Raw genomic sequence first — 114,719 nt, 5'->3', positions numbered from 1 at the left:
CCGAGGATCAGGAGATGGGGCATGGCTGAAGGCAATCCGTGGCTGACGATCGTCGGGATCGGCGAGGATGGACCGGCGGCCCTGTCGACGGCAAGCCGCGTCGCGCTCGACGCCGCGCAATGGGTCACCGGCGCGCGCCGTCATCTCGCGTTGCTGCCGCCGCTCGCCTGCCCGGCCGAACCGTGGCCGGTGCCGTTTGAGGCGGGCATCGCGCCGTTGCTCGCGCGGCGCGGGCAGCGGGTGGTGATGCTGGCGTCGGGCGATCCGTTCTGGTTCGGCGCGGGCGGTACGCTCGCCCGCCATCTCGCGCCCGGCGAGTGGGTCGCTCATCCCGCCCCCTCGACCTTCGCGCTCGCCGCCGCGCGGCTCGGCTGGCGGCTGGAGGAGACCGCCTGCCTCGGCCTCCACGCCGCGCCGCCGACGCGGCTGCGCGCGCATCTGGCGCCGCGCGCCCGCGCGATCGTGCTGGTCCGCGATGGCGACGCGGCGCTGGCCACCGCGCGCTATCTGACCGAACGGGGCTTCGGCGCGTCGCGGATCGCCGTCCTCGAAGCGCTCGGCGGTCCGCGCGAACGCATCCGCCACGCGGCCGCGGTGGATCTGGCGCTGGACGACATCGCGCATCCCGTCGCTTTGGGCATCGCCTTCGCCGGCGACGGCGCGATCCTGCCGCGCACCGCCGGCATCGCCGACGACTGGTTCGCGCATGACGGCCAGATCACCAAACGCCCCGCGCGTGCGCTGACGCTCTCCGCGCTGGCGCCGCGTCCCGGCGAGACCTTGTGGGACATCGGCACCGGATCGGGATCGATCGCGATCGAATGGCTGCTCGCTTCCCCCTCGACGCAGGCGATCGGCTTCGAGCGCGATCCCGCCCGCGCCGCCCGCGCGCGCATCAATGCCGCCGCGCTCGGTGTCGACCGGCTCGCCGTCGTCGAGGGCGACGCCCCCGCCGTGCTCGCCGACCGGCCGCCGCCGGACGCGGTGTTCGTCGGCGGCGGGCTCGGCGAGGCGCTGCTCGCCCGACTGTCCGCCGACCTGCCCGCCGGCACGCGGCTGGTCGCCAATGCGGTGACGCTCGAATCCGAAGCCTTGCTCGCCGGCTGGCACGCGCGGCGCGGCGGGCATCTGCTGCGCATCGAACTCGCCGAAGCGGTGCCGCTCGGCAGCCGCCGCAGCTGGCGGGCGAGCTATCCGTTGGTCCAGTGGAGCGTGACCTTGTGATCGTCGCCGGCTTCGGCTGTCGCGCCGGCGCCACCGCCGGATCGCTCCGCGCCGCGCTCGTCGTCGCGAGCGAGGGCCATATCGCGACGATGCTCGCCATCCCCGCCGACCGGCTCGGCATCGCCCGGCCGCTGGCCGACGCGCTCGATCTGCCGCTGGTCGGCATCGCCGCCGACACGCTCGCCGCCATCGCCACGCCGACCCGCTCGCCCGCCAGCCTCGCCGCACGCGGCACCGGCAGCGTCGCCGAGGCCGCGGCGCTCGCCGCCGCGGGTCCCGGCGCGCGCCTGCTCACATCGCGCCGCATCTCGCCAGACCGTATGGCGACCTGCGCGCTCGCCATCCCACAGGAACTCCCCGCATGACCGTCCATTTCATCGGCGCCGGCCCCGGCGCACCCGATCTGCTGACGCTGCGCGGCCGCGACCGCATCGCCGCCTCGCCGGTCTGCCTCTACGCCGGATCGCTGGTCCCCGCCGCGCTGCTCGACCATTGCCCGCCCGGCGCGCGGATCGTGAACACCGCGTCGCTGTCGCTCGACGAGATCCTCGCCGAGATCGTCGCGGCGCATGCGGCGGGGCAGGATGTCGCCCGCCTCCATTCGGGCGACCTGTCGATCTGGTCGGCGATGGGCGAGCAGCTGCGCCGGCTGCGCGCGCTGGGCATCCCGGTGACCATCACCCCCGGCGTGCCCGCCTTCGCCGCCGCCGCCGCCGCGCTGGAGGCCGAACTGACGCTGCCCGGCCTCGCCCAGTCGGTCGTGCTGACCCGCACCTCCGGCCGCGCCAGCGCGATGCCGGCGGCGGAGACGCTCGCCGCCTTCGCCGCGACCGGTGCGACGCTCGCCATCCACCTGTCGATCCACCGGCTCGCCGAGGTCGCCGCCGAACTGGCGAACCATTATGGCGCGGACTGCCCGGTGGCGATCGTCTGGCGGGCGAGCTGGCCCGACGAGCGCATCGTCCGCGGTACGCTCGCGACGATCGTCGCGATGGCGGCGGGCGGCCCCGAACGCACCGCGCTGATCCTCGTCGGCCGCGTCCTCGACGCCGAGGGGTTCGGCGAAAGCAGCCTCTATGCGCCCGGTTACGATCGCCGCTTCCGCCCGCAATGGGCGGAGTCGCGCTTCGCCGGAGGCGATGCGGCATGACGCCCCGCCCCATTCCGGGCCTGATGATCGCCGCGCCCGCCTCGGGCGCCGGCAAGACGACGGTGATGCTCGGCCTGCTCCGCGCCTTCACCGACGCCGGGCTGACCGTGCAGCCGTTCAAGAGCGGTCCCGACTACATCGATCCCGCCTTCCACCGCGCCGCGAGCGGGCGCCCGTCGTTCAACCTCGACAGTTGGGCGATGCCGGCGGCGATGCTCGACGGACTCGCCGACCGCGCCGGCAATGCCGATCTGGTGCTCGCCGAGGGGTCGATGGGGCTGTTCGATGGCGTCGCCCGCCCCGGCGCGACCGGCAATGGCGCCAGCGCCGACATCGCCGCACGGATGGGCTGGCCGGTGGTGCTGGTGCTCGACATATCCGGCCAGGCGCAATCCGCCGCCGCCACCGCGGCGGGCTTCGCGCGCTTCGATCCCGCGGTGCGGATCGCCGGGGTGATCCTCAACCGCGTCGCCAGCCCGCGCCACGAACGGCTTGCCCGGGTGGGGATGGAGGCGATCGGCATCCGCGTCTTCGGCAGCCTGCCGCGCCGTGCCGACCTCCAATTGCCCGAACGCCACCTCGGCCTCGTCCAGGCCGGCGAACATCCCGATCTCGACGCACGCGTCGCCGCTTATGCCGCGTTCCTCGCGGAGCACGTCGACCTCGACGGGCTGCGCGCCGCCGCCGACGCCGGCACGCGCAGCCCGGCCCCGCCGCCGCCGCTGGTGCCGCCCGCGCAGCGCATCGCGCTCGCCCGCGACGCGGCCTTCTCCTTCACCTATCCGCATCTGCTCGACGGCTGGCGCGCCGCCGGTGCCGAGATCCTGCCCTTCTCGCCGCTCGCCGACGAGGCGCCCGACGCCGCCGCCGATCTGGTCTGGCTGCCCGGCGGCTATCCCGAGCTGCACGCCGGCCGCCTCGCCGCGGCGGAGCGGTTCCGCGCCGCGCTCCACGCGCACGCCGCAACGCGGCCGGTCCACGGCGAGTGCGGCGGCTATATGGCGCTCGGCGAGGGGCTGATCGATGCCGCCGGCGTGCGCCACCGCATGGCCGGGCTGCTCGGCCTCGTCACCAGCTACGAACGGCGGCGGATGCACCTCGGCTATCGCCGCGCCGCGCTGCACGCGCCGCTCGCCGCGCTGCCCGCGGGGACGACGCTCGCCGGCCACGAATTCCATTATTCGACGATCCTCGACCAGCCCGACGCCGCATTGGCGCGGGTCACCGATGCGGAGGGGACCGAGCTCGCCGACACCGGTTCGTACCGGGGCCGCGTGTCGGGCACGTTCTTCCACCTGATCGCGGTGGTGGGATGACCGGCTTCGTCTCCTTCGTCGGCTCGGGGCCGGGCGACCCCGAGTTGCTGACGCTGAAAGCGGTCGACCGGCTGCGCACCGCGGACATCGTGCTGTTCGACGATCTGTCGGCCGGGCCGGTGCTGCGCCACGTCCGCGCCGACGCCGATCTCGTCGCGGTCGGCAAGCGCGCCGGCCGTCCCTCGCCGAGCCAGCGCCACGTCTCGGCGCTGCTCGTCGCGCATGCGGCGACCGGCGCGCGCGTCGTCCGCCTCAAATCGGGCGACCCCGGCATCTTCGGCCGGCTCGAGGAGGAGATCGTCGCCTTGCGCGAGGCGGGGATCGGGTTCGAGATCGTCCCCGGCATCAGCGCGGCGAGCGCCGCGGCGGCGGCGGCGGCGATCCCGCTCACCCGGCGGCTGTCGGCGCGGCGCGTCCAGTTCGTCACCGGCCACGACGTCACCGGCACGCTGCCGCAAACACGCAACATGGCGGCCCTCGCCGACCCCGAAGCAACCACCGTAATCTACATGCCCAAACGCACCTTCCCAGCACTAGCCGAAGACCTCGCTGCGCACGGCCTGCCTCCCCATACGCCCGCGCTGTTCGCCGAGAACGTCGGCCACCCCGACCAGCGGCTGACCCGCACCACCATCGCCGCGCTCGCCGACCGCCTACGTGACACCGTGTCGGAAGCACCGGCATTGATCCTCTACGGCCCGTTGATGGAGGAGGCATGATCCACCTCGACCTCATCGGTATCGGCACCGGCGATCCCGATCATCTCACCCGCGCCGCCGAACGCGCGATGCGCGCCGCCGACCTGATCCTGTTGCCGCGCAAGCGCGCCGACACCGCCGACCTCCTCGACCTGCGCCGCGCGCTCTGCGCCGAGGTGGTGACCGGCGCGACCCGCGTCGTGGCCTTCGACTTGCCCGAGCGCGCCGCGGACGGCCCCTATCTGGGTGCGGTGCGCGACTGGCACGACGCCATCGCCGCCGCCTGGGCCGACGCGATCGCGACCAACCTGCCAGCCGGCGGCCGGCTCGCCATGCTCGTCTGGGGCGACCCCTCGCTCTACGACAGCAGCCTGCGGATCGCCGCGCGCCTGCGCCGCGGCGGCATGGCGCTGACGGTCACCGTGGTGCCCGGCATCACCAGCCTGCAGGCGCTGACCGCCGCGCATGCCATCCCGCTCAACACGCTCGCCGCGCCGGTGCTCGTCACCACCGGCCGCCGGCTGCGCGCCGCGGGCTGGCCGGCAGGTATCGATACGCTGGCGGTAATGCTGGACGGCGATTGCGCGTTCACGACGCTCGATCCCGCGGGCGTCACAATCTGGTGGGGCGCCTATCTCGGCATGCCGCAACAGGCGCTCGCCGCCGGCCCGCTCGCCGACACCGGCGCGGCGATCGTCGCGCGGCGCGCGGCGCTGCGCGTCGAACACGGCTGGATCATGGACACCTATCTGCTCCGCCGGACGGCCGCGTGAGCGCACCCGAGTTCGACGCGGCGTTCCGCGACCGGCTCGACCTGCTGCTCCACTGGCGCCGCGACGTCCGCCATTTCCGCCGCGATCCCGTCGCGGCGGAGGCGATGCAGGCGCTGTTCGCCGCCGCGGCGCTGGCGCCCTCGGTCGGCAACGCCCAGCCCTGGCGCTTTGTGCGGCTGCGCTCGCCCGGGCTGCGCGAGACGCTAGCCGCGCATGTCGATGCCGCCAGTGCGGCGGCGGCCGACCGGCTGCCCGACGCCGCAAGCCGCGCGCAGTACGCCCGGCTCAAGCTGCACGGCCTGCGCGAGGCGCCCGAATTGCTCGCGGTGTTCAGCGACGAGGCGCCCGCCGCCGGCCACGGCCTCGGCCGCGCGACGATGCCGGAAATGCTGCGCTATTCCACCGTCATGGCGATCCACGCGATGTGGCTCGCCGCCCGCGCGCGCGGTATCGGCCTCGGCTGGGTATCGATCCTCGATCCCGCGTATGTCACCGCCTTGCTCGACGTGCCGGCAGAATGGACGCTGATCGCGCTGCTCTGCATCGGCTATCCCGAGGCGCCCGCCGCCGCCCCCGAACTGGAGCGCCGCGGCTGGCAGGTGCGCGAACCGCTCGCCGACCGCGTCATCGACCGCTGACCCGTCAGTCGCGGCGCAGTTCCTGCAACCGCCAGCGGCCATGCCGCGACAGCACCACCGTCGACAGCGGCGCGACATCGATCGCCATCGTCGCCGCCACCGGCACGTCGAGCGCGTGCGCGATCGCCGCGCGCAGCACTGCGGCATGGCTGATCGCCAGCATCCGCCCCTCGCCCAGCGCGTCGAGCCACGGACCGACCCGCGCGCACACCCCCGCCATGCTCTCACCGCCCGGGGCGCCCGCCTCGGGCGCCGCCAGCCACGTCGCGATCGCTTCCGGCGCAAGTGAATCGAGGCGGCGGCCCGTCCAAGCGCCGGCATCGATATCGCGGAGCGCCGGCGCCTCCTCGGCGGCGAGGCCGATCAGTTCGGCGGTCTCGCGCGCCGCCGCCGCCGGACTGACCCAGCAGCGTTCCGCCGCCGGCCCGGCAAGGTCGAGCGCCAGCACCTTGGCGCGCCCGCCGGCGTCGAGCGGCTCGGCCAAGTCGGCGAAGCGCGCCGCGCGCGACGCGGCGGTGGCACCGGCGCAGAGCAGGACGAGGCGGGTCGGCATCGGGCGGCAATCTCCTGATCGGTTGACGCATCCCCGCCCCGCGTTCACAGCATGGCGGATCGGAGCCGGGCGGGAAGCCGGTGGAAATCCGGCGCGGTCGCGCCACTGTGATCGTCGGGCGCCAGCCTGTCGAGAGTCAGACCCCGCCCGGCACCTTCACCCATCCGGGCGCGCTTTCCCGGCAGGAGACTGACTGATGTCCGGCACCACCGCCGCCTTCGACGACGATTTCCTTCCCGTCGGCACCGCGCACATCCCGCTCGCCGACATCGCCCCCTGGGCGGTGTTCGCCGCGATCGTCGCGTTGATCCTGCTGTACTTCGTCAGCACCGAACAGGGCGCGTTCGCGCTGTTCGATGGCATGTACGTCCACGAATATGTCCACGACGGCCGCCATCTGCTCGGCTTCCCCTGTCACTGACGCCGACGGGTAGACGGTCATGATGAGGACGTTGCTCTGGCGGGGGATGCTCGCCGGACTGATCGGCGCGCTGGTCGCCGCCACCTTCGCGCTGCTGTTCGCCGAACCGCAGATCGACGCCGCGGTCGCGCTGGAGGCGCATCATGCCGTCCATGCGATGGCGGCGGACGAGGAACTGGTCAGCCGCGCGACGCAGAAGACCTGGGGCCTCTATACCGCGATGAGCCTGTACGGCACCGCGCTCGGCGGGCTGCTCGCGATCATCTTCGCGGGCCTGTACGGCCGGGTCGCGCGGGTCGGGCCGCGCAGCCTCGCGCTGCTGCTCGCGATCGCCGCCTTCGTCGTGATCGTGCTGGTGCCGGCGATCAAATATCCGCCTACCCCGCCCGCGGTCGGGCTCCACGAGACGGTGCGGCTCCGCACCGCCGCCTATTTCGCGATGCTCGCGCTGTCGGTGGCCGCGGCGACCCTGGGCCTGTGGAGCTATCGCCGGCTCGCCGGCCGCGTCGCCGCGCTCGACCGGCTGCTGATCGCGGTCGGCGTCTATGCCGGTGCGGTGGCGCTTGTACAGCTGCTGCTGCCGGTGATCGACGAGGTGCCGGCACGCTTCCCGGCGACGCTGCTCTGGCAGTTCCGCCTCGCCGCGATCGGTACGCAGGCGCTGTTCTGGCTGGTCGCCGCCGATCTGTTCGGACGCGCCGCGGAACGGACGGTGATGGACGAGCAACGCCGGATCGCCCGATGAAGCTCACCCCCGTCGCCGCCGGACCCGCCGTGGTCGCGTGCAGCACCTGCCGCCTCACCGCGGATGCGCGCGAGGATGGCGAGGGCCGCCGCGGGGGCGCGCTGCTCGTCGACGCGCTGCGTGCGGCGCGCGCCGCCGATCCCGCGCTCGCCGGCGTCGCGGTGCAGGAGATGCCGTGTCTGTTCGCCTGCGCCGATTTCTGCACCGTCCATCTGCGCGCGCCCGGCAAGGTCGGCTATGTCCTCGGCCGCTTCACCCCCGACGCGGCCGCGGCACGCGCCATCCTCGACTATGCCGCGCTCTACGCCGCCAGCGACACCGGGCAGGTTCCGTTCAAACAATGGCCGGCGGGCGTTAAGAGCCATTTCATCACCCGCACGCCGCCCGAGGGCTTCCTCGTCGAGTGAACGCTCCGGCCGTCGAACAATCGGCCGGATCGACAGGCGAAGTTTAAAGAAAGTCCTCCCCCGCCAGGGGGAGGTGGCGCGGCGAAGCCGTGACGGAGGGGGAGGATACGGAACCGAGGTGTCGCTTACCTCCCCCTCCGTCATGCCTGCGGCATGCCACCTCCCCCTGGCGGGGGAGGACTTTGGTCGAAGGTCGACCGGTCCTAAACCACCCCCACGTCAGCTCGCGGCAAGCGCGACGCCGTCGCTACGCGACATGGCCTCTGCGGCGGCGATTTCGACCGGGGTCAGGCCGGCGAGGCGATCCTGCGCTTCGATGCTGCGCGCGTCGCTCGGCGCTTGCAGATCGGCCGAAACGCTCGACGGACGGGCGGCCCCGAACAGGCCCAGCTTGATACGATTCATAATGTCCTCAGGTCGATGGCGCGGCGCGTTCGCCCGCGCACCGTCCGCACAATTCCGCAGCGACCATGAGGTTCCCGATGCGGCGGTTCGGCTGATCCACCCCCATGCGACCGTTCAACCCACTATATTGTATAAGGTAGATAATTGTTGCTGGGATATAGAACAATTCCGGTTCTAATCGTCTTATACCCACATCATAGTGGTTAAAATGCTACACCCATTGTTAACGGCGCCATGAGATTAGCCGATTAACGCCGAACTATTCGGACGATCCGAGCAATCGATCGCTCCCGCGGCACATTCACCGGCATGAATATCGCTGGTCAACTTGGGTGGCGCAACATGAAGCAGAACATCATCGCTTTCGGAAAGTTCCTGCCGGGCCGCGCGGTCGCGTTGCTTGGCCTCACCGCGCTGGCCGCGACGCCGGCTGCGGCGGCGACGAACGGCGCGCTCGGCGCGACGTCGACGGGCAGCGTCCAGATCACCGTCTCGGTGCCGAGCCGGGTGCAGATCACCGGCCTCAGCGACATCAGCTTCGCCAATGCTGAACCCAACGGACCCGCGCAGAGCGCCCAGAACAACTGCGTCTGGAGCAACACCGCCACCAAGGGCTATACGATCACCGCAACGGGCAGCGGCACCGGGGGCGCGTTCACGCTCGCCTCGGGCGCGCTGACGCCGGTGTCCTATGCCGTGCAATGGAACCAGAGTTCCGGCCAGACTTCGGGCACAGCGCTGGTCGCATCGACCGTGTCGGGCAATTTCGTCTCGACCGCCGCGGTGCCGACCTGCGCGACCACGCCGAGTTCGACGTCGAGCCTGATCGTCACCATCGCGCAGTCGCAATTGCAGGCGATGCCGTCGCTGACCACCTACACAGGCACGCTGACGCTACTCGTCAACCCGCTCTGACGGAAGCGGGAGCGTGGCCATGGGATGTCCGCGCGTCCTGCCCGGCGGCATGATGCTGGTCGCCGCGCTCGCCGGCGCCACGCCGGCCGCGGCGCAGCAGATCCAGCTCACCCGGCTCACCGACTTCGCTTTCGGCACGGTCGGGGTCGATGCGGACATCAGCAGCAGCAAGGACGTGTGCGTCTCCTCGTCCGGCGTGCTCGGCCGCTACAATATCGTCGCGACCGGCAGCGGCACCAATCGCGCCTTCACGCTCGCCGGCGCCGGTGCGCCGATGGCCTATGAGGTGCAATGGAGCGGCACGGCGGGCCGGGCGACCGGCACCGCATTGACTTCCGGGATCGCGACCACCGGATTGGCGACGACCGGCCTCGGCCTCAATCTCGGCTGCGTGCTCGGCAACGACAGCGCCAGCCTGATCATCGTGCTGCGGTCGAGCGAGCTGAGCAAGGCGACGGCGGGTCCCTATACGGGCACGCTGACGCTGCTGATCGCGGCCGAATAGCGGCGCGACGGCATGTCCGGCGCTTCCGTTATCCGGTGCCGCCCCGCCAAAGGCTGGCGGCTGGCGCTGGCCGCGGCGGCGGCGCTCGGCTGGTCGGCCGGTGCGCATGCGGATCGACCGTCGGATGCGCCGCAGCTGCGCGTCGGCACGCCGGCGGGTTTCGACCAATTGCTCAAGCCGCAGGAGGCGATGGTCGACGTCTTCGTCGGCGGCCGGGCGATCGGCCAGACGCGGCTGCGCTACGGTTCGGGCCGGGTCACCTTCCTAGACCTCGACGCGTTGCTCGCCTTGGTCCCCGATCTGATCGACGCCGCCACCGCACGCGCGGCGCTCGCCGCGCCGGAGGTCGATGCGCACCCCGAGCTGGTCTGCCCGCCCGATGCCGATCCGGCGAGCTGCCGGACGCTGATGCCCGCCGATGCCGGCGTGATCTTCGACGCGGCGCGGTTCCGGATCGACCTCTTCTTCCATCCCCGGCTGCTCGCGGTGCATCCGGCGAGCGAGCGCCGCTATCTGCCGCCACCCGAGGCACGCCTGTCGCTGGTCGACCAGATCGGCGGCACCGTCGCGGGGAGCGGCGGCTATGTCGACTATACGCTGCTCAACCGCGCCATCCTCGGCTACGGCCATGCCCGCCTGCGCAGCGAAATGTCCTATTCGTCGCGCTACGGCCTGCTCGCCGATACGCTGGCGGCCGAACTCGACACGCCGGGCTATCGCTATGCGGCGGGCGTGCAATGGACGCCGGGCATCGACCTTACCGGCCGGCGGCGGATCGTCGGCGTCGGCATGCAGAGCCAGATCGACACCCGGCTCGATCGCACGTTGATCGCGGGCAGCCCGCTCGTCGTCTCGCTGGCGGCGCGCGCGCGCGTCGACGTGCTGCGCGACGGCCGCCTTCTGACCTCGCGGACCTACGACGCGGGCAATCAGGCGCTCGACACCTCCAGCCTGCCGGACGGCGCCTACGAATTGGTGCTGCACGTCACCGAGGCCGGTGGCACTGTGCGCGACGAGCGACGCTTCTTCACCAAGAACGCCGCGATCGCGGCGATCGGCGACCCCATCGTCTTCGCTTATGCCGGGCTGCTCGCCAACGATCGCGTCGGCACCTTCATCGCGACCTCGCGCACGCCCTTCTACGAAGCGGGCGTCGCGCGCCGGCTGACGCCGCAACTCGCGCTCGACGCGACCGTGCTCGGCACCGATCGCAACGCGCTGCTCGAACTGGGCGGCTATTGGCTCGGCCATGCCGCGCAATGGCGCGCCGCCGGGCTCGCCTCGCTCCATGGCCAATTCGGCATGCTGGTCCAGGCCACGTCGTCGGGCACGGCGCGGCTCAATTATGCGGTCGATCTGCGGCGGGTGTGGAGCCCGGGCGCGCGGCCGTTGATCCCGCTCGGCGACAGCGTCGCGACCGCGTTGCTCCTGCGCGCCGATCCGGCGGCGCGGAAGTCAACCGGCGGCTTCACCCAGGTCAACGGCACGCTCAACTACGCACTGCCGCGCGGCCAGTTCGCGATATCGGGCTTCTACCGCCGGGATCGCGGCACCCGCGCCTCCTACGGCCTGGGGCCGAGCCTCACCGTACCGCTGATCCAGCGCGGCGGGTTGCAGGTGACGGTGCGCGGCGATGCGACGATCACCAACCAAGGGCGCGCGGCGTTCATCGGCATCAGCCTCCAGCGGGTGCGCGGCACCGCCGCCTGGAGCGCCAGCGCCGGGCTGCGCGCCAGCGATGTCGGCGCCACGCAGAAGGGCGTCGCGGCGGTCGGCGGCATCGCCGGGGCATGGCAGCGCGATCGCGTGCTCGGCGGCGAACTGGCGCTGTCGGGCGGGGTGGAGCGGGAGGTCGGCGGCACGCTGGCACGCGGCCACGCCGACCTGCGCACCGCCGCCGCCGCGCTCTATGCCGATGTCGCGCAGCCGCTCGCGGGCAGCAACGGCGCGACCCAATATAGCCTCGGCTTCCAGACGACCGCGGCGGCAACGCGCCGCGCGCTCGTCCTGCAAGGCCGCGATCGCAACGATGCGATCATCGTCGTCTCGGTGCAGGAGGATGGCGAGCCCCGGCGCAAGGGCGCCACCGGGGCGCCGTTCGAGGTGCTGGTCGACAATGGCGCGCGCGGCACGGTCCGCCTCGGCGAGACGCTGGCGGTGTCGGTGCCCGCCTATCGCCAATATGCGGTCCGCCTGCGCTCGACCGGTGAGGAATTGATGCATCTGGATGGCGGCACGCGCAAGGTGAGCGTCTATCCCGGGACCGTCGCGCGGCTCGAATGGAAGACCCGGCACGTGGTCGCGATGTTCGGGCGGCTGGTGTGGCACGACGGCACGCCGGTCGCCAATGCGACGATCCACGCCGCCGGCGCGATCGGCGACACCGATGCCGCGGGCTATTTCCAGATCGAGACGATCCGCAACGCCGTGCTGAAGATCCAGGCGCCCGACGGCCGGTCCTGCCAATTGCCGGTCCGCGCGTCACCGACGCCGGACGGCTATGCCGCGCTCGGGACGCTCGATTGCGTCGGTGCTTCGTTCATCAACCAGATCGCCGACCTGCGGCCATGAAGAAGGAGAGGATCATGACCATGACCTGGATGCGGCGGAGCATCGCGACCGCCGCCGCCGTCGCCGCCATCGGGCTGGGCGCCCAGCCCGCCGCGGCCAATCTCGTCCTCAGCCAGGTCGTCGTCGACCTCACGCCCGCCGGGCCGCCGCGCACCGACGTCGAGGCGTGGAATACGGGGACGGAGCGCATGTACGTCATCGCCGAACCCGCGAGCATCGTCGATCCCGGCACCCCGACGGAGCACCGCGTCGTCAGCGCCGATCCGGCCGAAAGCGGCCTGCTGGTGACGCCGCAGAAGATGATCCTGGAGCCGGGCGAGCGCAAGCTGATCCGCATCGCCGCCGTGGCGCCGCGCGGTGCGCGCGATCGCGTCTATCGCGTCACGGTCAAGCCGGTGGCGGGCGACGTCTCGGCCGCGGGGTCGGCGCTCAAGGTTCTGGTCGGCTACGACATGCTGGTCATCGTCCGCCCCTCGGTGATGACAGGCGAGGTCGCCGCCCGCCGCGACGGCGCGACGCTCGCCCTGACCAACACCGGCAGCACCAGCGTTGAACTCTACGATGGCCGCCAATGCACCGCCGCCGGCGGCGACTGCCACCCGCTCCCCGCCAAGCGCCTTTACGCCGGCGTGACCTGGTCGCAACCGATCGACCCCGCCCGCCCCGTCGCCTACAAGATCAAGACCGGCTTGATGGTGAAGGCGGCAACCTATTAACGGATGAATTCACAATTATCCGCTTCGATACTGGATAGTTACCGATCAGCTAGACTTTATCGTCGGAGCCAATATCTGGACAGTAAACAAGACGGCATTTATGCGATGGCGATGCATATTGCAGACATCGCAGTGACACCAGACGCGTGCGATCGGCCGCCACGCCGCCGCTGGCCATGGCATCGGATGGTGGTTGCCGGTGCCTTCGTCGTGGCGATGCTCTTGTTCTTCCGCGTTCCGATCTTGAGTGGCTTCGATCTCGGCTTCGGCGATCGCGGTGACGGCGTGATCGAGATCAGCATCCTCGAACATTGGCGTAACGTCCTGATCGGGACCGCCGACTGGACGACCACCGGCTATTTTTACCCGTATCGGGGCACGCTGGGCTACAACGACGGCTATTTTCTTTATGGACTGAGCTATTCCTTCTGGCGGCTGTTGGCCGACCCCTTCCATGCTGACACGCTCAACGTCCTGACCTTCAAGACGATCGGCTTCGTGGCGGCGTATCTGCTGGTCGCGCGGACGCTCGGCTGGGGGCGTGGTGCGGCGACGCTCGTGGCGCTGCTATGGACCGTGTCGAGCAATATCTCGCTGCAGGCGGTGCACGTGCAATTGCAGAGCGTCGCGTTGCTGCCGGTGGTGATGATGCTGGCGATCGAAATCGTGCGCGCCGAGCAGGACGGGCACGGCCGCCGGGCGCGGGTGCTGGCCGTGGCGCTGGCGGCGGTAATGGCGGCGTGGCTGCTGACCGCTTATTATATGGCGTGGTTCACGATCTTCTCCGCGGGCCTGTTCGTCGCCTGCTGGTTCGTGCTGGGCGATCATCGGCATCCCGCCGCCGTGCTCGCCCTGATCCGCCGCCATGCCGCGACATCGCTCTGGGGAGCGAGCGCGTTCGCGATCCTCGTCCTGCCGTTTCTCGCGATCTACCTCCCCAAGGCGGGGGAAACCGGCGGTCACCCTTATGAGGAGATGCTGGGCTATCTCGTCACGCCGGTGATCGACATGATCAACGTCGGGCCTGAAAATTACCTCTGGGGTTGGCTGTTCCGGCCGCTGTTCGCGCTGGTCCACATCGTGCTTCCCGCCGATCCGATGCTGCCGGAGCGGGTGCTCGGCGGCGAACATGAAACCGGCATCCCGCCGATCCTCTTCGTGCTCGTCGTCGCGGCGGCATGGCAGATCATCGTTCGCCGTCAGACGAACGGCAGCCTGGTGCCGCACGAGTTGCGCGCATTCGCGCTCGCGACGATCATCGGCTGGCTGCTCACGCTGCAATTCTGGACGGCATCACCTTGGGGACTGGTGTACGAGTTGGTACCCGGCGGCAAGGGATTGCGCGTCGTGTCGCGTTACCAGCTCTGGCTGGTGCTGCCCTTCCTGCTGCTGGTTGTTGCTGCGTGGCGGCAGCGGGCGGCGCGGCTGGCCCGGTCCAAGCCGTGGGCTGCCGCAATGGTCGTGGTTCTGCTGGTAGCCGAGAACCTGAGCGCGCAAACGCCGGCCCGCCTGAGCCACGACGAACAGCAGGCAGCCGTGTCAGCCATCCCCCCGCCGCCGGCATCCTGTGCCAGCTTCTACGCGGTGGCCACGCGGCGCGACGAGCCGCTGTACCTCAGCACCTTCAAGCACCAATTATATCCGCACAACGTCGATGCGATGCTGCTCGCCGAGCTGTGGAGGGTGCCGACGATCAACGGCTTCTCTACCTTCAACCCGCCCGACTGGAACTTCGCCCGCCCGCTGGCAGGGGATTACGACGCGCGGATCACCGCTTATGCGCGACGTCATGGCCTACGTGGGCTCTGCCGCCTCGACATGCGGCAGGCACGGCCATGGTCGCGGCTTGTGCCGGCTGCCGCCGGTTCGTAGGGCACCCGCGACGCCGTCGATCCGGCGAGCCGGAGTGGAGAGCGTATGACCAGAATCTCATTGATCGGCGGTGCGATCGCAGCCGCGCTCGCCGGTGTGGCACCGGCATCGGCGCAGATCGTGATGGAGGCGAACGGCGCGCGGGCGGATGGCCGTTGGGGCGGCGAACTCGGCGCCGGCTACGGCTTCGGCGCAGCCGGCTTCCGCTTGACGCCGATGGTCGGCGCGCTCGTCGATCGCGGCGACGACGATGCGGTCAAGCCCTATGGCCGGGTCGAGGCGACCTATGCCATTCCCCTGGTCGCGACGGTCGGCGCCGGCGTTCGGGTCGGCAACGACCTGCGTCCTTACGGCACGGTGGCGGTGCCGTTGCTGCCGGCGATCAGCCTGAAGGGCAATGCCGGGCCGCATTATTACGCCCTGGGGCTACGGCTCGGCCTGTGACGCCGGGCTGGCCGCGCTACAGCCCGCCCTGAAACGCGAAGGTGAAGCGCGACGGCACCGTTTTCGCCGATTGGCCAGCCCTGCGCGCCGGCGTCACCCTGGTGAGCGTCAGCTTGCCGTCGGCGACGGCGACCGGCACGCCCAGGATCAGGTCGACGGGCTTCGACCAATCGCCGCCCGAGACGGTGGCGCGCACCACCACCCGGCCTTCCCAGACGCAGCGGGTGCCGACCGGGCAGCGGCTGTCCTCGACCACATGATCGGGCCGCACCCGCGGCCCGCCGACCAGCGCGGTCTGGCCGAGCCCCACCGGTCCCTCGACCGCTGCGGTCTGCGAGCAACCGGCGAGCGCGGCCAGAGCGGCTAGGAGCGGGAGACGGACCGACATGCGTTCGGACGGTATCGGTCCCGCCCCATGCCGTCCATCGCTATGCGTCGGGCGCGATCGTCACCCGCAAGCCATCCAGCGCGTCGTCGAACGGGATCTGGCACGCCAGCCGCGAGGTCGGCGCGCGGTGATCGACACCGTCGAGCAGGTCGGCCTCTTCGCTGCTGATCGGTGACAGACGCCCGGCATCGGCGGGATCGACGACCACGTGGCAGGTCGCGCAGGACAGGCAGCCGCCGCACAGCGCCAGCAATTCGTCGATCCCGCCGTCGCGGATGACCTCCATCACCGATATTCCGGGGGTGGCATCCAAGGTGCGCAGGTCGCCCTCGCGCGTCGTCACGAACAATTGGGTCATATCGTCCTTGTGGATAACGGGAACCGTAGGCGGGCGGGTGCCGCCACTCCGTGTGGCGACACCGGTCCCGGGCACGGCTCAATAATGGATGCGGAATTCGACGCCGACGCGCCGCGGCGTCAGCACGCCGCGCGAATAATAGCGCTCGACCACGTCGGTCCGGACCTGATTATATGACGAGATATCGTTGCCGATCGCCGTCACCGCATATTTGTCGAAGATATTGTCCGCGAACAGGCCGATCTGGAACCGGTTGGTGATGTAGTTCAGCGCCGCGCTGTGCGTCACATAGCCGGGGATCGCCTCGCCGTTCCCTTGCAACCCGACCCGCGAATAGATCTCGCCGCGATAGATGGTCGCCCAATTCGCCTCGACCCGGTTGCCGCTGCCGAGCGGGTAGGCATAGATGACCTGCGCGCTACCCGAATTCTTCGCCGATCCGGGCAGGCGATCGCCGGCGAACGCGTCGTAGCGTATCCCCTGGCTGACGACGAGGCCGGTGACGTCCTGCGTCAGATGCGCATCGACGTAGGAATAGGTGCCGATCAGCGAGAGATTGCGGACCGGTCTCACCGTCGCCTGAACGTCGAAGCCGCGGGATATCGCATCCGCCCCGTTGACGGTGATGCCGATCGCACCGTTCACCGTCTGGCTGGGCACCTGGACCCCCGTCCAGTTGATCTCATAGCCGTCCACGGTGAACTGGAGCTTCTTGTCGAACAGGCTGGCGCGAAGGCCAATTTCCTTGTTGCGCGTCCGGTCCGGGCCGTAGACCAGTTCGTTGGGGAGCGCACAGAGGTTCTGGCCGGCGGGCAGCGGCTGGATGCAGGGAACGACGCGGTTGACGCCGCCGACGCGATAGCCGGTCGAATAGGTGAAATAGGCGAGCAGATTATCACTGAATTTGTACGAGGTGTTGGCCTTCCACACCACGCCGTCCTTGGCGGTATCGCCGGTACGGATGCGGCTCGCGGCGATCGTGGTCGACGGATAGGGCATGCGCGTCAGGCCGCCACCGAACAGCGGCGTGTCCGATCCGCCCTCCACGCTCGCGTCATATTTGAAGTAGCGGATACCGCCCGTGACCTGCCACGCCTGGGTCAGATGCAGCGTGCCTTCACCATAGGCCGCCTTCTCGGTCGTCTTGCTGTTGACCAACGAGATATATTCCAGGTCGTCCGGCCGGTTGATGCCGGCGAAGGCGGCAAAGCCGGGCGTATATTCGTTGCGGGTGCTGGAGAAGCGCAGCCGGTTGTAGAAGCCGCCGATCACCCAGTTGAACGGCCCGCCATGCGTGGACACCAGGCGGACCTCCTGGTTGAACTGCTTATAACGTTGCTCATTGTTGGCGTAGGAGGAAAATTCCGGGAATGCCTCATAGCCGTAATTGAGGTCGAGCAGCAGATCGGTATTGTCGTCGGTGGTGGTGATATGCTGCTTGGTATAAGCGGTGGTGCTGACCAATTGTGCGATGCTGGCGAGATTGATGTTGAATTCGGCGGCGAAAAGATCGGCGCGGCGGTCCACGGGCTCGAGATAGCGCCACGGACCTTCGTAATTGCCGGTGCTGAGCACGCCGGCGCCATTGGCCTGCCGTCCCCCCGTCTTGGTCGTCTGGTGCGCGTAGGTGAGATAGGCCTTGATGTCGGGATTGACCTCCAGCAGCAACTGGTTGCGCGTGGTGAAGGTGTGTTCGTAGTTCACGTCCTTCTTGCGCGTGAAGTTCGCGCCGTAATCGGCGTTGTCGCCGAGCGAACCGGTCGAGGCCGCCGTCGCGCGGCCCGGTTGCGGGTCGGAGACGCCGGGCTGCCGCAGCAGGTAATTGTAATCGATGAAGCCGGCATTGTCATAATAGCCGGTGGCGGTGCGGAAGGCGATGTGATCCTTGACGATCGGCACGTTGATCGCGACGTCGCCGATCGCGCCGAGGGTGTCGGAGTGGGACTGGGCATAGCCGCGGCCGTGGGCGTCGATCGTGATTCGGTCTGTTTCGGGGCGGTTTGGGATGTAGCGCACCGCACCGGCGAGCGTGCCGAGCCCGTAGAGCGTGCCTTGCGGCCCCTGCAACACCTCGACCCGGCCGACGTCGATCAGCTTGAAGTCGAGGTAGAGCGGCACCTCGCCGAGATAGACGCCGACCGCATTGCCGCTGTTCGCGCCGGTGACGCTGGTGTCGCCCGAGGCGATGCCGCGCAGGATGATGTTGCCGGTCGATGCCGGCCCGGTGTCGGCGACGGTGACGCCGGGGGTGAAGGCGGCGAGCGAGCGGATGTCGTCGAGCCGCTGCGACTGGATGGTCTCGGCGGACACCGCGCTGATGTTGATCGGCGCATCCTGCAGCGTCGTGCGCCGCCGGCTGCCGGTGACGACGATGTCGTTGGCGTCGGAGGCGAGCGACGGGTCGGCATCCGCACCGGCACCGGTGGATTGCGCGGGCGCCTCCTGCGCCAGCGCGGGTGCGCCGGCGACGCCGATCAGCGCGGTCGCGCACAATAAGCCTGCGCGAGAGAAACGTACTGCCATCAATGCCCCCTTGTCACAAAAACACGCCCTTCCGCGAAGCGCCGGTCCGCGTCAGCGCCTCGATGGGGCCGTTCGCTCGTGCAGCAGACTGTGGACATTGGCGGCGAACCGACATGGGGTGTTTGACGTAAGCGGCGAATGAGCGGCGCCCGCCTACGTCAAACGGCGAATGCCGCGCCCGCCCCAGGCGCGATACCCCAATGCCATGGCGACCCGAGCTATCCTGTTTGCGACGATCCTGGCGCTGGCGCCCTCCCCCGCGCTGGCGAGGCAATCGCCCAGTGCGACTTTGGTGCACTGCGGCGCCGACACCTGCCTGCGCCTGTCGGGCCATCGTGCCCGCGCCACCGTCGCAGTGCGGATCGACGGGCACAGGCTCGCCGTCGAGGGCGCGCGCGCCTGGCGGATCACGGTGCCGCTGTCGACCGCCCGCAGCTGGCGGATCGCGCGCGGCGATACGCTCGCGGTGACGCTCGCCGATGACGATGCCGGCACCGAGCATATCGAGACCGCGATCCTGCCGCCCGGAGCGCTCGGCAGCCGGCTGGAACTCGCCGCGCTGGAGGTGCGCGCGCACTGACCTTTCCGCGTGCGCTTGTGGACGTCCCCGGCGCCTCCTACATTCCTGCAACCCGCGTCGCCGGAAGAGCGATGGGTGACATATGCAGGAGATGACGATGAAGATCGGTGCAGCGGCCCTTGCCGCAATTCTGGCGGCCACCCCGGCGCTCGCCGCGCCAGCCGGCAACAATCCCTTTTCGGCCGATAGCGCGGTGCTCAACCTGCGCGGCATCGATCTCACCACCGTCGACGGCCAGCAGCGCCTCGCGATCCGCATGGATCAGGTGGCGAACACCGTGTGCGGCGAGAAGATGAGCAGCATCCATCTGGCGCTGGGCGCACAGGCGCGCGGTTGCCGCGCCGACGTGATCGCCGACATGCGCACCCGCATCGCCGCGGCGACGGCGGCGCGCGCCACCGATCGCGGTACGCAGCTCGCCATGCGCTGACGCTTCGACGGAGCGGTCGCGGCATGCGGCGGCTCCGTCAAACGCCGTATGGCCGGGCATGCCGGCCCGCCTAGGCTGGCGGGATGAAACGCTGCCTTCCCGACGTTCGCCGCGCGGTCGCGGTCCTGTTCGCCGCGGTGTGCGTCACCGGCGCCGCGCCGGTCGACGTCGGCCCGCGCTTCGCGCCGTGGATCGACGGCACCTCGCCGCACGAACCCGCGGTGCAGGTCCAGCGCATCGACGCCGACACGTTCGTCATCCGCCAGTCGGTGCAGACCAATTTCGAGGCGCCGTTCCTCTACCTGCTGTTCGGTCGCGAGCGCGCGCTGCTGATCGACAGCGGCGCGGGCGGGGTCAGCCTGCGCCCGACGATCGATCGGCTGATCGCCGGACACGGCAGCCGGCCGGTCCGCCTGATCGTCGCGCATTCGCACGGCCATGGCGACCATCATGCCGGCGACGAGGAATTCCGCGACCGCCCCGACACCGAGATCGTCGGGCTCGACCCCGCAGCGGTCGCCGCAGCCTTCGCCGTCGCCGACTGGCCGCGGGGGATCGGCCATTACGATCTGGGCGGCCGCAGGCTCGACATCGTGCCGACGCCCGGACACGAGCCGGCGCACATCATGATCTATGACGCGCGTACGCGGCTGCTGTTCTCGGGCGACATGCTGTACCCCGGCCGGCTCTACGTGCCGCGCGATCGTTTCGACGCCTTCCGGGCGAGCGCGCACCGGCTCGCCGCCTTCGCCCGGACGCACCCGATCCGCGCGCTGCTTGGCGCGCATATCGAGATGACCACCACCCCCGGCCGCGATTATCCGATGCAGGCCGCGGCGCACCCCGCCGAACACCGGCTGGCGCTGCCCACGAGCGCGATCGGAGAGCTCGACAAGGCGGTGACCGCGGCACCGTCGCCACCCGCGATCGATCGCCACGCCGACTTCATCCTCTACCCGGTGGCTCCCCGACCGGCGTGAGCGGTGGGCGCCACGGGGCGATCGGGCTCGCACCCGAGCGCACGGCCTCTGCGGTTCCGCACACGGCTGATCTACGACACCTTCGGTCCTTCGCCCCGGAGTTGATCAAGACCTCTACAAAACACCCGACGTACCCCAGCGAAGGCCGGTCCAGTTGGGAAGGCCGTTGTAAGTCATTACAAACCTTCACCCAACTGGGCCCCGGCGTCCGCCGGGGTACAAGGTGACGTAAGTCGGACCGACTTCCAGCAGGCTCGTTCCGCGCGACCCGCGTCAGTCGCCGATCTTGCCCGGCTTCTTCCACCACGACAGCGTGTGCGCGTCATGTGCGCTCGTCCACACGCCGGCGCGGGTATAGCGTAGCGCGCCGCTGCCCGCGGCGGCGCCGACGCGTGCCTTGATCGCCAGCGTCGCGGGATCGATGACGACGAAGGTCTGGCCGGCGGTGGTGCGCAGCCACACCTTGCCGCCGCCGGTATCGATGTCGCCGTATTTGAGCGTCTCGTCCACCTTGACCCGGCCGGACACCCGAGCCGTGGCGGGATCGATCCGCGCGACGGTGCCGTCGCCCTGCTCCTGGACCCAGACCGCGCCCTCCCCCACCGCGAGGAAGCCGGGCTCGCGGCCGAGCGCGACGGTCGCGACGACGCCGTTGGTGGCGGGATCGATCTTCTGGAGGCTTTGGCCGACGCCGCTGACCGCCCATAAGGCGCCCATCCCGAACGCGAGATAGAAGCTTCCCGGATTGGCCCGGATCGACACGGTCACCGCGTTGGTCGCCGGGCTGACCCGCGCGATCGTGCCGCCCGCATCGCTCGCCACCCAGATCGAGCCGGCACCGGCGACGACGTTCAGTTCGCCCTTGGGGCTGGCGATGCCGGTGGCGATCACCGCGGTGATCGCGGCGGTCCTGAGGTCGATGCGGTTGAGCGTCAGGTCCTTGCAATCCGCCACCCACAACGACCCGAAGGCGATCGTCATCGCGCCGCAGGGATGCGCCATCGCGACCGCGGCGTGCTTGCCGTGCAACGACCAGCGTTCGACCCGGCCGACGTTGGTCGCCCACACGCTCTTGCCGTCGACCGCGAGGAAATCGGCGAAGCCCGGGACGGCCAGTACGCGCGCGTCGGGCGTCGCCGCCGCCGCCGGAGTCAACGTCAGGCCGGCGGCGATCGCCGCGGCGACCGCCCTCCTGATCTTCGGCATGATCGTCTTCATCGCATTCCGCCCCGCCAGATCGGCGCCCCCCGCGGCCGACAGCAAACCCGACGATAAGGCGGGCGACCGTCCGCACAGGTGGGCAAATGACGTACGCGGGCTCGCGGATCGCCGCATCAATCGACGACGATGCCATGCTGCGCGAGGAAGGCGCGTGCGGGGGCCAGCGCGTCGGCATGGCGCCGCCAGCGGTCGACCGCGTCCCGGTACAGCGGCCGGCGGACCTGCGCGGCGCTCGGCGTCGAGACCGGCGCGGCATTGGCGTGGAAATCGAGGCAGGCGTCGGACCAGTCCAGCCCGCAGTGATCGAGCAGGCGGCGCGTCTCCTGCTCCTGATTGGCGACCAATGCCTCGTAGCCGAGTTCCAGCACGCGTCCCGGCAGCGCCGTGCGCCACAGCGCCATCATCCCATCGAAGCGCTGGTAATAAGCCGCGATGTCGAGCAAATCGTAGCTATAGTCGTAATAGCGCGAGCCGATCGCGAACAGGTTGCGGAAATTGGCGAGGATCGTGTCCATCGGATTGCGGCGCAGGCAGACGATGGCGGCGTCGGGCAATGCGCGGGCGATCATGCCGACATACAGGAAATTGCCCGGAAATTTGTCGACGAACCGCGGCCGGACGCCGGGAACGTGCGCCGCCGCGCGGGCGAGATAGTCGCGGCCGATGGCGGCCGGATCGGCGCCGGCGGCCGCCGCGATCGTCTCGGGATCGAGCACGGTGCGGCTGCGCGTGCCCGCCGCGGCCTTTACCGCGAGCGGCATCGCCTGGAGTTCGCCGGCGCTCTCGACGTCGGGATGCGACGACAGGATGCGGTCGACCAGCGTCGTCCCGGTGCGCGGCATGCCGACGATGAAGATCGGTGCGGCGGTCGGCGCGTTCGTCACCGCGGCGGCGGCGATGCGCGACCAGGCGGTTTCCATCGCATCGAAATTCGCCGCGTCGTCGGCGAAGCGATACGGCAGCCGGGCGCGATGTTCGGCATTGGCGTCGGCGAGCGTCGCGAAGGCCGCGACGGGATCGGCGAGATCGTCGAGTTCCTTGGCGAGCGAATAGCCCAGCAGCAGCCGGTCGCGCGGTGCGCGCGCCGCCCGGCGTGTCGCGGCGAGCCGATCGACGTGGTTGCGCGCCGGCGTCTGCCGCCGCAGCCCGGCGAGCAGATGGTGCGCGCGCGCATCGGCGGGAGCGCGCGCGAGCAACGCCTCCAGTTCCTCCTCCGCCGCGTCCTGCTCGCCGACGAAACTCAGCGCAGCGGCGTGATTGTAGCGGAAGGCGGGGTTCGCCGGTTCGAGCCGCACCGCGGCGGCGAAATGCGGCAGCGAGGCGGCGTGATCGCCGAGCCGCGCATAGACGCACCCCATCGTATCCCGCCCCAGCGCGTCGGCGGGCGGCGATGCCTCGGCGGCACGAAGCGCGCGCGCGGCGTCCGCGTCGCGGCGCACCAGCGTGTACAGGCGGGCGAGCTGGGCGTGATATTCGCCCTGGCCATCGCGGCCGACCGCGTCCTCGACCAGCTGGATGCCGATCGTCACCTTGCCGAGCAGCGCGGCGGCGATGCCGGCGAGGAAATACGCCTCCGCGGCGTGCGGCGCGGCGGTACGCCAGCGGGTGGCGGCGTCGAAGGCGGCGGCGGTTTCGCCGCGGGCGAGCGCGGCGCGGATCGTCGCGGCGCGTGCGGACGGGTGTGGGGGTGGGGGCGGCGGCGGGGGTGGCGACGTCATCGGCTGCGCCCTCCCTAGCGCGTCAGGGTGGTGACCGCGATCGCCGTCGCCGACGCGCGATTCTCCACCCCCATCTTCTCGAATATCTGTTCGAGATGCTTGTTCACGGTGCGCGGGCTGATCTGCAGGATCTCGCTGATCTCGCGGTTCTGCTTGCCGCGGCTGATCCACAGCAGCACCTCGGCCTCGCGCGAGGTCAGGCCGTGCTGCGCGGCGAGCATCGCTTTCTCCTCGCCTTCGTGCCGCTCGGCGAGGCGGAACACCCATTGGTCGGCGGCGGTGCAGCGCAACAGGCCCGCTTCGAGCGTCCGATCGCCCGCCGCGACGGTGATCCGCGCGCCCGGCGTCGGCGCGCTCGCCTGTAACGCGTGCAGCGCCGCGCGGACGGGATCGGGCAAGGCGCCGGCGGCGGCGGACCAGTCGGGGAACAGCCGTTCGAGCATCTTGCTCGCCGCCGGGGTCAGCCATTGCGGCGCCCCCGCCCCGTCGACGGCGAGCGCCGGCCGCCCGCTGACGTCGAGCGCGAGCTGGCTGCCCTGCGCGACGCGCGCGGTGGCGAGGTGGACGCGGATGCGCGCCAGCAGTTCGTCGACGACGATCGGCTTGGCGACGAAATCGACGCCGCCGACGGAGAGGCCGCGCACGACATGCTCGGTCTCGGTCAGCCCGGTCATGAAGATGATCGGCAGGTGGCGGAAGGCGGGCTGGTCCTTGATCCGCTGCGTCGTCTCGAACCCGTCGAGCCGCGGCATGACCGCGTCCATCAGCACGAGGTCGGGCGTGACCGTCTTCAGCAGGTCGAGCGCGGCCAGCCCGTCGATCGCGACCAGCACGCTCATGCCCGCGCCTTCCAGCGTGATCGTGAGAAAGCGCAGCGCCTCGGGCGTGTCGTCGACGACCAGGATCACCGGCCGCACCGCCGCGACGGGGTCAGGCTGCGGCATCGTCGATCGTCGTCAGCAGCGAGCGCAGGTCGAAGTCGGCGAGCTGGCGGCGCAGCGTCGCGACCAGCGGCGCGGCGGCGGGCACCGCCCGGTCGAGCGCGTCGATCGCCTGTTCGACGCCGCGCACATGCCCCACCTCGGCCCGCGCGCGCACCGCATCGAGCAGCGGCCCCGCCGCACGCGGCAGCGGCCCGGACGGCGCTGCCTGCGCCGGTGGAGGCGGCGTCACCGCGGCTTCCTCCCACCGCAGGTCGAGCTGCGCGCCGATCAGCGCGACGAGCGCGTTGAACTCGACCGGCTTGGTCACGAACGCATCGTGGGCGTCGCGCCCGTCGCCGCGCGCGTCGACCTCATGCGCGTCCGCCGAGACCATGACGATTCGCAACGCGTCGCCATGATCGGCGCGGAGGCGGGCGGCGACCTCCCACCCGCTGATCCCCGGCATCTGGATGTCGAGCAGGACGATGTCGGGCGCGATCCGGCCGGCCAGCGCGAGGCCGTCGTGCCCGTCCGCGGCGGTCTCGACGACGAAACCCAAAGCGCCGAGCAACGTGCCGAGGATGGCGCGCTGCGCCGGGTCGTCGTCGATCGCCAGCACGGTGCGCCGCGGCCCCTGATAGCCGGTGATCGCGACCCCCTGCGTCGCGCTCCGGCCGGCGAACACCGGTGCCGGCAGCATCACCCTGAAGCGGAAGGCGCTGCCGGCGCCCGGCGTGCTGGTCACCGCGATGTCGCCGCCCAAGATGCTGGCGAGCACCCGCGTGATCGCGAGGCCGAGGCCGATCCCCGGCTGGCGCTGCGCCTCCGCCGAGCTGCCGCGGTCGAACGGCGCGAAGATCCGCTCCAGATCCGCCGCGGCGATGCCGATGCCGGTATCGCGGACGGTGATGTCCGCGACCTGGCTGCGATAGCCGACGGTGACCGCGACGCTGCCCGCGGGCGTGTATTTGATCGCATTGGCGACGAGGTTGATCAGGATCTGGCGCAGCCGCTTCTCGTCCGCCTTGACCTGATCGGGCAGCCGCGGATCGATCGCCAGCGTCAGCGCCAGTTCCTTCGCCGCCGCCTGCATCCGGAACATGTCGATGACCTGCTGGAGCAGCCCGCGGATATCGATCAGGTCGGTGCGGATCGTCAGCACGCCGCTCTCGATCCGCGAGATTTCGAGCAGCCCCTCGACGAGGTTGGTGACATGCTCGGCCGAGCGGCGGATGATCGTGCCCGCCTCGGCGCCGGAGATGCCGGAATCGCGCTCGAGCAACTGCGCATAGCCGTAGATCACGTTCAGCGGCGAGCGGATCTCGTGGCTGACCGCGACGAGATAGCGCGTCTTCGCCTCGTTCGCGGCCTTGGCGCGGTCGAGCTCGGCGACCAGCGCCGGATCGGGGGCATCCGCGGCGGTCATGATCCCCCCGGACGCGCGAGGCCGTCGATATAGGCGCGCCAGCCGCCCAGCGCGGTGATGTCCTGCGCACCGTCGAGCGCGCGCGGCTCGGCGACGAAGCCCTTGCCCACCGACCCGTCGGCGAGCGTCACCGACCCGATCGCGAGCGGCGCCGGCACCTCGACGACGAAGCTGCCGAATGCGGCGACGTCGAGTTCGTACACCTCCACCGCGATCGCGGCGCCGCCGGCGTCGTGGATCAGCGCCGGCTTGGGTGGCGTGGTGTTCGCCATCGCATAGAGGCGATAGGTCGGCGCGGTGGTGGTGGCGGCGACCAGCCGCGCCGCGCGCGAGGTCAATTGCCAGTGCAGCGGCATGCCTTCGAGATGGGCGCCGACGACGGCGAGCTTCACGGTTTCCATAGGGTCCTCGATGGTCAGGGGCGGTGGCGGGGGAAGCGCGGCGGCGGCGACGAACGCCTCGCCAGCATCGAGCAGGCTGCGATCGGTCCATGCCGGCGCGATCAGCGTGATGCCGAAACCGGTGCGATTGTCGCGCCAGCCGGCGGGCAGCGCGAGCGCCGCCATGTCGAGCAGATTAACGAAATTGGTGTAAAGGCCAAGGTTGCTGTTGAGCGCGACCGGCGCGGCGCGCATCTCGGCGATACGGTAGATCGTCGGCGTCGTCGGCAGCGCGAGCAGGTCGACGTCGCGCCACATCGCCTCGGCACGGCGCTGCAATGCGGCGAGGCGATATTGCCCCTCGAACACCTCGACCCCGGTCACCGCGCGCCCGCCGGCCATGATCGCGCGCACCGTCGGATCGATCGCCTCCGGCCGCTCGTCGAGCAGCGGCTGCGCGGCGGCGGTCCGCTCCGCCACCCAGGGACCGCCGTAGAGCAGCATCGCCGCCTCGCGCAGCGGCGCCATGTCGATCTCGACCAGTTCGACACCATCGGCGGCGAGCGTCGCCAGCGCGCGCTCGTACAAGTCCGCCGCGGCGGTATCGCCGAGGAACAGGCGCTGGTCCGGCGGCGGCACGCCGATCCGGCGGGGCACGACCGCACGATCCTCGCACGGGCGGGAATAGGGATCGGCGGCGTCGAAGCCGGCGACCACCGCATCCACCGCACGCGCGTCGGCGATGTCGTGGGTGAGCACGGTGATGCAGTCGAGCGTGCGGCAGGCCGGGACCAGCCCGCCGGTGCTCCACCGGCCCTTGGTGGGCTTCATCCCGACCAGCCCGTTGAACGCGGCGGGCACGCGGCCCGAGCCGGCGGTATCGGTGCCGAGCGCGAAGGCGACCAGCCCCGCCGCGACCGCCACCGCCGAACCCGAGCTGGACCCGCCGCTGACATAGGCGCGATTGAACACGCATGCGGGCGCGCCATAAGGGCTACGCGTGCCGTTGAGCCCGGTCGCGAACTGGTCGAGGTTGGTCTTGCCGATCGGCACCGCACCGGCCGCCACCAGCCGCGCCACCACCTCCGCAGACGCGTCCGGCACATAAGCGAAGTCGGGACAGGCCGCGGTCGTCGGCACGCCCGCGAGGTCGATATTGTCCTTGATCGCGAACGGCACGCCCGCCAGCGGCAGCGTCTCGCCCGCCGCGATCCGGGCATCGACCGCCGCCGCCGCGGCCAGCACGGCGGGCTCGGCCAGCCGCGTGATCCACACCGCGGGCTGGATCGCGGCATAGGCCGCAACGCGCGCCAGCGCCGCGCGCGCGACCGCGACCGCATTGGTCTCGCCCGATGCCACCGCCGCGGCGACGGCGCCGACCCCAAATGGTCCGTCGATCATGCCACCTCCACCGCCAGCATCGCCCCGCTGGGGGCAAGCGACTGCTTTTCCTGCACATATACCGCGCGCACAATGCCGGTGACGGGGCTGACCACGGGGGATTCCATCTTCATCGCCTCGATGATCGCGATCGTCTCGCCGGCGGTCACGCTGGTGCCGTCGGCGACCAGCAGCTTCCACAGGCTGCCGCCGAATGGCGCCTCGACCAGTTCGCAGCCCTCGGGGATCGCGATCTCCGCCGCGGCGGTGCCGGTATCGGCTTCCTCGGTGAGCGCGGCGACCCGGTCGAACTCGCCGCTACGCTCCCACGCCGCGCGTTCGTCGTCGAACGCCGCCTGCCGCTGCGCCTGGAAGGCGGCGATCGCCGCGTCGTTCTCGGCGAGGAAGGCGCGATAGTCGGACAGGCGGAACACCTCCTCCTCGATCCGGATCGCGCGGCGGCCGAGCGGGAAATCGCGCCGCCATTCGGTCAGTTCGTCGTGGCTGACCGGGAAGAAGCGGATGCGATCGAAGAAGCGCAGCAGCCACGGCTTGCCGTCGCGGAAGGCGTCGGTCTGTCGCCAGGCGTTCCACACCTGAATGGTGCGGCCGAACAATTGATACCCGCCCGGCCCTTCCATGCCGTAGATGCACATATAGGCGCCGCCGATGCCGACGACGTTGGGCGGGGTCCAGGTGCGCGCCGGATTGTATTTGGTGGTGACCAGCCGGTGGCGCGGATCGATCGGCGTGGCGACGGGCGCGCCGAGATAGACGTCGCCCAGCCCCATCACCAGATATTCGGCGTCGAAGACGATCCGCTCTACCTCGTCGATGCTGGCGAGGCCGTTCACGCGGCGGATGAATTCGATGTTGTCGGGGCACCAGGGCGCATCGTCGCGCACCGATTCCATATATTTGTCGATCGTCTGATAGATCGCCGGGTCTTTCCACGACAACGGCAGATGGACGACGCGCGAGGGTATCTCGAAATCGTCGAGCCCGCCCAGCCGCTCCTCGGCGGCGACCAGCGCCGCGATCAACGCGGCCTGCGACAATTGCCGGCTGTCGTAATGGATCTGCAGCGAGCGGATGCCGGGGGTGACGTCGACGATCCCGGGCAGGCCCATCGTCTCGATCTCCAGCATCAGCGCGTGGACGCGCAGCCTCAGCTCAAGGTCGAGGACGATCGGACCATATTCCACCAGCAGGTTGCGGTCGCCCTGCTGGCGATAGGTCACCGCCGGGCGAACGCCCTGCGCGTCGATCGCGTGGAGGATCGGCGAGCCCAGCGCATCCGCCGTCCCGCCCGCCCCGTCGGGATCGGCGGGTGCGGCCGCGAGCGTGGCGACCAGCCGGTCCTGCGCCTGCTCCGCCGCCACCGCGGTAGCATTGTCGACCGGCACGAAGCGCACGGTGTCGCCGGGCGCCAGCTGGCCGACCTTCCACAGATCCGCCTGCGCGACGACGAACGGGCAGACGAAGCCGCCGAGCGACGGGCCGTCGGGGCCGAGGATGATCGGCATGTCGCCGGTGAAGTCGACCGCGCCGATCGCATAGGCATTGTCGTGGATGTTGGACGGGTGCAGCCCCGCCTCGCCGCCGTCCTTGCGCGCCCAGTGCGGCTTGGGGCCGAGCAGGCGCACCCCGGTGCGGTTGGAATTGTAATGCACCTTCCAGGCGGTGGCGCGCAGCATCGCGATATCGTCGGCGGTGAAGAAATCGGGCGCGCCGTGCGGGCCGTAGAGCACGTCGAGCGTCCAGTCGCGCGTGATCGCCGGCCGGTCCGCCGGCGCCAGCGCCGCCCACGCCACCGATGCGGGCGGATCGGTGCGGGCGAGATGGAGCGTGTCGCCGGTCATCACCGCGCGCCCGGCATGGCCGCCGAACTCGCCGAGCGTGAAGGCGCTGCGGCTGCCGAGGAACAGCGGCACGTCGAGCCCGCCCGCGACCGCGATATAGCCGCGCATCCCGCCGCCGGTGACGCGGCCGATCTTGAGCGTCTCGCCCGCGGCGATGTCGACGGGCTCGTAGCAGCGCACCGGCCGACCGGCGATGCTCGCGCCGAAATCGGCGCCGGTCAGGCAGAGCCGCGTCGCGGCATTGAACAGCAGCGTCGGGCCGGCCGCTGTGATCTCGAGCCCCGCGGCATCGTCGGCATTGCCGAGCAGCCGGTTGCCGAGCCGGAAGGCGAGCGCGTCCATCGGCCCCGACGGGGGCACGCCGACGCTCCACAGGTGCAGGCGGCCGGGATGATCCTGCACCGTGGTGGCGGCGCCGCCGGCGAGCACGCGTATCGTACGCGGGTGATAGGCGATGTCCGCCAGCGCCCGGGTCGACACCGCGCCGCTGGTGAAGACGGGGGCGCGCACCACGGTGCGCAGCCAGTCGAGGTTGGTCTCGATCCCCGCGATGCTGGTCCGGTCAAGCGCGTCCTGGATCGCCGCCACCGCCGCCTCGCGCGTCGGCGCGGTGACGATCAGCTTGGCGAGCATCGGATCGTACCAGGCCGACACCTCGGTCCCCGCGGCGATCCAGCTGTCGACCCGCGGCCCCTCGGGGAAGGACACGCCGACCAGCCGGCCCGAACTGGGGCGATAGTCCTGCGCGGGGTCCTCGGCATAGAGGCGGACCTGGATCGAGGCGCCTTCGGGCTTGGCGACGAAGCCGTCGAGGAAGCCGAAATCGCCCGCCGCGCTGCGTACCATCCATGCGACCAGATCGACGCCGGTCACCTGTTCGGTGACGCCATGCTCGACCTGCAGCCGCGTGTTGACCTCCAGGAAGAAGAAATCGTCGCGCTGCGCGTCGTAGAGGAATTCGACCGTTCCCGCCGAGCGATAGTTTGCGGCGGCGGTGAGCCGCACCGCGGCGTCGATCAGCGCCCGGCGCGTCGCCTCGGGCAGCAGCGGCGCGGGGGTTTCCTCGACCACTTTCTGGTTGCGGCGCTGGAGCGAACAGTCGCGCTCGCCGAGCGCGACGACATGGCCGGCGCCGTCGCCGAACACCTGCACCTCGATATGGCGGGCCTGCGCGACATAGCGTTCCAGGAACACGCCGCCATCGCCGAAATTGCCCGCGCCGAGCCGCGCGACGGTGGCGAAGCCGTCGCGGATATCGGCTTCGTCGGCGCACACCTTCATGCCGATGCCGCCGCCACCCGCGGTCGCCTTAAGGATCACCGGATAGCCGATCTCCGCCGCCGCCGCGATCGCCGCGCCCGCGTCGCGGAGCAGATCGGTCCCCGGCGCGAGCGGCACGCCCTGCGCCGCGGCGAGCGCGCGCGCGGTGTGCTTGAGGCCGAAGGCGCGGATATTCTCCGGCGTCGGCCCGATGAAGACGATGCCGCGCGCGGCGCAGGCTTCGGCGAAGGCGGTGTTCTCCGACAGGAAGCCGTAGCCGGGGTGGATCGCGTCCGCGCCGGTGGCCTCCGCCGCGGCGAGGATCGCCGCGACGTCGAGATAGCTTTCCGCCGCCGGTGCCGGGCCGATACGGACCGCGACGTCGGCCTGCGCGACGTGCGCGGAGCCGGCGTCGGCATCGCTGAACACGGCGACCGATCCCACCCCCATCGCCTTCAGCGTGCGGATGATGCGGCAGGCGATCGCGCCGCGATTGGCGACCAGGACCCTCGCGAACATCAGCCGGCCACCTGCATGCGCACCGGCGTCGGGTTGAAGCCGTTGCACGGATTGTTGATCTGCGGGCAGTTGGAGACGACGACGACGACATCCATCTCGGCGCGCAGGTCGACGCCGAGGCCGGGGGCGGAGATGCCGTCGACGATCCCCAGCGTCCCGTCCGCCTCGACCGGCACGTTCATGAAGAAGTTGATGTTGGACACCATGTCGCGCTTGCCGCGCCCGGCGCGGCCGTTGGCGTCGAGGAAATTGTCGACGCAGCTGTGCTGCGCCTTGGTGTGGTGGCCGTAGCGCAACGTGTTCGATTCGCACGAACAGGCACCGCCGATCGTGTCGTGATAGGCGACGTCGCTGGCGACGATCGTCATCATCGGCCGCCCCTCGTTGGACAGCAGCACGGTGCCGGTGCGCAGGAACAGGTTGCGCTGCGCGGCGATCGTGTCCTGCGCGCTGTAGCGTTCGGCGTCGTCGTCGGCGGCGTAGATGAGGAAATCGACCGCCTGGTTGCCCTCAAGATCGATGATGCGCAGCGTCTCGCCGGCGGCGATGCGGTGCAGCCAGGGCGCACGCGCCGGTACGATCTCGTCATGGCGGATGGTGCCGGACAGGGGGAAAGTGGTCATCATGGTCCTTCAGCGCGCGTAGACGTCTTCGGTGTTGAGGAAGGCGCGCAGGCCTTCGGGCGTCGCGGTGCGAATCGGGTCGTCCGCCGCCGCCGGCGCGCCGCGCCACGCGGTCGCGCGCACCGGGGTGACGGTGTAGCGCGGGCGCGGATCGAGCACGTGCGGGCAGTTGGCGAGCACCACGATCAGCTCCATCTCGGCGCGCAGCAGCAGCGTGCGGCCCGGCGCGAACGGGCCGATCTCGGCCTGCGTGGTGCCGTCGGCGGCGATGCGGACGCCCTTGAACCAGGTGATGCAGGGATGGACGTCCTTGCGGCCGAGCCCGTGCTTGGCGACGCCCAGCATGAACCGGTCGCGCGCGCTGGGATGCGGCCCGTAATTGCCGCCGTCGCCGTAGCGGCGCGCGTTCGACGCCGCGTTCGACGCGCCGCAAAAGGCGTCGTGCGTGCCGGCGTCGTCGGCGAGGATGCTCATCATCACCCGCCCCATGTCCGACAGCAGCAGCCGCCCGGCGCCAAGATAGCCGTTCCACTGCACCTTCAGCGTGTCGGCGACGTTCAGCCGCTCGCTCGGCATCTCGGCGTTGAACGCGAGCAGCGCGGCACAGCCATCCCCCGCCACGTCGATCAGCCGCAGCCGGGTGCCGCGGGCGATCCGCCGCGAGGCATAGCCGCCGGCCGCGATCGTCTCTTCCCAGGTCACCGCGCCCGGCGCGTCGGCGGCGGCGGCGGGCAGCGTCGGCATCGCCTCGACGCGGGTGCCCGCCATCGCCCGCGCGTGATCGCGCGCGCCGGAGGGTTGGGCGGTACTGGTCGTCATGCGAGGAGTCTCCCGGACAGGTCCGCGACGAGCGCGGGTGGCGGCGGATTCTTGCGGTCGAGCGACAGATCGTAGGTCACGGTCGCGCCGAAGCGATGCGGGGCGTGCGGGTCGTGGCGCCGCTTGTCGAAGGCCAGCACCCGGGTGCCGAGCTTGAACGCCTCGCCGATGTCGTGCGTCACCATCACGATGGTCAGCCCGTGCTCCTGCCACAGCCGGGTGATCAGCGCGTGCATGTCGAGGCGGATGCCGGGATCGAGCGCACCGAAGGGCTCGTCGAGCAGCAGGATGCGCGGGTGCTTGACCAGCGCCTGCGCGATCGCGAGCCGCTGCTGCATCCCGCCCGACATCTGCGCGGGATAGACGCCGAGACTGTGTTCGAGGCCGACCGCGGCGAGCATCTCGACGGCGAGGTCGCGTGCCGCGCGCCGCTTCGCGCCGAACAGCCGCGCGGCAACCGGCGCCTGCGCGCACTCGATCCCGAACAGCACGTTGCCGAGCGCGGTGAGGTGCGGGAACACCGAATAACGCTGGAACACGACGCCGCGATCGGGGCCGCATTCGGCGCGCATCGGCCTGCCGTCCAGCAGCACCTGGCCGCGGGTCGGCGCCTCCTGCCCCAGCACGAGGCGCAGGAAGGTGCTCTTGCCCGCCCCCGACGGCCCGACCACCGCGACGAAACTGCCCTCGGCAAGCTGGAGCGAGACGCGTTCGAGGACGATCTTGTCGCCATATTCGACCCAGATGTCGCGCAGTTCGAGAAGCGCGGTCATCGGCCGCCACCATGCGCCCAGGGGAAGCCGCGGCGGCTGACGAACAGCAACAGCGCATCGGCGAGGATCGCCAGCAGCGAGATCCACGCGACGTAGGGCAGGATGATGTCCATCGCGAAATAGCGGCGGACGAGGAAGATGCGATAGCCGAGCCCGACGTCCGAGGCGACCGCCTCCGCCGCGATCAGGAACACCCAGCCCGGCCCCATCGACAGGCGCAACGCCTCGATCAGCCGCGGCATCAGCTGCGGCAACGCCACGCGGATCGCCAATTGCCAGCTGTTGGCGCCCAGCGTCTGCGCCTTGGCGAATTGTTCGGCGGGCAGGCCGGTGACGAAGCCGGTGAGGTCGCGCGTCATGAACGGGGCGATGCCGATCGCGATCAGCGCGATCTTGGAGGCTTCGTCCAGCCCGAGCACGATGAACAGGATCGGCAGCACCGCAACCGGCGGGATCACCGCGATGATCGCGACCATCGGCCCGAGCAGGGCGCGGGCGAGCGGTACGGTGCCGAGCAGCAAACCGAGGAACAGCGCCGTCGCGGTGGCGATGGCGAGGCCGAGGCCGAGACGATAGAGGCTGGCGATCGTATCGGCGACGAGCACGATGCGATCGCTGGCGGGATCGCGCTGGGTGGTGAAATCATGCGCCGCTTGCGCCATCGCGGCGAAGGTGGGCAACACCTTGTCGGCGGGATTGTCGGCATGGCGCGCTTCCGAGGCGAGCAGGTAGAAGAGCAGCAGCGCGACGATCGGCAGCGCGCCGAGCAACAGCCGCGAGGCCCGTTGCGGGCGGATGTCGACCAGCCGCCTCACGACCGATGCCGCGCCCCGGCCGAATGCACGACGTTCCGATCCATGACGTTCTGACCCATGCCGTTCCGATCCATGTTGTTCGTTCTCAGACCCATCGTGTTGCCAAATCCCAGCCGTGCCCGCGGGCACGCCGCGCCGTTCGCCGGGGCGGCACCCCGGCGGCGTCCGTCGATCGATCGAGGCGCCGCTACAGTTTGCCGCTCGCGGCGAGCTTCATGTAACTCGGGTCGAAGCGCAGCTTGACGTTCTTGGGGTCGCCGAGCGACTTGCCGCCGGCGAAGCTGATGCCGATCGCGTCGACCGATTTCGCGCTCGGCCCGAACAGGCCGTGCGCGAAGCTGAACTGCCGCACGCGATCGGTCACCGTGATCAGATCGGGATTCTCCGCGTAGGCCGCGGCGTCCTGCGCGCGGGCGTACAGATGCGTGGTCTTGAGCTGTTCGTCGAAGCTGGCCTCGGTGGTGCCGGCCGCCTTGGCCATCGCCGCGCGCGCGACCTTCCCCGTCGCGTCGGTGCGGGTCATGATCGCCATCGTCTCGTACCAGATGCCGGCGAGCGCCTTGCCGAGGTTCGGATTGGCCTTCAGCGTCTCGGTGCTGACGTTGAGCGTGTCGAGGATTTCGTTGGGGATCTTCGAGCTGTCGAAGACCTCGGTCGCCCCCGGCGTGGCACGGATCGTCGCCAATTGCGGGTTCCAGGTGGCGACCGCGGTGACGCCGGGCGAGGCGAAGGCGCCAACGATATCGGCGTCGCCGGTGTTCACCGTCTTGACGTCGCCCAGCTTCAGTCCGTTGAGTTCGAGGCCGCGGGCGAGCAGGAAGTGCGACACCGACAGTTCGACCAGCTTGACCGACCGGCCCTTGATGTCGGCCATCGTCCGGCCGTTCTTGAGCACGACGCCGTCGTTGCCGTTCGAATAATCGCCGATCAGCAAGACGGTGGTGTCCTTGCCGCCCGCCGCGGGAATGGTCAGCGCGTCCATCGTCGTCGCGGTGACGCCGTCGAGCTTGCCGGCCGCATATTGGTTCACCGATTCGACATAGTCGTTGACCTGCAACACGCGGATGCTGATCCCGTATTTGTCGGCCCATTTCTTCACGATCCCGGCCTGCTGGGCGTAGGGCCACGGCATCCAGCCGGTGTAGATCGACCAGCCGATCGTAAAGTCCTTCTTGACGGCGCCGACCCCGGCCGCCGATCCCGCCGGCTTGCTGTCGCAGCCGGCCAGAGCCAGCAAAGCCGCTATCGCGGCGACGCCGCTGCGCCACGCTCGATCCACCATTCAGCGTCCCCTTCGTATTCCGACGCCGCCCGACCCGCCGGCCCGTGTCACGGAACCGGTGAAATCATCAGCACATCAATGCATTACCGTTGCCAAGGAGGTTGCCGCGGTGCGCATCATCAATGAAGAGACAAAATTCCGATGAAAGGCATAGACCGTATCTATGCCCGGCGCTGAGCGCGGTGGCGGCGCATCACCTCGTCAAAGAACAATTGGGTGGCGGTATCGCGCGAGGGCTCGGCGCGGGCGAGCAGGAAGATATCGTAGGACGGCTCGGTATCGGGATGGAGCAGCGGCCACAGCTTCCCCTTGGCGACCGCGGTCTCGGCGGCCAGGACCGGCAGGAAACCGATGCCGACCCCGAGCGTGATCAGCCGGATCGCCTCGTTGATATCCTCGGCCCGGCCGGTGGCGCGGGTGCCGAGCCGATAGCGGCGGCGCAGGCGGGTGATCGTCTCCAGCTCGTCCTCGCCGGTCAGCACGAAGCCCTCGTCCTTGAGGTCGCCGAGCCGCTCGACGCGGTGGCCGAACAGCGGGTGGCTGCGCGAACAATATAGCTGCTGGCGCTCGACCAGCAGAGGTTCGTAGATCAGCCCGCCGCGGACGTTGCTGTCATAGCCGACGCCGATCTCCGCCTCGCCGTGTTCGAGGGCGTCGAGCACCGCCCGCCACGGCGACACGCGGATTTCGATATGGATATTGGGGTTGCGGCGGTGGAAGCTGGCGATCGCCTCGTCGAATTCCACCGAGGTCACCGCGGAGATGAGCTGGATGCGCACCACCCCCTCGATCCGCTTGGTCGCCTGCGCGACCTGATGCGGCACCATCCGGGCAGCCTCCAGCATCTCCTCGCACAAAGCGAGCAAGGCGGTGCCCGCCGCGGTCATCTCCACCCCGCCCGCGGAGCGGTTGAGCAACTGGACGCCGACCTGCTCCTCCAGCCGTTTCAACGCGGCGCTGATGCTCGGCTGCTGCTTGTTCAGCTTGCGCGCCGCCGCGCCGATGCCGCCGGCGCGGACGATTTCGACGAAGGTGCGCAGCAGGTTCCAGTCGACGCGGCTGGCAAACGTCTTGTCAGGCAGCATCACGTCGTCGATCAAATGGCCAGCTCCGCAACCCCGTGCGGCGCACCTTTAGCCCTGCGCCCCTCATGCGCAACGGCCTTGCCGGACCGCGGAAACCGGCGGGGCGGATCGGCAGGTCAGGCGTCGAGCAGGGTGCGTGCGAACAGCGCCCGGATCCGCCGCGCCTCGAACACCCGCCCGATCGCGTACAGCGCCGCAAAGATCCCCGCGAAGACATAGCCCGGGGTCGGCGACGGCTTCTTGTCCTTGTCGTCGTCGCCGCCCTTCTTCTTGGGCTTCTCCGGGGCGGGCGCGCCCAGCGCCTTGTCGATCGGGTTGAGCGGCGCGGGCGTCTTCTTCGCGTCGAGCTTCTTGTCCTTGGCCTCCGTCTTCGGCTTGTCCAGCTTCGCCAGAACGATGGTCGATTGCGCGAAGAAGAGGAACAGCAAGGGCGCCAGGAAGCAGAACAGCAAGGCGCGGCTCGTCAGCCGATAGCGCAGCACCGGGCCGGCGTCGCCCGCATCGACCCGCAGCACGCCGTCGGTGAAGACGACCATCTTGTCCTGCGCCGCCGCATCCTTCTTGCTGAAGGTCAGCGTATCGCCGGTCCGCGCGCGGCTGGTGCCGGTCTGGCGGAACAGCGGTTCGAGCCGGTCGAAGGCCTCGTCCGCCGATTGGCCCGGGGCGAGCGCCACGCTGCCGCGGACGTGCCAGATCCAGTCGGTCAGCCGCGCATGCCAGTTCGGTGCTGCGGGCGCATCGGCGTGCGCGGCGCCCGGCGGTGTGGTCGCGGCCGCCGCCGCCGACGTGGCGGCGGTCATTCGGCCGGCACCGCCTGCTGACCATAAGAGGCCGGTGCGAACCGCGCCTTGACGCTCTTCCAGCCCTCCACGAAGGTGAAGCTCATCGTCTCGCCGATCGACATCGGCCGGCCGCCTTCCATCCCCAGCAGCTCCGCCTCGCCGTCGACGCAGGTGCCGAACATGCGATCGATGATCACCCAGGTGTTGGAATAATTGCTGCGGCTCGCCTCGAAGTCCTGCGAGTGATGCACGCTGTGATGCTCGGTGGTGTTGAACATGAACCGCCACCAGCGCGGCGAATTGAAGCGGACGTTGATATGCTGATAGGTGCCGACGGCGAGGCCGAAGGCGCCGGCGAGCAGGACCGCGCGCGGCACGAAGTCGAAGAAGCCGCCGACGCCCAGCCCGATCAGGAACAGCTCCACCGGGTTGCCGACCGCGCCTTTGTTGACGTTGAGCTGCGTGATGTAGTGATGCGGCGCATGCGCGATCCACAGCGGGTGCCAATTGTGCATCCCGCGATGCATCCAATATTGGCCGAAATCGAAGACGAACGAGATCAGGAAGGCTTGCAGCAGGAGCGGCAGGCCGGTGAACCAGGCGAGCTTGTCCCAGTCGAACGAATGCTGCACCGCCTCGATGATGACGCCGTCGCCGATATAGCTTTCGACGATCCGGAGCATCGTGAAGCCGAGCCCGACGTAGAAGAGGTCGCTGGTCAGCTCCTTCCAGGTCAGCCGCCAGCTCTCATGCCGCGGCACCAGCCATTCGAGACCGAGCAGCAACAGCTTGAAGCCGACGCCGATGGCGACCGCGGTCGAGGCCTTGGCGATGCTGTTGGGCGCGTAGAACCAGAAGGCGAGCAGCGCGAACAGCATCGTCGGCTGGAACCAGGTGAAGAAGAATTGTCTCAGCGGGCCGCCTTCGACCCTGGGGATATTGTCCCATCCGACCGTGACGGGCGCCTGCGCGCCGATCACTCGCTTGCCCACGCGAACACCGTCCATCTGCACCCTCGCACCGCCTAGTTCCGCGTGGAGAATGGCCGAAGACGCGCCGCAGCGTCATACGTCATCAGACGTATAAAGGGCTGTTAAGGGGCGATTTGGCCGTTCAGCGCAGCGCCCGCACGCGCAGCATGCCGAGCCCGCCGCAGCCGGTGAGGAAGGCGAGCAGCAGCAGCACCGCGGTGAAATCGTGCGGCGCCGCCAGCATCCAGGTCAGCGGCGGCCCGAGCAGCGAGGGGAAGGTATTGGCGAGGTTGAACAGGCCGAGGTCGCGTCCGCGATGCGCGGGATTGGGCAGCAGCTGCATCGCGAAGGCGGCGTGCAGCGCGACGAACACCGACGAGCCGGTGACGTAGACGCCGAAGGCGATCGCGCCGCCGGTCCAGTCCCGCGCCGCCGCCATGCCGAGCAGCCCCGCGACCGCGACGGCGGCGGCGATCAGCAGGAACGGCGTACGCCGCCACGTCAGGTCCGACAGGCGGCCGAGCAGCACGGCGATCGGCAAGGGTATGACGAAGACGAGGACCAGCAGGCTGCCGATCCGCGCCGGCAGGTCGCCGCGCGCCGCGCCGCCGAGGATACTCTCGAAATAATAGAGCAGATACGCCTGCGTCACCGCCGCGGCGACCTGCACCAGCAGTCGCGACACGCCGGCGATCACCAGATCGCGCCGCGACGACGCGACCGGCGCATGCGGCGCGATTGCCGCCGACGGCGCGCCGCGCACGATCAGCAGCGGCAGCACGCAGGCGGTGACGACGACCGGCACCAACGCCAGCCGCGCCGCCTCCGGCAGGATCGCACCGCCGACCAGGATCGCCGAGAATGCCGACGCCACCGGACTGCCGAGCGACAGCAATCCACCGGCGATGCCCTTCTGCGCGTCGGGCACCTCCTCCGCCATGATCGCCATCATCGGTGCGAGCAGCGCGTTGACGGCGAACTGGAAGGCGACGATCGCGGCGACCAGCGCGACCGGCGTCTGCGCGAGCGCGACCGCGGCATAGCTCGCCGCGGTGCCGACGATGCCGCCGACCATCCATCGCCGCCGGCCGCCGCCGCGCCGCAGCGACCGGTCGCTCAGCCAGCCGAACAGCACGTTGGCGCCGCTCGCCGACAGCGCGCCCGCGGTGATGCAGGCGGTGAACACCCCGATCCGCGCCGCCCCGCTCAGCGCCTCGACCTTGAGCGGCAGCAGCAGCGTCAGCAGCGGCAGATAGGCGATCACCCCGCCGACGTTCGCCAGCGCGAAGACGATCAGGAACAGGCGGGTGGGCAGAGTGGCGGCGGCGGTGGGCATCGTGGCGTGGCGATCCTGCCCGCGATGCGCCCCGGCGACAACCTTATGCTTTGCCTCGTGGTTTTCCTTACGGCTTCATCGTCGTCGCTTGCAGCGTCGCGCTCGACACGATCGTCCGGTCGCCCGCGTCGCGCGCCAGCGCCACGCGATAGCGCCCCGCCGCGATCCGCCACCCGGGCAGCTTCGTGTCGTAATCGGCGACGATGCGCGGCTCGGCGGTCAGCGTCACGCGGCGCGTCTCGCCCGGCTTCAGCGTCACGCGCGTGAACGCCGCGAGCCGCATCGGTGCGCCGCCATCCTCGCGCGCCACGTACATCTGCGGCACGTCGGCCCCCGCCCGCTGGCCGGTGTTGACGATGTCGAACGTCACGGTCAGCCGCGCGCCGCCGGCGACCACCGGGTTGCGATAGGCGAAGCTGGTGTAGCTCAGCCCGTGGCCGAAGCGGAACAGCGGCGTCAGCCCCTTCTTCTCATACCAGCGATAGCCGACGTCGGCGCCCTCGACATAATCCGCCGGAAAGCTTTCCAGCGTCTTCTGCGATGCCACCGCCGGATTGGCCGCCGCCTCCGCCTCGAGTCCGGTCAGGCGGTCGAGCCCGACGGGGCGCGGGCGCGGCGGCTGCGATGCGTCGGCTGGGAAGGTGATCGGCAGCCGCCCCGACGGGTTGACCGCGCCGGTCAGGATCGCCGCCAGCGCCTCGCCGCCGCGCTGGCCGGGATACCAGGCCTGCACCACCGCGGGCACCGCCTTGATCCACGGCATCAGCACGGGCCCGCCGGTCTCCATCACCGCGACAATATGCGGCTGCGCGGCGGCGACCGCGGCGATCAGCGCGTCCTGCTGGTTGGGCAGGCGCAGGTCGGGAACGTCCTCCGCTTCGGTCGTCCATTGGGTGGCGAAGACGATCGCCAGATCGGCCCCCTTCGCCGCATCGATCGTCGCGTTGAAGATGCGGCCGTCCAGCCACGTCACCTGCGCCCCCGGCAGCGCCTTGCGCAGCGCGGCGAGCGGCGAGGACGCGTGATAGGTGATCCGCGCGAACGACGCCGATCCGCCGGTGGCGAGCGGGATCTCCACCGGTGCGCCGCCGACCGAGCGCACCTGCGACGATCCGCCGCCCGACAGCACGCCGACGTCGGCATTGCCGCCGATCACCACGATCCGCTTGGCAGTGCGCGCGATCGGCAGCACGCCGCCCTCGTTCTTGAGCAGCACGATGCCCGCCTCGGCGGCGCGCTGCGCGACCTCGGCATGCGCGGCATAGGGCGGGGTCTGCGCGGTGTCGGGCATCGGCGTGTCATAGGCGCCGGTCGCGATCAGCCCGGTCAGATACCGCGCGACCATGTCGTCGAGCCGCTTGCCCGACACCTGCCCCGCCGCCACCGCGGCCTTGAGCGGCGCACCGAAATAGATCGCCTTGTCCAGCTCCTGCCCGGATTGCTGGTCGAGCCCGCCGTTCGCCGCCTTCACCGTCGAATGCACCGCCCCCCAATCGCTCATCACCCAGCCGTGATAGCCCCAGTCGCGCTTCAGCACGTCGTTGAGCAGATGGCCGTTCTCGCACGCCCAGTCGCCGCCGACCTTGTTGTAGGCGCACATCACCGATCCCGGCTGCCCCTTCTCGATCGCGATCTCGAAGGCGAGCAGGTCGCTCATCCGGAACGCCGCCTCGCCGATCCGCGCATCGACGACGGTACGCCCGGTTTCCTGCGCATTGAGCGCGAAATGCTTGACGGTGGAGACGATGCGGTTGCTCTGCACGCCCGCGATATGCTCGCCGGCCAGCGTCCCCGCGAGCAGCGGGTCCTCGCCGAGATATTCGAAATTGCGCCCGTTCCACGGATCGCGCGTCAGGTTGACGCCACCGGCGAGCAGCACGTTGAACCGTTTGGCGCGCGCCTCCGCGCCGATCATCGTGCCGCCGGCACGGGCGATGGCGGGATCGAAGCTCGCCGCGGTGGCGAGACCGGACGGCAGCGCGGTGGCGACGTCGCCCTTGCGCTGCTCGACCTGGTTGGCGACGCCGAGCGAGGCGTCGCTTTCGCGCACCAGCGGTACGCCCAGCCGCGCGATGCCGTCGACATGGCCCGCCGACGGGATCAGTTCGTTGCTCGACTTGCCCGCCGCCATCGGCGGGAACAGACCGTGGAGCAGCGCGATCTTCTCGTCGATCGTCATCCGCGCGACGATCGCATCGGCACGCGCGCGCGCCGCCGTCGCCTGCGCCGACGCCGGTGCCGCCGCGTTCACGCGACCGCCCGCGGCGGGTGCGCCGGCCGTCAGCGCGACCGTCGCCAATACCGTCGCCGAGGCACACGTCTTCCAAAACCGCTTCATGCATTCCTCCCGTCGCCGACGCATTCGCCGCCGGCCTGTCGCCCTTTGCAGGCATGGCGCCCTTCAAAGCATAATAAGAGAACGTTCACAACGGGGACGGGCCATCGTCAGGATGCGCTTGACAGACAACGGCTTATCCGTGAAGTGAACGTTCTCAAGAGCGCGGGATCGCCGCGCCTGTCATCGGGGAGGATTTATCATGCGCCGCGTCCGGGCTCGCCTGCTTTCGCAATTCGCCATCGGGGTTTCGACCGCCGCTCTCGTCGCCCTGCCGGGTGCCGCCGCCGCGCAGGACGCGGCCGCCACGCTCGGCAACACCGGCCCCTCGCAGATCGAACCGCAGGCCGCGACGCCTACGGACACACCGGACACCACCGGCGACATCGTCGTGACCGGCATCCGCGCCTCGCTGCGCGCGTCCGCGGACATCAAGCGCGACGGCCAGGGTATCGTCGACGCGATCTCGGCGGAGGACATCGGCAAATTCCCCGATACCAACCTCGCCGAATCGCTCCAGCGCATCACCGGCGTGTCGATCGACCGGTCGAACGGCGAAGGCTCGTTCGTCACCGTCCGCGGCCTCGGCCCCGAATACAATCTCGTCGTGCTCAACGGCCGCCAGTTGCCGACCGCGGTGATCGGCGACGGCAACAGCGCGCCGGGCTCGCGCGCGTTCGACTTCGCCAACCTCGCCTCCGAAGGCATCGCCGCGCTGGAGGTCTACAAATCGGGCCGCGCCAGCGTCCCCTCGGGCGGCATCGGCGCGACGATCAACATCCGCACGCCCCGCCCGTTCGACAAGGTCGGCACGCGCGGTTCGGTCGCGGCGCGCGGCGTCATCGACACCTCGCAGAACGGCAAGAACGACATCACGCCCGAAGTGTCGGGCATCTTCTCGACCACCTTCGCCGACGACCGGATCGGCATCCTGGCGAACGGCGTCTACCAGAAGCGCCGCGCCTCGGTGAATCAGGCCAATGTCGGCTGGCGCGACGGCTATCTGGGGTCGGAGAACAATTGGGGCTCGCTCGCGCAGCCCGGCGATCCGCGTGCGGCGAACATCACCAACCGCCCGAGCGCCACCAGCGTCTACGAAGTGCCGCAGAACGCCTCCTACGACGTCAACGACATCAGCCGCGAGCGTATCAACGGCCAGTTGGTGCTGCAGGCCAAGCCGACCGACACGCTGGTCGCGACCATCGACTACACCTATTCGCGCAACGAGGTGAAGACGCGCAACGCCAACGTCGGCATCTGGTTCAACCACAACGACACCTCGTCGTCCTGGACCGACGGCCCCGTCGCCGGCCCGCGCTTTTACACCGAGCGGTTCACCGCGGCGGAAGCCAAGGACCTGTCCTATTCCAGCGCGCTGACCGCATACCGGACCGAGAACAAGTCGCTCGGCGCCAACCTCGCCTGGGAGGCGCCCGGTGGCGTCACCGTCGCGCTCGACGCGCATCATTCGACCGCCGAATCGAAGCCGACCAACAAATATGGCAACAGCAACTCGCTGGGCACCGCGATCTTCGGCGTCGCCAACCAGACGATCAACTTCGACAACGATCTGCCGGTGATCTCCTATCAGATGCAGCCCGGCATCGACCCGCTGAACGCGTCGCTGATCGTGCCGACCGGCAACGCCTTCCGCAATTCCTACTTCCGCGACCGGATCAACCAGGCCCAGCTCAAGGGGCATTACGACCACAGCGGCAGCTTCCTCGATTCGATCGATTTCGGCTTCACCTTCACCGACAACAAGGTGCGCTCGGCCTATGGCGTGTTGCAGAACGACACCTGGGGCGGCACCGGCGGCGACAGCGCGGCGCAGCGTGCGGCGGCGGCGGCGCTGCTGCCCGACGACATCTTCAAGCTGATCGACATCCCGAGCAAGTTCAAGGGCGTCGGCGGGGTCGGCAGCGCCGACATCGCCAAGCAATTCTACGGCTATAATTTCGAACAGGTCGTCGGCCTGCTCGATTCGACCTACGGCATCTGCGGCGGCGACGGCAATTGCCTCACCCCCTACACCACCGATCGCCGCATCCGTGAAAAGACCGTCGCGCCGTATTTGCAGATCAACAACAAGTTCGACCTGTTCTCCAACCCGGCGCATCTGATCGCCGGCCTGCGCTACGAGAACACGACGGTGAAATCCTCGGCGCTGGTGCCGATCCCGACCGGGACGCGGCAGAATTCGCAGAACGAATTCAACATCGTCTATTCGGGCAACAGCGCCTTCACCACCTTTTCGGGCGGTTATGACGAATGGCTGCCGTCGGTTGACTTCGACGTCCAGCCGATCCGCAACGTCAAGCTGCGCGCATCGTACAGCCACACGATCACGCGTGCCGATTACGGCTCGCTGCAAGGCGGCCTGACGCTCGACCAATTGTTCCGCGTCGGCGGCGGCACCGGTGCGCAGGGCAACCCCAACCTCGTGCCCTACAAGTCGAAGAACATCGATCTGTCGGCGGAATGGTATTACACGCCCGAAAGCTACATGTCGGTCGGCTATTTCCGCAAACAGGTGTCGAACTATATCGGCGTCACCCAGCTCAACGGCCCGGCGTTCAACCTGACCAACCCGGCCAACGGCCCGCGGTATCAGGCCGCGATCGCCGCGCTCGGCGCGAATGCGACCTTCGCCGACATCCGCAACTATATCGGCGCCAATTACCCGGGCAGCGTCGTCAACGGCACAATCCTGGGCACCGCCGCGGACGCGCCGGTCAATTTCGTCATCTCGACGCCGTTCAACAGCGACCAGACCGCGACGATCAACGGCTTCGAATTCGCGATCCAGCACAGCTTCTGGCAGACCGGCTTCGGCACGCAGCTCAACTATACGATCGTCAACGGCAACCGGAACTACAACAACCTGCTGCCGGCGAGCACGTCGCAATTCGCGATCAACGGCCTCTCCGACAGCGCCAATGCGACGCTCTATTACGACAAGAACGGCTTCCAGGCGCGCGCATCGTACAATTGGCGGGCGCAGTTCCTGTCCGGCGGCGGCATCAATCCGTATTATACGGAAGGGTACGGCCAGCTCGACGGCACGATCAGCTGGCAGTTCGTGCCCGGCCTGACCGTCTTCGCCGAGGCGATCAACCTGACCGGCGCCGATCGCCGCGGGCATCGCCGTTCGGACCGCAACGTCACCTTCGTGGCGAAGCAGGACGCGCGCTACTCCGGCGGCGTCCGGTTCAACTTCTGATCGACCCGTGCCGACGGAAAGAGCCATCTCTGTGAAGAGGTGGCTCTTTTCGTCTTGTCGGCGCCGTGTCGGTAGATAGGACGAAGCCTGCGCGCCCGCCGCCACGGCGCCTGACCCACGGGATTGGATCGAATATGCCCGACCATGCCATCCTCACCGCCGCAGCGCATGCCGGCACGCGGATCCGCCGCGAACGCAGCGCCGCGCTGGGCGATGCGCAGATGAGCTGCCTCATCGTCCCCGACGAATTCCGGCGCGTGCAGTCCGAATATCTCATCCTGTTCCGCCGCAACCTGGCCGACGGCAGCACGCTCGCGCTCGCCATGTTCGGGTTCGAGAACGACGAGAACCTCTACCTTGCCGATGGCCGCTGGGATGCGCGCTACGTGCCGCTGGCGATGGCGATCCAGCCGCTGCTGATCGGTGCGAGCGCGCAGGGGCCGCAGGTCCATATCGACATGGCCAGCCCGCGGATCGGCGACGGCGACCTGCTGTTCGACCCCGATGGCCAGCCCTCGCCCCGGCTCGCCGCGATGATCGAGCAACTCGGCGCGCTCGACGCCGGCTATCGCGAGAGCGCCGGCTTCTTCGCCGCGCTCGACCGGCACGAGCTGCTCGAACCGCTGACGCTCGAAGTGCCGCTCGACGACGGATCGGTCAACCGGCTGGTCGGCTTCCATGTCATCGACGAGGATCGGCTGCGCGGCCTGACCGCCTCGGCGCTCGACGACCTGCATCGCGACGGGCATCTGCTGCCGATCTTCATGGCCTTGGCATCGCAGGGCAATCTGCCCGCGCTGATCGCCCGCAAGAATGCGACGCTGGCGCATGGCTGACATCTTCGCGGCGCTGCCCCGCGTGCCCGAGGTGGCGGTGGTCGACGCCGCCGACCTCGACGCGAAGTTGCGCGCCGCCGACCGGCCGTTCGTCGTCCGCAACCTCGTCGGCGACTGGCCGCTGGTCCAGGCGGGTCGCCGCTCCGCGCAGGAGGCGCGCCGCTACATCCTCGCGCACCGCCGCGACGTGCCGTTCACCGTGTCGGTGGGCGCGCCGGGCAGCGACGGCCGGCTGTTCTACGACGATGCGATGGGGATGAACTTCGCGACCTTCCAGTCGAAGCTCGACGAGATCTTCGCGCATATCGATGCCAACGACGACGCCCGCACCATCTATCTCGCGTCGATCGACCTCCTCAACTTCTTCCACGGCCTGCACGAGGCGAACCACGTCGATCTCGGGACGCGCGACCCGCTCGTCAGCATCTGGATGGGAACGCGGACGCGGATCGCGGCGCATAACGACGTGCCCGACAATCTCGCCTGCGTCGCGGTCGGCCGCCGCCGCTTCACGCTCTTTCCGCGCGAGCAGTTCCGCAACCTGTATCTCGGCCCGATCGACAACACGCCCGCGGGCCGCGCGGTCAGCATGGTCGATTTCCACGCCCCCGATTTCGCCGCGCATCCGCGGTTCCGCGACGCGCTCGACCATGCGATCGTCGCAGATCTCGACGCCGGCGACGCGCTCTACGTGCCGGCGATGTGGTGGCATCACGTCGAGGGGCTGGCGTCGTTCAACGTCCTGGTCAATTACTGGTGGCGGTCGAGCCCGCGCTGGCTGGGTCAGCCGCAGGACGCGCTCAATCATGCGATCCTCGCCATCCGCGACCTTCCCGAAGACCAGAAGAGGCATTGGCGCGAGATGTTCGACCATTATGTTTTCGAGGATGACGCGGCCGTCTCGGCGCATATCCCGGAGGGCGCGCGCAGCATCCTCGCGCCGCTGACCCCCGAAACCGCCGGGCGGCTGCGCGCCTTCCTGCTGCGGGCGCTGGGGCGATGAAGGCGCGCCGCATCGTCATCGCCGGCGGCGGCACCGCGGGCTGGATGGCCGCCGCCGCGATCGCCCGCGTCATGGGGCGCGCCGCCGCGGTCACTTTGGTCGAATCCGATGCGATCGGCACCGTCGGCGTCGGCGAATCGACGATCCCGCCGCTCATCACCTTCAACCGTCTGCTCGGCATCAACGAAGCCGACTTCATGCGCGCGACGCAGGCGACGTTCAAACTCGGCATCGCCTTCGACGGATGGAAGCAGGCCGGCGACAGCTATTTCCATTCCTTCGGCCTGACCGGCACCGACCATTGGGCCGCGGGCTTCCAGCATTATTGGCTCGACGGCCAGACCCGCGGCCACGGCCAGCCCTATGACGATTACTGCCTCGAGCTGATCGCCGCGCGCGAGGGCAAGTTCGCGCATCTGCCCGACGAGCGCATGAACTACGCCTATCAGCTCGATTCCGGGCTGTACGGCCGCTTCCTGCGCCGGATGGCCGAGGCGGACGGCGCGCGCCGGGTCGAAGGCAGGATCGCGCAGGTCCAGCTCGACGGCGAGAGCGGCGACATCGCGGCATTGCTGCTCGATTCGGGTATGCGGATCGAGGGCGACCTTTTCCTCGATTGCACCGGCTTCCGCGCGCTGCTGATCGAACAGGCGCTGCACACCGGCTTCGACGACTGGACGCATTACCTGCCCTGCGACGCCGCGATCGCGGTGCAGACCGAAAGCGTCGCCCCGGCGATGCCGTTCACGCGGGCGATGGCGCATGATGCCGGCTGGCAATGGCGTATCCCGCTGCAGCATCGCGTCGGCAACGGAATCGTCTATTGCAGCCGCTATCTCGATCACGACGCCGCGCTCGGCCGCCTGCTCGGCAATGTCGAGGGGCGGGTGCTGACCGAGCCCAACCGCATCCGCTTCGTCACCGGCGCGCGGCGCCGGCAATGGCATCGCAATTGTATCGCGCTGGGCCTGTCGGGCGGGTTCATGGAGCCGCTGGAGTCGACCAGCATCCACCTGATCCAGCGCGCGATCCTGCGGCTGATCCGGATGATGCCGGCGGGCGACGTCAGCCCCCGCGACATCGCCGAATTCAACGACCAGCAGCATACCGACATGCTGCAGATCCGCGACTTCCTGATCCTCCACTATAAGGTGACCGAACGCCGCGACAGCCCGTTCTGGCGGCAGTGCGCGACGATGGCCATTCCCGACAGCCTCGCCCAGAAGATCGAGCTGTTCCGCGAAACCGGCCGCGTCTTCCGCAAGAACGAGGAATTGTTCGCCGAGAACAGTTGGGTGCAGGTGATGCTGGGCCAGGGCATCGTACCGCGCAGCCACCACCCGATCGCCGCGAAGCTCGGCGACGACGACATGGCACGCTTGCTCTCGACGTTGCGCCAGAACGTCGCGACCACGGTCCGCGGCCTGCCGCCCCATGCCGCCTACGTCGCGCAATATTGCGGCGTGGCGCCCGACGCCGCCTGATGGTCCGCCGCCGCCAGGCCGTCACCATCCGCCACGTCGCGGCGGATGCGGGCGTCTCGCTCCAGACGGTCAGCCGCGTCATCAACAAGGAACCGAACGTCCGGCCCGAGATGACGCAGCGCGTCCAGGCGTCGATCGCCAAGCTCGGCTACGTCCCCTCGATCGCCGCGCAGCGCATGGGGGGATCGCGCTCGCATCTGATCCTGGCGCTCAACGACCGCGAACGGACGATCGCCGACTGGCGCAGCCGCCAGGGCGCGGATTGGGTCGATCAGATGCTGCTCGGCGGCATGCTCACCTGCGCCGAACACGGCTATCGCATGATCATCGAGCTGGTCGACACCCACAGCGACCATATTGAGCGCGAATTGCTCGCGGCGATCGCCGCGCTGCAACCCGATGGCGTCATCCTCACGCCGCCGCATTCGGAAAACCTGCTGATCACCCGCCTGCTCGAGGACCATGGCATCAGCTTCGCGCGCATCGGCTCGCTCAAGCCGGGCGGCGGCTTCGCCTTGACCATGGACGACGAGGGCGCGGCGCGCCTCGCGACCGAGCATCTGATCGCGCTCGGCCACCGGCGGATCGGCTTCATCGCCGGCCCCGCCGAATATGAACTCAGCGGCTGGCGCGTCACCGGTTGGCGCAGCGCGATGGCCGCCGCCGGCCTGCCGACCCGCGACCTGCTCGCCGAGGGCGATTTCAGCTTCGCCTCGGGCCGCCGCGCCGCCGCCGCCTTGCTCGACGCGTCGCCGCCCCCCACCGCGATCGTCGCGAGCAACGATCAGATGACGCTCGCGACGCTGGAGCTGCTGCGCGAGCGTCGCCTCGACGTGCCGTCCGACGTATCGGTCATCAGCTTCGACGACACGCCGATCGTCCGCTTCACCCATCCGGCGCTGACCGCGGTCGTCCAGCCGATCGCCGACGTGACGGCACGCGCGGTGGAACTGATCATCGCCGAACAGGCCGGCCGCACCCTGCCCGACGGCCCGACGATCGTCCCGGTGGGACTGGCCGTACGCGGCTCGACGGCATCACCGAAGCCGGCCGGCAGCCCTGCCGGATAGCGCGGCACGGCAGCTAGGTCTGCAAGCGAGACGACGCCCTTGCGTCGGCCACCAACACGAAGCGCCTTGCCCAATATATAACACGCTATATAACGCGACATGCTAGATGTTGTGGAGGATCGTATGGAGGACGTGCTCGCTCTCGAAGGTGCGGTGATGCTGGGCAGTCGGTTGAAGCGGCTTGCCGAGCGGTTGCAGGGCGGGGCCGAGCGGATCGCCGCGGAGTGCGGGTTGCCGACGCAGCCCAGCCAGATGCCGCTGCTCACCGCGCTCTACCGACGCGGTCCGATGACCGTCGGCGATGCCGTGCAGGTGCTGGGGATCAGTCAGCCCGCGGTGACCCGCATCCTCGCGCGTCTGCTCGACCTGACCTTGGTCGAGACCAGCCGGGACGCGCGCGATCAGCGCAGCAAGATGATCGCGCTCACGCCCGCGGGGCGCGAGGCGATGGAGTTGGCGGCGACCGTATTGTGGCCGCGGCTGCGCGCCGCGGTCGACGAGGTCTGCGACGCGCCCGCGCTGCTCGGCCTCATCGCCGCGACCGAACGCGCGCTCGCCGATCGACCGTTGGAGCGGCGGCCCCATGGCGGCCTCGCGATCCGCCGCTTCACCGATGCGCTGGCGGCGGATTTCTACCGCATCAACGCCGCGTGGATCGAGGATATGTACCAGCTCGAGCAGACCGACATCGACGTGCTGCGCGAACCCCGCGCGCGGATCATCGCGCCGGGCGGCGACATCCTGTTCGTCGAGGATCCCGAACTCGGCATCGTCGGCACCTGCGCGTTGCAGAAGACCGGCGAGCGCCAGTTCGAGCTGACCAAGATGGGCGTGCTCGCGACTGCGCGCGGTCGCAAGGCCGGCGAGTTCCTGCTCGCGGCAATGATCGCGCGCGCCGATGCGCTGGGATGCGACCGGCTCTATCTGCTCAGCAACGCCAAGAGTGCCGCGGCGATCCACCTCTACGAGAAGCTCGGCTTCCGGCACGATGCGGGGATCATGGAGGAATTCGGCAGGCGCTATGCGCGCTGCAACGTCGCGATGCTTTACGTCAGGCCGACCGAGGGCTTGCCCGCGCCGCGGCCGTGATCGGGGACGGCACGGCGAACCGGAAGGTGGTCGGCCGGACGGGCAGGAGGATCAGCGACCCGCCATGCGCGAGTGCGATATGGCGAGCGAGGCTCAGGCCGATGCCGGTCCCCTCCGGCTTGGTCGTATGGAACGGCCGGAAGATCCGCGCCGCATCGTCCGGCGTGACGCCGCCGCCATTGTCCTGCACCTCGGCGACCATCTCCGTCCCGGCGTAGCGGATCGTCAGCGCCACGCGGGCATCCGGGCCGCGATCGGCGGTCGCGGCCTCTGCGGCATTCTGCAGGACCGCCCATAACGCCTGGTGCAGTTGATCGCGGTCCAACGGCCAATCGGGACCGTCCTCGATCCGCACGTCCAGCGCGACCTGCGGCCATCGTCCGGCGAACAGGCGCGCCAGATCGTCGGCGGCCCGCGACAGGGGCACGGGCGCAAGCCGCGGCGCGGGTAGGCGCGCGAGCTCGCGATAGGCTTCGGTGAACCGCTGCAACCCCTCGGCGCGCCGCGCGAGGGTGCCGAGGATCTCGCGGAGCAGCGCGGGGTCGAGGTCCGGCCGGCCGAGCGCCGCCTCCCCGCTTTCCGCCAGCGACACGATCGGCGCGAGACCGTTCAGCAGCTCGTGGCCGAGGACGTGGATCATCTCCGCCGTCGCCCGCGCTTCGGCGACACGCTCCTCCTGTTCGACGTCGATCAGCGCCGCCACCGACCGCTCGCTGGCGAGGCCGCCCAGCATCACGCGGTCGATGCGCCACTGCCTGCCCTCATGGCGCAGATGGCTGGCGTCGGCGTCGACCAGCGCCTGCGGCACCGGCAGCAGGCGGTCGTCGGTGCCGAACAGGCGTCGCGCGGCGCGGTTGAGGGCGCGCGCGCGTCCGCCGTCGATCATCACCATCGGCGTCGGCGCGGCATCCAGCACGAGGCGATCGGCCGCTCCGTCGCCGCCCGCCTCGGTCTCGTCCGCCGCGACCGGATACTGCCGCACGACCAGCCACCACGTCAGCGCGGCGAGCCAGACCGCCGCCAGCAGCGCCCCCGCCAGCGTCCCCCACAATCCCGCGCGCCAAGCGGCATCGGCCGCCATCCCGCACCCGACCAGCGCCGCCGCACAGCCGAGCGCGCGCCAGCCGCGACTATAGGCCATAGCGCGCCATCCGCCGATACAGCGCGCCGCGGCTGAGACCCAGCGCGACGGCGGCATGGGTGACGTTATGCCGATGCTCGCGCAGCGCCGCCTCGATCAGCGCGCGTTCCGCATCGGTGAGGCCGAAGCTCGCCTCGCCCGCGACGACCGGCACCGGCACCGATGGCGTCGGCTCCAGCAACGCTACGTCGATCACGCCATCGTCGGCGAGGACGACCGCCCGCTCCACCGCCAGCGCGAGCCCGCGCACCTCGTCGGCCCACGCCGTCGATCGGACGACCGCCTCGGCCGCCTGCGTCAGCCGCGCGCCCGGCTTGCCGAACCGGTCGGCGGCGATGCGCGCGAAGTGGCGCGCCAGCAGCACCGCATCCTCGCCCCGCGCGGCGAGCGGCGGCACGGCCACCTCGATCGTCGCCAGCCGCCGCCGCAGCGCGGGGATCAGCGGCGCGATCGTCTCCCCGACGGTGATGCAGGGGATCGCCGCGGAGAGATGGTCGAGCAGCATCTCCTGCTCGATCCGGTCGAGGCGATCGGCATAGCGCAGGATCACCGCCCCGCCCGCCGCACCGTCCGCCGCCGCCGCCGCCGCCACCCGGTCCCAGCGATCGTCGCGGCGCAGGTCGATGCGGGTGACCGGCGCGCCCGCCGCCGGCGACGCCGCATGGATCGCCCGCGCGACCAGGGTCCGCCCGCTGCCCGGCGGACCGGTCACCGCGATGCCGGCCGGGATCGGCGCGACGCGGCGGATCAGCGCGCGCAACGCGTGCATCGCCGCGCTCTCCCCGATCAGCGCCAGCGGCGGCTCGGCACCCGCCGCATGCGCCGGCGCGGCCGCCGCGACCGGGCGCTGCTTCATCGCCACCTCCATCTTGGCGATCAGATCGGCGTTGCGCCACGGCTTCATCAGGAAGTCGCGCGCGCCCGCCTGCATCGCCGCGACCGCGATGCGGATGCCGCTATGCGCGGTGATGACGATCACGCAGGCGGCGGGATCGTCGGCGACGATCCGGCGCAGGCAGGCCAGCCCCTCCTCCCCGTCCACCGCCCCGGCGCGAAAGTTGAGGTCGAGCAGGATCGCCGCATAGCGCCGCTGCGCGAGCCGCGACCACGCCTCCTCCGGCCCGCCCGCCGTATCGAACCGATAGCCGGCGATCCGCAGCGCGATGCCGATCGCGCGGGCGATGTCCGGATTGTCGTCGATCAGCAGGATTGACGCGTCCTGCGACCGTCCATTCGTGGACGGTGCGTCCGAAACCGGACGGTCACGCGCCGCTTGATCGTCAGAAAATCGTTCATTCATAGTGGGTTAGGCTTTCCGGCCATGATCGGCGACACTGGCGCCATGATGACCGATCAGCCGACACAAGCAACCGCTTTGCCCGGAGCCGCGATGGACCGCCGGGTGGTACGCCGCCCCGCCCGCTGGTGGCGGCGACGCGCGACGTGGATCGTGGTGGCGCTGGTCCTCGGCGCGCTCGCGCTGTGGCGCGTCCTGCCGGCGAGCGGATCGACCAACATCGCCGCCGCCGACATCGAGACCGACACGATCCGCCGCGCGCCGTTCGCCGATTACCTGCCGGTCCGCGCGACCGTCGCGCCGCGCGTCACCACGCTGGTCGGCGTCCTGTCGGGCGGGCAAGTCGAGAAGCTGCTGGTGCAGGACGGCGCGATGGTCGCCGACGGGCAGCCGCTCGCCAGCCTCGCCAACCCCTCGCTCAAGCTCGACGTGCTGACCCGCGAGGCGCAGATCGCCAGCCAGCTCGGCGGCGTGGCGGGCGAGAATCTCGGCATCGCGCGCAACCGGCTCGATCGCGCCGGACAGGTGGCGCAGGCGAATTACGACCTCATCAAGGCGCGCCGCGACCTGTCGATCCGCCAGCAGCTCCACGATCAGGGCTTCCTCTCGGACGAGGGGATCAAGGGCTATGCCGCCGAAGCCGAGTATCAGGCGAAACGGCTGGCGCAGCTGCGCTCGGGCAGCGCGGCGGAAGCGCGCATCACCGCCACGCAGGGGCAGCGGCTGGAGGATACGCGCGGCCGCCTGACCAGCAATCTGGCGGCGGTGCGCGCCGGCCTCGACGCGCTGGTCATCCGCGCGCCCGTCGCCGGCCGACTGACCAATTTCATCGTCCAGCCCGGCCAGACGCTCAAGCCCGGCGACCCCGCGGGTCAGGTCGACAGTGAGGGATCGTGGAAGCTCGAGGCCGATGTCGACGAATATTATCTCGGCCGCGTCCGCGTCGGCCAGACGGCGCGGGCCGATGCGATCCGGCTCACCGTCTCGAAGGTGCTGCCGAGCGTCAAGGACGGGCGGTTCCGCGTCGAACTGACCTTCGACGCCGCGCCTGCCGGGCTGAACCGCGGACAGACGCTCGACACCCGCATCACGTTGGGCAGCACCATTCCCGCGCTGGTCGCGCCGGTCGGCGGCTGGCTCGAATCGGGCGGCGGCGCGTCCGTCTTCGTCGTCGACGCCGATGGCGCGCATGCCCGCCGCCGCGCGATCCGCACCGGGCGGCGCAATCCCGAACAGGTCGAGATCCTCTCCGGACTCACCCCCGGCGACCGCATCGTCACCAGCAGCACCGCGTCCGTGAAGGGCGACATCCTCAACATCCGCTAGGCCGAAAGGGCAAATCCCGTGATCCGTCTCGAGAACATCCAGCGCCGCTACGTTTCCGACGACGTGGAGACCACCGCGCTCCACGACATCGACCTGCACGTCGAAGCCGGCGAATTCGTCGCCATCATGGGGCCGTCGGGCTGCGGCAAATCGACCCTGCTCAACACGCTCGGCACGGTCGACCGCCCCACCGGCGGCCGCTATCTGTTCGGCGATCGCGACCTTGCCGCGCTGGACGAAAAGGCGCTGGCGGCCTTCCGCGGGCAGACGCTCGGTTTCGTCTTCCAGAGCTTCAACCTGATCGACGAACTGACGATCGAGGAGAATGTCGCGCTCGGCCTCGCCTATCGCAGGGACGCCGGCGACCGCGCCGCGCGCGTCGCGGCGGCGATGGACAAGGTCGGCATCGCGCATCGCGCGCGCCATTACCCGCATCAATTGTCCGGCGGCCAGCAGCAGCGCGCCGCCATCGCCCGCGCGATCGTCGGCGATCCCAAACTGATCCTCGCCGACGAGCCGACCGGCAATCTCGATACCGCCAACGGCGAGCAGGTGATGAACATCCTGACCGGCCTCAACGCCGAGGGTGCGACGATCGTGATGGTCACCCATTCGCCCAGCCATGCCGACATGGCGAAGCGTCGCATCGACATGCTCGACGGCCGCATCGTCGCCTCCGCCATGCGCGCCATCTGACCTCCACCGAAAGGACCCCGACCATGCACAAATTCCTGCTGCCCGCCCTGATCGCCGGCCTCGCCACGTCGTTCGCCGGCCTCGCCACCTCGGCGATCGCCCAGTCCGGCGCCGCGCCGCGCCGCTTCGCCGTCACCGGCTTCGACGCGATCGACCTGTCCGGGTCCGATTCGATCCGCGTGCTCCCCGGCGCGACGCTATCGGTGGTCGCCGACGGCGATCCGCGCGCGGTCGCCGCGCTGGCCATCGACGTGCGCGACGGCACGCTGCGCGTCGGCCGCAAACCCGGCAATTGGCGCGACCAGGGCGCCCGGATCACCGTGACGCTGCCGCGATTGCGGGCAGCACGCATCTTGGGCTCGGGCGACATCCGCGTCGGCGCGGTCGCCGGTCGCGACTTCACCGGCAGCATCTCGGGATCGGGCACGCTGGCCGTCACCGATCTCGACGCCGAGACCGCGCGGTTCGCGCTGCCGGGATCGGGGACGATCACCGCCGCGGGGCGTGCGACGCAGGTCGCCATCGCACTCGACGGGTCGGGACGGATCGACACGCGCGCGCTCGCGACGCCCGCGGTGCGCGTGACGATGGGCGGCGCGGGCACGATCGCCGCCACCGCGACCCGCACCGCCGACATCGCCGCGAGCGGCTCGGGCAGCATCCGCGTTGCCGGCGGCGCGACGTGCGCGGTCCGCAACAGCGGCGCCGCCAGCGTCCGCTGCGGCTGACGCGACGCGCCGGATCGCCGCGATGCCCCGCGCCCCTTCGCATATCCGCGCCCGCGACCTCATCGCCGCCCTGCTGGCGGCGGGAGTCGCCATCGTGCTGCTCGCCGGCTTCCGCGTCGACGCGGCGCGGGTCGCGGTGCGCGGGTCGATCACCGCCTTCGGCCACGCCGGGCACCTCGCGATCGATATCGGCCGCGACGGTCATGCCCGCATCCTTGCCGGGATCGCGCCCGTCCGCCTGTCCCTGCCCCCTCTTGCTGTGACGGACCCTTCGTGATGAACCGTTTCGCCTTGCTGTCGCTGTACCGCTCGCTCACCCGTCACAAGCTCTATGCCGCGCTCAACATCGGCGGGCTGGCGGTCGGGATCGCCGTCTTCCTCGTCCTCGGCCTCTACGTGCGGTTCGAGACGAGCTACGAAAAGTGGCTGCCCGATCACGACAAGATCTATCTGGTCGAGACGGTGTGGAATCTCCCGGGCAATCCATACAATGGCCCGGCACCCGAGACGATGGGCGGCCTGCTCGACCAGTTGCGCGCGGATTTTCCAAACGTTGTCGGCACCCGGTTATCGGGCGGTCGGGGTGGCGGAAGCGTTCTGCGCGGCGGGATCGCGACGAGCGAGGACGTGGCACAGGTTGACCCAAGCTTCTTCGACGTCTTCGACCTGCCGATGATGCGTGGCAATGGCCGTGCAGGCCTGTCGACGCCGACCGGCACGCTCATCAGCGAAAGCCTGGCAAAGAAATATTTCGGCAGCAGCGATCCCGTCGGACAGTCGATGACGATCGTCGGCGAAGTGCCGGTGCAATATCGCGTCAACGGTGTGTTCCGCGATCTGCCGAAGAACAGCGAACAGCAGATATCGATCCTGATCCCGCTGCCCCGCACCGGGCATCCGTCGCAGTGGACGCATTGGGGCAGCACGTCGCTGGCGACCTTTCTGCGGTTCGACACGCCTGCGGCGGCGCGTGCGTTCGAGCAGAAGATGCCGACGTTCGTCAAGCGGCACGCCAGCAACGACATGGGGCCGAAGGCGTCCGATGCGATCGGCATCGGGCTGCTTCCGCTGACCGAGGCGCATCTGACCCAGGACATGGGGGAGGGATCGCGGCTGACGGTGGTGACGCTGGGTCTCGTGGGGCTACTGACGCTGCTGATCGCGGTGGTCAATTACGTCAATCTCGCCACCGCGCGGGCCGGCCTGCGCGCGCGGGAAGTCGCGATGCGCAAGGTGCTAGGCGCCGACCGCACGATGCTGATCCGCCAGTTCCTGGGCGAGGCGGTATTGACCGTCGCCATCGCCGCGCTGCTCGGGCTGATCCTTGCCGAGTTGGGATTGCCGCTGGTCAATGCGGCGGGCGGCCTGTCGCTGACCGTCCCCTATGCCGTCGTTGTGCCGGCGCTGGCGGCGCTGGTGCTGGTCACTGGCGTGGCGGCGGGTTTCTATCCGGCGGTGTTGCTGGCGCGCTTCCCCGCCGCAGCGGTGCTCGCCTCTGCGCGGTCGCCGGGCGGCGGCCGCGCGGGGACGCGGACGCGCGAGGCACTGGTCGTCTTCCAGTTCGGCCTCGCCATCGCGTTCATGATCGGCACCGCGGTGCTGGTCGCCCAGACCCGCTATGTACGGCAGGCGGACCTTGGGTTCCAACGACGTGGACTGCTCGTGGTCAGTGGTCTGTCCAGCGACCTGATCGGCCCGGCCCGCGCGCGCGCGATGCTCGCCGCGTTCCGTCGCCTGCCCGGCGTCGCCGCGGTCGGCATCTCGAACAGCGCGGTCGGCGGCAGCGGCAGTTCCAGCAGCGACAACGTGCCACTGCCCGGCGTCGCCGGCTCCGGCCCGATGCTGAACTGGGTTGACGTCGGGCGCGGGTTCTTCACCGCGCATGACGTCGTACCCGTCGCCGGGCGCCTGTTCGACGATGCGCATCGCGCCGACGATCACGGCAAGATCGCCAAGGGCGCAGCAGCGAACATCATCATCACGCGCAAGGCGGTGGACACCTTGGGGTTTCGCAGCCCGCAGGATGCGATCGGCAAGACCGTCGGTGGGAGCGTTCCGCGCACGATCATCGGCGTCGTCCCCGACCTGCGCTTCAAGTCGCCGCGCGATCCGATCATGGCGACCTATTATTTCTATACGCCCGATGCACCGTCGTTCGTTACCGTCGCGTCGCTGCGAGTGACCGGCGATCCGCGCGAGGTGCTCGCCCGGGTACGTGCGGTGTGGCAGCGGATGGCGCCGCAGGTGCCGTTCGCCGGCAAGACCGCCGACGAACGGCTCGGCCGCTTTTACGAAGCCGACGACCGTGCCACCCGCCTGTTCGGCATCGGCGCCGGGCTGGCCGTCCTGATCGGCTGCGTCGGGCTGTGGGGACTCGCCTCGTTCAACACGTCCCGCCGGGTGCGCGAGATCGGCATCCGCAAGACGCTCGGCGCCTCCTCGACCGACATCGTCAAGCTGCTCGTCGGGCAGTTCCTCCGGCCGGTCCTGATCGCCAATCTCGTCGCCTGGCCGCTCGCCTACGTCGCGATGCGGACCTGGCTGGCCGGGTTCGACGACCGCATCGCGCTCTCGCCGCTGTATTTCCTCGGCGCGAGCCTGCTCGCCACGGCCATCGCGGTGCTGACCGTCCTCGGCCAGTCGCTGCGCGCCAGCCGCGCCGCCCCCGCCTGGGCCTTGCGCCATGACTAGCAAGACGATCGCCGCGCTCGCGGCGCTGTGCCTCTCCGGCGCGGCGCCGGCCGAAACGCTGCGCGACGCCATCGTCGCGGCTTATGCCACCAACCCGCAGCTCGCCGCCGCGCAGGCGCGGCAGGACGCGCTGGCGGAGGCGCCGGAGCAGGCGCGCGCCGCCGGGCGGCTGACGGTGGCGGCGGACGGAGCGGCCGGCTACAGCCGCTTCGACTATGGCAGGGGCGGCAGCGGCAGCGTGACCGCCAGCCTGCCGATCTGGACCGGCGGCCGCGTGTCGTCCGCCGTCCGGGCCGCCTCGGGCGACGTCGCGGCGGGCGCCGAAGGCGTGCGCGATACGCAGGCGGCGGTGCTGGAGACGGTCGTCGGCGCCTATGCCGATCTGCTCTACGCGCAGGAGGCGGTGGGCGTCGCGCGAGCCGACATCGCGTTGCTCGACACGCAGGTCGCCGAGGCGCGGTCGCGCTTCGGGCTCGGGCAGGCGACCCGCACCGACGTCGCGCAGGTCGAGGCGCAGCGCGAATCCGCCGCCTCGACGCTCGCCGATGCGGAGGGGACGGCGGCGGCGATCGCCGCGACCTATCGCGCGACGGTCGGCCACGGCCCCGGCGTGCTCGATGCCGATCCGGCGGCGCCGGCGATGCTTCCGGCGACGCTCGACGTGGCGCGGCGTCGCGCCGCCGCGGCCAATCCGGTCGTCCGCCAGCAGCAACTGGCCGCCGGTGCGGATGCCGCGCGCATCGCGCAACAGCGGGCCGAGCGGAACCCCTATGTCGGGCTGGGCGGCACCTATGGCTATGCCGCCGGCGCGGGTCGCTCGGGCTATGCCGATGCCGCGGTCGCCGGCGTCACCTTGCGCGTGCCGCTGCTCACCGGCGGCCTGGTCGCGTCGCGCATCCGCCAGGCGGAGGCGATCTATCGCGCCGATCGCTTCGCGATCGATGCGGTGCAGCGCGATGCGGCGCGGCTGGCGGAAACGGCCTGGGCGACCCTCGCCGCCGCGCAGACCCGCGCCCAGGCCAACGCCCGCCGCGTCGCCGCGGCCGAATTGGCGCTGAAGGGCGTCAGGGCCGAGTATTCCTTCTCGCTCAGGACGACATTGGACATCCTCATAGCCGACGAAACCCTCCGCTCCGCCCAACTCGCGCTGGCGCGCAGCCGTAGCGACGTGCTGATCGGACAAGCGGCGTTGCTGCGCGCTACCGGCCAATTGGGGCGGGATAGTTATTGATCGGGCGATCTGCGTGGCTCGACGAGCCGATACGGCGGGAGCCCAATGCGATCGTGGCGGAGACGGAGGGATTCGAACCCTCGGTACGGTTTCCCGTACGACGCTTTAGCAAAGCGTTGGTTTCAGCCACTCACCCACGTCTCCGGATGCGGCAGAGTGGGCGCTATAGCGGCGGTGTGCGGGCGGATCAACCGCGCTTGGCCGCGCGATCGGACGTAATTTCGCGGCATCCCGCCATTCGTTCATTGCCCGGCAAGCGCGACGATGGTTAACCTCGCGCGCGTCGGGTTGTCCGAGGGGGTTGGCATGCGTGTGTTCGGATTTTCCATAGCGGCGGCAAGCCTGCTGGCGGCGAGTGCGCCGGCGCAGGTGACGACGATCGATCCCAATCGCGCGATCGACGGCGATCTCGCCACCTCCGCGCCAGCGCGCGCGCGCACCCCCGCCCAACCGGCCCCGCGCCGCGCCGATTCCCCGGTCGAGCAAGGCGACACGCCGCAGCCGGGCTTCGCACAGCCGGCTCCGCAGGCCGCGGCCGTGCCGGAGGAGGCGCGGGTCGAGGCGGTCAACCGCGCCGCCGACACCTATCAGCGGGACGACCTGCTCGCCGCGGGCGAGGGCGTGTTCGGCAAGGGCGCGGCGGGGCTCGCCGGCCTGCTGGAAAAGGTGCTCAAGGAACAGGGCCAGCCCAACGCCTATATCGCCGGGCGCGAGGCGGCCGGCGCGTTCATCGTCGGGCTGCGCTACGGTTCGGGGATCATGAGCCACAAGGTCGAGGGGCAGCAGCCGGTCTATTGGACCGGTCCGTCGATCGGTTTCGACGCCGGCGGCGACGCCAACAAGGTGTTCGTGCTGGTCTACAATCTCTACGACACCGCGGATCTGTTCCACCGTTTCCCGGCGGCCGAAGGGCGACTATATTTCGTCGGCGGCTTCGCCGCGACCTATCTACGCCGCGGCAATATCGTGCTGATCCCGATCCGGCTCGGCGTCGGTTATCGTGCCGGCGTCAACGTCGGTTATATGAAGATCACGCGCAAGGCGCGCTGGATGCCCTTCTGACGCGGCGCGGCGGCCAGCGGCTCAGACCTCCAGCCGCCAGCCGATCGTCTCGCCGGCCATGAACGGCACAACCGCGGTATCGCCCGCGCCGATCCGATCCGGGACGGTGACGGGCGCGCGGACCAGCGTCACCGTGCCGCTGTTGAGCGGCAGTCCGTAGAAGCGGGCGCCATGTTCCGAGGCGAAGCCCTCGAACCGGTCGAGCGCATCCTCTTCGTCGAAGACGCGGGCATAGGCCTCCAGCGCATAAGGCGCATTGAAGATGCCGGCGCAGCCGCAGCCCGATTCCTTCGCGCCGACGACATGCGGCGCGCTGTCGGTGCCGAGGAAGAAGCGCGGGCTGCCCGACACCGCCGCACGCCGCACCGCCAGCCGATGCGATTCGCGCTTGGCTACGGGGAGGCAATACGCGTGCGGGCGCAGGCCGCCGTCGAAGATCGCGTTGCGGTTGATCAGCAGATGTTGCGGCGTGATCGTCGCGGCGATCGGATGCGCCGCTTCGGCGACGAACGCCGCCGCCTCGGCGGTGGTGATATGTTCGAGCACGATCTTGAGCGCAGGATAGTCGCGCGTCAGCGGCGTCAGCACGCGCTCGACGAACACCGCCTCGCGATCGAAGATATCGATGCTGCGATCGGTGACCTCGCCGTGGATCAACAGCGGCATGCCGATCCGCTGCAACGTCTCGAGCACGGTCGTCAGCTGCCGGATGTCGGTGACGCCATGTGCCGAATTCGTCGTCGCATGCGCGGGATATAATTTGCACGCCGCGAACAGGCCGGCGGCATAGCCCTCCGCGATCATCCCGGCATCGGCATCGTCGGTGAGGTAGCAGGTCATCAGCGGCGTGAAGTCCGCCCCCTCGCCCAACGCCGCCATGATCCGCGCGCGATACGCCGCCGCCGCCGCCAGATCGGTCACCGGCGGCGTCAGATTGGGCATGATGATCGCACGCGCGAACTGCCGCGCGGTGTGCTGCGCGACCGCTGCGAGCATCGCGCCATCGCGCAGGTGGACGTGCCAGTCGTCGGGGCGGCGGATGGTCAGGCGATCGGTCATCCCCCCTCCCTATCGGCGGCGGACCGGGCCCGCCAGCTTGATGACGCCCGATCGGACACTAGGTAGGACGGATGAACACCACCCTCCCCGATCGCGCGCTCGTCCGGCTCGGCGGCGATGACGTCCGCGGCTTTCTCCAGGGGCTGGTCACCAACGACGTGATCGCAGCGCTTCCCGTGTGGACGGCGCTGCTCACGCCGCAGGGCAAGGCCTTGTTCGACTTCATCGTCTGGGCGGACGGCGACAATTTGCTGCTCGATGCCGAGGCAGCGCAGGCCGATGCGCTGATCCGCCGGCTCGGCCTCTACCGGCTACGCCGGGCGATCACCATCGCGCGCGACGACGGCCTTGCGGTCCATTGGTCGCGCGAACCGGGTCAGGGCGTGCCCGACCCGCGTCTCACGCAACTCGGCTGGCGCTGGATCGCGCCCGAGTCCGCCGCAGCCTCGGGCTGGCACGCCCATCGCCTGTCGCTCGGCGTGGTCGAAGGCGTCGGCGAGCTCGGCGAGACCTTGTGGCTCGAATGCAACGCCCGCGAACTCAACGGCGTCAGCTTCACCAAGGGCTGCTATATCGGCCAGGAGAATACCGCGCGGATGCACCATCGCGCCAAGGTCAACCGCCGCCTGGTCGTCGCACCCTTGGGCGAACCGGGGGATCGCACCCGCGCCACCTATCCCGACCTCGGCCTGATGGTCGAGCACCGCCGGGTCGAGGCGATCGGCGATGCGCTGCGCCCCGACTGGCTGGCCGCAGCGCTCGCCGAGGATCAGCGCCCGACCGCGGTATAAGCGAAGCCTGCCCCCTCGACGTCGTCGCGGCGATAGACGTTGCGCAGGTCGACCAGCACCGGCGCCGCCATGATCGACGCCAGCTTGGGCAGGTCGAGCGCACGGAACGCATCCCATTCCGTCACGATCACCACCGCATCGGCGCCGGTCGCCGCCTCATAGGCGTCCTTGCAATAATTCAGCTCCGGCATCATCCGCCGCGCCGGCTCGGTCCCCTCGGGATCATAGGCGCGTACCGTCACGCCGGCATCGTTCAGCGCCTGCGCGATCGCGATCGACGGTGCGTCGCGCATGTCGTCGGTATTGGGCTTGAAGGTCAGGCCGAGCAGCGCCACCGTCTTGCCCTTGGGACTGCCGCCCAGCGCGTGCAGCACCTTGCGGCCCATCGCACGCTTGCGGCTGTCGTTCACCTTCACCACCGCCTCGACGATATGGACCGGGCTTTCGAAATCCTCGGCGGTCTTGAGCAGCGCGAGCGTATCCTTGGGGAAGCACGATCCGCCATAACCCGGACCGGCATGGAGGAATTTGGCACCGATGCGATTGTCGAGGCCGATGCCGCGGCTGACGTCCTGGACGTTCGCGCCCACCGCCTCGCAGAGATCGGCGATCTCGTTGATGAAGGTGATCTTGGTCGCGAGAAAGGCGTTCGCCGCATATTTTATCAGCTCGGACGTGCGGCGCCCGGTGAACAGGATCGGCGATTCGTTGAGGTAGAGCGGCCGATAGACGCCGCGCATCACCTTGCGCGCCGCCTCGTCGTCGGTGCCGATGACGATCCGGTCGGGACGCTTGAAGTCGCCGATCGCCGCGCCCTCGCGCAGGAATTCGGGGTTGGAGACGACCGCCACCGCAATGTCGGGCCGCTTCTCGCGCAGGATCGCCTCGACCTTGTCGCCGGTGCCGACGGGCACGGTCGATTTGGTGACGACGACGGTCGGACCGGTTACCGCGGCGGCGATCTCTTCGGTCGCCGCGAAGACGTAGCTGAGGTCGGCATGGCCATCGCCGCGACGCGACGGCGTGCCCACCGCGATGAAGATCGCATCCGCCCCCGCGACCGACGCGGCGAGATCGGTGGTGAAGGTCAATCGCCCGGCCGCGACGTTGGTCGCCACCAGCGCGTCGAGCCCCGGCTCGTAGATCGGCATCCGCCCCGCCTCGAGCGCGGCGATCTTGCCTTCGTCCTTGTCGACGCAGATCACGTCATGGCCGAAATCGGCGAAACAGGCCCCCGATACCAGGCCGACATAGCCCGAACCGATCATCGTGATGCGCATCGATTACCCTCTTGGCGGATGGAGAACGCTCTCTAGCCGAACAGGACACGAATGCCAGCCTGTGCCGGTGGAGCGATCCGGGGGCGGCGCCGGGCCCGCACATACAAAAAGGGAGGCCGGCTTGCGCCGACCTCCCGATTTGCATTCCAACGGTAGGAGCTGGTCTTACTGACCGGCGCCCGGGCCGTAGGTGACTTCCACGCGACGGTTCTGCACTTCGCGAACACCATCGGCGGTGTCGACGCGCGGACGGCTCTCACCGAACGCTTCCGTCGAGATGACACCGGCGGGGATGGCGTGCGACGTGAGATACGCCTTCACCGAGTCCGCGCGGCGCTGCGACAGGCCGACGTTGTACTTGGCCGAACCCGACTTATCGGCGTGACCGGCCAGCATGACCTGCGCGTTACCGCAGCTCTGGTACTGGCTGACGGCGTTGTCGAGGATCGACGCGGCCTCAGGCGTAACGTCCGACTTGTCCCATTCGAAGAACACGATGAACGGACCAGGCGAGCAGACCGGAGCCTCTGCAACCGGCGCCGGGGGCGGCGGGGGCGGCGGGGGCGGGGGCGGCGGGGGCGGCGGCGGCGGCGGGGTCGGCGAACCGAAGTTGTACGTCACGCCACCGAGGATGCTGTGCGAACGATAACGACCTTCGAACTGACGGTTCGTCACGTCGACCAGCTTGACGTTGTCGGCGTTGAAGAAACGATACTTCAGCGTCGCGTCGATATGGTCGGTCAGCGGAGCGCGGACGCCGGCGAGACCCTGCCATGCGAACACGGTGTCGGAATCGTCGACGAAGTTGCCTCGGTTGTTGAGGCCGTAGTTCGCCTTGACGCGAGCCACACCGACACCGCCGCCGACGAAGCCCTGGATGCCGTCATCGTCGCCGAAGTCGAGCAGGCCGTTCAGCATGAAGCTGAGCGCCGAGGTCTTGCCACCGGCATAGTCATAGGTGCCCTGCGGAACCGAGCTCAATGCCCCGTTCGCGGCGTAAGCCGGAGTCCGAAGCGTCGAGCTGTAGCCGTCGACGGTCGCCGAACGGTAACCGACTTCGGTTTCGACGCGGAACCCGCCGAAATCGTAACCGATGACGCCATCGACGTCATAGCCGTAATTGTGGTCGACCGTGGCCGCCTTGGAGGTAGCACCGATGTCATAATCGATGTCTTCGACGATCATCGCGCCGCCTTCGACGCCAACGTACCACGACTTGTCGCGGGCGAGGGCGGGAGTGGCGAGCGCGGTGGATGCCAGTGCCAGTACGACGGCAAGCTTCCGCATAGGAGTCCCCTTTCTTGAGTGTCACTACGGACAGGGCAAACTCACTATCCGACGGTTGGTTTCCACGCAAGAATGCAAAAGCTCAGACCTGTTGCAAGGATGACACACCCGATTTCATCCCGCGATCAGACCATGTTGGCGCAAAGCATTGAGAATCCCCGTCAATGTTTTGCGCGCCACCGCATCCACGACGGTGCCGCCATCGGGATCGGCGATCGCGCCGCCGCGCGAACCGACGACGGCGACGCCGCCGATCACGATCCGTCCGGCGACCACGTCGCCGTCGTGCCAGCGGCCGTCACGATAGACAATCGGTTGACCGGACATCGAGTTCCACACGGCGAACCCGTCGACGGGAACGACGAACCGCCAGCCGCCACCCGTCCAGCCGGCGAGCGCATCCCGATGCCCCGCCCAGGCGTCGGTCGGTGCGGGGCCGACGATCCAGCATTGCCCCGGTTGCGGCGCAGTCGGCGGCGTGTTGCCGCCGATGCCCGCCACCGCCGGCTGCACCAGCATGTCGAGCCGCGTCAGCGCCTCGTTGTGCGTCACCTCCTTGCCGGTTTGCCCGGCGGCGAGCAACGGCAGCGCCAGCCGCGCGCTGATCTGATCGGTCATCGTCATCCTCCATCCGAAAGGGAAATACGTGCCGGCTGCGACGCCACCAGCGTACCCTGCTGGACGATCGCGATCGTCGTGCCGGCCGGCGGTCGCTCGCCGGCGGCAAAGCGCAGATACGGCGCCGCCGTCTCGACCACCCGCCGCGTGCCGTCCGCCGCAGTGACCGTCAGCCGATAGGCCTCCGCCTCCTCGACCAGCGGCGCGTCGACGCCGTCGGACCACGCCCAGCCGGCCCGGCTGCGTCGCGTCCAGCGGATCGCCAGCCCGCCATCCCCCTGCGTCTCAGCGACGGCATGGACCGGCGCGGGCGGCGCCACCGACGCGCCGGTGATCGCCACCGTGGTTTCCGCCGGCCCGTCGGCATCGCCCACCCCGCTGGCGAGCAGACGCAGCCGTCGTCCGATCGCCGCCACCGGCAGGTCGATCGTCGCGACCGCCCCCGGCTCGATCAGGACGAACCGGTCGCCGGCGGCTTGCGTGCCGATCGCCGCCTCGGTGCCGCGCAGCCCGCGATAGAGACCGGTCAACGCCCAGCGGCCCTCCCCCAGCGGCGCCGCGCGCTCGAACTGGATGAGCTCGTCGCCGAGCAGCGCCAGGTTGTCGCCACGCGCCAGGCTCGTCGCATCGGCGTCGCCCAGCGTCATGTCGCCCCGCCGCAGCACCACCACCATCCGGCTGCGTCGATCGGTGAGCAGCGCCGACGCCGCCGCCGGCGGGATTTCGATCCGGCCGATCGTCGCGGGCGCCGCGGTTGCCCCCGCCGCGGTCCAGCTCGCCCCGTCGTCGAGGCTGTAGAGCAGCGCCGCCTGCCGCCACCCCGCCCCCTCGCCGGTCGCGAACACGCTCACCCGCGGCGCGCTCAGCGGCACCTCGCCGAGCCCCGGCAGCTCCGCCGCGATCAGCCAAGTCCGGCCGATCGGCCGGTCGGGCGCCGCCGCCACCCGCCCGCTGCTCGCGCTCGCCACCGCCGGCATCGCGCCGAGCGGCACCAGGGTCAGCGTCGTCATCATCCCCGACACGCTGCTCGCCGCGACCCGCCAGCGTCCCGCCTCGTCGGCGAGTGCGACGATCGCGCCCGGCGCGATGCCGAGCCCCTCGACCCCCAGCACCACCTCCCGCCGCGTCCGCTCGACCTCGCCGCGCGCGACCAGCGCCGCCGCAACCCCCTTCGCGGTCGCCGCCGCGACCACCGCGGGCAGCTCGACCCGGTCGATCCGCTCGCCGGCGCCGGGGCGACGGACGCGCTGGACGCCGATCTGATAGTCGCGCGCCGGGTCGTGATGTGCCACCGCCACCTCGCGCGGGACGCTCGCCAGCGCCGCCACCGTCTGCCGCCGCCGTGCCGTCCGCCCGCTCGCCGCCATGCCCGCATCCGCGACCAACAGCGCGGTGCCGCTATCGCCCTGCCGCACCAGTTGCGCGCCCGCGGTCCGCCACCAGCCGCTGTCCAGCATCGCCAGCGTATCGAGCACCCCGCGCACGCTCGCCCCCGACGCCGCAAAGCCGTCGAGCGCCAGCCCGCCGCCCGCCACCACCTCGGGCGCGAGCGCCGCGGCGATCGCGCCGCATCCCACCGCCGCGGCATCCGCGACCAGCTCGAAGGTCAGCGACGGGATGCGATTGCCGAAAGCGCCGAGCTGCATCCCCTCGAACACCGCATAAGCGATCCCGCGATAGGCCGGCGTCGTCCCCATCGCCGAGGCGATCAGCGGATCGACCGGCTGATCCTCGCTCCCCAAGTGCAGGCGGAACCCGGTCTGGCTCTTCCAGTCGCCGGCCGCACCGCGCAGCAGCTTGCCCTCTGCCCAGATCCGCCGCACCGCCAGGATCGGCCGTGCCGACAGCGCCACCGCGAAGCTCGCCGAATAGGCGTAGCTGTTGGTCCCCGGCTGCCCCTTGCCGCCGCGCTGGCTGCTGCGCGTCTCGATCAGATCGGTCGACCAGATCACCGTGCCGGCGACCCGCATCGTCCCGAAGATCTTGGGCAGCGCCGTGCCGTAGCTCGACGTCTGCACCGCCAGTTCGGTCAGCCGCGGCCCCTCGCGCGCCGCGCCGCGGAACAGCCGCCCGTCGATCGCCTGCCCGAGGATCGCCCCGACCGCGCCGCCGATCGGCCCGCCGACCATCTGCCCGACCGTGCTCAGCACCAGCGTCGCCATCAGCCCCTCCCCTCGTATCGCCAGACCCCCAGCAGCGGCCAGTCCGGCACGCCGGGCCGCGCGACCACCCGCCGCAAGCCCGCATCGGCATGGACGATGCCCTCGGCCGTCCGCACCGCGCCATGCAGCTGCCCCGGCCCGACCCGGAACAGCAGCACGTCACCCGCCGCGCTGCCGTCGCCCCGTGCCAGCGCCGCATCGAACCGTGCGATCACCGCGGCGGGATCGCCGCCCCGCAACGCATATCCGCTCGGCACGTCGCCGGCCAAGCCCGCGCCGCGCAACGCCGCCGCGATCACCCCGATACAATCGAAGCCATGCGCCGCCTCGCGTCCGTGCAGCCGGAACGGCGCGCCCACCAAGGCCGAAGCGACCTGCGCGACGCGCTCACCCACCGGGATAGCGGGTCAGCAGGTCGACCCCCGGCAGATGCGGTTCGCCGCGGAAGTTCGCCGCATTGCCGAACCGCGCCGTGCAGGTCGCAAAGCTCTTGTCGCACCCCTCGACCAGTTCCACCAACGCCCCCGCCGCCACCGCAAAGGCCGGTGCGGCGCGCAGCGTCACGCTCGTCCCGGCGGACAGGTCGATCGCCTGCACCAGCCCGCCGTTCGCGCCGCCGAACCAGCGCAACACCCCGCCCGCATAGGCCCCGGCCACCGGCTCCGCGGCATCCAGCGTCACCACCCGGTCGGCGACCGCCACCACGCGCGCGAACCGCCGCCGCCCCGCCATCGCGACGCGGCAGCGCCGGTCGCCCAGCTCGGCGCGGCATTCCGCCGACGTCTCCTCCACCACCGGCCGGTCGAGCGCCGCGCTCGCCCCCGCCAGTTCGGCGGTGAAGCCGTCCTCGCCCAGCTCGACCGCACCGATCCGCCCCTCGCCCAGCTCGGCGACGAGCGCCCCCGTCTCCCAGTCGACCGCGAACAGCCGCACCCGCGCCCCGTCCCAGCGCCCGGCGAGCAGGTCCGCCTCGCCGATCGCCGCGCTGGTCAGGCTGCCGCGCACGTCCATCGTATCCGCCTCCAGCCCCGCCGAGCGTTCGATCGCCGACGGCACCATCCCCGGTGCGGCGCGGTGCACCAGCCCGTCGATGACGAGATCGCGGTCGTGCGTGGTCAGCCCGATCGCCACGCCGTCGCGCCGCTCGATCCGCCAGCAGAAGGCGACGCACGACAGCGCGCTCATGCCCGCACCTCGATGAGCGGGACCGACACCGCCTCGCCGGCGAGGAAGGTCGCGCGGCTCACCCGCAACCGGTCCTCGGCGAAGCGGACGACGACGTCGAAGGCAAAGCTCGCACGCACCACCGCCCCCGCCGCCGGCGCGGTATCGAGCAGCACCACGCCCCCCGCCTCAAGCACGAAGCCCTGCGTCGCGACGCCATCCACCGCGACGCGCACGCTGCCCGCCACCGGCCGCACGATCCGCCGCGTCGCCGCATCATAACGTTTGACCAGGGCGAACCGCCGCCGCACCCCGTCGCCGCTGCCGAGCGGCGCGTCGGTTGCGCCCGCATCGAACGGATCGCGCAACCGGAACGCACGCGCCGGCCCCATCCGCGCGCGGAAGAAGGCGAGCAGCGTCGCGATATCCGCCTCGCTGCGCACCCCCGGCCCGACATCGTAGCTCGTCCGCGCCTCGGCCCAGCCGGCGTTGCGCTGCTCGGCGCCGCCCGCCGCGGTCAGGATCGTCGTCGCAAAGCCCGGGATCACCGCCGCCTCGCGCCCCAGCGCGATTGGGAACAGCACGTCGTCATAATCCTGCACGTCATCCTCCCCCTCGAAATGGACGAAGCCGTCGCGCATCACCTGCGGCAGCGCCCACAGCACCGCCGCCGCGACGCCGCGCGTTCGCGCCGCCAGCGCCGCCGCCTCGATCAGCGGCCAATGCACCGCCGCCTGGTCGCCGCGCAGCACGAACCCGGCGAGATAATGCTGCCGCGCCGGCGGATAGCCGAGCCGCGCCTGCACCGTGGCAACGCCGCGCGCGGTCGCGGCGCCGTCCCCCGCAGTGACCCAGTCGTAATCCTCGAGCTGCAGCACATCGAACGCCGGCGCCGCCCAGCCGGGCGGCATGTTGGCGCGCTTCAGCTCGGGCGCCGCGGGGTCGAGCACCGTCGGCAGATAGGTGAGCAGATGGCTCCGGCACCCCGGAAACGCCGTCTTCACCGCCGCGACCAGCGCCGCGGTCGACGCCGCCAGCGCCGTCCCGGCGCGATCCAGCGTCGCGCGCTGCGCCGCATCCAGCGCCCCGCGGACCGAGGGAATCGCCACCGGCGCGAACGCCGCCACCGCCGCCGCGTCGTAAAGGCACGGCCGCCCGTCCGCCATCGTCCACCACCACGGCTCGCCGACCTGGAACATCGGCGCCAGCCCCGCGCCGACGCCGATCGCGACGAACGCCGCCGCGACCTGCCGCAGGTATCCCATCGCCCCGTCGTGCGACGGCGACAGCAGGGTCGACGGCGGCACCCAGCCGGTCTGCGCCGGTGCGCCGTCGGCGGCACGCTGCTTCCAGTCGTTCCAGCAATGCGCGTCGAGCAATTCGTAGCTCAGCGACCAGATGACATCGTAGCCGAACATCTCGGCGCGGGCGGCGAAATCGCGATGCCACGCGGCGCAGGCGACATTGAGCACCCCGCCGCTCAGCCCGACGTAGAAGCCGCCGTACAGCGCATCGAGCCGGAAATAATGGCTCATCCCGACGTAATGCGTGATCGTGCCGCGATACCCCAGATGCAGCGCATTGCGCAGCAACCGCGCCGGGGTGAGATTGTAGCTGTCGTCATAGCCGCTCGCGATGGCGAAGCCGTGCTCTGGCATGACCGCGTCGCCGATCGCCAGCACCGCCCCCGGCCCGTCGCAGGCGATGCCGGTCAGCTCGACCCAGCCCTCCCGCGCCGTGGGCAGCGCCGCGGCGCTGCCATCATACTCCGGCGCGACCAGCGACACGAACAGCCGGTCGACATCCCCCGCCCACACCGGCTGCGCCTCGTCGGGCAAGCGGAACCCGCCCGACAGCCGCGCGAAATCGAGTGTGACGACCGCATCCTCGCGCGTCCCCACCGCATAATTCCACAGCCTGACATACCAGGCCCGCGCCACCCCCGCGGCATCGCGCCCCTCGATCGTCAGCGTCGGCCCGTTGACCGCATCCAGCGCCTTGATCCCCGCCGAGCGCCAGCGGAACCGCAACCGGCAGCCGCGGAAATCGCGATCGGTCTCATAGCGCAGCAACGGATGATCGAACCGGTCCTCCGCCTCCCAGATCAGCCCGGCGAGATCGGCGCGCGTATGGAAGACCGCATCGACCCGCATCGCATCCGCCGCGGGATTGGTCACCGCCGCCATCATCGGCCGCGGGAAATTGACCGTCCAGAACCGCGGATCGAACCGCGAGACGACCCCCTCCGCCTGCTGCTCCCGCCGGGAGCACAGCCAATACGCCATATCGGATCTCCCCTGTGCCGGCGGTGGACAGCCCCCGCCCCTCCGTCATCCCGGCGCAGGCCGGGACCCATGGCCGCGCAACACCCACGACGGCGCGCCACACCCCATGTCCCCCAACCATAGGTCCCGGCTTCCGCCGGGATGACGAAAGAGGGGTGAAGGCAGCGCGCCGCAACGACCACCCTCTTCGCGCCTTCGCGTCTTCGCGCGAACAAACCCTATGCGCCTCCCCCCGAACGCGCCCGCGCCGCCTCACCCCTCCAGCGCCGCGCGCACCGCTCGCGCGACCTGCCGGCTCGACCGTTCCATCGCCGCCGGCGCTTCCCCCGCCCCGGCCTGCACGTGGATCGTCACCCGCACGTCGCGCGCGCCCGCCGCCGGTGCCGCCTCGACCCGGCCGCTCGCGGTCGGTACGAACAGCTCGGCAACATATCCTGACAGTCAAGTTTATCCCGAGTGCTCGTCCCAGTGACAAAGCGCTACTGCACTTTGTCACTGGGACGAGCGCAACCGCCGAAGGCGGACGTCGGAGAACTCGACGGTTGCCGATCTTTGCAGGCAGTGATTGCCCTCGGTGCCCGCCCGACCATCCGCCGTTCATTAGCTCAGAAACGGGCTTGCACTATCACGGAAGCTTTGTAACGCAGTCCGTGCGGCACGGTATATCCCGTCCGTGGGGCGTGGAAACCCCGCCAATCGCTAGGTCCGGTCGAGCATTTCGGCCGGGCGGCTGTCGCGCATGTCCAAGGCTTGCCCAAAGGCGGCAGCGCCTTGTCCTAGCGCGGGGTTTCCAACGCCCGGCTTACGCCGGGCCGTCTCTGAATTGCCGGAGGCGTGACGTCGATGAACATTGATGTTTCAAGTGATACCTTTAAAACGCAGCTCAATGATGCCGTCATCTTGCTTAAAAATTTCAGTCAATCAAATGACCTTACTATCAGTGCAGCCATTGCCATTATTATGGCAGCGGCTAGCCATGAGGGCGGCTTTGACGCCATTATCACCATGGATCAGGTATCCACGGCTATATCTTTGGATACTAAGAATAGTTTCCCAAAAAGCAGGCAGCAACGACGATGGGAAACAAAGCACGCGTCTAAGCGCGTGATTGGAAATATGCTCATAGAACAATTTCCGGAAATTTTTACGTTTGACCCGTTACTGTTTTCATATCCTGAAGATTGATTCTGTTTTTACACCCTGCTTTTCGTCATGGCGTAGATGGAGGCTGCCTCTTGGGAGAGTCGCTAGCCCCGACCGCCTTCCGTTCATATGGTCGAGCAGGATATTCGAACTCTTGCTAGTGGGTGGAAACCGGCCCGGCTGATTTCGGGCGGCAATCAGCGTAAGCAGCCGTTCGTTCAGCTAAATAGGCAGCGGGCTAGGCGGCCAGTAGTTGGAAGATTATGGCCCGACTACTTGCGGCGGCTCCGATGACGTGAGCCGACACTGGTTCATGTCGAACGGCGGGTGGCAGCCCACCCGCGGGTTGATCATCGATCCGCACAGCTTGCCGATACGGTAGCAGACATTCTTACACCGGCTTCCGACACCTGTGAGCCTGCAAAAAGTCGTGCATCGGCCTAGAGCGTCAAAACCGTCCGGTTGTGACACCAATTGACCCAATTGCGGTCGTTTAGCGACACATCTCGGCGCGCCGAGAGCAGACATTCGTTAATCGTCATCATTGGACGGAATTGGGATGTTAAGGGGCAGCGGGAGTATGTGGGTTACCCTTGCTAAGAGACGTGATAGGTAAGGCTAGATGCGTGTCCTGCTCACCATGTTTGCATGTCTAATGCTGGTCGTATCCGCATGGAGCGGTGCGGCGCAGGCTGCGGACTTTGAGTGCGCCGAAATGTCGGATCAGACAGCGCTGCACGTTGCAGGCAATTGTGACGAGGTGCCGGCAGACGCTGACCGAGGTTATCCGCATTGCCACACCGGTTGCCATGGACACCATGTCGCGACACCGTTTCTCGCGCAGGCACCCAGTCTGTCTAGCGCCACCGCGGTTGTTTTCGTCCCCGCCGGGTCGGTGGTGATCTCTGGACATCGCAGCGACCCGCATTTGAGACCCCCACAAGCCTGACGTCGCCGATCGGGCACTCGCGCCCGACTCATCCCCGTCAGGAGCATTTCGAATGAAACGCATCATTGCGGCCGTTCTGGCCGCAGGCGTCTGCGCACCGTCGGTGCAGGCGCAGACCGCCGCATCGTCGGCGACCGAACCCGGACTGACCCTCGACGATGCGCTTGCCGCAGCCGGCGCGAGTTCGCCGTTGATCGAGGCATCGCGATTGGGGGTCAGCGCCGCAGAAGCGCAGCGAACCGCGGCCGGACTGCGACCCAACCCCTCGTTCGACGCGATGGCCGAGAACGTCGCAGGCACCGGCCCCTACACCGGGCTGCGCTCGTCCGAGACGACGGTCGGTTTCTCGCTGCCGCTCGAACTGGGCGGGAAGCGTTCCGCTAGAGTGGCCGTCGCCGACGCGCAGCTCGGCCGCGCATCGCTGCAGGGTGCCATCGCGCAAGCCGATCTGCGACAGCGCGTCGTGCAGTCCTACAACGACGCGAGCGCGGCACGACACCGAGCCATGATCGCACGGGAGCAGGTCGGCATCGCCGCCGAAGTGCTGCGGGCAGCGCGGGTGCGCGTCCGGGCCGGTCGCGCCTCGCCGCTAGAGGAGCAGCGCGCCGACGTCGCGCGGCTCAATGCCGAGGGCACCGCCGAACGGGCGGACCGCTCGGCGGGAGTCACACTCGACAATCTCGGTCGGCTGATCGGACGACCCGTCACGGGGCTCGACGCAGCGTGGTTCGGCCGGGTCGAAGGCGTGGGCCCGGTCATTCCGATCCGTTCGGCCGGCACGTTGGCTATCGTCGCGGCGCAGGCCGATCTCACGACCGCCACGGCGCAGGTGCGGCTAGCCCGGAGCCAGCGCATTCCGGACGTCACCGTCAGCGCGGCGGCGCGAAGGCTCGAGGCGAGCAACGACATGGCAGGGGTGTTCAGCGTTTCGATCCCGCTGCCGCTTTTCAACAGCGGCCGCGCCTCCCTCGATTTAGCCACCGCGCAGCGCCAGCAGGCGGACGCCAACCGGCGGCAGGCTGTTCTCGATGCCGAACAGATGATCGCCTCGGCCGCCGTCGACGCCGCGAACGCGGCGACCACGGCCCGGAACGCCACGGGGCCCACGCTTGCCGCTGCGCAAGAAGCGGCCCGCATCGCGCGGATCGGCTACCGCGAGGGCAAGTTCGGCCAGCTTGACCTGCTCGAGGCCGAGCGCACGCTCACCGAGACCCGGACGGCGGCGATCGACGCGCTCGCCCAATATCATGACGCACAGGCCCGGCTGGAACGGCTCACCGCCCCGGCGCCAGCGCACGCGGAGTATCAACGATGAAGACGATGACCAGCAGCGTGCTCCTGTCGGCACTGATGCCGCTCGCACTCGCCGCATGCGGCGGCGGCGGCCCTGAGAACAAGACCGACGCCATGGCCGGCATGGGGGGCATGGAGAAGGGAGAGGCCGGCGCGAAGGCGGACACGGATACGGTGGTGCTGACTGCACGCCAGATCGCCGACGCCGGCATCGAGGTGTCGGCGCCGATGGTCGGCGGCGGGGCCGGCGCGATCGAACTACCCGGGATCGTCCAAGGCGACCCGCAGGGCGTGCAGGTCGTGTCGGCCACGATCGGCGGGCGCCTCGTCTCGCTGACGCGGAACCTCGGCCAGAGCGTGGGACGCGGCGACGCGCTCGCGGTGATCGAGAGCCGCGAGGCCGCATCGCTGAAGGCCGAGGTCGAGGCCGCGCGCGCCCGCGCCGCGCTCGCGCAGTCCAACCTGCGGCGTGAGCAGCGGCTGTTCGCCGAGCGCGTCTCGCCCGAGCAGGATCTGATCGCCGCGCGGACCGTCGCGACGGAAGCGGGCATCGCGCTCCGACTTGCCCAGCAGCAGCTCGGTGCCACCGGTGGCGGCGGCGGTGCGTTGAACCGGATCGCGATGCGATCGCCCATTTCGGGCCAGGTGATCGCGCGACCCGCGGTGCTCGGTCAGACGGTCGACGCGAATGCGGAGCTCTACCGCGTCGCCGACCTCTCGAGAGTGACCGTGACGGCGTCGCTGTCGCCGACGGATGCCGGCCGCGTCCGACCCGGGACGCGCGTCGAGGTGACGGCGGCCGGTCGACGACAGGAGGGTCGCGTGAGCTTCGTCTCCCCGATCCTCGACGAGACCACGCGGCTCGTCCAGGTGATCGCCACGCTCGACAATTCGGGTGGAACGTGGCGCGTGGGCGAGCCGGTCACCGCCTCGCTGATCCTGCCGAGCAGCGGAGGCGCCAGCGTATCAGTGCCGTCGACCGCGATCCAGTCTGTTGAGAACAGGGCCGTCGTCTTCGTGCGCACGGTCACCGGCTTCCGCGCCGTCCCCGTGACGACCGGTCGGCCCGATGGCGACAGGGTGGTCGTCACGTCCGGCCTGTCCGGCAAGGAGCGGATCGCCACCACGAACTCGTTCACGCTCAAGGCCGAACTCGGCAAGGGCGGCGAGATGGAGATGTGATGTGATAGCCCGTCTCGTCACCTTCTCGGTCGAGCGCCGCTGGCTCGTCCTGCTGCTCACCGCCGCCGCCGCGTTGCTCGGGGTGTTCGCGCTCCAGCGCCTGCCCATCGACGCCGTTCCCGACATCACCAACAACCAGGTGCAGGTCAACGTGATGGCCCCGTCGCTGTCGCCGGACCAGATCGAGCGGCAGGTGTCTTTCACGATCGAAACGGCCCTCAAGGGAATACCGGGGCTCGAGTTCACCCGCTCGCTGAACCGCAACGGCTTCGCCCAGATCACCGCGGTCTTCTCGGACGGGACAGACATTTACTTCGCGCGCCAGCAGGTGGGCGAGCGTATCGGTGCCGCCCGAGAGCGGCTGCCGCAAGGCGTGATGCCCGAAATGGGCCCGATCGCCACCGGCTTGGGCGACATCTTCATGTGGACCGTCGAATACCGTGAACTGGACCGCGCACGGCACCGCGATGGCGAACCCGGGGTTCAGAAGGACGGCAGCTACATAACCCCGGAAGGCGAGCATCTCGTCGCCGAGCGCGACAAGGCGACGTACCTCCACACCGTCCAGGAATGGATCGTCGCACCTCAGCTTCGGGGAACCGACGGGGTCGCCGGCGTCGATTCGCTCGGCGGCTACGACAAGCAGTTCCTCGTCGTCCCCGACCTGCAGCGCCTCGCGGCTCTGCGCCTGACCATCGATGACCTCGCCCGTGCGCTCGAGCGGAGCAACACCAGCATCGGTGCCGGCACCGTCGACCGCAACGGCTCGGGCCTGTTCGTCCGATCCGACGCACGCGTCCGCACGGCCGATGAACTCGCGCGCAACGTCGTGGCGACGCGCGAGGGCGTGCCCATCCTCCTCAGCCAGGTCGCCACCGTCCGCGCGGGCCAGGGGATCCGCACGGGCTCGGCATCCGAGAACGGGCACGAGGTGGTGGTCGGGACCGCGGTGATGCGCATCGGCGAGAACAGCCGTACCGTATCGACTGCGGTGCGCGAACGCCTCGGTCAGATCGGTAGGTCGCTGCCGGCAGACATTGTCGTGAAGCCGGTCCTCGACCGCACCGATCTCGTCAACTCGACAATCTCTACGGTAGCGCGCAATCTCGCTGAAGGCGCGGTGCTCGTCATCGTCGTCCTGTTCCTGCTGCTCGGCAACTTCAGGGCGGCGCTGATCGCGGCGCTGGTGATCCCGATTACCATGCTGCTGACCGCCACGGGAATGCTGCAAGCCGGCGTATCGGCGAACCTGATGAGCCTCGGCGCGCTCGACTTCGGTCTGATCGTGGACGGGGCGGTAATCATCGTCGAGAACGCGCTGCGTCGCTTGGGCGAGCGCCAGCACGAGGTCGGCAAGCGCCTCCCGCTCCGGGAACGCGTCGACATCGTCGCCGCGTCGGCACGCGAGATGATCCGACCGTCGGTCTACGGGCAGGCCATCATCATCCTGGTCTATGCGCCGCTGCTCACCTTCTCGGGGGTCGAGGGCAAGATGTTCGAGCCGATGGCGCTAACGGTGATCATCGCCCTCGCCTTCGCCTTCGTGCTGTCCGTCACCTTCGTGCCCGCCGCGATCGCGGCGTTCCTGAGCGGTCGGGTCGAGGAGAAGGAGAGCCGCATCGTGTCGTGGCTCAAGGGCCGATACGAGCCCGGCCTGGACGCCGCGATGCGGCGGCCGACCGTCACGATGGGTGGTGCGGTGCTCGCGGTCGCCGCAGCCGTGCTGGCCTTCACGACGCTCGGCCAGGAATTCCTGCCCCAACTCGACGAGGGCAACATCCTCGTCCAGGCATGGCGGCCGCCCGGCACCTCGGTCGAGCAGAGCCAGCACATGCAGTTTGCCGTCGAGAAGGCGATCTCGCGCGAACCCGAAGTGCGCTACGCCTTCTCGCGAACGGGTACATCGGAGATCGCGTCCGACCCGATGCCGCCAAACGCCACCGACACCTTCGTGATCCTGAAACCGCGCGGCGAATGGCCGAACCCGAGCCTCACAAAGGAGTTGCTGATTGAACGGATCGAGGCGAAGGTCTCGACCATCCCCGGCAACAGCTACGAAATCACACAGCCGATCCAGATGCGCTTCAACGAGCTGATCGCCGGCGTCCGCGGCGATCTGGCGATCAAGGTGTTCGGCGACGACTTCGGCCAGATGAACGCAACCGCCAACCGCATCGCCGAGGTGCTGCGCAAGGTGCGTGGCGCCGCCGACGTGCGCGTCGAGCAGACCGAGGGGCTGCCGCTCCTCGACATCCGCCCGAACCGCGACGCGATGGCGCGCGTCGGCGTGACGGCCGGCGACGTGCAGGACGTGGTCGCGGCGACGGTCGGCGGGCGCGAGGCAGGCATGATCTTCGAAGGCGACCGACGCTTCCCGGTCGTCATCCGTCTGGCCGAGTCGTCGCGATCTGACCTGCAGGCGCTCGGACAGATACCGGTCCCGACCGCGAGTGGCTCGTTCGTGCCGCTCGCCAGCGTGGCGGAGATCGGCATCGGGGACGGACCGAACCAGATCAGCCGCGAAAACGGCAAGCGACGCGTCGTCGTTCAGGCGAACGTGCGCGGTCGCGACGTCGCGGGTGTGGTCGAGGAAGCGCAGGCGGAGATCGCCGCCAAGGTGGCGTTGCCGCCAGGCACGTATCTCGAATGGGGCGGGCAGTTCGAGAACCTCGCGTCGGCGCGCGCCCGTCTCGTCATCGTCGTGCCGATCTGTTTCGTGGCAATCATGCTGCTGCTGTTTGGCGCGCTGGGCAATGTGCGCGATGCTGCGCTCGTCTTCACCGGCGTGCCGCTGGCGCTTGTCGGCGGCATCCTGGCGCTGCTGCTTCGCGGACTGCCCTTCTCCATCTCGGCGGCGGTCGGGTTTATCGCGCTCTCGGGCGTCGCGGTTCTCAACGGCCTCGTTATGCTGAGCTCGATACGGGATCTCGTACGACAGGGCAGAACCAAGGTTGAGGCGGCCCACGAAGGTGCATTGTTGCGCTTCCGTCCTGTCGTGATGACGGCGCTAGTCGCAAGCCTCGGGTTCATTCCCATGGCGCTGGGGCACGGAGCGGGGGCGGAGGTGCAGAAGCCGCTGGCAACCGTCGTGATCGGCGGCTTGATCTCAGCGACTCTGCTCACGTTGTTCGTTCTACCCGTCTTATTTGCTCGGTTTGGTGCCGAACGCCGCGCGAAACGAGGCCAGGAGAACGCATGACGTGCCAATGCATTAAGACCCACATTCGGTCATTCCCGGCCTCTTTTCCGCTCCCCGCCTTCCGCCATTCATTCATGTGGGCGGCGGGGGAGGTTCTGAGCCTCGGCCTTGCCCGCCACCTCCCCAGCTTTCTCTAAAAGGATCGAACAACGGGAATGGCCCGATGTATTAGAACGCGGACGGTTTGCTTGCGGAACGCGGATGGCGATGCCGACATAGCGCGGCACCGCCTTTCGCGAAAACGACCTTTCGCGAAAACGACGAAAGTGTGAGCGAGCCCGCATCTCGGCGGCAGCCCGGAAGTGCCTCGTCAATGACCTCGCTGCCAGTGATGCCGAACCTAGCGGGCGCGCTTCCAATAAAGGAATGTCCTCCAGGCCTTTGGTGAAGACCGGATCGACAGTCGCGAAAGTCTGACGCCCGCTAACCGTCGTCGCGTGGGCGGCGCCAAACGGCGTAAAGCCGCCGCCCGGCGGCAAGGTGCCGAAAAGCAGCCTCTGCCGGGTCGCAGCAGTGCCGAGCCGAAAGCCGTCGCGCTGATCGGCGCTCAAAGAAAAGGAAAGCCGATCCATTCTACGCCTCACCGTTTTTCAAAAACTGCCGAGTGCATCCGCTCAGGCGCGATACGTCACGCTGACTTCGCCGACGCCGTCGCACCGGCCGCGCAGCCAATCGCCGGCCTGGACGCTGCCAACGCCGGCAGGCGTACCGGTCATTAGCAGATCTCCTGGCAGCAGCTCGATCGAGCGGGAAAGACACGCGATGCATTCCGCGACCGACCATATCATCTGGTCGATGTCGCCGTGCTGTCGCACCTCCCCGTTAACTGTCGCCTCGATACGGCCTCTCAAGGGATGTCCGATACGAGCGGCCGGGGCGATCGGCCCGATCGGGCACGATCGGTCGAACCCCTTAGACAGATCCCAAGGCCGTCCGGCTTTTTTCGCCAAGCCCTGCACGTCCCGCAGCGTCATGTCGAAGCCAACCGCATAGCCAAACACGAGGCCATGCGCCTGTTCCACGGTCACGTCGCTACCGCCGCCTGCTAATGCCACCACCAGCTCCACCTCATGATGAAGGTCTTTGGTTTGCGGGGGAAATGGCAGTTCGCTGCCGTCCAGCGCCACGGCACTGGCAGGCTTGGCGAAGAAGAAAGGTGGATCGCGATCGTCATGACCCATTTCTCTGGCGTGGTCGGCATAGTTGCGCCCGACGCACCAGGTCCGGCCCACAGGGAAGGAGTCGGCCGTGCCCACGACGGGGACGAGAGCGGGCTTTTGTGACTGGACAACGAGCGCCATGGTACACCTCACACCAAATGTTGTTGATACTGCGACTTGTAGGCTTGGCCGTCAGGCCGTCATCGTTGCAAAATTCGTGTAGCCCCGCTTGCCGCCGCTGTAGAAGCTTGGCGGACCGGCTCAGCCGAGCGAGGCAGCGATGTCGCGACCGCGCCGATCACGCAGCGCCGCACAGTTGATGATCTTCCCTTGCGTGACCCGCAAGACTAGCGCGGCATTCCCGTTGCCAGCGATGTGCGGACGAACGGCATTCGCCCACAGGCTAGCGTCGGTCGCCGAACAGGCTTTGTCCGCCAGCCCGATCACAGTGTTCCAGCCGACTCCGTTCAGCAGGTCGAGGTGGGCAGCGGTCCAGGGCAGAGCTGTCATGCGCGATCCCGGATCCTCGGTGAGACCGTACAGGACATGCCAGCGGTCGAGGGGCGACAGTCGGGGTTCGGAAAGGTGATCTAGCAGCCACGCGGTTCCTTTCTGGTCCCGTCCGGTGCCAAGCGCGTAGGCGACAATCTCGCGATCATTGCTATGGGATGCCATCGTCAAACGAGCAAATAGCGCCGGCACACGCGTTGCCGGTTCAACCATGAGATAGGCGGCGTATCCTGGTATCTCGAGGCCGGGTTCCAGCGCTTTAGGATCGCCTTCCAGCGCCTTCGCCGCGTATGCGGCCAAGGCCGAGCGCACTTCCGGGTCAGCGGCCTCGCTCACAAGCAGGCGTTCCACACCGATACGCAGCTGTTGCCGATCGGCCGTGTCCCGTGCCCCGCCGTTCGGGCGCATGCCGACGCGATCAAGTAGCGGTCTATAGATCGACATCAGCAGATGGCGGTAGCGTGGCCTATCCTCCGGCGGGATGAGACCCTGATGCCAAAGCCCGGCCAGGCGCTTACCGGCATCGATCGCGGCCGGGCCGAAGGGATTGGCGACCATGCGTCGCGCCGCATAGATTAGGAGATCGGGGCCGATCTCTCCTGCTGCGAAGCCGGCCCATAGACTGTCGGTCGTCATCAGCGCCTCGGCGGGAGCCATGCTCGCTGACGTAGCGATCAGCGAGCGCCAATCCGCCGGAGACAGCGCGAAGCGATAATAGCCCGTACCGCCTGCGTTGGGCATGACAACGGGCGCGTCCCGGACTGTTATATCGGCCTGCGGCTTGTCGAGCATCACGCAGGCGCGTTTTGTTTCGACACGATAACAGACCGGCACCGACCAACGCTCGGGCATCACCGTGTCGCCGAGCCGGGCATAGCGCGACTGGCTCAGGCGAAAGCCCGTGAGCGTCCGGTCGAGACGGATCACCGGCACCCCGGGCTGTTCGACGAAGCCGCGCAACGCGGCGAGGAGGCGAGGATCGTGCGTGGTGTCCGCCAGCGCGGCAAAGAAATCGTCCGTGTCAGCGTTCCGATCGGCGAAGCGGCCAAGATAGGCTTGCAGCCCGGCGCGGAACCGGTCCTCCCCCATATACGCTTCGAACATGCCAAGCACCTGGGCACCCTTGCCATAGGTGATGCTGTCGAAGAACGGTTCGCCGTCCTCGTCCGTGGGCTGGTGCACGGGATGGCTAGCGGCGAGCTCGTCTTGACCAAGCGCGTCGATCGCCTCTACGGCCAGCTGCGTGCCAATGTGCAGTTCGGGACGCCAGCGATCGCCAATGCGATAGCTCATCCAATTGGCGAAGCTCTCGTTCAGCCACAGGTCGCTCCAGCTCTTGGGCGTGACCAGATCGCCGAACCATTGGTGCGACAGCTCGTGCGACACCTCGCGGACGAACTCGGCCTGGCTCGCCGGATCGCGTGAATTGGCGGGCAGCAGCACCGATTGTTGGTAAACGATCGCGCCTGCATTCTCCATGCCACCAAACATCAGCGGCGAGGCGATTTGATCGAGCTTTGCGTACGGGTACGACCGGCCCATATAATGTTCAAGCTGCCGCAGGATCGGCCCGGTCTGGGTAAAAGCCAACGTCGCGCTGCCAGCACCTTGCGGTGCAAGGATGCGTAACGGCAGGGGTATCGGCCGCTCGCCGTCAGGCGCGATGCTGGTCGAGAAGACGGCGAAGGGTCCGACGGCGAACGCCAGCAGATAACTTGGCAGCGGCGCGGTGGTAGCGAAGTCGTGCCGCACGAGCGATCCGGTTGCAGTCGCCGAATGCTGCGCCGAGTTGCTGGCGACGGTCAGGCCGGGCGCGGTCACGATTGAGACGGTGAAGGGCGTCTTATAACCGGGCCGGTCGAAACACGGTAAGGCTCGACGCGCGGACCTGGTCTCCATCTGCGACGTGGCGTACCAGTTACCTCCGGATTTGTAATGGTAGAGCCCAGCAAGCTCGTTGCCAAAGGCAGCGTCATAGTCGAGCACCAGTGTCGCGCGTCCAGCCGCGGCAGGACGCGCGAGATCGAGACGCGCATGCCCTGCCGCATCTGTTTCGCGGTAGGCGGCCGCAGTCTCCCCACCGGACTGGAGAAGCGCCGCGTGAGTGACGTGGAGCGCCTGTCCGTCGATGGCGATGCTGGAAGATGCGCGGGGCAGATCGACGTCGATCTCGACATGGCCGGCGAAGCGTGGTCGGTCCGGCAGCACCGACAGGTCGAGGCGGTATGCGAGTGGCCGGGGCGTGACAGGTGGTGACTTAGCCGGTGCAGCAGTGACGCTGGTAGCTGCGGCGCTCACCAGCAGGGCGGCACGGAAAAGCGCAAAGGGCATCGGACAGGCTTCTTTATGTCGAGGTCGAAAAGCGCGCGTTGTCGTGCGCGACGGCGGCAGCGAAGATGCGGAGCTTGTCGAACGTCATGCGGGCAAGGTAGCGGGTTCCTCCGACGTGTCATGCTCCAGCGAAGGTGGTGGGTTGGTGGCAGGACCATGTCCGACCGTCATGCTCCTGAGCACCCCATCGCGCCGAACGAGCCCGTGCATCAGCGCGGCCGCGAGATGCGCCAGGATCAGCGCGAAGAACATTAGCGCCACCGCGGTGTGGGCCTCGCGCAGGAAGCCATAGAGTTGGATGTCGTGCGGTAGGATCGCCGGCAGCGTGATTTCTTTCGTCAGCCGCACTGGGTAGCGGCCTGCCGAGAGCATGCCCCAGCCGATCAGCGGCATGGCAAACAGCGTCAGGTAGAGTAAGATGTGCGAACCCCAAGCAATCCGCTTCTGCAGCGGTGACAGATCATCCGGCAGCGGCGGTGCGCCGGTTGCGAGGCGAAGCGGCAGTCGGATCAGCACCAAGGCCAAGATCGCGATGCCTAGCGGTCGATGAAGCGCCAGTAGGTCTAGGTACGCGGGACCGGCCGTTGAAACCATGCCGACGCCAATAAACAGCATCGTGAACACCATCGCCGCCATCAGCCAGTGGATGACGCGCAAGAGTGGATGGAAGTCGGGTGAGCGGCGGCTCATCGGGCGTGCTCCTTGGCGGTCTCCGCGCCGACCGCGCTGGGATGCGGACCTTCTAAGGCGCGACGGGTAAATGAGGACGAATATGCCTTCGAACGAGCCGCGAGTAGCGGGTCGTCCGACACGGCGATGCCCGGTGGCAGGATGGTCGGATCGAAATTTACGTCGCGGCAGGCGCCAGTCTCTTCCGGCTGCGCGGCGCTGATCGTCAGCGTGCCGGCGTCTATTATGTGGTGAGACCCGGTCCACGCCACCGTGGCCTTATTTGTTATGTCGCCAGGGTTGGCAACCGCCAGCTTGAGCTGCCAGCGTGACGGGCTTCTCGCGGTGCGGGCGATGAATTCCTTGAACAAGTAATCGCGCGGCAGCGAATCGAGCGACTTCTTGTCGAGCCCTGCCAGTGGTGCCTCGGGTTCAAACTGCCATCGTACCGCCCTTGTCGTGCCGCCCGCGTCGGTGAAGCGGAAGGCGTTGATGCTATAATAGGTCGCGTTGGCGAAGCTGTTCGGCAGCTCCGCCGCCTTCATATACGCCTGGAACGCTTTCACCTCGGGATGCGCGACAAGGAACGGCTCCATGACGGCGGGATCGGGCTTGCCCGTCCTCGGGTCTGGCTTAGTAGCGCGTTGGAGCGCGATGAACGAAGTAACGTCGGCGACGGGGAAGATGGGGGTGTGATCCATAGCAAGACGCCATTCCTGTCCGTCTGGCGTCTTTAATTGGACCGCCATCGAGTGGAACACGTTGCGCCCATCACCGGCCAGCGGATTGCCGCCGGCCAGTGCGAAGCGGCCGATGATCGGATAGCTACCCGGCTGAAACGCACTAGCGGTCGACAAAGCGGTTCCGCCGCCATTGGCGTCGAAGCGACCGCTAAAGCAGAGGCCCTTCGCGTGGGCGCGACGATAGCCAGACTCGGGTTTGCCGGTGTTGTCTTCCAGCGCGCGCATCACGTCGCCGCCATTAGTGCGACCGCTGCCGATCCACCCCGCCGCCCAGGCAAAGGTGCCGACGAGTGCAAGGACAATGGCGCCGATCAGCGCAAGGGCGCCGGTGGTGGCGCGATTTAAGTCTGGCATGGTCGCTCGGCATCCGATCGTGACTGTTGCTTGTCAGACGACGGCGAGCGGATTTTATTCCATATGCCAAAAAAGATTGCTGCTGGGATAATTCGGCTCGTTCGAACGCTCCGTCGAACATAGAGGAACCGGACTGGTGCAAGTTGGTGGAATGGCTGGTTGCGGGATGTCTTTGCTATCCATCGAACGGCAAAAGATGGGTCGGGAGTCGTCCGGCAGCTTCCGGCGGGTAGACCCCGAAGCAGACGTTCAGCGCCGGCTTGCCAGTTCTTAATCTCCGTCACTCATTCATGTCTTGAGACTGACCACTTTCTTGTGTCACGCGGCTAATTCGAGCGAAACGCTGGTTCATACGCAAACAGGCCGGGCAAGCCGCCAGTCATGACGAAGAGGATCGGTGCATCACCGCGCCAGACGCCTTCTCGAATGGCAGCGATAAGGCCGGCAAAGGCCTTGCCGCCGTAAACCGGATCAAGAATCAGTCCCTCCGTTTGAGCAACCATCCGAACCGCTTCGAACATCGCATCTGTAGGCACGCCGTAACCGTCTCCAAGCTGACCGCTCTGAACAGCGATGTCACCTTCTACGAACGCGCTTGCCCGATCGATGAGAGCCAGGGTTTGTGCGGCAAGCTCGGTGGTGACCGCACGCGCCTTTGCGATCGGGGCTAGGACGGTGAACGATACAATCCGCGAGGCCTCGTCTTGGGCTGCCTTCATGCCCGCAGCCAAGCCGGCATGGGTACCAGAGCTACCGTTCGGCACGATGATCCGGCTGAAGCGTAGCCTTAGGTCCCGCTCCTGAACGAGGATTTCTCCTGCGCACGCTGCATAGCCGAGGCAGCCGAGAGGCGAGGAACCACCAGCACCAACGACGTAGGCGCGGCGTCCCTCGGCAGATAAACTTTCGGCACGCTCGTTCGCAACGGCTAATGCATCAACGCCGCTCTGCTGTCGCAAAACGGTTGCGCCGAACAGATCGTCAAGCAGCACATTGCCATTACGCTGGTAGGCTTCGTCATTGCGCGCAACGGTATCGGTCAGGATCAACTCGCAGGAGAGCCCGGCGCGTGCCGCGGCAGCCGCGCTCAATCGCGCATGATTCGATTGCCGCGCTCCTGTCGTGATAAACGTGTCGCAGCCCTGCGCTAGCGCTTCGCCGATCAGAAATTCGAGCTTCCGAAGCTTGTTGCCGCCGCCGCCAATGCTCATCAGGTCGTCACGTTTGACGTAGATCGGCGGGCAGCCGTCAATGGCGAGCGCTTGCTCTAAGCGCTCCAGTCGTTGGACTGGCGTCGGCTGGTCGATCATCGCGAACCGAGGCCGGTTAAGATAACGCATCAAGTACTCCTGAGCCGCGATCGCTGGCGTCTTCCACCCCTCGAACGCGTTCCGGCGCGCTTTCGACCCAGCATCACCCACTCGCAAGCGCCTGGCGCGGAAAATGCTTCGCCAGGTGATCGATCAGTGCCCGCACTGCCGGCGCCAATCCGCGCCGGGTGGTGAAGACCAGGTGCACGATGCCTTGAAGACCGCGCCACTCCGGCAGAACATGCACCAGACTACCATCCGCTATGGCGTTGCGGCATATCCGATCAGGCAAGATCGCGACGCCCAAACCTGCGATAGCCGCGTGCCGCACGGCCGCCAGATCAGCGCAGCCAAGGCGTGGGAAAGCCCGCAGCGTGTGACGGCGGCCGTCTTCTGCCTCCAGATGCCACTCTACCTCATCGGCTTCGTCGTCGGTGGCCAGCAACGGAAGTGTGTTCATCTCCTCCAATCCGGTCACCTGGCTGGCGATCTGCGGGCTCGCGACCAGTATGCGCGTGGAGGTGCCGAGCGAGCGCATGGTGAGCGCTGCGTCGCTTGTCAGTGACGAGCGGACGCGCAGCGCCAGATCGATCCGTTCCTCGATCAGATCGACGGCGCGGTCGGTGGCGACGAGCTGGAGACGAACCTTCGGATAGCTGGCGAGGAACGAAGCAACAATTCCGGAGACCGGCTCGATCATACCGGTCGGACAGCTGAACCGGATGCGGCCGTGCGGCTCGGCCTGCGCCTGCATAACCAGGGCCTCGGCCTGTTCGGCCTCCGCCAACATCGCCCGGCATCGTTCGTAAAAGGCTTGCCCCGTCTCGGTCACGCGGAAGCGCCGGCTCGACCGTTCGATCAGTCGCAGGCCGAGACGGTCCTCCAGGCCAGAGATGCGACGGCTGAGCTTGGACTTGGGCTCGTGCAAGGCCCGCCCCGCGGCCGCGAACCCGCCGTGTGAAACCACCTCGGCAAAATAGGCCAGATCATTCAAGTCCGTTCGCATTAGCGTTCCTCCAGTGGAACGGTACGTGCTGATATTGCCAGCTACAAGCATGATCGTTTCAGTCGCATCTGGGCGGGGCAACGGCGCTGCGTCGTTACGATCAAGGAGGCAAACAATGACGGACCGGTTCGATAACAAGGTGGTGGTGGTCACCGGCGGGACGAGCGGCATCGGGCTGGCGGCTGCCAAAGCGTTTTCTGCCGAGGGTGCTCGCGTGTTCGTGACCGGCCGCCGCCAGGACGTGCTCGATGCCGCGGTGAAGCAGATTGGCGGGCGCGCAACTGGGGTGCGGGGCGACATGACGAACCTCGCCGACATCGATCGCCTCTACGACGCCGTCCAGCAGCACCATGCGCAGATTGACGTGATCTTCGCCAACGCTGGGGGTGGAACGATGCTCCCGCTCGGGTCGATCACGGAGGAGCAGTTCGACACGACCTTTGATACAAACGTGAAGGGCGTCCTTTTCACAGTGCAGAAGGCGTTGCCACTGCTCAGGGACGGGGCTTCGATCGTGCTGACGGGTTCGACCGCCGGCGCATCTGGCACTCCGGCCTTTAGCGTGTACGGCGCGAGCAAGGCTGCCGTGCGCAACTTCGCCCGGAACTGGATCCTCGATCTTAAGGACCGGCGTATCCGCGTGAACGTGGTCAGCCCGGGGCCGACGGAAACCGCCGGCCTGAATGAGGTCTTCGGCAACGGCGATCAAGCGCAAGGCATCAAGGATTTTCTGGCCACCCAAATACCTGCTGGTCGTGTCGGTCAGCCAGACGAGATCGCCAAGGCGGTGCTGTTCCTCGCATCGGATGACGCGAGCTTCGTCAACGGCGTGGAGCTCTTCGTCGATGGCGGTCACACCCAAATCTGACACCGCATTGCCGTTGCCCGGCTGCTTCAGTTGAAGATGGCCGGGCAGCGTCTTCCGACATCACCGTCAGGGAACCGCCCCCCGGACCGGTCGCTCATGCGGTGAGAGCTTGCCTTTGGATCGTATCGGCCAGAGGTTGCAGCTCGGCAGGCGAGCGAGGCGCCACAACACTGTAGCCGATACCACGATCGGCCCAGGTTATCCGGTTGATATTCCCTTCCATAGTCGGGGTCATCTTTGCCGCCTTGTCGATCTCCATCGGTCGGCTAAGTACCGCGAGACGGGTGCTCGATGGTCCTTCATAGAGAAACATGACGGCAGGCCCGTGAGGCGTGGCGACGAGACGCCCGCCGGCGAAACTGTAACCCGCCGATGCCAGGTCAGGTATGGCGACACGGCTGCCGATCCGCCGTGACGCCCAACTGATCAGCTGCCGCCGGTCGTCAGGTCCAATTTCGGCGCTACGCTGGAAGTCAGAGGCATACACCCGATAATTGTACGTCGCCTCCTGAGCCAGCGCTCCGATGCCCGCCTGTGGCGGCAAAGTGGTGGTACGCAATCCCCATCCGCCACCAAAGCCCACGGCCAGCAGCAGAGCCGCAGCCGCCGCATGCCACCACTGCGGCCCGGCACGACGACGTGCCGCGATGGTGTCCACTCGCATTGCAGAGGGGATCGGCGCCGATGTAACGGCAAGGAAAGCCGCCGAAAGCGCGAGCCGCTGGTCTTTTTGCAGGCGAAGTCGGCTGGCTAGATCGGGATTTTCGGCAAGGTAGGTGTCGATGAGCAGACCGCGCTCGGGCGGCAGGCGGCCATCGACCCATGCCATGAGATCATCCTCTCCGATCGGGGCCGTCATTTCACCCTCCGCAGCTTCGGCCGCTCACCGGCGCCGATCAGCCCCGCAAGGCGGTCGCGGCCGCGCGACAATCGCGACATCAGCGTGCCCATGGGCACATCCAGAACGGCGGCCGCATCCGCATAGGACAGGTCCTCGACCGACACGAGCAGGATTGCGGCGCGCTGATCAGGAGGTAAGGCATCGAGGCTGCGCATCAGATCACTATATTCCATACCAGCCGCCTGCTCGGGCGCAATCGACAGCGCAGGCCCCTCCGCGGCGTCGATGGGGACGAGCGCTCCGCGCCGCGCAAGTCGTCGGCCATGATCGACCAGCAGATTGTGCAGGATCGCATAGAGCCACGGACGCACTGCGTCCCCGTGTCTCCGGCGCCAGGAGGTGACGGCGCGCTCTAGGCAATCCTGAACGAGGTCGTCTGCCAAGCTCTCGTCGCGTAGCCATGCGCGCGCATAGCGGCGCAGGCCGGGGATCAACGGTTCGATCAGAACGGCCCGTTGGTCCATGTCAGTCCTGCTGCACCTGGAGGACATTGCCCGGCATATCTCCAATGGCCTCCGCAACGACGAGCCACCGCCGCCCGGCCGGCGTTCCGCCCGCGACGATCTGGCGGATGGGACCTGACACGTTGACGATGGCCGACCCTGCGGGATTGGTCATGAACTTGGCAAGCGGTTCCAGAGCGCCCGAGCCGTCGGCATGGCCGGACAGGGCCAGGACGTAACCATGTCCGGGGGCAAGGCCGGTCACGGAGCCTTGCAGGATCTGGATCAACCCCTGGTCGAACAGGGTGACGCTCGTGGGGCTCATGGTCGCGACACCGCGAGGCGCGAGGATCAGATGCGTCGCGTTGCCAGCTTTTCCGAGGGGCTGAAGGTTTGCCGTGCCCGGGCCATCCGGCACGGCATTCGGCACATAGGCGATCGCCTGCGGTGCCTGACCGATCGGCACCATATTCGTGAGCCGGTTCCTTGCGGTGTCGATCACCGCGAGTTTGTCGTCGTTCTCCAGGCCGACGTAGATCCGCGAGCCGTCGCCGGACGGCCAGACGCCATGCGGCAACTTGCCGACGGGCACGGTCGCGACTTGTGCAAAGTCCTTGGTACGGAAGACCTTCACCACGTTGAGGCCACCGACGGTGACATAGGCGAATTGCCCCTTCGGCGTGACCGCGAAATTGACGTGGTTGGTGATCGGCCCCGTGTCGATCACCTTGCGTACGGCAAAGGGAGGTTTGGCATCGAATGCGACGGTCTTACCGACGTCCTTCAGCGTGAACCAGACCTGCTTGCCATCGGGACTTGCGGCGATGTTCGGGCAGAACGGGCTGGGCTGCCGAACGCGACCCGCTTCCTTATGGGTTGCCACGTCGAACACGACGAGGTCTGGGTTGAAGGAAGAGCACACGTATCCGTATTTACCGTCCGGCGAAAAGATCGTCATGCCCGGCCCGCCGGGCGTCTTGATGCGACCTGTTTCCTCGTAGGTGCCGGGGTCGAGTACGGAAATATAATCCTCGCCGCGTACCGTAACCCAAACCTCCTTGCCGTCCGGCGTGAAGAAGGCTTCGTGCGGGCTACGGCCGATATACGTGGTATGTTTGACCATGTTTGTCGCCGTGTCGATCCAGGTCACGGAATTGGAGCCGATCGACACGACGGCCAGCGTTCTCGCATCGGGCGAGAAGCCGAGCCCGTGAACAAGGACTTGCCCCTTGTAGAGTGGGCTGAAGTTGGCGGGCTGCGCATCCCCCAGCTTGATGACACCAACGAGGGTATTGGTTGCCGGATCGGTAACGGACACCGTATTAGAGAATTGCTCAGCCGCATAGATCCGATCATGCCCGCTCACCGGAACGCCCTTGCGGCTCCATGGCGCTTGCGTGCGTCGAGGGTCTGCCGCACCGGCGGACGCCGGCGCCTGAGCCTGATCGTCGACAAGGGGAGCTTCGATGGCAGCGGGTGCTGCCCAAAGAGCGGTCTGCGCACCGGCCGAGCTGGCGAGCAGTGCCGCCACGAGGATGAAACGGTTCATTTCAAGACTCCTTATGGGCGTGGGGCGCAGCGCCTTGCTGGGTCGGCGCGGCCTGCGAGGGAGGCAACGACTGACCGAGCGCGAGACGCATGGCCGCAATCTCCTGCTGCTGATCGACGATGATTTCCTGCGCTATGCGCTTGAGTTGGTCGTTCTTGCCGTAGCGAAGTTCCGCAACGGCCATGTCGATGGCGCCTTGATGATGCGGCTCCATCATCGCCACGAAGTCGGCATCGACGTTGCCTGTTGGGCTGACCATCATGGCCTTCATCATCCGGTCCATGGCGGCATTCACCTCGCCGAGGTATGGCTGCTCTGTGCCATCGATTGCGGCAAGGGCGGCGCCAGCGCTGAAGGCTAATGCTGGTGCAAGAAGTAGGCGCAACAGGCGGCTGGTGGCTGGCATTGATGCCTCCGATGAAACGATCGATGCCAAGACGCTGCCAGGTCAGGCTTTATTCCAGCCTGATGTGAATATTTTTGAAGCGCCTGAAAGATGGTCATGTTGATCGGCATCACCTGCCTACACCAACTTCACTTATGAACCGGAGAATTGGACGACAAAGGTGATCGTACTGCTGGGTTTCGTGTGACATGCCACCGTCCATGCCTGGGTGGACGAAGGCCTGCCGAACGCAGTGCTTGGGGCCTGAAAGACCCACATCCCGACATTCCGGCCGTCCGCTTGGCATCCTGAAAGCGGACGCCCGTTCATCTGACGTCCCTACTAAGCGTAAGCACGCCTTTCGGCCTTTAGATCGCATTCGCCGATGGCAAACGGGAGAGCACTGAGCTTGCCTCCTTAACTCTACATATGTATGGTTTGTCCATGAGTCGCTCCCGACGCCCATCTCCGCAGATGATCGCGCTGCTCGCCTCGCTGTTCGAGAAGGCGCCGGGCTGGATCCACGGATATGACCTGATGAAGGACACGGGTCTGAAGTCTGGTACGCTCTACCCGTTGCTGATGCGCATGACCGACCAGCGTCTGGTCGAGGCCGAATGGCGCGAACCAACCGGGCCAGGACGCCCGCCGCGTCATGCCTATCGATTGACCGCACAGGGCCTGGCGCTCGCGCGTGAAGCGAAGATGGCAGCCCTGCCCTCCGCTTTGGCGGGAGCGCCGGCATGAGCGCGTCGCTCGCCCGCATCGTGATGGCGATAGCGATGACGAGCCTCGGTCCACATCGTCACAGCTGGAAGCTGGCGATGGAAGCTGAGTTCGACGCGGCAGTTGCGGGAGGCGACGGACTGCCCTTCGCCACCGGTTGCCTGACGACCGCGTGGCGCGAGCTGCCGGCCCACATCGAAGGGCGGCTGACTTTGACGAGCTACACTATCATCGTGGGACTTATCCTGCCCGCGGCGGCGCTGCTGCTAGTCGGCATTCTCGTCGGCTATCGGCATTCGTTCGTCACGCCCTCAAACTGTCACGCACGGCAAGTAAGCGGCTCGCAAGGGGGGCGTCTTGGCCTGGCTTCGCGATATAGACCGATGGCTGATCGACGCCGTGCTGCCCGGCGCGGTGCGCTATCGTGCGCTGGCGACACGGCTGGTCGGCGCCGCCGATGCGGAGGATCTGGTGCAGGAGGCGTATGCCAAGCTGCTCTGCGCCCCCGACTGGAGGGGAATCGGCAACCCGGTCGGGTTTACGATGCGCGTCGTCCACAACCTCGCGCTCGACCGATTGCGCCGCGCGCGCATCATTCGGATCGACCAGATCGCCGCGGCGGACCTGATGGAGATCCGCGATGACAGTCCCGACGCGCTGGCCGTGCTGTCGGGCAAGACCGAGCTCGCCGCGCTGGTCGCGGCTGTGGATCGTCTGCCCTCGCAATGCCGCAAGGTGGTACGGATGCGAAAATTCGACGGCCTCGCGCCGCAAGCGATAGCGGACTCGCTCGGGCTGTCCGTCTCTACGGTAGAGAAGCATCTCGCCAAGGGGCTTGCCATGCTCGTGGCCGGGCGAACCGCCGACTTGGCGGCCCCGTACCAGGAAGATAAGGTCGGTCCATGGAAAGGACGCAAACGCCAAGTCTGACCGAGCAGGCCGCAGCCTGGCTCGTCGCGCTTGACGGCGGCAAGGCGGACCTTCCCGCGTTCGAGGCCTGGCGTGATCGCGATCCGCGCAACGCAGCGACCTTTGCGCAGGTCGCCGCGATGTGGACGAACCTGTCCGATGCGCGGGCGCTGGCATCGACCGATCCGATCGCCCCGGCGACACATCCAGCGCCGCGTCTGTCTCGTCGTCATCTCCTGCAGGCGGCGTCGCTCTTGGGGATGGTCGGCGTCGGCCTGACCGGTACGCGGCTTTGGGCGCGGTCGTCGGCGACGACGGCGGTGGGCGAACGGCGGACCATCCTGCTGCGCGACGGAACGCGGCTGGATCTCAACACCGACACCGCGGTGGAATGGGCCGACCATGCCGACGGCGCGCGGGTCTGGCTGGGCCGCGGCGAGATTGCGCTCGATATTGCGCGTGGCGACGTCGCGTTGACCACTGCCAGCGTGCAGGCCGGTCTGGCGCCGGGCCGCTACAACGCGCGCGTGCAGGGCGCGGCGAGCACCGTGCTGGTTCTGGCCGGCACTCTAAGCGCGGAAGGCTCACCCCGTGTCGGTGCGGGGCAGCAATTGACCGCGGGTGTCGGCAAGGCGACGGTCACGCCTGATGTCGGAGATACCGCACGCGACCGCGCCGCCGGCTGGCGTCGTGGTGAAATCGTCCTCTCCGGCGAGCCGCTGGACGCGGTCCTCGCCGACTATAACCGCTATTTGACCCGCAAGCTCGCGATCGGCGACCCGAGCCTTCGCGCGATCCGGATGGGCGGCCGCTTCACCTCGAACGACCCCGACGATTTCCTGGCGGCGCTGCACGCATCGTTCGGGATCGCGGTGCGCCAGCAAGGGTCGCTGACCGTTCTCTATTCGCAACCGCACAAGATAGTTCCCGCCTGACTGGCGGTTTCTCGGGCCTCCCGCGTCAGCAGGGTACAGGCACTGGGGGATCGACATGCGGAACTTGATGATGGCGGGCGCAAGCCTGGTGGTGTGCGCTGCACAACCGGTGCTGGCGCAGGATGCGCGGCCGACGAGCTTCGACATTCCCGCGCAGGATGCGACGCAGGCCCTCAACAGCTGGAGCAAGCAGGCGGGGGTCCAGCTGCTGTTCCCCTATGAAGGACTGCAGGGCCGCCGCACCGTCGCGGTCCGCGGGCGCTACACATCACGCGCCGCGCTGCTGCGGCTCCTCGAAGGACTGCCGCTGCAGATCGCGACCGAAAGCTCGTCCACGATCGCGTTGCGCACGGCCGACAAGACCGTCGCGCAAAACCCGGAGTCGACCGCTGATGGCCCGCTGGACGACATCGTCGTGACCGGCACGAACACCCGGCTGACGCAGTTCCGCGCGCCCTATTCGATCAGCACCATGCGCCGCGAGGACATCGACCAGCAGAGCCCGCTCAGCACCGCCGACCTGATCGGTTCGCTGCCCGGCTTTTACGCCGAAGCCACCTCGGGCGAAGTCTCGGCGACGGTGTACACCCGCGGCCTGCCGCTCGGCGGCTACCGATTCGTCCAGTTGCTCGAGGACGGCCTGCCGATCTTCAACGAGAACCAGGAGGGCACGATCCTGCCCGACGTGTTCGTCCGCGACGACCTGATGACCGAACGGGTCGAGGCGGTTCGGCTCGGTACCTCGCCGATCCTGTACAACAACGCGCCCGGCGGCGTGATTAACTTCATCACCCGCAAGGGCACCGATCGCTTCAAGGGTGCTATCCGGCTGACCGCGCAAGACAACGACGCGCAGCGAATCGACGGCTATGTCAGCGGCCCGATCGCCGACAGACTGACGTTTGCGACAGGCGGATTCTACCGGATCGGCGACGGCCTGCGCAAGACCGGCTTCACCGCCGACAAGGGCGGACAGCTGCGCGCCAACGTCACCTATCGCGACGATCGCGGCGAGCTCACGGTCTATGCGAAATACCAGAACGACCGAAACATCTTCTATCTGCCGATCCCGCTTAACGATCCACGCGATCCCAGCAGCAGCCTGAAGGACCTGATCGATCCGCTGCGCGGCACGCTGGCGTCTACCAACGTCCAGTTTCCACGGCTGCGGATGGTCGACGGTACGCCAACCGGCACGACGATGACGCGCGATCTGTCCGACGGCCGTCACCCCGACGTCTTCACCGCAGGCGCCGACGCCACGGTCACGCTCGGCGGCTTCACCTTCCGCAACCTGTTCCGCGTCACTGACGGCACGCTCAGCGGGGACTCGCTGTTCTCGACCACCGCGGTGCAGGACGCGACCACCTATCGCAACGCCGCGCTGACCCGCGCGCGTGCCGCATTCGGCACTAGCGTCGTCGGAATTCGCTATGCCTATGCCGACAGCGCCACGCCCGGCCAGCAGAGCTTCGACCCGGCGACGACACGGAACCTGGTCGTCCAGGCGCAGTATCAAACCGCCGATACCAAGTTCAACAACGTGTTCGACAGCCTGTCCGCCAGGCGTTCGCTCGAGACCGGGTTCGGGTCCCACGAAGTCTCGATCGGCGGCTATTTCTCGCGCTACCATTTCGACCAGACCCAGTACGCCGCGGACATGCTGTTCGAGGTGCGCAACCGTCCGCGGCTGCTCGACCTGGTCGCGGTCGACGCCGCTGGCAATACCGTGGGCATGGTCACTGACCACGGGGTCGTCCGCTACGGCGCGTCGACGTTCGTCGGCGGCGGCGTCGACAGTACCGCACTTGCCTTCTACGTCGCCGACACCTGGCGCCTAGGCAAGCTCCAGATCGACGGCGGCTTCCGCCACCAGTCCACCCGGCAGTCCGGCTATGGCGTCAACACCGTCACGCAGAATCTGGGCACGCGGGAAACGTTGGCGGACGATGCGGTGATCGGCTCGGCGGGCACGCGCACCAAGCGCCGGGAACGGTTCGGCGGCAACTCCTACACGATCGGTGGCCTCTACGAATTCGCCGACAATTTCGTGATGTTCGCGCGTTACACCCGCGGCCTGCTGACCCCCGCCTTGTCGAATATCACGCGCGGCACGGTCGTCACCAACAGCTATGTCGACCAGAAGGAGATCGGCGCGCGCTATCGTAACAAATTCCTGTCGGCGAGCGTGACCGCGTTCACCAACAGCTTCGATAATCTCTCGGTCACGACCGCGGTGGTCGATCCGAAAACCAATCTGGTCCGCAACTTCGTCCTGGTCGGCAAGAGCGACACGCCGGGGTTCGAGGGCGAGTTGACGCTGAACCCCACCTCGTTCTTCTCGCTGACCGGCAACCTGACCTACCAGGAGCCCAAGCAGGTGAACCTGCGCGAACAGGGCAGCACGCAGCCCTTCGCGTTCCGGGTCGGACGCAACGTCGCGCGGATCCCCAAGCTGATCTTCAACGTGACCCCGGCGGTTAATTTCGACATCGCGGGCAGCGCCACCCGGCTTTACCTTAACGCCGCGCATGTCGGCCGCCGGTTCGTCGATGCCGCCAACACCACTCTCCTGCCCGCCTATACCGAGCTGCAGGCCGGGCTGATCGTCGATCGTGGACCGGTTCGTGCGCAGCTAAACGTCTCCAACCTGACCAACGCGTTCGGCCTGTCGGAGGGTAATCCGCGACAGGACACGCTGACCGGCCAGGGCACCCCGGAGGCGATCTACGGCCGGCCGCTGTTCGGCCGGCTGGTCAAGCTGAGCCTGCAATACAGCCTGTAGCCGACCGCGACCGTCATCACGGTGTCGCCCATCCACGACATGCAACGGCAGACCGGCAGCGATACGCGCCGGTCGCTGTCCAAAGGGAGTGAAGTCTGATGCTCACCCGGCGTACGATCATCGGCGCGGCCGCTGCCGCCCCTGCCCTGCTCGGCTTCGGACGCGCCGGTGCGCTGACGCCCGAGCGACTGTTCAGCTTCGGCGTCGCCTCGGGCGATCCGACGCCCGACGGCGTCGTGCTATGGACCCGGCTCGCCACGCGACCGCTCACCGGCGACGGTGGCATGGGAAGCGTACGCGTGCCAGTGCGGTGGGAAATCTATGACGACGACGGCGCGCGCCATCTCGTACGCGCGGGCGATGCAGTCGCCGAACCTGCATGGGGTCATTCGGTGCATGTAGAGGTGAGCGGGCTCCAATCGGGCCGCCCTTATTGGTACCGGTTCATCGCCGGTGGCGAGGCAAGCGCGATCGGCCGGACGCGCACCGCCCCTGCCCGCCACGCGGTACCCGAGCGGCTGCGCTTCTGCTTCGGGTCGTGCCAGAAATACGAGGACGCACAGTTCGGCGCCTGGGCCAACACCGTCGCCGAAGATCCCGATCTGATCGTCTTCCTCGGCGATTACATCTACGAAGAAGACCCTTCGATCGGCACGCCGCGGGTCCATCTCAATCCTGCGCCGGTCGACCTCGACGGCTACCGCGTGCGCTACGCGACCTATCGGCTTGATCCGCTGCTGCAGGCGGCGCACGCAGTCGCGCCGTGGATCGTGACGTGGGACGATCACGAGGTCATAAACGACTATGCCGACTTGGCCGACCAGCATAACAGCGATCCCGCGATCATGGCGCGGCGGCGCGCGGCGGCGTACCACGCCTATTACGAGTTCATGCCGCTGCGCGCCTATTCGCGCCCGCACGGCCCCGACATGCGGCTGTACCGGACGCTCGACTGGGGCCGGCTGGCGCAGTTCCAGGTGCTCGACGACCGGCAATACCGCTCGCCACGTGGCTGCCAGTCGCATGTCCGCGGCGAGATGTCGGTGTCAGTCGTCAAGGATTGCCCCGACCTCCACGATCCGAAGGCGTCGATCCTCGGCATGCCGCAGGAGAAGTGGCTGCTGGATACCTTGTCGGCAACCAAGGCGCGCTGGAATATCCTGACGCAACAGACGCAGATCACGCCCTATCCGCGCCGCGACCCCGCGCATCCGGACGCTCACGCCGACATGCAGACGGTCGATACGTGGCAAGGCTATCAGGCATCGCGCAACCGCCTGTTCGCGCGATGGCAGGACGCCAATGTGTCGAACCCGCTGGTGATCGGCGGGGACATCCACGCCTTCGTCGCCAGCGACATCAGCTACCGCGGCAAGGCGCTGGCGCCCTGCTTTGTGGGCGGGTCGATCGCCACGCAGGCGGGGGACAAGCTGCTGGTGCAGAACACCGCCGACCTGCCGGCCTATCGCTTCGCACGCAACGACGTGCGCGGTTATGGCCGCATCGACGTGACGCCGACGCAGTGCGACGTCGCGTTCCGCGCACTCCGCAACCCGCTCGATGCGCGGACCGAGGCGTACGACCTGACCAGATACGTCGTCGAAGACCGCAGGCCGAGGCTGCAGGCGGCCTGAAACCGGCGCGCCACCGCGGCGACGCCTCAGCATCACGAACATCTGACCGGCAGCCGAAAGCGAGCGCCGTTCCAAAGGGGACCATTATGAACCGCCTCCGTACCGCCATATCGCTCACCGCCTCGCTGCTCGCGCTCACCACCGCCACGACGCTCGCAGCGCAGACCGTACCGCCAACCGACGATGCACCCGAAGCCGACATCGTCATCACCGGCCAGCGCGCCAGCCAGGCCCGCGCGCTCGCCGCCAAGCGCGACGCGATCGGCGTGATCGACGTCGCAGCCGCGGACGATATCGGCCGCCTGCCCGACCGCAACGTCGCCGAGGTGATCGAGCATCTGCCCGGCGTCGGCGTCACCTACGACCAGGGCGAAGGGCGCTACGCCTCGGTTCGCGGCGTGCCCTCGACGCTCAACGGCTACACGCTCAACGGGCTCGAGATCGGCAACCCCGACGGCACCACCCGCGCACTGCCGCTCGACATCGTCTCTGGCCAACTGGTCAACCGCGTCGAGGTCGCCAAGGTCAAGACCGCGGACATGGACGGCCAGGGTATCGGCGGCACGATCAACCTCGTCACCGAGACCGCATTCGACTTCGAGGAACCCTTCGCGCTCGCCGCCACCGCCAAGGCTGGGTACCAGGAGCTCAACGGCAAGGTCCCGTACCAGGCCGACGCCAGCATCGCGAAGCGCTTCGGCGCCAACGAACAGTTCGGCATCGTGCTCGGCGGCAGCTATTCAAAGCGCGATTTCACCAGCGACGGCTTCTACCCCGACGACTGGCGCCCGGTCGCAGGTGCGGCACGCGGCGGCGTCCCGACCAACATCAAATACACCGAATACAACCTCACCCGCACCCGCATCGGTGGCGCCGGCTCGCTCGACTGGCACCCGAGCGATCATCAGACCTTCTACGTCCGCGGGGTCTATTCAAAGTTCATCGAGGACGAGGTCCGCGGCCGCTACCGGCTCGATTTCACCAGCACGCCGTTTACGTTCGACGCCAACGGCCTGACCGGATCGGCGCCCGGCACGCCCAGTTCGCAGACCGGCGTGGCAGGCACCGGCACCGAACGCCGCCAGGACCTGCGGCTCGACTACAAGGTGAAGACGATCGCGACCGCGATGGTTGGCGGTTCGACCGAGATCGACAAACTGAAGCTCGAATATGCCGGCTCGCGCAGCCGCAACACCGTGCTCGACCGCTTCAGCACGTGGCAGTTCCGCTGCAATCCCGGCCCGGTCAGGTTCGACTTCACCGACACCATCTACACCGCCGCGCCGGTCGCCGACTGCACCGCCAACCAGCTGCAGTTCCGCCAGTACAACCAGCAGACGCAGCGCGGCGTCGAGAAGATCTGGCAGGGCAAGCTCGACGCGACCTACGACCTGGGCGGCGAGAGCTTCTTCAAGGTCGGCGCGAAATACCGCATCTCCGACCGCGACTTCGACCAGAGTAACCCGGTCTATGATCGCGGCGCCAATGCCGCCACCCGCTTCACGCTCGGCCAGTACGACCTCCAGGGCGGATCGGTCACGGTGCATCCCGACGACAGCGATACCGACAAGGGCTATGTGAACACCCCGCTGATCGATCCGGCCGCGATCAAGGCGTTCACCGCCGCGCAGCTCGCCGGCAATCTGTTCGTGCTCAACCGCGCAACCTCGCTGACCAACAATACGATCAGCGACTTCCAGCTGAAGGAGGATGTCGGTTCGGGCTATGTGATGGCCAACCTCGCGTTCGGCGCGCTCACGGTCACGCCTGGGCTGCGTTTCGAACATACCCGGCTGACCGTCACAGGCTACCAGTTGCAGAACACCGCGACCGTCGTGCCACTGACCCGCAAGACCGATTACAACGACTGGCTGCCGTCGCTGATCGTGCGGATCAAGCCGAACGAACAGACCGTCCTGCGCGCCTCCTACTCACGCAGTCTTGGTCGTCCGGAATACAACAGCCTGTCTCCGGGCGGCTCGATCGACACCGGCAACGGCATCGTCGCGCTCGGCAATCCCGATCTGAAACCGTATCGCGCGGACAATCTCGACGTCTCGGGCGAATGGTATTTCGCACGCGGCGGGCTGTTCAGCGTCGGCGTGTTCGCCAAGCTGATCAAGAACCCGATCTTCACGCAGACCACCACGCTCACCAACACCGTCTACAACGGCGTCGAATATGCGACGCTGGCGATCGCGCAGCCGTTCAACGCCGACAAGGGCGACATCGTCGGCATCGAAGCCCAGTTCCAGCAGCAGTTCACCTTCCTGCCGGGCGTGCTGTCCGGGCTCGGCATCCAGCTGACCGGCACGCTGACGGATTCGACGCTGCGGCTGCCAACCGGACGCACCTCGACCTTCCCCAGCCAGTCGGAATATCTCTATGGAGCCGAGCTGTTCTACCAGCGGGGCCCGGTCGAGGCCTCGGTCGCCTATCACAATACCGGCCACGCGCTGCTCGCGGTCGGTGCGCTCGACTATCAGGACCAGTCGAACGATGACCTCAAGCGGCTCGATGCCAAGGCAAGCGTAGCCCTCCTCGATAACGTCACGGTCTTCGCCGAGGCGCAGAACCTGACCGACGCGCCGACCCGGCAGTATCAGGGCAACCGCAAGGACTGGATTATCCAGAACGAACGCTATGGCCGGACCTTCTACGGCGGCGTATCGGTGAAGTTCTGATGCGCACCGCGTTCGCCCTGATCTCGACCGCGCTACTGGCCTCCGCCAGCAGCGCGCAGGACACCGTCCCGACGCTCGCCCCGGCGACCGTCGTGTCACGCTTCGTTGCCGAGGAAGCCAGGCAAGGCGTCGCGGTAGATGCGCGATACTTCTACCCGCTGAGCAACAACCGCATCGGCAAATACGACAGAGCGACCGGCAAGCGCGTCGCGCAATGGGAGGGGCCGCGCGCGCTCTACCCGCACATGAACTCGTGCGTGGTCGACGGCGCCGAACTGGTCTGCGCCGCGTCCAATTATCCTGCGGTGCCGATGTCGAGCGTGGTCGAGATATTCGACACGCGAACACTGCGTCACATCCGCAGCATCAGCCTGCCGCCGATGCCGGGATCGCTGACCTGGATCGAACGGCGCGGCGATGCCTGGTTCGCGGGTTATGCCAATTACCCCGAGGCGCGCGGCGGCGAACCCGGCCACGATCACCGCTGGACGCTGCTGGTGCGGTTCGACGTGCAGTTCCGCAGCACCGGATCGTGGCATTTCCCAGACAGCGTGCTGGCCCGCTTTGCGCCGATGAGCTGTTCGGGCGGATCCTGGGGCAACGACGGGCTGCTCTACGTCACCGGCCACGATCGCCCGGAACTCTATGCGCTGCGCCTTCCGGAAGCCGGCAGCGTCCTTAAGCACGTCGCGACGATTTCACTGTCCACTGGCGGTCAGGCAATCGCTTGGGATCGCTCGACACCGCGTACGCTATGGTCGCTTGACCGCGAGACGAAGAACGTCGTGGCGAGCAAGATCCCCATGATCAGGCCCTAGGATAGCAGTCGGGGAAGACCCACATCCGGTCATTTGCGGCCTCTTTTCAGCTCTCAACCTTCTGCCATTCATTCATGTTGGCAGCGGAGGAGGTGCCGAGCCTCAGCACTGCCCGCTGCCCCGCCAGCTTTCCCAAAAAGGATCGTGTTTCGAGAAGCGCCTAAGCTGACACCTTGCCGATATTATGACACCCGCTTGCAGTTTGGCGTGTCGATGCTCGTCGCGCCCTTCGCGTCGAACCACACCGTTCCGTTCGACACCATCGCCAATCCGTCATGAACGAACATCTCATGCGGAACGGCCAGCTTCAAACGTGACAGGAGGCATGGGGTAAATATCTCATCCCAGCGTCGGAACAGCTCTTGCCTGGTGCGGACGAGACCCCGGCGGCTACCGATGTTCAAGGGAAATGAAGTCGCCGATGCCGCTTCAGTTTTGTTGCCGGAAAGCGCGCCGTCTATGAATTGTCGCGCTCTTGCCTCGAACACGTTCGCCGATTCCTTAGTCACATCCTCGTACCGGCTGGCCCCTTGCGGCCCACCAATGAGATTCATTCCGAGCGTTACCGGCAGCGTCGTTGTGCCCTTCGTCCATGTTCCCACAAGCGACGTAGAATTATAGAATGTCAGAGGCGGTTTTGATGCCGGGCTGACGGTCTCGAAGTGTAGATTGAACGTTGATCCGTCATCACCATGCAGGACAAGATGATCCCCATCCATCCCGCCGGTGAGTCCTATGTCGATGGGGTTCCGTGCGTAGAAGTAGTGGCCGGCGACGAACTCGGTGTGGTTCCTCACCGTCATGTGCGCGCCGACGCCATACGGGCCAATGGACCCGTCCAGGCCCTCCTCATCGACACCGGGGACCGCCGCGCCATGCTTGATCGCCGTGCTGGAAGTGTCGGTCATCTGACCGGCATCCTCCCCTATGATCTGTTTCCCGGCGATAGCTTGCAGCCTCACAGCCGGTGAAACAGTCGGATTATTCGGGTAGCCATGCCCGTCATAGCGCAAGCGCGCCTCATATCCGCGAACGATGCCTCCACCAGCGACCATTACTCCCAGATCACGCCACCCATGCGTAGTTGTCGGCAGAACGCGCACGGGGGGTCGGGCGACGGAGATATCGGTGATTTCCCGGTAGCCGGTCGGCGTCATGGCCAGCACGTAAAGGTCGCATCCCCCGCTGCCACAAAGGTCGGCTTGGCCGCCACCTTCGGACGTGGCCATTGCGTAGATCAGCGCCTCCAGATTCTTGTCCCTGTCCAGGTCCGCCAACGCGACGGTGTAGCGCGTCAGCTTGTGATCCCGGATGAAGGCCGCGACCCCGGAAGGCGCTGTTGGAGCGGCCATCCCTGCGGCCGTAATCAGGCCGACGATTGTAGCTGCGGAATAAACGGCCAGACGCTTCAAGACAGCCTCCACTACGAAATGTCGCGACGCGTTCGTGCGCCAATCGTTTTACCCTGCCTCTGCGTTCCCGTAAACGAACGGCAAGCGAGACGGCTCGGGCGTTCTCAATTAGCAGCCTTTGCGAGAACGCATGGATCCGAACGCAGAACCGCAAGATCGGTCGAGCGCCTCCAATCCAAGTACGTCTAACTGGCGCCGCCACGGAGGACAGGACGATGAAGGCGGCGGTTCACAACTACCATGCCCGGATGCAGCGGGTGCTGGATCACATTGACCGGCATCTGGTCGACGATCTAGACCTGGATGCGGTGAGCGGCGTCGCCGCCTTCTCGAAATATCACTTCCACCGGCAGTTCACGGCGACCTTCGGGCTTTCCGTGCATCGCTACGTCCAGCTCGCCCGCATGAAGCGGGCATCCTACCGGCTGGCCTACAGGGACGCGCAGAGCGTCACCGACATAGCGATAGATGCCGGCTACGACGCCCCGGATGCCTTCGCCCGTGCCTTTCGGCAACGGGTCGGGCAGTCGCCCTCGTCGTTCAGGAAGGCTCCTGATTGGGAGCCGTGGCTTGCGGCCTTCGGGCCTCTCGACAACGCGAGGAGCAAGCTCATGCAGACCACTTACACTACCAACGACGTAATGATCCGCGACGAAGCGCCGACATCCGTCGCGATCATGGAGCATCGCGGCGACCCGGCGACGATCGGCGCGACCATCCAGCGGTTCATCGCTTGGCGCAAAGCGACTGGGCTGTCACCCAGGGTCAGCCCGACCTTCAACGTCTTCCACTCCGATCCGCGCACGACGCCTCCAGCAGAATACCGCATGGACCTGTGCGTCGGCACCGATCGCCCCATCGAGGCGAACGGCGAGCGGATCGAGGCCGGCACCATCCCGGGCGGACGCTGTGCGGTGCTGCGCGTCGTTGGCAATACCGACAATCTGGAGCCTGCCGCCCTGTATCTCTATCGCGATTGGCTACCCGTAAGCGGTGAGGAGGCACGCGACTTTCCGCTCTACTGCCAGCGCATCGCCTTCTTCCCGGAGGTACCGGAGCATGATGCGGTCGCGGAGCTGTTCCTGCCGCTCAAATAGCCTGCCGGAGGGCGGCTCGCATCCTTGTCCTGGAGTCGAAGAGTCGCCCCTCTAACGTAGGATGCACCCATGCTGATCGGTTACGCCCGTGTTTCGACGACCGACCAAGATTTGTCGCTGCAACTCGACGCATTGGCAAAGGCCGGTTGTGAGAGACTGTTCACCGACAAAGCGAGCGGCGTGAAAGTCGATCGACCGAGCTTGGCGGAAGCGCTCCATTTCGCACGCGCAGGAGACACCCTCGTGATTTGGAAGCTCGATCGGCTTGGCCGCTCGATCCGAGGTCTCATCGAGCTAGCGGCGGGCCTGTCCGCTCGCAACGTGGACTTCCGATCTCTCACCGATGGGTTCGACACGGCCACTCCTTCTGGGCGACTCCTTTTCCACATATTGGCTTCAGTCGCAGAGATGGAACGTGAGCTGGTGAAGGAGCGTACGATCGCGGGCTTGGCGGCAGCTCGCGCGAAGGGCGGCACCGGTGGTGGCCGAAAAGCAGCAATGACACCCGACAAGATCGACACTGCGCGCAAGCTCCTAGCAGCCGGGGACAAGCCTACCAAAATAGCGAATCTGCTCCAAGTTGGCCTATCCACCTTCTATCGCCATTGCCCGGCCAGCGCCGGCCTTCCCGATTGAGGATGCTTTTTTGGGATTGGGCGGGTTTACCGAAATACGCGTAGAACCTGCTCTGCGACCAGCTCCAGATCGACGGTAACGCGGGTATCTACCCGGATAACATTTCCAATCCCGACTGGCCTATTATACTCCGCCAGCATCTCGGGCGGCATCTCCTTGAGCGGGTGAGCGGCATGATGGCCGGCGATGGCAGCCCGATCCCGGAAACGCCTGGCGGCCTCGATCGGGCCACAATCGCAATAAACCTCAGCGATAGTCGCCTCCAACGCGCTAAGTTGGGCGCGCTCATAGTCGCTTCGCGGACGGAAATTGGCTTCGAGCACCGCCTGTGTCGTATGACGCGCCAGCATCCACAGTAATTCCATAGCGGCACCCCCGATCCGGCGTGATGTCGCAAGGTCGCCTGCACCAGCTCCCAGCGCGTCGGTAAGCGTCTCCTTTACAAGATCTTTGGAAAATAGCGCGAAGCCGAGCTGCTGCGCGAGCGGGACCGCCAACGTCGTCTTGCCGGCACCCGGAGCGCCCGAGACAATGACGATCCGACGCCGCAGGGTCATTCTTCCCGCCCTGCAAAGGCTATGAGATTGCCGCCGGGATCGCGGAGGATGAACGTCCGTGCGCCCCATGCCTCGCGCTTGAGGCGTTGGTGTTATTCGACACCGGCGACATCGAAAGACTGCGCTAGCGCCTCTATGCCCTGGACGGTTACGGTAGCCGAAAGCGCATCGGCTTCCCGATCGCGGAAGCCGTCTGCAAACACGTTGCCGTTTGTATGCCGCAGGTTGAGGCAGGCCCCACCACGCCCGACCTGTACGTAGAAAGGCGGATCGCCGTACATGAACATGAGCGTGAACCCGAGGCGATCGGTGTAAAAGGCAGTGGCGGCGATCAAATTCGGCACGAAAAGCTGGGGCTCGGCCGCGATCAGATTTGGCTCTTCACTCATGGTCGTCCTCCTGCGTCTCGCCGGCAAGCCGGAGCATCACGTCGGACGCGGCGAGCAGCGTCCGACGGTCGGCGTCATTCAGTTGGCTGGACATGGCATCTGCCAGCCATTGCCGGCGTCGAGCTATCGCCCGGTGCAAAGCCGTGGCACCGCCATCGGTCAGCGCAATTAGCTGACGACGGCGATCGGCAGGATCGGTCGGGCGCTCGATCAGCGCGGCATCCTCCAACCGGACCAGCAAGCGGCTCAGGGATTGAGGCTGCAAGCCTTCACCTCGCGCGAGCGTTACCGCACTCATCGGGCCTTGCCGGTGCAGCGACGCGAGCAGCGCCAAGCCGCTGCCGGTAACTTCCCCGTCCGACGCGGGCCGGCGCAACCGGCGCGCCATTCGAAGTACCGCTCGCACGATCCTGGCCTCATCGCTCTCTCGATCGTCTACGCTTGTCATTTCATACGCATTGCGTATTATCGGGAAGCAGTCAACCCGATGATCCGCGACGGCAGCACAGTGGAGACAGACCAATGCAGCAGCGTATGACAGCGATCCTCCCGTGCAACGATCTCGACGCGGCTCAGGGCTTTTTCGAGCGTCTGGGCTTTACGCGCGACAGCGGAAGTCCCGGCGAGTACCGGATGCTGAGTGACGGGCATGGAGGAGATATTCACCTCAATCCTGCCGTTGCCGGCTGGCTGACGCCGGGGCGCAACCCATTCGGACTATACCTCTACCGCGAGGACGTAGACGCCTTAGCCGCCGCCTTTGCAGGCGAGATCATTGAGCCGGGCGGGGTCAGCGATAAGCCTTGGGGAATGTACGAGTTCGCGCTGAACGGCCCTGACGAAACGCTCGTGCGTGTAGGTTGGCCCAGCCGACTTCGTTAGGCACGCCGCTGCCGCGAGTGCCTTCCCACGCAGGAACTTGTGAAGAGAATCCGGCTGCGCCTATCGCGCTGACGGACGCCTGCGAGTTGCAGTTACCCGAAATCTGTTCCTGAATGCGCTTTCCCGAGACGGACAGTTGGAGACGGAGAACCGGGAAGCCGGGAGCCTCCCAAAGCAATGAGTTTCGGGAAAGCCCCTGGCACCGGTGAGCGGGCAAGATTGGTCATGCGGCGGTCGACCGCTCAGCGGCTGCGGAGACCCACAACCGGCCGTTCAGCGGTAAATTGACGGGTCCCGCTTTCGGACTCTCGTTCATCGCTCAGCGACATTAGTGCCAGCGGGGGCGGCGGGACTACCATCCGACACTTCCCGATCGACAAACTCAATAGATCCAGCGCCAGATGCCGGCCGGCCATCCGGCGAGCGGGATGTGTGCCCATGTCGCCAGGAGCCATGTGACAAGGCCGCCGCCTAAGGCATGTCCCCCGAAGCCGCCCCATTTGGTACGTCCGGCAGCGATGGCGGCGAACGGCAGATAGCTTGTCCGAGCCTGCCATGCTGGCCAGCCTTCCGGATCCAGTGTGGCCTTCTTGCGATCCTGCAAAGCCGCCCCGACCAAAGCCAGTACGATCATCGATCCCGACAGGATGACGTTCTTGGCGATCGGATAGATCAGGATATGCGACGTGCCCCAGATCGCGAACGCCCACATCATCGGGTGGCGGGTGACGCTATATACGCCCCGTGCCTCGGCCGTGGCGGCATTCGCAGCGGCGCCGGCGAGCGCGGGATTGCGGACGAGCGACCCTAGCAGCAGGATCGAGGCGACGAGCATCAGGGCCGTTGAGGCCGCCCACAGGCCAGCGCCGACGTTCCACCAAGGCGGCGTAATCGCAGCGGCGCGATACGCCCAGATCGTCGCGCCGAGCGTGCCGAACGCCACGACGGAATAGACGCTCAGGAATGCCTTCTCGCCGATCGCGGCGACCAGGGGCGGGCGCAACGGGTGCGACAGTAGGAAATGGGTACCGACAAATATCGCGGCAGCCGCAAGAACGGTCATGGTTCCTGTCACCATCTCATCTCCCTCGTATCGATCCTATCATCATTCACCGCGACGCCTGTGGGGGTGACGATCATGCGCGTGAACTGTTGCGCAGGCACGATGCGTCGTTCGGGTGCCGCAATGCCTGTTGCGTTGCAGAGCATCACAAAATGACTTGGTCACGGTCAGGCGTTTCCCGTCTTATCGGGAGGAAGGCGGTTGATTTTAGGCAGTAGCAATAGTTTCGGCCCAGTCCCCGATCTGGGATTGCGACATATCGGTCGTGTTGAAGATCACGATGGTTTCGCTTTGACTCAGGCGGTGCGCGATCAGGGCTCGATACCCCTCGACCTTGCCTGTCTCCCACGCCCATGGCTCGTTACCGATGGTGTGGACACGGCCCCCGAGGGCATATTCCTGATCCGGCCAGTGAAGGCTTGTGAGTTCCCGCCGCGATCCCGCGCTCAGAAGGGCGGTATGAAAAATGCCGTGCGCGGCGCGGACGGCATCCCGCACCGTGCTGGCCGTATTCCCGCTGCCCGCCAGGAAAGCGGGGACAGCCGTCATCTTGCGGACTGGCGGGACGACGCTGCCGTACGCGGCCGCTAATCCCGGCATCGGAGGTTGCCCCATCTGGGCATAACCGGTCTCGGTCATGTGCAGCGGTTGAAGGACCATCTGCCCAACCAGTTCGGCTAGCGGCTTGCCGGTGATCCGCTCCAGCACCGCCGCGACGATCACCCAGTTGAGGGGGGTGTAATCCCATCCCGCACCAGGGGTGAACTTCAAGTCGCCCCTCCCGTATTTGGCTAGTATCGTCGCCGGCCTCTCCGTCGAGTTAAGGAGCGATCGATCAGCCTTGATCGCCGGAACCAGAAGGTCGGTGATACCGCTGGTGTTGGACAGCAGATGCTTGATCAACACGCGGTCGCCCGTGTTTCGGCGAAAGTCCGGCAGGTAGGTCGCGATCGGCGCATCCAGCGATAACATGTCGCGCTCGACTAGGCGGAGGGCAGTCGCGCTGGCCACCCATTTTGATGCGGACCCCCATTTGAACTGCGTGTGCGGCGTGACGGGACGTTTATCCTCCACATCGGCCAGACCGACGCAGCGGATGTGCTCGAGCTTGCCCTGTCGTCCGTAGGCAAGCGCGCCATTGAAATCCGGAGGCAGGATTATCCCTTCGATGGCCTGACGCTTGGTTGTATTTGGGACCTTGGCGGATGCTGCGGTCGCTACCCCCAAAGCAAGGCCGCCGACGATAAGCTTGCGTCTGTCGATCATTCCCGTGCCCCCGTTGTTGCATCGAGGCATATGTCCGCTTGGTCATCAGGACCAGCCTAAAGAAATTGGAGAGGCCGCCGGATGAGCCGTATATACGCAACGATCGCGTACCGAGGGCGACTTCTTCGATAGTGCGGGCAGCGGCGTTGAACTGCCCCCCGCCCCCTGCCCCTTGCCGCAGTGACCCACAAGCAGACATTCAGACAGCCCTGCCCGCTTCCCGACTTCAGACATTCGTTCATGTCGAACTTTGCAGCGAGCGACAGCCTGGATCGGCAGAGCGAATGGCGCTTAAGGGGCGGAAAGCCGTCGATCACGCGGCGGCAGGATCAGCGGGCAAAGCGATCACATTTTCCGCACCGAACAAGTCATTGACCTTTGCCAGCGCTGCTTGACTGAGCACCTGCGTAAACAGGAGTGCCAGCCTCCGCTTCGGACGCGAGCAGGCCACGTAGAAAAGGTTACGATTACTTTCGAAGGAGGCCGTCTTGTCTGGGGGAGGTCCAGGATCAAGCCATTCTAGCATCTGAGCGAAGTTATACCTGTTCCAACCGCGACCGACGATAACGAGGACGTTCTCGAACTCAGCTCCCTTAACCCCGTGCTTTGTCGCGAACGGCGTGTGGCCATCAATGAAGGCATCCACCGCCATCAGCTCCGCATAGGAAACATCACGGAGCCTCCGTAGCTGGCTTACCCTGCGCGGCTCGTTTTCGATAGGGGCCTCTCCCACTGCAGCGAGCCGATTTTCGCGATCGATGACCGCGTCGGGAACGCGCATAAGCTCCTGCGCCCGCATGAAGTCGATCACCTGTCCGATGGTCCCGGTATGCCTGAGCTCGACGAGCTCCTGGAACGACTGGGACCAAGCCACCTTGTCTTGATGACGGCGGATGCTGGGGCGACCGGCGTCAAGGCATTCGAACATCTCGCCGTAGCGCTGCGCCTGGAACGCGGCGCATGCCCGGCCGCCGTCTCGTCAGTCTTTCGGATCATGGACGGAAGCAAGAGCCGCTCCGACGTGCCCTCAATCAGGATCGCCTTATCGGCGAAGAACAGGTCACATCGCGAGAGCGTGAGATACTGGTGGAGAAATTCGCGCACCGCCGGCTCGGCGCCCGCCATGCCCTGACGCAAATCCTTGACGAGCGAACGGCGCACTCCCTCGCCATCGGCGACGGAGAGGAAGTAGCGGAGACTCTCGAACCTTGCTTCGTTCGCCATGTGTGGGGAGTGCGTCGTCACGACGAACTGCACCGGCCACGGTTGGTCGGCGTTCAGCTGCGCCACGAACGCGGCCGTGACCCGTTCAAGCTGACGGATGAAGACCTCCTGCATCTGAGGGTGGAGGTGCGCCTCCGGCTCCTCGATGAAGATGAGGTGGACGCCGGCTGAGGTTGGCATTGCCTGATATTCTCGAAAGAAGCTCAACAGCTGCAGGAGCATGTAGACGAGGTTCCTGGTCCCAAGACCGCTGTAGGTCTCAGGGAGCGTCATACCGTTGACGCCCCGATACCTGACCTTCGTGTGGTCTTTGAGAAGCTTGTTCACGTCGAAGCTCGTCTCAGTCACGAGTCCGGGATCCGACAACCCGGGGTATCCGAACAGGTCGAACGTCGGCAGCAGCGAGGTCAGCCCCGAGTTAAAGCTATCGTGGACGTCGCCTTGGATCGCCTCCACCACTTCCTTGAGCCGCTCTGCGGTCGTCCGTCTTTCTGGATTGATGTCATCAGTCAGGGCCGACTGGAACAGAACCTCGACGACCTTACCCAAGACATCCCGCTCACGAATGGTGTCGTCGTCGAGACCGCGTTGGGCGTTGATAAAGCCGACCCCAACCAGCGTCGTAAGCAACTTGGTCTCGAGCGACTTGCGGTTGGTGGCATCGTTGGGATCAACGGCCTCCAGCGTTCCCACATAGGCGGCGGGGAGTCGTTGGCTGAGATTCCGGAAGAAACGGGAGCGGTCGTTCGCCGCATCCTCAAGTGGGACCAAATGGTCCGCAAAAAGCGTCTCGGGTGCCGTAGCCTTTGGGCCGAACCGAAACTCCAGGCGAGCCTCGTGGCAGTCGTCGTTAAGGTCGATGATGCAGTTGCCCAGCGGCCCGAGATCCAGAGCGTCCGTGTCGTATTCGATGTCGAGGACCAGCCGGATCGATGGCAGCTGCTCCCAAGCGTCGGCGGACTGCGGGTCGGCGCGGTAGGCCTGCAGCGCCCGCCAAAAGCTCTCGTGGCACCCCAGCGAGAAGTCCTCAAGCCGTAGTGCCAGACTGCCGCCAGACAGGATTCGCCGGAACAGCTCTGCGATTGACGTCTTCCCGCTATTGTTCCGCCCGACGATCAGCGTCGTGCGTGCCTCAAACCCAAATTCGACATTACGGAGAAGTCGAAAGTTCTCGATCCGGGCCCGCACTATCCGCATTCTCGTCCTCCAAGCGTTCTGCCGTCCAAGCACTGATTGGACTTGCCGGTGCATTCGGCATAGCTCTGTTCACGGTCGAGGAAATCCTCGACATGTCAAAAAACTAAGCTGAGTTGCCCGAGTGTCCATTCATCTAAGGAATAACATTCGCTCGCGTGTCGTGATCGGACCCATACCGAGACGTTCAGGTGCCCTTCCCCGCCTCCCAACATCAGACGTTCGTTCATTTCCGTCCGGCGTCTCGATGAGCGGCCGTGGAATGAGACGAAGTGGGACAAACCCGTCGTTCGCATGACCTAGGCTAAACGTCAGCTCTTGTCGGAAGCTGACGTTTGGCGCTTGCCCAAGCCATGAAGGATTGGCCAGAACCTTGAGGAAATCCGCCTGCGGCCCTTGACCGACGGGAGAGTTGGCCGCGTCGTTCAGGGCAATGGTCAGGCCTTCGTCGATCAGGTTGCAAGCCCGCACGGCCTCACAGGGTGACGGTCATCTCGAGTTGGCTCGACTGCTTCTCGTCAACTTGTTGAAAGTAGGCGCTGCGATGTGCCCGCACGGCGTCGCGAACGTCTTCGTGCGGATGGCCGTAGCCGTTTCGCCCGGCCGCGGCGAATCCGACCCAAAGGGCCGGCATCGCATCGAGCACCTCCCGGCTGTGATTGTGGATCGAGCCATGATGCGGGAGCATCAGCACGTTAACGAATGGCGTGTAATCCTCGTAGTATTTGAGGAAGCGGCGGCGGCGGTAGAGACCGTCGAGATGGGCATCGCCCGTCAGCATCCAGCCTCCGACCTCCTTCTCCCAATGCTTCCAGTGCCGGTTGTGCAAGAACCGCTGCGACCGCCAATTGATGTCGACCGAGCTTGGTATCACCGGTCCGGTGTAGAGCGTCATCGATATGAGATTGTGATCGAGCCAGAGCGCGTCGTAGCATGCTCGCAGCTTATCGCGTACAATCGGATCCTTGGCACGCCGCACAATGTCCTGCTTGTCGAGCGGCGTGCCGAACTCAGCTTCAAGCGCATCCTCGAAGGCCTTCATCAGTCTTGCCGGCGGGACATGGACGTAGGGGATGAGCGCCCAATTCAGCTTGCGATTGCTAGCTGTCGTTGCGACTGCAGCGCCGGGAGCGACCTGCTGCATATGCGCGCCAGCATCCTGGCGCGGTGCCGCCGACGTGATAAGCTCCGAGACCGCCTCGGGATCGAGCGTCCATTCGGCCGAGCAGTCTCCGCCACGTTCGCCGCCTTCTGGCACTTCCGGAACGATCGGGCCGTCGCCCTCCTCATCGTCATCCCGACCGCCCACCAAGGTCACCGTCTCGACACCGCGGCTTCCGAACCAACCCGGCAGGTCGCTCACCGCCTCCGCGAAAACCCCGCCGAGCCTACCGCGCCCAGCTTCGCGCGCTAGCGTCGCCACGAGCGTCAGTTCGTTCAGATAGGGCAGGACGACCTCGCGCACCTTTACCCGTGAGAGAAGGTCGTCGATGCCGCGTACATGATCATTGTCGAGATGTGACAGGAACAGCAGATCGATATCGCCGCCACCCGCCACGATCTCAATCTCACGCGCCAAGGCATCGAGTTGGTTGGATCCACAATCATATACCCAGCGCAGCGGCTTGCCGCCGGCCTCGAGCGTGCCGCACGTCAAGCCGCCCTGACCCACGGCATGCTGCACCATCCTGACCTTCATCCAGCCTCCCCTCGCAAATATCTGATCCTATCATAGAGACGGGGACGGTCATTGGCGAAGACGTCTCTTCGACGCTTGACTACCTCTGCCAGCCCCAGAAAGATTTTCGGCTTTATACTGGTTGAAGCAGCCGACAATTTCGAGGACTGATAAAGCGATGGCGCGGCTTATCAAGAATGACGAGATCATGTCCCAGAACATGTCCCGAGATCTCCCGGCACATGTGACGAATCTCTTTCTTGGTCGTAAGGCCGAAGTTGACTGGCTCTCAGAGCATGTCCTGCGTCGCCGTTCGGCAGGGCCGATCGTCGTCAGCGGCTTGGGAGGCATCGGCAAGACGACGCTCCTACAGTTCTTCTTCTCCGAAGTGGCGGGAGGTGTAGAGCCGGCATGGCTAAGTCTCGATCGTTCGCCCGACGCCATGAATGAGGCCTCTTCGTTCGTAGAAGCGCTGTACGCTGATAGGAACAGCCCCGTTCATGTCGTGATCGACGACGCCGACGCGCTGACCGATGTGCAGATGCTGAAGATCAGCCATCGGGTCTTCAATATCAAACGCGTCCGCTCGCTCGTCTTCTCGATGCGGCGCGGGACGAGCCTCCCACGCGGCGAAACGCTCGTCATCGCACCGCTCGACAAGGCAACAGTCCTCGAAATGATGCTGAGGCGCGATGTCGGGTTGCCCGAGAACGACCTGGCGCATGCGGTCGAGGCGGCCGGCGGCATCCCGCTCGCGGTCGAGATCCTTAGCCGCCTTGGCGAAACCCATCCCGAGCTGTCGATCCGCGACCTGCTGGACGGTAGGCTTTACGAACTGGCTGCCAGCTTTCGCGAGCCGTCCACCCGGCTCATCACGGAGATCAGGCCTAGGCTTGTGATCGCGAAGGAAACGGTTCTCGACGAACTGAAACGCCAGCCCGAATCGCTCTTCGAGCTGCCGCCGCGCAAGTTCGAAGAAGTTGTCGCCGAATTGCTGGCCGGGATGGGCTATGAGGTTCAGCTGACGCCGGCCACGCGCGATGGCGGCAAGGACATCCTCGCCTACCTTACGACCCCCGCAGAAAAGCTTCTGTGCCTGGTCGAGGTCAAAAAATTCCGCCGCGACCGGACGGTCGGCGTCGAGCTCGTCCGCACGCTCTACGGCACTTTCTGCGATCATCAGGCGAACA

General features: G+C 67.8%; 102 protein-coding genes, 1 tRNA gene, 1 pseudogene and 1 riboswitch (2 of these 105 running past the window's edge). Of the genes and pseudogenes, 49 read left to right on the top strand and 55 right to left on the bottom strand.

The genetic code is table 11. From position 1 onward, the window contains the following. On the bottom strand, positions 1-23 hold the 5' portion of the coding sequence (locus tag ACLBWH_RS11920; RefSeq protein ID WP_447799057.1) for a cobalt-precorrin-6A reductase. 724 nt of this gene lie to the left of the window's left edge; only the first 23 of its 747 coding nucleotides appear in the window; its start codon is at positions 21-23; its stop codon lies beyond the left edge, outside the window. Here ACLBWH_RS11920 and cbiE point away from each other — a divergent pair. From cbiE to bluB, 7 genes are read left to right on the top strand one after another with little or no spacing between them, the layout of a single operon-like run. After that, the gene (gene cbiE / locus ACLBWH_RS11915; protein WP_447799056.1) at positions 22-1,224 is read left to right on the top strand and encodes a precorrin-6y C5,15-methyltransferase (decarboxylating) subunit CbiE; all 1,203 of its coding nucleotides are present in this window, start codon (positions 22-24) and stop codon (positions 1,222-1,224) included. The genes ACLBWH_RS11920 and cbiE overlap by 2 nt on opposite strands. Next, positions 1,221-1,589, top strand: a complete 369-nt coding sequence (locus ACLBWH_RS11910) for a cobalamin biosynthesis protein (RefSeq protein WP_322850047.1) — start codon at positions 1,221-1,223, stop codon at positions 1,587-1,589. Before cbiE ends, ACLBWH_RS11910 begins: the two co-directional genes overlap by 4 nt. Then, positions 1,586-2,374: a precorrin-4 C(11)-methyltransferase gene (gene cobM / locus ACLBWH_RS11905; RefSeq protein ID WP_447799054.1), complete on the top strand. Its 789-nt coding sequence runs from the start codon at positions 1,586-1,588 to the stop codon at positions 2,372-2,374. The genes ACLBWH_RS11910 and cobM overlap by 4 nt, the downstream gene beginning before the upstream one ends. Continuing rightward, the gene (locus ACLBWH_RS11900; protein WP_447799052.1) at positions 2,371-3,690 is read left to right on the top strand and encodes a cobyrinate a,c-diamide synthase; all 1,320 of its coding nucleotides are present in this window, start codon (positions 2,371-2,373) and stop codon (positions 3,688-3,690) included. Before cobM ends, ACLBWH_RS11900 begins: the two co-directional genes overlap by 4 nt. Continuing rightward, complete coding sequence (gene cobA, locus ACLBWH_RS11895) at positions 3,687-4,409, top strand: uroporphyrinogen-III C-methyltransferase (protein WP_447799050.1); 723 nt, start codon at positions 3,687-3,689, stop codon at positions 4,407-4,409. The genes ACLBWH_RS11900 and cobA overlap by 4 nt, the downstream gene beginning before the upstream one ends. Continuing rightward, entirely contained in the window at positions 4,406-5,161 is a 756-nt protein-coding gene (gene cobF / locus ACLBWH_RS11890; RefSeq protein WP_322849940.1) for a precorrin-6A synthase (deacetylating), read from the top strand. The genes cobA and cobF overlap by 4 nt, the downstream gene beginning before the upstream one ends. Next, positions 5,158-5,799, top strand: a complete 642-nt coding sequence (bluB, locus tag ACLBWH_RS11885; RefSeq protein ID WP_447799048.1) for a 5,6-dimethylbenzimidazole synthase — start codon at positions 5,158-5,160, stop codon at positions 5,797-5,799. The genes cobF and bluB overlap by 4 nt, the downstream gene beginning before the upstream one ends. A 4-nt stretch (positions 5,800-5,803) precedes the next feature. Here the strand turns inward: bluB and ACLBWH_RS11880 are convergent, their stop codons facing one another. After that, positions 5,804-6,352 (bottom strand): histidine phosphatase family protein, encoded by a 549-nt coding sequence (locus tag ACLBWH_RS11880; RefSeq protein ID WP_447799046.1) that lies wholly within the window; start codon positions 6,350-6,352, stop codon positions 5,804-5,806. A 38-nt stretch (positions 6,353-6,390) separates the two neighbouring features. After that, positions 6,391-6,518: riboswitch (cobalamin riboswitch) on the top strand. A gap of 30 nt (positions 6,519-6,548) precedes the next feature. On the opposite strand from ACLBWH_RS11880, the gene ACLBWH_RS11875 reads away from it, so the two are divergent. Genes ACLBWH_RS11875 through ACLBWH_RS11865 form a run of 3 tightly spaced genes read left to right on the top strand, consistent with a single transcriptional unit; the run spans position 6,549 to position 7,925 of the window. Further along, positions 6,549-6,773 carry a CbtB domain-containing protein gene (locus tag ACLBWH_RS11875; protein ID WP_322849943.1) on the top strand — a complete coding sequence of 75 codons (225 nt, stop codon included), beginning with the start codon at positions 6,549-6,551 and terminating at the stop codon, positions 6,771-6,773. A 22-nt stretch (positions 6,774-6,795) separates the two neighbouring features. After that, positions 6,796-7,518, top strand: a complete 723-nt coding sequence (locus tag ACLBWH_RS11870) for a CbtA family protein (RefSeq protein ID WP_322849944.1) — start codon at positions 6,796-6,798, stop codon at positions 7,516-7,518. Beyond that, the gene (locus ACLBWH_RS11865; RefSeq protein ID WP_447799044.1) at positions 7,515-7,925 is read left to right on the top strand and encodes a DUF1636 domain-containing protein; all 411 of its coding nucleotides are present in this window, start codon (positions 7,515-7,517) and stop codon (positions 7,923-7,925) included. Before ACLBWH_RS11870 ends, ACLBWH_RS11865 begins: the two co-directional genes overlap by 4 nt. A gap of 219 nt (positions 7,926-8,144) precedes the next feature. On the opposite strand, the gene ACLBWH_RS11860 is transcribed toward ACLBWH_RS11865, so the two are convergent. Then, entirely contained in the window at positions 8,145-8,330 is a 186-nt protein-coding gene (locus ACLBWH_RS11860) for a hypothetical protein (RefSeq protein WP_447799042.1), read from the bottom strand. A gap of 342 nt (positions 8,331-8,672) precedes the next feature. Between ACLBWH_RS11860 and ACLBWH_RS11855 the strand changes: the two genes are divergently transcribed. The 4 genes from ACLBWH_RS11855 to ACLBWH_RS11840 are packed head-to-tail and all read left to right on the top strand — an operon-like array spanning position 8,673 to position 13,037. Beyond that, positions 8,673-9,245 (top strand): hypothetical protein, encoded by a 573-nt coding sequence (locus tag ACLBWH_RS11855; protein WP_447799040.1) that lies wholly within the window; start codon positions 8,673-8,675, stop codon positions 9,243-9,245. A 19-nt stretch (positions 9,246-9,264) separates the two neighbouring features. Beyond that, the gene (locus ACLBWH_RS11850) at positions 9,265-9,750 is read left to right on the top strand and encodes a hypothetical protein (RefSeq protein WP_447799038.1); all 486 of its coding nucleotides are present in this window, start codon (positions 9,265-9,267) and stop codon (positions 9,748-9,750) included. Between the two features lie 12 nt (positions 9,751-9,762). Further along, positions 9,763-12,321 (top strand): TcfC E-set like domain-containing protein, encoded by a 2,559-nt coding sequence (locus ACLBWH_RS11845; RefSeq protein WP_447799036.1) that lies wholly within the window; start codon positions 9,763-9,765, stop codon positions 12,319-12,321. A 14-nt stretch (positions 12,322-12,335) separates the two neighbouring features. Beyond that, on the top strand, positions 12,336-13,037 hold the full coding sequence (locus ACLBWH_RS11840; RefSeq protein WP_447799035.1) for a fimbrial biogenesis chaperone: 702 nt from the start codon (positions 12,336-12,338) through the stop codon (positions 13,035-13,037). Between the two features lie 45 nt (positions 13,038-13,082). On the opposite strand, the gene ACLBWH_RS11835 is transcribed toward ACLBWH_RS11840, so the two are convergent. Continuing rightward, positions 13,083-13,349: a hypothetical protein gene (locus ACLBWH_RS11835; RefSeq protein ID WP_447799033.1), complete on the bottom strand. Its 267-nt coding sequence runs from the start codon at positions 13,347-13,349 to the stop codon at positions 13,083-13,085. On the opposite strand from ACLBWH_RS11835, the gene ACLBWH_RS11830 reads away from it, so the two are divergent. Further along, positions 13,323-14,909, top strand: a complete 1,587-nt coding sequence (locus ACLBWH_RS11830; protein WP_447799031.1) for a hypothetical protein — start codon at positions 13,323-13,325, stop codon at positions 14,907-14,909. The genes ACLBWH_RS11835 and ACLBWH_RS11830 overlap by 27 nt on opposite strands. Before the next feature lie 45 nt (positions 14,910-14,954). Then, entirely contained in the window at positions 14,955-15,353 is a 399-nt protein-coding gene (locus ACLBWH_RS11825) for a hypothetical protein (RefSeq protein ID WP_447799029.1), read from the top strand. A 16-nt stretch (positions 15,354-15,369) separates the two neighbouring features. Here ACLBWH_RS11825 and ACLBWH_RS11820 read toward each other — a convergent pair whose 3' ends face one another. The 3 genes from ACLBWH_RS11820 to ACLBWH_RS11810 form a co-directional block, all read right to left on the bottom strand. Next, positions 15,370-15,741: a hypothetical protein gene (locus tag ACLBWH_RS11820; RefSeq protein WP_447799028.1), complete on the bottom strand. Its 372-nt coding sequence runs from the start codon at positions 15,739-15,741 to the stop codon at positions 15,370-15,372. A gap of 40 nt (positions 15,742-15,781) precedes the next feature. Further along, positions 15,782-16,099 (bottom strand): 2Fe-2S iron-sulfur cluster-binding protein, encoded by a 318-nt coding sequence (locus ACLBWH_RS11815; RefSeq protein ID WP_447799026.1) that lies wholly within the window; start codon positions 16,097-16,099, stop codon positions 15,782-15,784. Positions 16,100-16,177: 78 nt separating this feature from the next. After that, positions 16,178-18,622 carry a TonB-dependent receptor gene (locus tag ACLBWH_RS11810; protein ID WP_447799024.1) on the bottom strand — a complete coding sequence of 815 codons (2,445 nt, stop codon included), beginning with the start codon at positions 18,620-18,622 and terminating at the stop codon, positions 16,178-16,180. Positions 18,623-18,827: 205 nt separating this feature from the next. Between ACLBWH_RS11810 and ACLBWH_RS11805 the strand changes: the two genes are divergently transcribed. From ACLBWH_RS11805 to ACLBWH_RS11795, 3 genes are all read left to right on the top strand, one after another. After that, entirely contained in the window at positions 18,828-19,202 is a 375-nt protein-coding gene (locus ACLBWH_RS11805) for a hypothetical protein (protein ID WP_322849955.1), read from the top strand. A 97-nt stretch (positions 19,203-19,299) separates the two neighbouring features. Beyond that, positions 19,300-19,632 carry a UrcA family protein gene (locus ACLBWH_RS11800; RefSeq protein ID WP_322849956.1) on the top strand — a complete coding sequence of 111 codons (333 nt, stop codon included), beginning with the start codon at positions 19,300-19,302 and terminating at the stop codon, positions 19,630-19,632. 83 nt (positions 19,633-19,715) lie between these two features. Continuing rightward, complete coding sequence (locus ACLBWH_RS11795) at positions 19,716-20,612, top strand: MBL fold metallo-hydrolase (protein ID WP_322849957.1); 897 nt, start codon at positions 19,716-19,718, stop codon at positions 20,610-20,612. Positions 20,613-20,885: 273 nt separating this feature from the next. Here the strand turns inward: ACLBWH_RS11795 and ACLBWH_RS11790 are convergent, their stop codons facing one another. From ACLBWH_RS11790 to ACLBWH_RS11715, 16 genes are all read right to left on the bottom strand, one after another. After that, complete coding sequence (locus ACLBWH_RS11790) at positions 20,886-21,830, bottom strand: Vgb family protein (protein WP_447799021.1); 945 nt, start codon at positions 21,828-21,830, stop codon at positions 20,886-20,888. Between the two features lie 116 nt (positions 21,831-21,946). Beyond that, positions 21,947-23,551 (bottom strand): sulfotransferase, encoded by a 1,605-nt coding sequence (locus ACLBWH_RS11785; RefSeq protein WP_447799020.1) that lies wholly within the window; start codon positions 23,549-23,551, stop codon positions 21,947-21,949. Between the two features lie 14 nt (positions 23,552-23,565). Continuing rightward, positions 23,566-24,495, bottom strand: coding sequence for a response regulator (locus ACLBWH_RS11780; protein ID WP_447799018.1), 930 nt, complete (start codon positions 24,493-24,495; stop codon positions 23,566-23,568). Further along, on the bottom strand, positions 24,482-25,900 hold the full coding sequence (locus ACLBWH_RS11775) for an ATP-binding response regulator (RefSeq protein WP_447799016.1): 1,419 nt from the start codon (positions 25,898-25,900) through the stop codon (positions 24,482-24,484). Before ACLBWH_RS11775 ends, ACLBWH_RS11780 begins: the two co-directional genes overlap by 14 nt. Continuing rightward, positions 25,897-27,681 carry an allophanate hydrolase gene (gene atzF / locus ACLBWH_RS11770; protein WP_447799014.1) on the bottom strand — a complete coding sequence of 595 codons (1,785 nt, stop codon included), beginning with the start codon at positions 27,679-27,681 and terminating at the stop codon, positions 25,897-25,899. Before atzF ends, ACLBWH_RS11775 begins: the two co-directional genes overlap by 4 nt. Then, positions 27,678-31,301 (bottom strand): urea carboxylase, encoded by a 3,624-nt coding sequence (gene uca, locus ACLBWH_RS11765; protein WP_447799012.1) that lies wholly within the window; start codon positions 31,299-31,301, stop codon positions 27,678-27,680. The genes atzF and uca overlap by 4 nt, the downstream gene beginning before the upstream one ends. Continuing rightward, the gene (locus ACLBWH_RS11760; protein WP_322849964.1) at positions 31,301-31,924 is read right to left on the bottom strand and encodes an urea amidolyase associated protein UAAP2; all 624 of its coding nucleotides are present in this window, start codon (positions 31,922-31,924) and stop codon (positions 31,301-31,303) included. The genes uca and ACLBWH_RS11760 overlap by 1 nt, the downstream gene beginning before the upstream one ends. A gap of 9 nt (positions 31,925-31,933) precedes the next feature. After that, the gene (locus ACLBWH_RS11755) at positions 31,934-32,743 is read right to left on the bottom strand and encodes an urea amidolyase associated protein UAAP1 (RefSeq protein WP_447799010.1); all 810 of its coding nucleotides are present in this window, start codon (positions 32,741-32,743) and stop codon (positions 31,934-31,936) included. Continuing rightward, entirely contained in the window at positions 32,740-33,516 is a 777-nt protein-coding gene (locus tag ACLBWH_RS11750) for an ABC transporter ATP-binding protein (RefSeq protein WP_447799009.1), read from the bottom strand. Before ACLBWH_RS11750 ends, ACLBWH_RS11755 begins: the two co-directional genes overlap by 4 nt. Then, entirely contained in the window at positions 33,513-34,331 is an 819-nt protein-coding gene (locus ACLBWH_RS11745) for an ABC transporter permease (RefSeq protein WP_322849967.1), read from the bottom strand. Before ACLBWH_RS11745 ends, ACLBWH_RS11750 begins: the two co-directional genes overlap by 4 nt. Before the next feature lie 187 nt (positions 34,332-34,518). After that, the gene (locus ACLBWH_RS11740; protein ID WP_447799006.1) at positions 34,519-35,613 is read right to left on the bottom strand and encodes a putative urea ABC transporter substrate-binding protein; all 1,095 of its coding nucleotides are present in this window, start codon (positions 35,611-35,613) and stop codon (positions 34,519-34,521) included. A gap of 161 nt (positions 35,614-35,774) precedes the next feature. Then, on the bottom strand, positions 35,775-36,698 hold the full coding sequence (locus ACLBWH_RS11735) for a LysR family transcriptional regulator (protein ID WP_322850048.1): 924 nt from the start codon (positions 36,696-36,698) through the stop codon (positions 35,775-35,777). A gap of 116 nt (positions 36,699-36,814) precedes the next feature. Then, positions 36,815-37,498 carry a hypothetical protein gene (locus ACLBWH_RS11730; RefSeq protein ID WP_447799005.1) on the bottom strand — a complete coding sequence of 228 codons (684 nt, stop codon included), beginning with the start codon at positions 37,496-37,498 and terminating at the stop codon, positions 36,815-36,817. Then, positions 37,495-38,487 (bottom strand): sterol desaturase family protein, encoded by a 993-nt coding sequence (locus ACLBWH_RS11725; protein ID WP_322849970.1) that lies wholly within the window; start codon positions 38,485-38,487, stop codon positions 37,495-37,497. Before ACLBWH_RS11725 ends, ACLBWH_RS11730 begins: the two co-directional genes overlap by 4 nt. Positions 38,488-38,593: 106 nt before the next feature. Continuing rightward, complete coding sequence (locus ACLBWH_RS11720; RefSeq protein ID WP_322849971.1) at positions 38,594-39,787, bottom strand: MFS transporter; 1,194 nt, start codon at positions 39,785-39,787, stop codon at positions 38,594-38,596. 67 nt (positions 39,788-39,854) lie between these two features. Next, positions 39,855-42,125, bottom strand: coding sequence for a beta-glucosidase (locus ACLBWH_RS11715; protein ID WP_447799004.1), 2,271 nt, complete (start codon positions 42,123-42,125; stop codon positions 39,855-39,857). Positions 42,126-42,324: 199 nt separating this feature from the next. On the opposite strand from ACLBWH_RS11715, the gene ACLBWH_RS11710 reads away from it, so the two are divergent. The 6 genes from ACLBWH_RS11710 (at position 42,325) to ACLBWH_RS11685 (ending at position 50,827) form a co-directional block, all read left to right on the top strand. Continuing rightward, a complete protein-coding gene (locus tag ACLBWH_RS11710; protein WP_447799003.1) occupies positions 42,325-45,345 on the top strand; it encodes a TonB-dependent receptor in 3,021 nt (1,006 codons plus the stop codon). A gap of 134 nt (positions 45,346-45,479) precedes the next feature. Further along, the gene (locus ACLBWH_RS11705) at positions 45,480-46,181 is read left to right on the top strand and encodes a SapC family protein (RefSeq protein ID WP_447799001.1); all 702 of its coding nucleotides are present in this window, start codon (positions 45,480-45,482) and stop codon (positions 46,179-46,181) included. Continuing rightward, positions 46,174-47,184: a cupin-like domain-containing protein gene (locus ACLBWH_RS11700; protein WP_447798999.1), complete on the top strand. Its 1,011-nt coding sequence runs from the start codon at positions 46,174-46,176 to the stop codon at positions 47,182-47,184. Before ACLBWH_RS11705 ends, ACLBWH_RS11700 begins: the two co-directional genes overlap by 8 nt. After that, complete coding sequence (locus ACLBWH_RS11695) at positions 47,181-48,668, top strand: tryptophan halogenase family protein (protein ID WP_447798997.1); 1,488 nt, start codon at positions 47,181-47,183, stop codon at positions 48,666-48,668. Before ACLBWH_RS11700 ends, ACLBWH_RS11695 begins: the two co-directional genes overlap by 4 nt. Continuing rightward, a complete protein-coding gene (locus ACLBWH_RS11690; protein ID WP_447798995.1) occupies positions 48,668-49,738 on the top strand; it encodes a LacI family DNA-binding transcriptional regulator in 1,071 nt (356 codons plus the stop codon). Before ACLBWH_RS11695 ends, ACLBWH_RS11690 begins: the two co-directional genes overlap by 1 nt. A gap of 99 nt (positions 49,739-49,837) precedes the next feature. Further along, positions 49,838-50,827, top strand: coding sequence for a bifunctional helix-turn-helix transcriptional regulator/GNAT family N-acetyltransferase (locus ACLBWH_RS11685; RefSeq protein ID WP_447798993.1), 990 nt, complete (start codon positions 49,838-49,840; stop codon positions 50,825-50,827). Here the strand turns inward: ACLBWH_RS11685 and ACLBWH_RS11680 are convergent. Next, on the bottom strand, positions 50,790-51,968 hold the full coding sequence (locus ACLBWH_RS11680; protein ID WP_447798991.1) for a sensor histidine kinase: 1,179 nt from the start codon (positions 51,966-51,968) through the stop codon (positions 50,790-50,792). The genes ACLBWH_RS11685 and ACLBWH_RS11680 overlap by 38 nt on opposite strands. After that, positions 51,958-53,268 carry a sigma-54-dependent transcriptional regulator gene (locus ACLBWH_RS11675; protein WP_447798989.1) on the bottom strand — a complete coding sequence of 437 codons (1,311 nt, stop codon included), beginning with the start codon at positions 53,266-53,268 and terminating at the stop codon, positions 51,958-51,960. Before ACLBWH_RS11675 ends, ACLBWH_RS11680 begins: the two co-directional genes overlap by 11 nt. A 42-nt stretch (positions 53,269-53,310) precedes the next feature. Between ACLBWH_RS11675 and ACLBWH_RS11670 the strand changes: the two genes are divergently transcribed. From ACLBWH_RS11670 to ACLBWH_RS11645, 6 genes are read left to right on the top strand one after another with little or no spacing between them, the layout of a single operon-like run. After that, on the top strand, positions 53,311-54,591 hold the full coding sequence (locus ACLBWH_RS11670) for an efflux RND transporter periplasmic adaptor subunit (protein ID WP_447798987.1): 1,281 nt from the start codon (positions 53,311-53,313) through the stop codon (positions 54,589-54,591). 18 nt (positions 54,592-54,609) lie between these two features. After that, entirely contained in the window at positions 54,610-55,287 is a 678-nt protein-coding gene (locus tag ACLBWH_RS11665; protein WP_322849984.1) for an ABC transporter ATP-binding protein, read from the top strand. Positions 55,288-55,310: 23 nt separating this feature from the next. Continuing rightward, on the top strand, positions 55,311-56,015 hold the full coding sequence (locus tag ACLBWH_RS11660; RefSeq protein ID WP_447798985.1) for a head GIN domain-containing protein: 705 nt from the start codon (positions 55,311-55,313) through the stop codon (positions 56,013-56,015). A gap of 22 nt (positions 56,016-56,037) precedes the next feature. Further along, positions 56,038-56,292, top strand: coding sequence for a hypothetical protein (locus ACLBWH_RS11655; protein ID WP_447798983.1), 255 nt, complete (start codon positions 56,038-56,040; stop codon positions 56,290-56,292). After that, entirely contained in the window at positions 56,292-58,706 is a 2,415-nt protein-coding gene (locus ACLBWH_RS11650) for an ABC transporter permease (RefSeq protein ID WP_447798982.1), read from the top strand. The genes ACLBWH_RS11655 and ACLBWH_RS11650 overlap by 1 nt, the downstream gene beginning before the upstream one ends. Continuing rightward, positions 58,699-59,937, top strand: a complete 1,239-nt coding sequence (locus ACLBWH_RS11645; RefSeq protein WP_447798980.1) for a TolC family outer membrane protein — start codon at positions 58,699-58,701, stop codon at positions 59,935-59,937. Before ACLBWH_RS11650 ends, ACLBWH_RS11645 begins: the two co-directional genes overlap by 8 nt. 54 nt (positions 59,938-59,991) lie before the next feature. Here the strand turns inward: ACLBWH_RS11645 and ACLBWH_RS11640 are convergent. Next, positions 59,992-60,081: transfer RNA gene (locus ACLBWH_RS11640), tRNA-Ser, on the bottom strand. Positions 60,082-60,243: 162 nt separating this feature from the next. Here ACLBWH_RS11640 and ACLBWH_RS11635 point away from each other — a divergent pair. Beyond that, positions 60,244-60,999: a DUF1134 domain-containing protein gene (locus ACLBWH_RS11635; protein WP_447798978.1), complete on the top strand. Its 756-nt coding sequence runs from the start codon at positions 60,244-60,246 to the stop codon at positions 60,997-60,999. Positions 61,000-61,020: 21 nt separating this feature from the next. Here the strand turns inward: ACLBWH_RS11635 and pyrC are convergent, their stop codons facing one another. Then, the gene (gene pyrC / locus ACLBWH_RS11630) at positions 61,021-62,058 is read right to left on the bottom strand and encodes a dihydroorotase (RefSeq protein ID WP_447798977.1); all 1,038 of its coding nucleotides are present in this window, start codon (positions 62,056-62,058) and stop codon (positions 61,021-61,023) included. 71 nt (positions 62,059-62,129) lie between these two features. Between pyrC and ygfZ the strand changes: the two genes are divergently transcribed. After that, positions 62,130-62,849, top strand: coding sequence for a CAF17-like 4Fe-4S cluster assembly/insertion protein YgfZ (gene ygfZ / locus ACLBWH_RS11625; protein WP_447798975.1), 720 nt, complete (start codon positions 62,130-62,132; stop codon positions 62,847-62,849). Here the strand turns inward: ygfZ and ACLBWH_RS11620 are convergent. The 8 genes and pseudogenes from ACLBWH_RS11620 to ACLBWH_RS11585 all read right to left on the bottom strand — a co-directional run. Further along, positions 62,828-64,129 (bottom strand): UDP-glucose dehydrogenase family protein, encoded by a 1,302-nt coding sequence (locus ACLBWH_RS11620; RefSeq protein ID WP_447798974.1) that lies wholly within the window; start codon positions 64,127-64,129, stop codon positions 62,828-62,830. The genes ygfZ and ACLBWH_RS11620 overlap by 22 nt on opposite strands. Positions 64,130-64,294: 165 nt before the next feature. Continuing rightward, the gene (locus tag ACLBWH_RS11615; protein WP_447798972.1) at positions 64,295-65,416 is read right to left on the bottom strand and encodes an OmpA family protein; all 1,122 of its coding nucleotides are present in this window, start codon (positions 65,414-65,416) and stop codon (positions 64,295-64,297) included. A 114-nt stretch (positions 65,417-65,530) separates the two neighbouring features. Beyond that, positions 65,531-66,034 (bottom strand): DUF2793 domain-containing protein, encoded by a 504-nt coding sequence (locus ACLBWH_RS11610; protein WP_447798971.1) that lies wholly within the window; start codon positions 66,032-66,034, stop codon positions 65,531-65,533. Positions 66,035-66,036: 2 nt separating this feature from the next. Continuing rightward, positions 66,037-68,196: a GTA baseplate fiber-binding domain-containing protein gene (locus ACLBWH_RS11605; protein ID WP_447798969.1), complete on the bottom strand. Its 2,160-nt coding sequence runs from the start codon at positions 68,194-68,196 to the stop codon at positions 66,037-66,039. After that, positions 68,196-68,591, bottom strand: coding sequence for a peptidoglycan endopeptidase (locus tag ACLBWH_RS11600; protein WP_447798967.1), 396 nt, complete (start codon positions 68,589-68,591; stop codon positions 68,196-68,198). Before ACLBWH_RS11600 ends, ACLBWH_RS11605 begins: the two co-directional genes overlap by 1 nt. Further along, the gene (locus ACLBWH_RS11595) at positions 68,584-69,381 is read right to left on the bottom strand and encodes a DUF2163 domain-containing protein (RefSeq protein WP_447798966.1); all 798 of its coding nucleotides are present in this window, start codon (positions 69,379-69,381) and stop codon (positions 68,584-68,586) included. The genes ACLBWH_RS11600 and ACLBWH_RS11595 overlap by 8 nt, the downstream gene beginning before the upstream one ends. Beyond that, a complete protein-coding gene (locus ACLBWH_RS11590) occupies positions 69,378-71,645 on the bottom strand; it encodes a phage distal tail protein, Rcc01695 family (protein ID WP_447798965.1) in 2,268 nt (755 codons plus the stop codon). The genes ACLBWH_RS11595 and ACLBWH_RS11590 overlap by 4 nt, the downstream gene beginning before the upstream one ends. Before the next feature lie 252 nt (positions 71,646-71,897). Next, positions 71,898-72,068 (bottom strand): annotated as a pseudogene (locus ACLBWH_RS11585) (tail tape measure protein); the annotation flags it as partial. Between the two features lie 420 nt (positions 72,069-72,488). Between ACLBWH_RS11585 and ACLBWH_RS11580 the strand changes: the two are divergent. The 4 genes from ACLBWH_RS11580 to ACLBWH_RS11565 all read left to right on the top strand — a co-directional run bounded on the left by ACLBWH_RS11580 (position 72,489) and on the right by ACLBWH_RS11565 (position 79,411). Continuing rightward, positions 72,489-72,830, top strand: a complete 342-nt coding sequence (locus ACLBWH_RS11580; protein ID WP_447798963.1) for a hypothetical protein — start codon at positions 72,489-72,491, stop codon at positions 72,828-72,830. A gap of 959 nt (positions 72,831-73,789) precedes the next feature. Continuing rightward, positions 73,790-75,052: a TolC family protein gene (locus tag ACLBWH_RS11575; RefSeq protein ID WP_447798961.1), complete on the top strand. Its 1,263-nt coding sequence runs from the start codon at positions 73,790-73,792 to the stop codon at positions 75,050-75,052. A gap of 5 nt (positions 75,053-75,057) precedes the next feature. Then, positions 75,058-76,212: an efflux RND transporter periplasmic adaptor subunit gene (locus ACLBWH_RS11570; protein ID WP_447799435.1), complete on the top strand. Its 1,155-nt coding sequence runs from the start codon at positions 75,058-75,060 to the stop codon at positions 76,210-76,212. 1 nt (position 76,213) lies between these two features. Then, positions 76,214-79,411, top strand: coding sequence for an efflux RND transporter permease subunit (locus ACLBWH_RS11565; RefSeq protein ID WP_447798959.1), 3,198 nt, complete (start codon positions 76,214-76,216; stop codon positions 79,409-79,411). Between the two features lie 68 nt (positions 79,412-79,479). Here ACLBWH_RS11565 and ACLBWH_RS11560 read toward each other — a convergent pair whose 3' ends face one another. From ACLBWH_RS11560 to ACLBWH_RS11530, 7 genes are all read right to left on the bottom strand, one after another. Further along, positions 79,480-79,983: a hypothetical protein gene (locus ACLBWH_RS11560; protein ID WP_447798957.1), complete on the bottom strand. Its 504-nt coding sequence runs from the start codon at positions 79,981-79,983 to the stop codon at positions 79,480-79,482. Between the two features lie 42 nt (positions 79,984-80,025). Then, positions 80,026-80,712: a fumarylacetoacetate hydrolase family protein gene (locus ACLBWH_RS11555; protein WP_447798955.1), complete on the bottom strand. Its 687-nt coding sequence runs from the start codon at positions 80,710-80,712 to the stop codon at positions 80,026-80,028. 120 nt (positions 80,713-80,832) lie between these two features. Beyond that, positions 80,833-83,412, bottom strand: a complete 2,580-nt coding sequence (locus ACLBWH_RS11550) for a M1 family metallopeptidase (RefSeq protein WP_447798953.1) — start codon at positions 83,410-83,412, stop codon at positions 80,833-80,835. 84 nt (positions 83,413-83,496) lie between these two features. After that, entirely contained in the window at positions 83,497-84,102 is a 606-nt protein-coding gene (locus ACLBWH_RS11545; RefSeq protein ID WP_447798951.1) for a cytochrome b, read from the bottom strand. Next, the gene (locus tag ACLBWH_RS11540) at positions 84,099-85,178 is read right to left on the bottom strand and encodes a catalase family peroxidase (protein ID WP_447798949.1); all 1,080 of its coding nucleotides are present in this window, start codon (positions 85,176-85,178) and stop codon (positions 84,099-84,101) included. Before ACLBWH_RS11540 ends, ACLBWH_RS11545 begins: the two co-directional genes overlap by 4 nt. Before the next feature lie 326 nt (positions 85,179-85,504). After that, complete coding sequence (locus ACLBWH_RS11535; protein WP_447798948.1) at positions 85,505-86,518, bottom strand: D-cysteine desulfhydrase family protein; 1,014 nt, start codon at positions 86,516-86,518, stop codon at positions 85,505-85,507. Between the two features lie 73 nt (positions 86,519-86,591). Further along, positions 86,592-87,482 (bottom strand): LysR family transcriptional regulator, encoded by an 891-nt coding sequence (locus tag ACLBWH_RS11530; protein WP_447798946.1) that lies wholly within the window; start codon positions 87,480-87,482, stop codon positions 86,592-86,594. A 127-nt stretch (positions 87,483-87,609) separates the two neighbouring features. On the opposite strand from ACLBWH_RS11530, the gene ACLBWH_RS11525 reads away from it, so the two are divergent. Further along, positions 87,610-88,362 carry an SDR family NAD(P)-dependent oxidoreductase gene (locus ACLBWH_RS11525; RefSeq protein WP_447798945.1) on the top strand — a complete coding sequence of 251 codons (753 nt, stop codon included), beginning with the start codon at positions 87,610-87,612 and terminating at the stop codon, positions 88,360-88,362. A 94-nt stretch (positions 88,363-88,456) separates the two neighbouring features. On the opposite strand, the gene ACLBWH_RS11520 is transcribed toward ACLBWH_RS11525, so the two are convergent. Genes ACLBWH_RS11520 through ACLBWH_RS11505 form a run of 4 tightly spaced genes read right to left on the bottom strand, consistent with a single transcriptional unit; the run spans position 88,457 to position 91,661 of the window. Next, entirely contained in the window at positions 88,457-89,221 is a 765-nt protein-coding gene (locus ACLBWH_RS11520; RefSeq protein WP_447798943.1) for an anti-sigma factor family protein, read from the bottom strand. After that, complete coding sequence (locus ACLBWH_RS11515; RefSeq protein WP_447798941.1) at positions 89,218-89,727, bottom strand: RNA polymerase sigma factor; 510 nt, start codon at positions 89,725-89,727, stop codon at positions 89,218-89,220. The genes ACLBWH_RS11520 and ACLBWH_RS11515 overlap by 4 nt, the downstream gene beginning before the upstream one ends. A gap of 1 nt (position 89,728) precedes the next feature. Then, positions 89,729-91,255, bottom strand: a complete 1,527-nt coding sequence (locus ACLBWH_RS11510; protein ID WP_447798939.1) for a YncE family protein — start codon at positions 91,253-91,255, stop codon at positions 89,729-89,731. Position 91,256: 1 nt separating this feature from the next. Beyond that, positions 91,257-91,661: a DUF305 domain-containing protein gene (locus ACLBWH_RS11505; RefSeq protein WP_447798937.1), complete on the bottom strand. Its 405-nt coding sequence runs from the start codon at positions 91,659-91,661 to the stop codon at positions 91,257-91,259. Between the two features lie 453 nt (positions 91,662-92,114). On the opposite strand from ACLBWH_RS11505, the gene ACLBWH_RS11500 reads away from it, so the two are divergent. The 7 genes from ACLBWH_RS11500 to ACLBWH_RS11470 all read left to right on the top strand — a co-directional run bounded on the left by ACLBWH_RS11500 (position 92,115) and on the right by ACLBWH_RS11470 (position 102,131). Continuing rightward, positions 92,115-92,387 (top strand): PadR family transcriptional regulator, encoded by a 273-nt coding sequence (locus ACLBWH_RS11500; protein WP_447798935.1) that lies wholly within the window; start codon positions 92,115-92,117, stop codon positions 92,385-92,387. A 336-nt stretch (positions 92,388-92,723) separates the two neighbouring features. Next, the gene (locus tag ACLBWH_RS11495; RefSeq protein WP_447798933.1) at positions 92,724-93,296 is read left to right on the top strand and encodes an RNA polymerase sigma factor; all 573 of its coding nucleotides are present in this window, start codon (positions 92,724-92,726) and stop codon (positions 93,294-93,296) included. Beyond that, a complete protein-coding gene (locus ACLBWH_RS11490) occupies positions 93,269-94,210 on the top strand; it encodes a FecR family protein (protein ID WP_447798932.1) in 942 nt (313 codons plus the stop codon). The genes ACLBWH_RS11495 and ACLBWH_RS11490 overlap by 28 nt, the downstream gene beginning before the upstream one ends. A gap of 67 nt (positions 94,211-94,277) precedes the next feature. Beyond that, complete coding sequence (locus ACLBWH_RS11485; RefSeq protein WP_447798930.1) at positions 94,278-96,995, top strand: TonB-dependent receptor domain-containing protein; 2,718 nt, start codon at positions 94,278-94,280, stop codon at positions 96,993-96,995. A gap of 98 nt (positions 96,996-97,093) precedes the next feature. Further along, positions 97,094-98,629, top strand: a complete 1,536-nt coding sequence (locus tag ACLBWH_RS11480; protein ID WP_447798929.1) for an alkaline phosphatase D family protein — start codon at positions 97,094-97,096, stop codon at positions 98,627-98,629. A gap of 86 nt (positions 98,630-98,715) precedes the next feature. Continuing rightward, positions 98,716-101,313, top strand: a complete 2,598-nt coding sequence (locus tag ACLBWH_RS11475) for a TonB-dependent receptor (RefSeq protein ID WP_447798927.1) — start codon at positions 98,716-98,718, stop codon at positions 101,311-101,313. Further along, on the top strand, positions 101,313-102,131 hold the full coding sequence (locus tag ACLBWH_RS11470; RefSeq protein ID WP_447798925.1) for a YncE family protein: 819 nt from the start codon (positions 101,313-101,315) through the stop codon (positions 102,129-102,131). The genes ACLBWH_RS11475 and ACLBWH_RS11470 overlap by 1 nt, the downstream gene beginning before the upstream one ends. A gap of 182 nt (positions 102,132-102,313) precedes the next feature. On the opposite strand, the gene ACLBWH_RS11465 is transcribed toward ACLBWH_RS11470, so the two are convergent. Further along, positions 102,314-103,543: a hypothetical protein gene (locus ACLBWH_RS11465; RefSeq protein WP_447798923.1), complete on the bottom strand. Its 1,230-nt coding sequence runs from the start codon at positions 103,541-103,543 to the stop codon at positions 102,314-102,316. A 215-nt stretch (positions 103,544-103,758) separates the two neighbouring features. Between ACLBWH_RS11465 and ACLBWH_RS11460 the strand changes: the two genes are divergently transcribed. Both ACLBWH_RS11460 and ACLBWH_RS11455 read left to right on the top strand, forming a co-directional pair. Next, positions 103,759-104,640 carry an AraC family transcriptional regulator gene (locus tag ACLBWH_RS11460; RefSeq protein ID WP_447798921.1) on the top strand — a complete coding sequence of 294 codons (882 nt, stop codon included), beginning with the start codon at positions 103,759-103,761 and terminating at the stop codon, positions 104,638-104,640. A 69-nt stretch (positions 104,641-104,709) separates the two neighbouring features. Beyond that, complete coding sequence (locus tag ACLBWH_RS11455) at positions 104,710-105,276, top strand: recombinase family protein (RefSeq protein WP_447798919.1); 567 nt, start codon at positions 104,710-104,712, stop codon at positions 105,274-105,276. A gap of 26 nt (positions 105,277-105,302) precedes the next feature. Here the strand turns inward: ACLBWH_RS11455 and ACLBWH_RS11450 are convergent, their stop codons facing one another. The 3 genes from ACLBWH_RS11450 to ACLBWH_RS11440 form a co-directional block, all read right to left on the bottom strand. Then, positions 105,303-105,833, bottom strand: coding sequence for an AAA family ATPase (locus tag ACLBWH_RS11450; protein ID WP_447798918.1), 531 nt, complete (start codon positions 105,831-105,833; stop codon positions 105,303-105,305). Positions 105,834-105,925: 92 nt separating this feature from the next. Further along, positions 105,926-106,222 (bottom strand): VOC family protein, encoded by a 297-nt coding sequence (locus ACLBWH_RS11445; RefSeq protein WP_447798916.1) that lies wholly within the window; start codon positions 106,220-106,222, stop codon positions 105,926-105,928. Next, positions 106,215-106,556: a MarR family winged helix-turn-helix transcriptional regulator gene (locus ACLBWH_RS11440; protein WP_245640873.1), complete on the bottom strand. Its 342-nt coding sequence runs from the start codon at positions 106,554-106,556 to the stop codon at positions 106,215-106,217. The genes ACLBWH_RS11445 and ACLBWH_RS11440 overlap by 8 nt, the downstream gene beginning before the upstream one ends. Positions 106,557-106,744: 188 nt before the next feature. On the opposite strand from ACLBWH_RS11440, the gene ACLBWH_RS11435 reads away from it, so the two are divergent. Continuing rightward, positions 106,745-107,104, top strand: a complete 360-nt coding sequence (locus ACLBWH_RS11435) for a VOC family protein (protein WP_447798914.1) — start codon at positions 106,745-106,747, stop codon at positions 107,102-107,104. Between the two features lie 382 nt (positions 107,105-107,486). Here the strand turns inward: ACLBWH_RS11435 and ACLBWH_RS11430 are convergent, their stop codons facing one another. The 5 genes from ACLBWH_RS11430 to ACLBWH_RS11410 form a co-directional block, all read right to left on the bottom strand. Further along, positions 107,487-108,182: an NnrU family protein gene (locus ACLBWH_RS11430; RefSeq protein WP_447798912.1), complete on the bottom strand. Its 696-nt coding sequence runs from the start codon at positions 108,180-108,182 to the stop codon at positions 107,487-107,489. 192 nt (positions 108,183-108,374) lie between these two features. Continuing rightward, positions 108,375-109,433, bottom strand: a complete 1,059-nt coding sequence (locus ACLBWH_RS11425) for a serine hydrolase domain-containing protein (protein ID WP_447798910.1) — start codon at positions 109,431-109,433, stop codon at positions 108,375-108,377. 313 nt (positions 109,434-109,746) lie between these two features. Further along, entirely contained in the window at positions 109,747-110,244 is a 498-nt protein-coding gene (locus ACLBWH_RS11420; protein ID WP_447798908.1) for a hypothetical protein, read from the bottom strand. Then, positions 110,241-111,854: an ATP-dependent nuclease gene (locus ACLBWH_RS11415; protein ID WP_447798907.1), complete on the bottom strand. Its 1,614-nt coding sequence runs from the start codon at positions 111,852-111,854 to the stop codon at positions 110,241-110,243. The genes ACLBWH_RS11420 and ACLBWH_RS11415 overlap by 4 nt, the downstream gene beginning before the upstream one ends. Before the next feature lie 472 nt (positions 111,855-112,326). After that, entirely contained in the window at positions 112,327-113,550 is a 1,224-nt protein-coding gene (locus ACLBWH_RS11410) for an MBL fold metallo-hydrolase (protein ID WP_447798905.1), read from the bottom strand. 157 nt (positions 113,551-113,707) lie between these two features. Between ACLBWH_RS11410 and ACLBWH_RS11405 the strand changes: the two genes are divergently transcribed. Next, positions 113,708-114,719: the 5' portion of a restriction endonuclease gene (locus ACLBWH_RS11405; protein WP_447798903.1), read on the top strand. Its footprint extends 131 nt past the window's final position; only the first 1,012 of its 1,143 coding nucleotides appear in the window; the start codon lies at positions 113,708-113,710; its stop codon lies beyond the right edge, outside the window.

Source organism: Sphingomonas sp. M6A6_1c (genome assembly GCF_053345135.1).
This window is presented reverse-complemented; position numbering and strand designations above follow the sequence as displayed.

Coding starts and splice junctions, on each gene's coding strand:
- cbiE (WP_447799056.1), top strand. CDS start 22: ATGGCTGAAGGCAATCCGTGGCTGACGATCGTCGGGATCGGCGAGGAT.
- cobM (WP_447799054.1), top strand. CDS start 1,586: ATGACCGTCCATTTCATCGGCGCCGGCCCCGGCGCACCCGATCTGCTG.
- ACLBWH_RS11900 (WP_447799052.1), top strand. CDS start 2,371: ATGACGCCCCGCCCCATTCCGGGCCTGATGATCGCCGCGCCCGCCTCG.
- cobA (WP_447799050.1), top strand. CDS start 3,687: ATGACCGGCTTCGTCTCCTTCGTCGGCTCGGGGCCGGGCGACCCCGAG.
- cobF (WP_322849940.1), top strand. CDS start 4,406: ATGATCCACCTCGACCTCATCGGTATCGGCACCGGCGATCCCGATCAT.
- ACLBWH_RS11880 (WP_447799046.1), bottom strand. CDS start 6,352: ATGCCGACCCGCCTCGTCCTGCTCTGCGCCGGTGCCACCGCCGCGTCG.
- ACLBWH_RS11875 (WP_322849943.1), top strand. CDS start 6,549: ATGTCCGGCACCACCGCCGCCTTCGACGACGATTTCCTTCCCGTCGGC.
- ACLBWH_RS11870 (WP_322849944.1), top strand. CDS start 6,796: ATGAGGACGTTGCTCTGGCGGGGGATGCTCGCCGGACTGATCGGCGCG.
- ACLBWH_RS11865 (WP_447799044.1), top strand. CDS start 7,515: ATGAAGCTCACCCCCGTCGCCGCCGGACCCGCCGTGGTCGCGTGCAGC.
- ACLBWH_RS11860 (WP_447799042.1), bottom strand. CDS start 8,330: ATGAATCGTATCAAGCTGGGCCTGTTCGGGGCCGCCCGTCCGTCGAGC.
- ACLBWH_RS11855 (WP_447799040.1), top strand. CDS start 8,673: ATGAAGCAGAACATCATCGCTTTCGGAAAGTTCCTGCCGGGCCGCGCG.
- ACLBWH_RS11850 (WP_447799038.1), top strand. CDS start 9,265: ATGGGATGTCCGCGCGTCCTGCCCGGCGGCATGATGCTGGTCGCCGCG.
- ACLBWH_RS11845 (WP_447799036.1), top strand. CDS start 9,763: ATGTCCGGCGCTTCCGTTATCCGGTGCCGCCCCGCCAAAGGCTGGCGG.
- ACLBWH_RS11840 (WP_447799035.1), top strand. CDS start 12,336: ATGACCATGACCTGGATGCGGCGGAGCATCGCGACCGCCGCCGCCGTC.
- ACLBWH_RS11835 (WP_447799033.1), bottom strand. CDS start 13,349: ATGTTCGAGGATGCTGATCTCGATCACGCCGTCACCGCGATCGCCGAA.
- ACLBWH_RS11825 (WP_447799029.1), top strand. CDS start 14,955: ATGACCAGAATCTCATTGATCGGCGGTGCGATCGCAGCCGCGCTCGCC.
- ACLBWH_RS11820 (WP_447799028.1), bottom strand. CDS start 15,741: ATGTCGGTCCGTCTCCCGCTCCTAGCCGCTCTGGCCGCGCTCGCCGGT.
- ACLBWH_RS11815 (WP_447799026.1), bottom strand. CDS start 16,099: ATGACCCAATTGTTCGTGACGACGCGCGAGGGCGACCTGCGCACCTTG.
- ACLBWH_RS11810 (WP_447799024.1), bottom strand. CDS start 18,622: ATGGCAGTACGTTTCTCTCGCGCAGGCTTATTGTGCGCGACCGCGCTG.
- ACLBWH_RS11805 (WP_322849955.1), top strand. CDS start 18,828: ATGGCGACCCGAGCTATCCTGTTTGCGACGATCCTGGCGCTGGCGCCC.
- ACLBWH_RS11800 (WP_322849956.1), top strand. CDS start 19,300: ATGAAGATCGGTGCAGCGGCCCTTGCCGCAATTCTGGCGGCCACCCCG.
- ACLBWH_RS11795 (WP_322849957.1), top strand. CDS start 19,716: ATGAAACGCTGCCTTCCCGACGTTCGCCGCGCGGTCGCGGTCCTGTTC.
- ACLBWH_RS11790 (WP_447799021.1), bottom strand. CDS start 21,830: ATGAAGACGATCATGCCGAAGATCAGGAGGGCGGTCGCCGCGGCGATC.
- ACLBWH_RS11785 (WP_447799020.1), bottom strand. CDS start 23,551: ATGACGTCGCCACCCCCGCCGCCGCCCCCACCCCCACACCCGTCCGCA.
- ACLBWH_RS11780 (WP_447799018.1), bottom strand. CDS start 24,495: ATGCCGCAGCCTGACCCCGTCGCGGCGGTGCGGCCGGTGATCCTGGTC.
- ACLBWH_RS11775 (WP_447799016.1), bottom strand. CDS start 25,900: ATGACCGCCGCGGATGCCCCCGATCCGGCGCTGGTCGCCGAGCTCGAC.
- atzF (WP_447799014.1), bottom strand. CDS start 27,681: ATGATCGACGGACCATTTGGGGTCGGCGCCGTCGCCGCGGCGGTGGCA.
- uca (WP_447799012.1), bottom strand. CDS start 31,301: ATGTTCGCGAGGGTCCTGGTCGCCAATCGCGGCGCGATCGCCTGCCGC.
- ACLBWH_RS11760 (WP_322849964.1), bottom strand. CDS start 31,924: ATGACCACTTTCCCCCTGTCCGGCACCATCCGCCATGACGAGATCGTA.
- ACLBWH_RS11755 (WP_447799010.1), bottom strand. CDS start 32,743: ATGACGACCAGTACCGCCCAACCCTCCGGCGCGCGCGATCACGCGCGG.
- ACLBWH_RS11750 (WP_447799009.1), bottom strand. CDS start 33,516: ATGACCGCGCTTCTCGAACTGCGCGACATCTGGGTCGAATATGGCGAC.
- ACLBWH_RS11740 (WP_447799006.1), bottom strand. CDS start 35,613: ATGGTGGATCGAGCGTGGCGCAGCGGCGTCGCCGCGATAGCGGCTTTG.
- ACLBWH_RS11735 (WP_322850048.1), bottom strand. CDS start 36,698: ATGCTGCCTGACAAGACGTTTGCCAGCCGCGTCGACTGGAACCTGCTG.
- ACLBWH_RS11730 (WP_447799005.1), bottom strand. CDS start 37,498: ATGACCGCCGCCACGTCGGCGGCGGCGGCCGCGACCACACCGCCGGGC.
- ACLBWH_RS11725 (WP_322849970.1), bottom strand. CDS start 38,487: ATGGACGGTGTTCGCGTGGGCAAGCGAGTGATCGGCGCGCAGGCGCCC.
- ACLBWH_RS11720 (WP_322849971.1), bottom strand. CDS start 39,787: ATGCCCACCGCCGCCGCCACTCTGCCCACCCGCCTGTTCCTGATCGTC.
- ACLBWH_RS11715 (WP_447799004.1), bottom strand. CDS start 42,125: ATGAAGCGGTTTTGGAAGACGTGTGCCTCGGCGACGGTATTGGCGACG.
- ACLBWH_RS11710 (WP_447799003.1), top strand. CDS start 42,325: ATGCGCCGCGTCCGGGCTCGCCTGCTTTCGCAATTCGCCATCGGGGTT.
- ACLBWH_RS11705 (WP_447799001.1), top strand. CDS start 45,480: ATGCCCGACCATGCCATCCTCACCGCCGCAGCGCATGCCGGCACGCGG.
- ACLBWH_RS11700 (WP_447798999.1), top strand. CDS start 46,174: ATGGCTGACATCTTCGCGGCGCTGCCCCGCGTGCCCGAGGTGGCGGTG.
- ACLBWH_RS11695 (WP_447798997.1), top strand. CDS start 47,181: ATGAAGGCGCGCCGCATCGTCATCGCCGGCGGCGGCACCGCGGGCTGG.
- ACLBWH_RS11690 (WP_447798995.1), top strand. CDS start 48,668: ATGGTCCGCCGCCGCCAGGCCGTCACCATCCGCCACGTCGCGGCGGAT.
- ACLBWH_RS11685 (WP_447798993.1), top strand. CDS start 49,838: ATGCTAGATGTTGTGGAGGATCGTATGGAGGACGTGCTCGCTCTCGAA.
- ACLBWH_RS11680 (WP_447798991.1), bottom strand. CDS start 51,968: ATGGCCTATAGTCGCGGCTGGCGCGCGCTCGGCTGTGCGGCGGCGCTG.
- ACLBWH_RS11675 (WP_447798989.1), bottom strand. CDS start 53,268: ATGAATGAACGATTTTCTGACGATCAAGCGGCGCGTGACCGTCCGGTT.
- ACLBWH_RS11670 (WP_447798987.1), top strand. CDS start 53,311: ATGATGACCGATCAGCCGACACAAGCAACCGCTTTGCCCGGAGCCGCG.
- ACLBWH_RS11660 (WP_447798985.1), top strand. CDS start 55,311: ATGCACAAATTCCTGCTGCCCGCCCTGATCGCCGGCCTCGCCACGTCG.
- ACLBWH_RS11655 (WP_447798983.1), top strand. CDS start 56,038: ATGCCCCGCGCCCCTTCGCATATCCGCGCCCGCGACCTCATCGCCGCC.
- ACLBWH_RS11650 (WP_447798982.1), top strand. CDS start 56,292: ATGAACCGTTTCGCCTTGCTGTCGCTGTACCGCTCGCTCACCCGTCAC.
- ACLBWH_RS11645 (WP_447798980.1), top strand. CDS start 58,699: ATGACTAGCAAGACGATCGCCGCGCTCGCGGCGCTGTGCCTCTCCGGC.
- ACLBWH_RS11635 (WP_447798978.1), top strand. CDS start 60,244: ATGCGTGTGTTCGGATTTTCCATAGCGGCGGCAAGCCTGCTGGCGGCG.
- pyrC (WP_447798977.1), bottom strand. CDS start 62,058: ATGACCGATCGCCTGACCATCCGCCGCCCCGACGACTGGCACGTCCAC.
- ygfZ (WP_447798975.1), top strand. CDS start 62,130: ATGAACACCACCCTCCCCGATCGCGCGCTCGTCCGGCTCGGCGGCGAT.
- ACLBWH_RS11620 (WP_447798974.1), bottom strand. CDS start 64,129: ATGCGCATCACGATGATCGGTTCGGGCTATGTCGGCCTGGTATCGGGG.
- ACLBWH_RS11615 (WP_447798972.1), bottom strand. CDS start 65,416: ATGCGGAAGCTTGCCGTCGTACTGGCACTGGCATCCACCGCGCTCGCC.
- ACLBWH_RS11610 (WP_447798971.1), bottom strand. CDS start 66,034: ATGACCGATCAGATCAGCGCGCGGCTGGCGCTGCCGTTGCTCGCCGCC.
- ACLBWH_RS11605 (WP_447798969.1), bottom strand. CDS start 68,196: ATGGCGACGCTGGTGCTGAGCACGGTCGGGCAGATGGTCGGCGGGCCG.
- ACLBWH_RS11595 (WP_447798966.1), bottom strand. CDS start 69,381: ATGAGCGCGCTGTCGTGCGTCGCCTTCTGCTGGCGGATCGAGCGGCGC.
- ACLBWH_RS11590 (WP_447798965.1), bottom strand. CDS start 71,645: ATGGCGTATTGGCTGTGCTCCCGGCGGGAGCAGCAGGCGGAGGGGGTC.
- ACLBWH_RS11580 (WP_447798963.1), top strand. CDS start 72,489: ATGAACATTGATGTTTCAAGTGATACCTTTAAAACGCAGCTCAATGAT.
- ACLBWH_RS11575 (WP_447798961.1), top strand. CDS start 73,790: ATGAAACGCATCATTGCGGCCGTTCTGGCCGCAGGCGTCTGCGCACCG.
- ACLBWH_RS11570 (WP_447799435.1), top strand. CDS start 75,058: ATGACCAGCAGCGTGCTCCTGTCGGCACTGATGCCGCTCGCACTCGCC.
- ACLBWH_RS11560 (WP_447798957.1), bottom strand. CDS start 79,983: ATGGATCGGCTTTCCTTTTCTTTGAGCGCCGATCAGCGCGACGGCTTT.
- ACLBWH_RS11555 (WP_447798955.1), bottom strand. CDS start 80,712: ATGGCGCTCGTTGTCCAGTCACAAAAGCCCGCTCTCGTCCCCGTCGTG.
- ACLBWH_RS11550 (WP_447798953.1), bottom strand. CDS start 83,412: ATGCCCTTTGCGCTTTTCCGTGCCGCCCTGCTGGTGAGCGCCGCAGCT.
- ACLBWH_RS11545 (WP_447798951.1), bottom strand. CDS start 84,102: ATGAGCCGCCGCTCACCCGACTTCCATCCACTCTTGCGCGTCATCCAC.
- ACLBWH_RS11540 (WP_447798949.1), bottom strand. CDS start 85,178: ATGCCAGACTTAAATCGCGCCACCACCGGCGCCCTTGCGCTGATCGGC.
- ACLBWH_RS11535 (WP_447798948.1), bottom strand. CDS start 86,518: ATGCGTTATCTTAACCGGCCTCGGTTCGCGATGATCGACCAGCCGACG.
- ACLBWH_RS11525 (WP_447798945.1), top strand. CDS start 87,610: ATGACGGACCGGTTCGATAACAAGGTGGTGGTGGTCACCGGCGGGACG.
- ACLBWH_RS11520 (WP_447798943.1), bottom strand. CDS start 89,221: ATGACGGCCCCGATCGGAGAGGATGATCTCATGGCATGGGTCGATGGC.
- ACLBWH_RS11515 (WP_447798941.1), bottom strand. CDS start 89,727: ATGGACCAACGGGCCGTTCTGATCGAACCGTTGATCCCCGGCCTGCGC.
- ACLBWH_RS11510 (WP_447798939.1), bottom strand. CDS start 91,255: ATGAACCGTTTCATCCTCGTGGCGGCACTGCTCGCCAGCTCGGCCGGT.
- ACLBWH_RS11505 (WP_447798937.1), bottom strand. CDS start 91,661: ATGCCAGCCACCAGCCGCCTGTTGCGCCTACTTCTTGCACCAGCATTA.
- ACLBWH_RS11500 (WP_447798935.1), top strand. CDS start 92,115: ATGATCGCGCTGCTCGCCTCGCTGTTCGAGAAGGCGCCGGGCTGGATC.
- ACLBWH_RS11490 (WP_447798932.1), top strand. CDS start 93,269: ATGGAAAGGACGCAAACGCCAAGTCTGACCGAGCAGGCCGCAGCCTGG.
- ACLBWH_RS11485 (WP_447798930.1), top strand. CDS start 94,278: ATGATGGCGGGCGCAAGCCTGGTGGTGTGCGCTGCACAACCGGTGCTG.
- ACLBWH_RS11480 (WP_447798929.1), top strand. CDS start 97,094: ATGCTCACCCGGCGTACGATCATCGGCGCGGCCGCTGCCGCCCCTGCC.
- ACLBWH_RS11475 (WP_447798927.1), top strand. CDS start 98,716: ATGAACCGCCTCCGTACCGCCATATCGCTCACCGCCTCGCTGCTCGCG.
- ACLBWH_RS11470 (WP_447798925.1), top strand. CDS start 101,313: ATGCGCACCGCGTTCGCCCTGATCTCGACCGCGCTACTGGCCTCCGCC.
- ACLBWH_RS11460 (WP_447798921.1), top strand. CDS start 103,759: ATGAAGGCGGCGGTTCACAACTACCATGCCCGGATGCAGCGGGTGCTG.
- ACLBWH_RS11455 (WP_447798919.1), top strand. CDS start 104,710: ATGCTGATCGGTTACGCCCGTGTTTCGACGACCGACCAAGATTTGTCG.
- ACLBWH_RS11450 (WP_447798918.1), bottom strand. CDS start 105,833: ATGACCCTGCGGCGTCGGATCGTCATTGTCTCGGGCGCTCCGGGTGCC.
- ACLBWH_RS11445 (WP_447798916.1), bottom strand. CDS start 106,222: ATGAGTGAAGAGCCAAATCTGATCGCGGCCGAGCCCCAGCTTTTCGTG.
- ACLBWH_RS11435 (WP_447798914.1), top strand. CDS start 106,745: ATGCAGCAGCGTATGACAGCGATCCTCCCGTGCAACGATCTCGACGCG.
- ACLBWH_RS11430 (WP_447798912.1), bottom strand. CDS start 108,182: ATGGTGACAGGAACCATGACCGTTCTTGCGGCTGCCGCGATATTTGTC.
- ACLBWH_RS11425 (WP_447798910.1), bottom strand. CDS start 109,433: ATGATCGACAGACGCAAGCTTATCGTCGGCGGCCTTGCTTTGGGGGTA.
- ACLBWH_RS11415 (WP_447798907.1), bottom strand. CDS start 111,854: ATGCGGATAGTGCGGGCCCGGATCGAGAACTTTCGACTTCTCCGTAAT.
- ACLBWH_RS11410 (WP_447798905.1), bottom strand. CDS start 113,550: ATGAAGGTCAGGATGGTGCAGCATGCCGTGGGTCAGGGCGGCTTGACG.